Source organism: Salinicoccus luteus DSM 17002 (genome assembly GCF_000712035.1).
Lineage (GTDB): Bacteria > Bacillota > Bacilli > Staphylococcales > Salinicoccaceae > Salinicoccus > Salinicoccus luteus.
In genome coordinates this window covers 170,495-285,837 of record NZ_JONV01000006.1, presented here as the reverse complement: position 1 = coordinate 285,837, position 115,343 = coordinate 170,495, and the positions used below count along the sequence as shown (strand labels likewise).

104 protein-coding genes, 2 tRNA genes, 1 riboswitch and 1 other annotated feature (2 of these 108 running past the window's edge) are annotated in these 115,343 nt (G+C 49.7%); of the genes, 24 read left to right on the top strand and 82 right to left on the bottom strand.

The window, feature by feature from the left end:
* From BO53_RS0101580 to brnQ, 6 genes are all read left to right on the top strand, one after another.
* Positions 1-1,108: the 3' end of a 2-oxoglutarate dehydrogenase E1 component gene (locus tag BO53_RS0101580; protein ID WP_031544744.1), read on the top strand. It extends 1,667 nt beyond the left edge of the window; 1,108 of the gene's 2,775 nt are visible here — the last part of the coding sequence; the start codon falls outside the window, past its left edge; it ends in the stop codon at positions 1,106-1,108.
* 11 nt (positions 1,109-1,119) lie between these two features.
* Positions 1,120-2,418, top strand: coding sequence for a 2-oxoglutarate dehydrogenase complex dihydrolipoyllysine-residue succinyltransferase (gene odhB / locus BO53_RS0101575; RefSeq protein WP_031544742.1), 1,299 nt, complete (start codon positions 1,120-1,122; stop codon positions 2,416-2,418).
* Positions 2,419-2,504: 86 nt separating this feature from the next.
* A complete protein-coding gene (locus BO53_RS0101570; protein ID WP_031544740.1) occupies positions 2,505-2,708 on the top strand; it encodes a DUF6501 family protein in 204 nt (67 codons plus the stop codon).
* A gap of 2 nt (positions 2,709-2,710) precedes the next feature.
* Positions 2,711-3,502, top strand: coding sequence for an ATP-binding protein (locus BO53_RS0101565; RefSeq protein WP_031544737.1), 792 nt, complete (start codon positions 2,711-2,713; stop codon positions 3,500-3,502).
* A 5-nt stretch (positions 3,503-3,507) separates the two neighbouring features.
* On the top strand, positions 3,508-5,250 hold the full coding sequence (locus BO53_RS0101560; RefSeq protein ID WP_031544736.1) for a vWA domain-containing protein: 1,743 nt from the start codon (positions 3,508-3,510) through the stop codon (positions 5,248-5,250).
* Between the two features lie 113 nt (positions 5,251-5,363).
* Positions 5,364-6,677, top strand: a complete 1,314-nt coding sequence (gene brnQ / locus BO53_RS0101555; RefSeq protein ID WP_031544734.1) for a branched-chain amino acid transport system II carrier protein — start codon at positions 5,364-5,366, stop codon at positions 6,675-6,677.
* 39 nt (positions 6,678-6,716) lie between these two features.
* On the opposite strand, the gene BO53_RS0101550 is transcribed toward brnQ, so the two are convergent.
* The 3 genes from BO53_RS0101550 to BO53_RS0101540 are packed head-to-tail and all read right to left on the bottom strand — an operon-like array spanning position 6,717 to position 8,908.
* Complete coding sequence (locus BO53_RS0101550) at positions 6,717-7,901, bottom strand: toxic anion resistance protein (RefSeq protein WP_031544731.1); 1,185 nt, start codon at positions 7,899-7,901, stop codon at positions 6,717-6,719.
* Positions 7,885-8,613 carry a 5-bromo-4-chloroindolyl phosphate hydrolysis family protein gene (locus BO53_RS0101545; RefSeq protein ID WP_031544729.1) on the bottom strand — a complete coding sequence of 243 codons (729 nt, stop codon included), beginning with the start codon at positions 8,611-8,613 and terminating at the stop codon, positions 7,885-7,887. Before BO53_RS0101545 ends, BO53_RS0101550 begins: the two co-directional genes overlap by 17 nt.
* A 25-nt stretch (positions 8,614-8,638) precedes the next feature.
* A complete protein-coding gene (locus tag BO53_RS0101540; protein WP_031544727.1) occupies positions 8,639-8,908 on the bottom strand; it encodes an acylphosphatase in 270 nt (89 codons plus the stop codon).
* A 102-nt stretch (positions 8,909-9,010) separates the two neighbouring features.
* Here BO53_RS0101540 and BO53_RS0101535 point away from each other — a divergent pair, with 102 nt between their 5' ends.
* Complete coding sequence (locus BO53_RS0101535; protein WP_031544725.1) at positions 9,011-9,301, top strand: DUF1033 family protein; 291 nt, start codon at positions 9,011-9,013, stop codon at positions 9,299-9,301.
* A gap of 179 nt (positions 9,302-9,480) precedes the next feature.
* The gene (gene cspA / locus BO53_RS0101530) at positions 9,481-9,681 is read left to right on the top strand and encodes a cold shock protein CspA (RefSeq protein ID WP_017548994.1); all 201 of its coding nucleotides are present in this window, start codon (positions 9,481-9,483) and stop codon (positions 9,679-9,681) included.
* 114 nt (positions 9,682-9,795) lie between these two features.
* On the opposite strand, the gene lysA is transcribed toward cspA, so the two are convergent.
* The 9 genes from lysA to BO53_RS0101485 all read right to left on the bottom strand — a co-directional run bounded on the left by lysA (position 9,796) and on the right by BO53_RS0101485 (position 19,767).
* Positions 9,796-11,058, bottom strand: coding sequence for a diaminopimelate decarboxylase (gene lysA / locus BO53_RS0101525; RefSeq protein WP_031544721.1), 1,263 nt, complete (start codon positions 11,056-11,058; stop codon positions 9,796-9,798).
* Positions 11,036-12,124, bottom strand: a complete 1,089-nt coding sequence (locus BO53_RS0101520) for an alanine racemase (RefSeq protein WP_031544719.1) — start codon at positions 12,122-12,124, stop codon at positions 11,036-11,038. The genes lysA and BO53_RS0101520 overlap by 23 nt, the downstream gene beginning before the upstream one ends.
* A gap of 17 nt (positions 12,125-12,141) precedes the next feature.
* The gene (locus tag BO53_RS0101515; RefSeq protein ID WP_031544717.1) at positions 12,142-13,278 is read right to left on the bottom strand and encodes a M20 metallopeptidase family protein; all 1,137 of its coding nucleotides are present in this window, start codon (positions 13,276-13,278) and stop codon (positions 12,142-12,144) included.
* Entirely contained in the window at positions 13,271-13,987 is a 717-nt protein-coding gene (gene dapD / locus BO53_RS0101510; protein ID WP_031544715.1) for a 2,3,4,5-tetrahydropyridine-2,6-dicarboxylate N-acetyltransferase, read from the bottom strand. Before dapD ends, BO53_RS0101515 begins: the two co-directional genes overlap by 8 nt.
* Positions 13,988-13,991: 4 nt before the next feature.
* Entirely contained in the window at positions 13,992-14,720 is a 729-nt protein-coding gene (gene dapB / locus BO53_RS0101505) for a 4-hydroxy-tetrahydrodipicolinate reductase (protein ID WP_031544713.1), read from the bottom strand.
* The gene (dapA, locus tag BO53_RS0101500) at positions 14,717-15,613 is read right to left on the bottom strand and encodes a 4-hydroxy-tetrahydrodipicolinate synthase (protein ID WP_031544710.1); all 897 of its coding nucleotides are present in this window, start codon (positions 15,611-15,613) and stop codon (positions 14,717-14,719) included. The genes dapB and dapA overlap by 4 nt, the downstream gene beginning before the upstream one ends.
* Positions 15,606-16,601 (bottom strand): aspartate-semialdehyde dehydrogenase, encoded by a 996-nt coding sequence (locus BO53_RS0101495; RefSeq protein ID WP_031544707.1) that lies wholly within the window; start codon positions 16,599-16,601, stop codon positions 15,606-15,608. Before BO53_RS0101495 ends, dapA begins: the two co-directional genes overlap by 8 nt.
* A 17-nt stretch (positions 16,602-16,618) precedes the next feature.
* Positions 16,619-17,821, bottom strand: coding sequence for an aspartate kinase (locus BO53_RS0101490; RefSeq protein ID WP_031544705.1), 1,203 nt, complete (start codon positions 17,819-17,821; stop codon positions 16,619-16,621).
* A 77-nt stretch (positions 17,822-17,898) separates the two neighbouring features.
* A riboswitch (Lysine riboswitch) is annotated at positions 17,899-18,078 on the bottom strand.
* A gap of 84 nt (positions 18,079-18,162) precedes the next feature.
* The gene (locus BO53_RS0101485; protein ID WP_031544703.1) at positions 18,163-19,767 is read right to left on the bottom strand and encodes an ABC-F family ATP-binding cassette domain-containing protein; all 1,605 of its coding nucleotides are present in this window, start codon (positions 19,765-19,767) and stop codon (positions 18,163-18,165) included.
* A gap of 84 nt (positions 19,768-19,851) precedes the next feature.
* On the opposite strand from BO53_RS0101485, the gene BO53_RS0101480 reads away from it, so the two are divergent.
* Both BO53_RS0101480 and BO53_RS0101475 read left to right on the top strand, forming a co-directional pair.
* Positions 19,852-20,595 (top strand): NAD-dependent protein deacylase, encoded by a 744-nt coding sequence (locus BO53_RS0101480; RefSeq protein WP_031544701.1) that lies wholly within the window; start codon positions 19,852-19,854, stop codon positions 20,593-20,595.
* Complete coding sequence (locus BO53_RS0101475; protein ID WP_031544699.1) at positions 20,592-21,464, top strand: CvfB family protein; 873 nt, start codon at positions 20,592-20,594, stop codon at positions 21,462-21,464. Before BO53_RS0101480 ends, BO53_RS0101475 begins: the two co-directional genes overlap by 4 nt.
* A gap of 25 nt (positions 21,465-21,489) precedes the next feature.
* On the opposite strand, the gene pepF is transcribed toward BO53_RS0101475, so the two are convergent.
* The gene (gene pepF, locus BO53_RS0101470; RefSeq protein ID WP_031544698.1) at positions 21,490-23,295 is read right to left on the bottom strand and encodes an oligoendopeptidase F; all 1,806 of its coding nucleotides are present in this window, start codon (positions 23,293-23,295) and stop codon (positions 21,490-21,492) included.
* A gap of 177 nt (positions 23,296-23,472) precedes the next feature.
* Between pepF and BO53_RS0101465 the strand changes: the two genes are divergently transcribed.
* On the top strand, positions 23,473-23,811 hold the full coding sequence (locus BO53_RS0101465) for a hypothetical protein (protein WP_037341593.1): 339 nt from the start codon (positions 23,473-23,475) through the stop codon (positions 23,809-23,811).
* A gap of 455 nt (positions 23,812-24,266) precedes the next feature.
* On the opposite strand, the gene BO53_RS0101460 is transcribed toward BO53_RS0101465, so the two are convergent.
* Positions 24,267-24,830: a recombinase family protein gene (locus BO53_RS0101460; protein ID WP_031544693.1), complete on the bottom strand. Its 564-nt coding sequence runs from the start codon at positions 24,828-24,830 to the stop codon at positions 24,267-24,269.
* A 270-nt stretch (positions 24,831-25,100) separates the two neighbouring features.
* On the opposite strand from BO53_RS0101460, the gene BO53_RS0101455 reads away from it, so the two are divergent.
* On the top strand, positions 25,101-26,849 hold the full coding sequence (locus BO53_RS0101455) for a solute:sodium symporter family transporter (protein ID WP_037341589.1): 1,749 nt from the start codon (positions 25,101-25,103) through the stop codon (positions 26,847-26,849).
* Positions 26,850-26,872: 23 nt separating this feature from the next.
* Here the strand turns inward: BO53_RS0101455 and BO53_RS0101450 are convergent, their stop codons facing one another.
* The 3 genes from BO53_RS0101450 to BO53_RS0101440 are packed head-to-tail and all read right to left on the bottom strand — an operon-like array spanning position 26,873 to position 30,686.
* The gene (locus BO53_RS0101450; RefSeq protein ID WP_031544689.1) at positions 26,873-28,117 is read right to left on the bottom strand and encodes a peptidoglycan bridge formation glycyltransferase FemA/FemB family protein; all 1,245 of its coding nucleotides are present in this window, start codon (positions 28,115-28,117) and stop codon (positions 26,873-26,875) included.
* Between the two features lie 26 nt (positions 28,118-28,143).
* Positions 28,144-29,418 (bottom strand): aminoacyltransferase, encoded by a 1,275-nt coding sequence (locus tag BO53_RS0101445; protein WP_031544687.1) that lies wholly within the window; start codon positions 29,416-29,418, stop codon positions 28,144-28,146.
* An 8-nt stretch (positions 29,419-29,426) separates the two neighbouring features.
* Positions 29,427-30,686: an aminoacyltransferase gene (locus tag BO53_RS0101440; RefSeq protein WP_031544685.1), complete on the bottom strand. Its 1,260-nt coding sequence runs from the start codon at positions 30,684-30,686 to the stop codon at positions 29,427-29,429.
* 212 nt (positions 30,687-30,898) lie between these two features.
* On the opposite strand from BO53_RS0101440, the gene BO53_RS0101435 reads away from it, so the two are divergent.
* On the top strand, positions 30,899-31,537 hold the full coding sequence (locus BO53_RS0101435; RefSeq protein WP_245608169.1) for a sigma-70 family RNA polymerase sigma factor: 639 nt from the start codon (positions 30,899-30,901) through the stop codon (positions 31,535-31,537).
* A complete protein-coding gene (locus BO53_RS0101430; protein ID WP_031544681.1) occupies positions 31,534-31,878 on the top strand; it encodes a hypothetical protein in 345 nt (114 codons plus the stop codon). The genes BO53_RS0101435 and BO53_RS0101430 overlap by 4 nt, the downstream gene beginning before the upstream one ends.
* A gap of 16 nt (positions 31,879-31,894) precedes the next feature.
* Here BO53_RS0101430 and BO53_RS0101425 read toward each other — a convergent pair whose 3' ends face one another.
* Positions 31,895-33,157, bottom strand: a complete 1,263-nt coding sequence (locus BO53_RS0101425) for a Y-family DNA polymerase (RefSeq protein ID WP_031544679.1) — start codon at positions 33,155-33,157, stop codon at positions 31,895-31,897.
* Between the two features lie 153 nt (positions 33,158-33,310).
* Between BO53_RS0101425 and BO53_RS0101420 the strand changes: the two genes are divergently transcribed.
* A complete protein-coding gene (locus BO53_RS0101420) occupies positions 33,311-34,309 on the top strand; it encodes a cation diffusion facilitator family transporter (protein ID WP_031544676.1) in 999 nt (332 codons plus the stop codon).
* Positions 34,310-34,351: 42 nt separating this feature from the next.
* On the opposite strand, the gene BO53_RS0101415 is transcribed toward BO53_RS0101420, so the two are convergent.
* Entirely contained in the window at positions 34,352-35,362 is a 1,011-nt protein-coding gene (locus BO53_RS0101415; protein WP_051682965.1) for an LCP family protein, read from the bottom strand.
* Positions 35,363-35,514: 152 nt separating this feature from the next.
* Here BO53_RS0101415 and BO53_RS0101410 point away from each other — a divergent pair, with 152 nt between their 5' ends.
* Positions 35,515-36,471 (top strand): DUF1002 domain-containing protein, encoded by a 957-nt coding sequence (locus tag BO53_RS0101410; RefSeq protein WP_051682964.1) that lies wholly within the window; start codon positions 35,515-35,517, stop codon positions 36,469-36,471.
* A 44-nt stretch (positions 36,472-36,515) separates the two neighbouring features.
* On the opposite strand, the gene BO53_RS0101405 is transcribed toward BO53_RS0101410, so the two are convergent.
* The 3 genes from BO53_RS0101405 to parE form a co-directional block, all read right to left on the bottom strand.
* Entirely contained in the window at positions 36,516-37,982 is a 1,467-nt protein-coding gene (locus BO53_RS0101405) for an alanine/glycine:cation symporter family protein (RefSeq protein WP_031544669.1), read from the bottom strand.
* Positions 37,983-38,062: 80 nt separating this feature from the next.
* Positions 38,063-40,474 carry a DNA topoisomerase IV subunit A gene (parC, locus tag BO53_RS0101400; protein ID WP_031544667.1) on the bottom strand — a complete coding sequence of 804 codons (2,412 nt, stop codon included), beginning with the start codon at positions 40,472-40,474 and terminating at the stop codon, positions 38,063-38,065.
* Complete coding sequence (gene parE, locus BO53_RS0101395) at positions 40,467-42,449, bottom strand: DNA topoisomerase IV subunit B (RefSeq protein WP_031544665.1); 1,983 nt, start codon at positions 42,447-42,449, stop codon at positions 40,467-40,469. Before parE ends, parC begins: the two co-directional genes overlap by 8 nt.
* Positions 42,450-42,661: 212 nt before the next feature.
* Here parE and plsY point away from each other — a divergent pair, with 212 nt between their 5' ends.
* Complete coding sequence (gene plsY / locus BO53_RS0101390) at positions 42,662-43,246, top strand: glycerol-3-phosphate 1-O-acyltransferase PlsY (RefSeq protein WP_031544663.1); 585 nt, start codon at positions 42,662-42,664, stop codon at positions 43,244-43,246.
* Positions 43,247-43,263: 17 nt separating this feature from the next.
* A complete protein-coding gene (locus BO53_RS0101385; protein WP_051682975.1) occupies positions 43,264-43,542 on the top strand; it encodes a HesB/YadR/YfhF family protein in 279 nt (92 codons plus the stop codon).
* A 40-nt stretch (positions 43,543-43,582) separates the two neighbouring features.
* On the opposite strand, the gene acnA is transcribed toward BO53_RS0101385, so the two are convergent.
* Positions 43,583-46,291 carry an aconitate hydratase AcnA gene (gene acnA / locus BO53_RS0101380; RefSeq protein WP_031544659.1) on the bottom strand — a complete coding sequence of 903 codons (2,709 nt, stop codon included), beginning with the start codon at positions 46,289-46,291 and terminating at the stop codon, positions 43,583-43,585.
* A 178-nt stretch (positions 46,292-46,469) separates the two neighbouring features.
* The gene (locus tag BO53_RS0101375) at positions 46,470-48,068 is read right to left on the bottom strand and encodes a glycine betaine uptake BCCT transporter (protein ID WP_031544656.1); all 1,599 of its coding nucleotides are present in this window, start codon (positions 48,066-48,068) and stop codon (positions 46,470-46,472) included.
* Positions 48,069-48,304: 236 nt separating this feature from the next.
* Here BO53_RS0101375 and mscL point away from each other — a divergent pair, with 236 nt between their 5' ends.
* Positions 48,305-48,670 carry a large conductance mechanosensitive channel protein MscL gene (gene mscL / locus BO53_RS0101370; protein ID WP_031544654.1) on the top strand — a complete coding sequence of 122 codons (366 nt, stop codon included), beginning with the start codon at positions 48,305-48,307 and terminating at the stop codon, positions 48,668-48,670.
* Between the two features lie 41 nt (positions 48,671-48,711).
* Here mscL and BO53_RS0101365 read toward each other — a convergent pair whose 3' ends face one another.
* Positions 48,712-50,124 (bottom strand): YfcC family protein, encoded by a 1,413-nt coding sequence (locus BO53_RS0101365; protein ID WP_031544652.1) that lies wholly within the window; start codon positions 50,122-50,124, stop codon positions 48,712-48,714.
* A gap of 150 nt (positions 50,125-50,274) precedes the next feature.
* Between BO53_RS0101365 and BO53_RS0101360 the strand changes: the two genes are divergently transcribed.
* Positions 50,275-51,654, top strand: coding sequence for a YfcC family protein (locus BO53_RS0101360; RefSeq protein ID WP_031544650.1), 1,380 nt, complete (start codon positions 50,275-50,277; stop codon positions 51,652-51,654).
* Between the two features lie 30 nt (positions 51,655-51,684).
* Here the strand turns inward: BO53_RS0101360 and BO53_RS0101355 are convergent, their stop codons facing one another.
* The 21 genes from BO53_RS0101355 to BO53_RS0101255 all read right to left on the bottom strand — a co-directional run bounded on the left by BO53_RS0101355 (position 51,685) and on the right by BO53_RS0101255 (position 73,301).
* Positions 51,685-52,956, bottom strand: a complete 1,272-nt coding sequence (locus BO53_RS0101355) for a bifunctional folylpolyglutamate synthase/dihydrofolate synthase (protein WP_031544648.1) — start codon at positions 52,954-52,956, stop codon at positions 51,685-51,687.
* A 3-nt stretch (positions 52,957-52,959) separates the two neighbouring features.
* Entirely contained in the window at positions 52,960-55,587 is a 2,628-nt protein-coding gene (locus tag BO53_RS0101350) for a valine--tRNA ligase (RefSeq protein WP_031544646.1), read from the bottom strand.
* Positions 55,588-55,632: 45 nt separating this feature from the next.
* Positions 55,633-55,839: a binding site (T-box leader), on the bottom strand.
* A gap of 32 nt (positions 55,840-55,871) precedes the next feature.
* The gene (locus BO53_RS0101345) at positions 55,872-56,945 is read right to left on the bottom strand and encodes an AbrB family transcriptional regulator (protein WP_031544644.1); all 1,074 of its coding nucleotides are present in this window, start codon (positions 56,943-56,945) and stop codon (positions 55,872-55,874) included.
* 102 nt (positions 56,946-57,047) lie between these two features.
* On the bottom strand, positions 57,048-57,551 hold the full coding sequence (locus tag BO53_RS13535; RefSeq protein WP_051682963.1) for a hypothetical protein: 504 nt from the start codon (positions 57,549-57,551) through the stop codon (positions 57,048-57,050).
* Between the two features lie 74 nt (positions 57,552-57,625).
* On the bottom strand, positions 57,626-58,912 hold the full coding sequence (gene hemL / locus BO53_RS0101335) for a glutamate-1-semialdehyde 2,1-aminomutase (protein WP_031544640.1): 1,287 nt from the start codon (positions 58,910-58,912) through the stop codon (positions 57,626-57,628).
* Between the two features lies 1 nt (position 58,913).
* Positions 58,914-59,894, bottom strand: a complete 981-nt coding sequence (gene hemB / locus BO53_RS0101330; protein WP_031544638.1) for a porphobilinogen synthase — start codon at positions 59,892-59,894, stop codon at positions 58,914-58,916.
* 1 nt (position 59,895) lies between these two features.
* Positions 59,896-60,597: a uroporphyrinogen-III synthase gene (locus BO53_RS0101325; protein WP_031544635.1), complete on the bottom strand. Its 702-nt coding sequence runs from the start codon at positions 60,595-60,597 to the stop codon at positions 59,896-59,898.
* Entirely contained in the window at positions 60,584-61,507 is a 924-nt protein-coding gene (gene hemC, locus BO53_RS0101320; protein WP_031544633.1) for a hydroxymethylbilane synthase, read from the bottom strand. The genes BO53_RS0101325 and hemC overlap by 14 nt, the downstream gene beginning before the upstream one ends.
* 12 nt (positions 61,508-61,519) lie before the next feature.
* Positions 61,520-62,344, bottom strand: coding sequence for a cytochrome c biogenesis protein CcsA (ccsA, locus tag BO53_RS0101315; RefSeq protein WP_031544631.1), 825 nt, complete (start codon positions 62,342-62,344; stop codon positions 61,520-61,522).
* A gap of 12 nt (positions 62,345-62,356) precedes the next feature.
* Positions 62,357-63,703, bottom strand: coding sequence for a glutamyl-tRNA reductase (gene hemA / locus BO53_RS0101310; RefSeq protein ID WP_031544629.1), 1,347 nt, complete (start codon positions 63,701-63,703; stop codon positions 62,357-62,359).
* A gap of 139 nt (positions 63,704-63,842) precedes the next feature.
* Entirely contained in the window at positions 63,843-64,430 is a 588-nt protein-coding gene (yihA, locus tag BO53_RS0101305) for a ribosome biogenesis GTP-binding protein YihA/YsxC (protein ID WP_031544627.1), read from the bottom strand.
* 58 nt (positions 64,431-64,488) lie between these two features.
* A complete protein-coding gene (clpX, locus tag BO53_RS0101300) occupies positions 64,489-65,745 on the bottom strand; it encodes an ATP-dependent Clp protease ATP-binding subunit ClpX (protein ID WP_031544625.1) in 1,257 nt (418 codons plus the stop codon).
* A gap of 145 nt (positions 65,746-65,890) precedes the next feature.
* Positions 65,891-67,174, bottom strand: coding sequence for a trigger factor (gene tig, locus BO53_RS0101295; protein ID WP_031544623.1), 1,284 nt, complete (start codon positions 67,172-67,174; stop codon positions 65,891-65,893).
* Positions 67,175-67,263: 89 nt separating this feature from the next.
* Positions 67,264-68,208, bottom strand: coding sequence for a hypothetical protein (locus tag BO53_RS0101290; RefSeq protein ID WP_031544621.1), 945 nt, complete (start codon positions 68,206-68,208; stop codon positions 67,264-67,266).
* On the bottom strand, positions 68,198-68,815 hold the full coding sequence (locus BO53_RS0101285; RefSeq protein WP_031544619.1) for an NUDIX domain-containing protein: 618 nt from the start codon (positions 68,813-68,815) through the stop codon (positions 68,198-68,200). Before BO53_RS0101285 ends, BO53_RS0101290 begins: the two co-directional genes overlap by 11 nt.
* Before the next feature lie 206 nt (positions 68,816-69,021).
* Positions 69,022-71,439 carry a molybdopterin-dependent oxidoreductase gene (locus tag BO53_RS0101280; RefSeq protein WP_031544617.1) on the bottom strand — a complete coding sequence of 806 codons (2,418 nt, stop codon included), beginning with the start codon at positions 71,437-71,439 and terminating at the stop codon, positions 69,022-69,024.
* Entirely contained in the window at positions 71,439-71,882 is a 444-nt protein-coding gene (locus tag BO53_RS0101275; protein ID WP_031544615.1) for a hypothetical protein, read from the bottom strand. Before BO53_RS0101275 ends, BO53_RS0101280 begins: the two co-directional genes overlap by 1 nt.
* A gap of 166 nt (positions 71,883-72,048) precedes the next feature.
* Positions 72,049-72,122: transfer RNA gene (locus tag BO53_RS0101270), tRNA-Arg, on the bottom strand.
* Between the two features lie 51 nt (positions 72,123-72,173).
* Positions 72,174-72,247: transfer RNA gene (locus BO53_RS0101265), tRNA-Arg, on the bottom strand.
* Between the two features lie 98 nt (positions 72,248-72,345).
* On the bottom strand, positions 72,346-72,897 hold the full coding sequence (locus BO53_RS0101260; protein ID WP_031544613.1) for a GNAT family N-acetyltransferase: 552 nt from the start codon (positions 72,895-72,897) through the stop codon (positions 72,346-72,348).
* Between the two features lie 47 nt (positions 72,898-72,944).
* On the bottom strand, positions 72,945-73,301 hold the full coding sequence (locus tag BO53_RS0101255; RefSeq protein ID WP_031544611.1) for a thiol-disulfide oxidoreductase DCC family protein: 357 nt from the start codon (positions 73,299-73,301) through the stop codon (positions 72,945-72,947).
* 48 nt (positions 73,302-73,349) lie between these two features.
* Here BO53_RS0101255 and BO53_RS0101250 point away from each other — a divergent pair, with 48 nt between their 5' ends.
* Entirely contained in the window at positions 73,350-73,583 is a 234-nt protein-coding gene (locus BO53_RS0101250; RefSeq protein ID WP_156956070.1) for a hypothetical protein, read from the top strand.
* A 6-nt stretch (positions 73,584-73,589) separates the two neighbouring features.
* Here the strand turns inward: BO53_RS0101250 and BO53_RS0101245 are convergent, their stop codons facing one another.
* The 13 genes from BO53_RS0101245 to zapA form a co-directional block, all read right to left on the bottom strand.
* Entirely contained in the window at positions 73,590-74,078 is a 489-nt protein-coding gene (locus BO53_RS0101245) for a YfcE family phosphodiesterase (RefSeq protein WP_051682962.1), read from the bottom strand.
* On the bottom strand, positions 74,056-74,685 hold the full coding sequence (rdgB, locus tag BO53_RS0101240) for an RdgB/HAM1 family non-canonical purine NTP pyrophosphatase (protein ID WP_031544605.1): 630 nt from the start codon (positions 74,683-74,685) through the stop codon (positions 74,056-74,058). The genes BO53_RS0101245 and rdgB overlap by 23 nt, the downstream gene beginning before the upstream one ends.
* 12 nt (positions 74,686-74,697) lie before the next feature.
* Positions 74,698-75,495: a glutamate racemase gene (gene racE / locus BO53_RS0101235; protein WP_031544603.1), complete on the bottom strand. Its 798-nt coding sequence runs from the start codon at positions 75,493-75,495 to the stop codon at positions 74,698-74,700.
* Entirely contained in the window at positions 75,488-75,931 is a 444-nt protein-coding gene (locus tag BO53_RS0101230; protein WP_031544601.1) for a MarR family winged helix-turn-helix transcriptional regulator, read from the bottom strand. The genes racE and BO53_RS0101230 overlap by 8 nt, the downstream gene beginning before the upstream one ends.
* Before the next feature lie 87 nt (positions 75,932-76,018).
* Positions 76,019-76,783 (bottom strand): succinate dehydrogenase iron-sulfur subunit, encoded by a 765-nt coding sequence (gene sdhB / locus BO53_RS0101225; protein WP_031544599.1) that lies wholly within the window; start codon positions 76,781-76,783, stop codon positions 76,019-76,021.
* A complete protein-coding gene (gene sdhA, locus BO53_RS0101220; RefSeq protein ID WP_031544597.1) occupies positions 76,783-78,552 on the bottom strand; it encodes a succinate dehydrogenase flavoprotein subunit in 1,770 nt (589 codons plus the stop codon). The genes sdhB and sdhA overlap by 1 nt, the downstream gene beginning before the upstream one ends.
* A gap of 15 nt (positions 78,553-78,567) precedes the next feature.
* Complete coding sequence (locus tag BO53_RS0101215; protein ID WP_031544595.1) at positions 78,568-79,194, bottom strand: succinate dehydrogenase cytochrome b558 subunit; 627 nt, start codon at positions 79,192-79,194, stop codon at positions 78,568-78,570.
* Positions 79,195-79,322: 128 nt separating this feature from the next.
* Positions 79,323-81,092, bottom strand: coding sequence for an excinuclease ABC subunit UvrC (uvrC, locus tag BO53_RS0101210; RefSeq protein ID WP_031544593.1), 1,770 nt, complete (start codon positions 81,090-81,092; stop codon positions 79,323-79,325).
* Positions 81,093-81,146: 54 nt separating this feature from the next.
* Positions 81,147-81,461: a thioredoxin gene (trxA, locus tag BO53_RS0101205; RefSeq protein WP_031544591.1), complete on the bottom strand. Its 315-nt coding sequence runs from the start codon at positions 81,459-81,461 to the stop codon at positions 81,147-81,149.
* Between the two features lie 180 nt (positions 81,462-81,641).
* Complete coding sequence (locus BO53_RS0101195; protein ID WP_031544589.1) at positions 81,642-83,969, bottom strand: endonuclease MutS2; 2,328 nt, start codon at positions 83,967-83,969, stop codon at positions 81,642-81,644.
* A 10-nt stretch (positions 83,970-83,979) separates the two neighbouring features.
* The gene (gene polX / locus BO53_RS0101190) at positions 83,980-85,674 is read right to left on the bottom strand and encodes a DNA polymerase/3'-5' exonuclease PolX (RefSeq protein ID WP_031544587.1); all 1,695 of its coding nucleotides are present in this window, start codon (positions 85,672-85,674) and stop codon (positions 83,980-83,982) included.
* Positions 85,675-85,702: 28 nt separating this feature from the next.
* Positions 85,703-86,236: a CvpA family protein gene (locus BO53_RS0101185; protein WP_031544585.1), complete on the bottom strand. Its 534-nt coding sequence runs from the start codon at positions 86,234-86,236 to the stop codon at positions 85,703-85,705.
* Between the two features lie 4 nt (positions 86,237-86,240).
* Positions 86,241-86,498: a cell division protein ZapA gene (gene zapA, locus BO53_RS0101180; RefSeq protein WP_031544583.1), complete on the bottom strand. Its 258-nt coding sequence runs from the start codon at positions 86,496-86,498 to the stop codon at positions 86,241-86,243.
* A 36-nt stretch (positions 86,499-86,534) separates the two neighbouring features.
* Between zapA and rnhC the strand changes: the two genes are divergently transcribed.
* Together rnhC and BO53_RS0101170 are read left to right on the top strand one after the other, a co-directional pair.
* Positions 86,535-87,305 (top strand): ribonuclease HIII, encoded by a 771-nt coding sequence (gene rnhC / locus BO53_RS0101175; RefSeq protein WP_084184819.1) that lies wholly within the window; start codon positions 86,535-86,537, stop codon positions 87,303-87,305.
* 73 nt (positions 87,306-87,378) lie between these two features.
* Positions 87,379-87,843, top strand: coding sequence for an S-ribosylhomocysteine lyase (locus BO53_RS0101170; protein WP_031544579.1), 465 nt, complete (start codon positions 87,379-87,381; stop codon positions 87,841-87,843).
* 60 nt (positions 87,844-87,903) lie between these two features.
* Here the strand turns inward: BO53_RS0101170 and pheT are convergent, their stop codons facing one another.
* The 4 genes from pheT to BO53_RS0101150 all read right to left on the bottom strand — a co-directional run bounded on the left by pheT (position 87,904) and on the right by BO53_RS0101150 (position 93,462).
* Entirely contained in the window at positions 87,904-90,309 is a 2,406-nt protein-coding gene (gene pheT / locus BO53_RS0101165) for a phenylalanine--tRNA ligase subunit beta (RefSeq protein WP_031544577.1), read from the bottom strand.
* Positions 90,296-91,363 (bottom strand): phenylalanine--tRNA ligase subunit alpha, encoded by a 1,068-nt coding sequence (gene pheS / locus BO53_RS0101160; RefSeq protein ID WP_031544575.1) that lies wholly within the window; start codon positions 91,361-91,363, stop codon positions 90,296-90,298. The genes pheT and pheS overlap by 14 nt, the downstream gene beginning before the upstream one ends.
* Before the next feature lie 285 nt (positions 91,364-91,648).
* Positions 91,649-92,395, bottom strand: a complete 747-nt coding sequence (locus BO53_RS0101155; RefSeq protein WP_031544573.1) for a TrmH family RNA methyltransferase — start codon at positions 92,393-92,395, stop codon at positions 91,649-91,651.
* Complete coding sequence (locus BO53_RS0101150; protein ID WP_031544571.1) at positions 92,389-93,462, bottom strand: M42 family metallopeptidase; 1,074 nt, start codon at positions 93,460-93,462, stop codon at positions 92,389-92,391. Before BO53_RS0101150 ends, BO53_RS0101155 begins: the two co-directional genes overlap by 7 nt.
* A gap of 154 nt (positions 93,463-93,616) precedes the next feature.
* Between BO53_RS0101150 and BO53_RS0101145 the strand changes: the two genes are divergently transcribed.
* The gene (locus BO53_RS0101145; protein WP_245608168.1) at positions 93,617-93,886 is read left to right on the top strand and encodes a hypothetical protein; all 270 of its coding nucleotides are present in this window, start codon (positions 93,617-93,619) and stop codon (positions 93,884-93,886) included.
* 49 nt (positions 93,887-93,935) lie between these two features.
* Here the strand turns inward: BO53_RS0101145 and rplT are convergent, their stop codons facing one another.
* The 19 genes from rplT to pyk all read right to left on the bottom strand — a co-directional run.
* The gene (gene rplT / locus BO53_RS0101140) at positions 93,936-94,295 is read right to left on the bottom strand and encodes a 50S ribosomal protein L20 (RefSeq protein WP_031544561.1); all 360 of its coding nucleotides are present in this window, start codon (positions 94,293-94,295) and stop codon (positions 93,936-93,938) included.
* 24 nt (positions 94,296-94,319) lie between these two features.
* Entirely contained in the window at positions 94,320-94,520 is a 201-nt protein-coding gene (gene rpmI / locus BO53_RS0101135) for a 50S ribosomal protein L35 (protein ID WP_031544559.1), read from the bottom strand.
* A gap of 19 nt (positions 94,521-94,539) precedes the next feature.
* A complete protein-coding gene (infC, locus tag BO53_RS0101130) occupies positions 94,540-95,070 on the bottom strand; it encodes a translation initiation factor IF-3 (RefSeq protein ID WP_031544557.1) in 531 nt (176 codons plus the stop codon).
* Between the two features lie 223 nt (positions 95,071-95,293).
* On the bottom strand, positions 95,294-97,222 hold the full coding sequence (gene thrS / locus BO53_RS0101125) for a threonine--tRNA ligase (RefSeq protein ID WP_031544555.1): 1,929 nt from the start codon (positions 97,220-97,222) through the stop codon (positions 95,294-95,296).
* 311 nt (positions 97,223-97,533) lie between these two features.
* The gene (dnaI, locus tag BO53_RS0101120; RefSeq protein ID WP_031544553.1) at positions 97,534-98,463 is read right to left on the bottom strand and encodes a primosomal protein DnaI; all 930 of its coding nucleotides are present in this window, start codon (positions 98,461-98,463) and stop codon (positions 97,534-97,536) included.
* A 5-nt stretch (positions 98,464-98,468) separates the two neighbouring features.
* A complete protein-coding gene (locus BO53_RS0101115; RefSeq protein ID WP_245608167.1) occupies positions 98,469-99,800 on the bottom strand; it encodes a replication initiation and membrane attachment family protein in 1,332 nt (443 codons plus the stop codon).
* Positions 99,784-100,257, bottom strand: coding sequence for a transcriptional regulator NrdR (gene nrdR, locus BO53_RS0101110; protein WP_031544550.1), 474 nt, complete (start codon positions 100,255-100,257; stop codon positions 99,784-99,786). Before nrdR ends, BO53_RS0101115 begins: the two co-directional genes overlap by 17 nt.
* Before the next feature lie 92 nt (positions 100,258-100,349).
* Complete coding sequence (locus BO53_RS0101105; protein ID WP_031544548.1) at positions 100,350-101,354, bottom strand: glyceraldehyde-3-phosphate dehydrogenase; 1,005 nt, start codon at positions 101,352-101,354, stop codon at positions 100,350-100,352.
* A gap of 85 nt (positions 101,355-101,439) precedes the next feature.
* The gene (gene coaE, locus BO53_RS0101100; RefSeq protein ID WP_031544546.1) at positions 101,440-102,030 is read right to left on the bottom strand and encodes a dephospho-CoA kinase; all 591 of its coding nucleotides are present in this window, start codon (positions 102,028-102,030) and stop codon (positions 101,440-101,442) included.
* A 4-nt stretch (positions 102,031-102,034) separates the two neighbouring features.
* A complete protein-coding gene (gene mutM, locus BO53_RS0101095; protein ID WP_031544544.1) occupies positions 102,035-102,904 on the bottom strand; it encodes a bifunctional DNA-formamidopyrimidine glycosylase/DNA-(apurinic or apyrimidinic site) lyase in 870 nt (289 codons plus the stop codon).
* Positions 102,905-102,912: 8 nt separating this feature from the next.
* Positions 102,913-105,513, bottom strand: a complete 2,601-nt coding sequence (gene polA / locus BO53_RS0101090) for a DNA polymerase I (RefSeq protein WP_031544542.1) — start codon at positions 105,511-105,513, stop codon at positions 102,913-102,915.
* Between the two features lie 123 nt (positions 105,514-105,636).
* Entirely contained in the window at positions 105,637-107,214 is a 1,578-nt protein-coding gene (locus BO53_RS0101085; RefSeq protein ID WP_031544534.1) for an AbgT family transporter, read from the bottom strand.
* A 95-nt stretch (positions 107,215-107,309) separates the two neighbouring features.
* Complete coding sequence (gene mdh / locus BO53_RS0101080; RefSeq protein ID WP_031544533.1) at positions 107,310-108,242, bottom strand: malate dehydrogenase; 933 nt, start codon at positions 108,240-108,242, stop codon at positions 107,310-107,312.
* Between the two features lie 30 nt (positions 108,243-108,272).
* Positions 108,273-109,538 carry an NADP-dependent isocitrate dehydrogenase gene (icd, locus tag BO53_RS0101075; RefSeq protein ID WP_031544532.1) on the bottom strand — a complete coding sequence of 422 codons (1,266 nt, stop codon included), beginning with the start codon at positions 109,536-109,538 and terminating at the stop codon, positions 108,273-108,275.
* Between the two features lie 34 nt (positions 109,539-109,572).
* Positions 109,573-110,688 (bottom strand): citrate synthase, encoded by a 1,116-nt coding sequence (locus tag BO53_RS0101070; protein WP_031544531.1) that lies wholly within the window; start codon positions 110,686-110,688, stop codon positions 109,573-109,575.
* Between the two features lie 231 nt (positions 110,689-110,919).
* Positions 110,920-112,467, bottom strand: a complete 1,548-nt coding sequence (locus BO53_RS0101065; protein ID WP_031544529.1) for a solute symporter family protein — start codon at positions 112,465-112,467, stop codon at positions 110,920-110,922.
* Positions 112,464-112,775 (bottom strand): DUF485 domain-containing protein, encoded by a 312-nt coding sequence (locus BO53_RS0101060; protein WP_031544528.1) that lies wholly within the window; start codon positions 112,773-112,775, stop codon positions 112,464-112,466. The genes BO53_RS0101065 and BO53_RS0101060 overlap by 4 nt, the downstream gene beginning before the upstream one ends.
* A 147-nt stretch (positions 112,776-112,922) precedes the next feature.
* On the bottom strand, positions 112,923-113,663 hold the full coding sequence (locus BO53_RS0101055) for a hypothetical protein (RefSeq protein ID WP_031544526.1): 741 nt from the start codon (positions 113,661-113,663) through the stop codon (positions 112,923-112,925).
* A gap of 89 nt (positions 113,664-113,752) precedes the next feature.
* A protein-coding gene (gene pyk, locus BO53_RS0101050) for a pyruvate kinase (RefSeq protein ID WP_031544524.1) crosses the window boundary here: on the bottom strand, positions 113,753-115,343 show its 3' portion. Its footprint extends 170 nt past the window's final position; only the last 1,591 of its 1,761 coding nucleotides appear in the window; its start codon lies beyond the right edge, outside the window; it ends in the stop codon at positions 113,753-113,755.

Sequence of the window (115,343 nt, the reverse complement as noted above, 5' to 3'; positions counted from 1 at the left end):
GTCGTTTACAGTCTTCAAAAAACTGTCCAATGTTCTTGATCGCAGAAAAAAACCATTTGAAAATGAGGAAGACCTTGTAGACTGGGCACATGCAGAAGTGCTTGCTTTTGCAACAATCAACCAGGATGGTACGCCAATCAGGCTGACTGGGCAGGATTCCGAGCGTGGAACATTTGCACAACGCCACGCTGTCCTCCATGACCCGGAAACTGGGGAGGAGCACATCCCCCTTCATGAAGTAAGTGATTCAAGTGCTACATTCGACGTTCATAATTCACCATTATCGGAAGCAGCCGTTGTCGGATTCGACTATGGATACAATGTCGAACGCAAGAATGTCATGGCAATATGGGAAGCACAGTATGGTGACTTCTCCAATATGGCACAAGTGATATTCGACAACTTCATGGCAGCTGGAAACGCCAAATGGGGCGAAACCACCGGCATGACACTCTTCCTGCCCCATGGACAGGAAGGGCAGGGGGCAGAACACTCCTCAGCCCGTCTGGAACGCTATCTCCAGCTTGCTGCCGAAAACAACATGACCGTGGCCAACCTGTCCAGTGCATCCAACTACTTCCATCTGCTGAGAAAGCAGGCAAAGTATCTGGATACTGAAAAGATGAGACCACTGGTCCTCATGACTCCAAAGAGTCTACTCCGTAATCAGATTGTAAGTGAACCAGTAAGTGCCTTTGTAGAAGGCAGCTTCAAGGAGATCATCGTCCCTTCATATAAAAAGACGAAGGTGAAAAAGGTTCTGATTGCGAGTGGTAAAGTGGCAGTCGATCTTCTGACCGAACAGAAAGAAAACCCTAACGACGAAATACTCATCATCAGGCTGGAACAGATCTATCCGTTTCCATCGGAAAAGATTCAGGAAGTATTGAATGATGTCAAAAACCTTGATGAAGTGAGATTCGTCCAGGAAGAACCTCAAAACATGGGTACTTATCACTATGCACTACCTTTCCTTCTGGAAATTGTCCCTGAAAAGGTGGACTTGAACTATGTAGGCAGGATCAGACGTGCCTCTACTGCAGAAGGTGATGGGGAATCCTACAAACTGATACAAAAAAATATCATTGAAACTGCTCTAAAATCATAGGAGGTAGAATAATGGCTGAAGTTAAAGTGCCGGAACTGGCTGAATCAATTACAGAAGGAACGATTGCGAGCTGGCTGAAGCAAAAAGGTGATCGTGTCGAGAAGGGTGAAAACATTCTCGAGCTTGAAACGGATAAGGTGAATGTGGAAGTGATCAGTGAAGAAGCTGGTGTCATCACCGAGATTAAAGCTGAAGAAGGCGATACTGTTGAAGTTGGCCAGGTAATCGCCATCGTTGAAGATAATGGCGAAGCAGGCGGCTCTTCTGAAGAAGGGTCGGACGAGGCTTCCAAAGACGATGAGACTTCCAAAGAGGAATCCAAGGAAAGTTCAGACAAGAAAGAAGAAAAAGAGGAGACTCCGAAAGACGACTCCAAGGAGGCACCTGAAGAAGAACCTTCAGATGACAACGAACGTATTGTCGCCACACCTTCAGCAAGGCGCATGGCACGTGAGAAGGGCATCGACCTAAGTGATATCAATGCATCCGATCCCCGTGGACTTGTCAGAAGTCAGGATGTCGACAATCATGGCAAGCAGCCTCAGAAATCCGAAGAACCTAAAAAGCAGGAACAGCCACAACAACAAGCATCAGGCAAACCTGAGAAGCCTGTAGTCAGGGAAAAGATGTCCCGTAGACGTCAAACAATTGCAAAACGTCTGCTCGAAGTCTCCCAGAACACTGCAATGCTCACAACTTTCAATGAAGTGGATATGACAAACCTTATGGAACTCAGGAAGCGCAAGAAAGATGAATTCCAGGAACGCCACGATGGCACACGCCTTGGTTTCATGTCATTCTTCACAAAAGCTTCAGTGGCAGCTCTCAGAAAATATCCAGCTGTCAATGCAGAAATTGATGGAGAAGACCTTGTCCTGAAACAGTTCTATGATATCGGTGTCGCGGTATCTACAGACGAAGGACTTGTCGTTCCAGTAGTAAGGGACTGCGACCGTAAGACTTTCGCAGAAATCGAAAGCGATATTGTCGACATGGCCAAGAAGGCACAGAACAAGAAATTAGGCCTTGATGACATGACAGGCGGATCCTTCACAATCACAAACGGTGGTGTGTTCGGTTCACTGATGTCCACTCCAATCATCAATGGTACTCAGGCAGCGATTCTGGGAATGCACACTATCCAGAAACGCCCTGTAGCAATCGACGATGAAAATATGGAAAACCGTCCGATGATGTACATTGCACTCAGTTATGACCACAGAGTCATCGACGGCAAAGAGGCGGTTGGATTCCTCAAAACGATTAAAGATCTTATTGAAAATCCAGAAGACCTCCTGCTTGAAGGCTAATTGAAAAATCATGACAGGCTCCCGTGGGATGCCTGTCATTTTTGTGTTAAAATCATAATTAAAATAAGATGTTTGGAGAGATGAAGATGCTTCATGAAACTTGGAACGATAATAATTTGAGAACAGTCAGAGTAGCCCATACAGATGCAAAAAAATATAAAGTATCCGATATGCTGACTCCTGGAGAAACCTACACGGTGGTCAATGAAACAGAAGAATATATATTCGTCAAAGATAATTCAGGCAAAGTCGGCGGATACTATAAAACATACTTTGAAGAAGTTGAATAGATATGGCCATAAAATTCCTGCATAATGATGAAACGATAAAAAGCGATTCCCTGATCATCCTATCCCTTAGTAAAAACCTGCTTCTGAAGGGACCGACAGGTTCCGGCAAGACCAGGCTTGCAGAAGATCTGACCGGAGAATTGAACAAGGACATGTATAGCATAAACTGTTCAGTGGATGTCGATATTGAATCCCTGCTTGGCTTCAAGACACTTGAATACAATGACGGCAGACAGGAAATCACCTTCATAGATGGGCCCGTGATCCGTGCGATGAAGGAAGGTGCCATTCTTTATATTGATGAAATCAATATGGCCAAACCGGAAGTCCTGCCGATCCTGAATGCGGCATTGGATTATCGCAGGACGATTACAAACCCGTTGACTGGTGACACAATCGTCGCTGAAGATGGCTTCAACGTCATTGCTGCAATAAATGTGGGATATGTAGGCACCATGCCGATGAATGAAGCGCTGCTCAACCGATTCAATGTCATTGAACTTGGCTACGTATCGAAGGAGGCGCTTATCCAGGTACTGAATGCACAAAGTATCCAGAAAGATGCATCAATCATCGAGGCCATCACAAATTTCCATGAAGACCTCGTCACAATGACAGAACAGGGACAGATTTCCCAAGAAGCTTCCAGCGTGAGAAGCCTGATTGATCTGGCCGATCTGAGTACACAAATGCCGATTGGACGCGCATGCTATCGGGCCATCATCGACAAGCTTGACAGTGAACAGGAGAAAAAAGCGATTCTGAATGCAGCAGAACTTCAGTTTGGAATGTGATAAATATGAGCTATTCATTTATAAAATTCAATGATGAAATTGTAGATTCCAAAATAATGATGGAAATCACCGATCTTGCACGCCTTCTCCTGAAGAAGAAGGCAGTGACGGTGACCGTCCGGAAATACAGCTATTATAATCCTGCTTCCAATGAGTTCAATATGAGCTTCTTCTGGAAGCATAGAACGGATATTAGTGAGAGGGAAGGATTCAGGTACGATATACTTACCAGATATCCTTCCCCTTATATTTTAGATTACCGTAAATATGACAGGATGAAGAACAGTGATGTGTTTACACAACAGATCTTTCTCTCCCTCGAATACTACCGGAACAGGCGGGCAGCCATCAGACAGCGTCCGCTAATCGAAAACGTCATTCAAAAGGGGGACCGCATAAAAACTGAAGAATACAGAAAAAAATCTTCCAATGATGCCGAGGCTTTTCTGAAGTCGTTCAATATAGCCATTATCGAAGGCCGCGAAACCATGGAAGCATTTGGTGAGACGATGCCTCTCATCAGTGACAGTACAGAAGAAAGTATTGCATTGACAGAAAAGATCATATCAATCGTATCACAAAAAATTTCACTGAAGACCTCCTTCAGACTGCATGATATGCCTTTCAATGACATCAGTGTATTCAATAGGACGACTCCATTCAGGAAGGATTCCAGCCGCCTGGACGAAAAAGCCGAGGAGGAGGAGGAAGAGGAGACGAGCCGGGTGGATACCAAGACCGATTGTGATGCCGATGAAGCGAATATGGTCGGGGAGACAGGGGACAACACCTCAAGAAAAAGTGCACACGGCAAACAGAACCCATATGAGGATGATGTGTCGGATTATCATGAAGGTTTCGGCCGGAATACCGGGGACAATCTGTTGGAGGATTCGGGTGCAATTAATCAGCATGCGGTGCTGAATATTGTAAAACCTAAGATCAGGCTCTCCCAGTACAAGGAATACCAACGGATATTCGAGTCCTACAACGCTGTCGCCAAGAAAGTCGTCGGGGATATTACACAGATACTCAACTACAAGATGAACGCTTTCCAGACGAGACGCACATCCGGGAAACTGATGAAGAACCCGATAGGGCCGATAATAGATGACAGCCCCAAACTGTTCGTAAAGAAAAATATCGAGTCAAAAGAACTGGATGCTGCTTTTACTGTCATCATCGACCAGTCATTCTCCATGACTGAAAATCTTGAAGGTTGCCGGAATGGCGTCATCATACTCAATAATATTTTAAAGTCTTTGGGAATACCGCATCGCATCGTCTCCCACCATGAGGATACATTTGAAGTGATGAAAAATCATTATCCCAATAATGTTTATGAGCATATGGATTTCGAGAGATCCAAGTATTATTATCCCGTCTCCCTTATGGATATTGAAGCTTCGGGGGATAACCGTGATGGGCTCATTATCAAACATGAGGCCGGAAAGTTACAAATGCGCAGTGAGAGGGATCGGTTCATCATCATGTTCTCCGATGGTCTGCCGAGTGCCGAGCAATATAATCAGAGCGGCATCATAGATACGCATGAAGCAGTACAGGAGGCCAGGAAGTCGGGCATCCAGGTCATCAATATTTTCATAGACCAATCGAACGAAGGGAATACACTTGCTGCAATCAAAAATATCTATGATACCAATACCATCATCGTCAATGATGCTGAAGAAATCGCTTCTGCATTGCCTAATCTGCTCAAAAGAATATTGACCAAAATACTAGTGTAGCTTTTCACAAATTGTAATATCTGACAATTGAGAATTTTATGGACTTAAAGGGGTTTGTATTGTAAACTAAGGTTTACCATTTCAATAACTTTTACGTATTAGGAGGTCAAATAATGAGTTTCAAACACAGCGTCATCATCGGGTTCATGCTTTTCGCCATGTTCTTCGGTGCAGGGAACCTGATTTTCCCACCAGGTCTTGGTTTCCAAAGTGGGGACTACTTCTGGATGGCAATCATCGGATTCGTCATTACCGGCGTCGGACTGCCACTGGTTGGGGTAATTGCCGGCTCCATCTCAAAAGGTGGGTACCGGGAATCGCTTAAAGTCGTCCACCCGGCTTTTGCAATCATTTTCATGGTGGTCATCTATCTGGCAATCGGTCCATTCTTCGCCATTCCTAGGACAGCTACAACAGCCTATGAGATGTCACTTATGCCATTTATGGATGGCACAGGGTGGGTGAGTCTGCTCATATTTTCAATTGTCTTCTTTACTATTGTATTTCTTTTAAGCTATAACCCGAGCCGGATGGTCGATAATATCGGCCGATTCCTTACACCGGTACTGCTGGTTACAATTGTGGCGCTCATCATCAGGGCGATTATGATGTACATAAGCAATGACCCTGGCGCTCCTGCAGAAGGGTTCGATACAACTGCACCATTCTCTGTCGGGTTTACCGAGGGATATCTTACTATGGATGCTATTGCAGCCATTGCATTTTCAGTCATCGTTCTGAACTCCATTCGTGACCTTGGTGTCACCAGCAGAAAAGAACTGCTTATTGAAACAGTCAAAGCGAGTTCCATTGCAGCACTGCTTCTTGGTATCATCTACGTTTCACTTGGATGGATTGGGAACCGTGTCAATCTGGGTGGTGAACAGGTCGATGACCAGAACTTGGGAACTTTCCTGCTGACATTCGTCGCCAATGATTCATATGGTCAGTTCGGTGCGATCCTGCTTGGTGTCATCGTTGCTGTGGCGTGTCTGACGACAGCTACTGGACTGATTGTCGCGGTAAGTGAATACTTCAATAGTATCCTTCCGAAAATATCATATGAAACATTCGTCATCATATTCACTCTGATTTCTCTTGTACTGGCCAACCAGGGACTTAATCAGGTTATCCAGACAAGTCTTCCAGTCCTTTACATCATCTATCCAATCGCAATGACTTCCGTTGCGTTGCTGTTCCTGACATACTTTGTTCCTTCACCAAGGCTGAGCTTCCAGCTTCCGGTCATGCTGGTGATCATCACAAGTGTGCTTGCAGTTATTCACAGGAATGAATGGATGAATCTGGGATGGATAGAGAGCATGCCTCTATTTGAGAATTCCTTCGAATGGATTCCAGTGCTGATAATCGGATATATCCTTGGTTATCTGATTGGGATGAAACAAGAAAAAGTAAAATATTCATAATAAAAAGCGCATCCTCTGGATGCGCTTTTTATTATGAAATTAATATCGATGTTCTTCCTTGAGTTCCAGCAATCTCGTCTTGAGCTCCTCTTCCATGCTTTCCAGTTCGCGCTCTGCCGCCTGGCGTTTTTGTGAGCCTTCCTGCTGAATCCTCAATGTTTCTTCAATAGTGGTCACAAGATTTTCCTGGGTCGTCTTCAATGTTTCGATATCTACGATACCCCGCTCATTTTCCTGAGCTGTCCGTATGGAGTTCTGCTTCAGCATCTCAGAGTTCTTCGTCAGCAAGTCATTTGTCGTATTGGTGACTGCCTGCTGGGCCTGTGAAGCCGACTCCTGACGGAGCAGGGTAAGGGCGATGGCCATCTGGTTCTTCCAAAGCGGTATGCTCGTCAGGATGGAGCTCTGAATCTTCTCTGCCAACGTCTGGTTGATGTTTTGAATCATTCTGATTTGTGGAGCAGACTGAAGAGTGATCTGCCTTGATAGCTTGAGGTCATGGATCCGTTTTTCCAACCGGTTGATATACTGCATCATGTCATTTACTTCCTGCACATGCATCTGGTTGCTCGATTCCTCAGCTTTTCTTCTCAGCTCAGGCAGTGTTTGGTTTTCCAATTCTTCCTTCTTCATTTCGGCAGCTGCAATGTATATATTTATTGCATCAAAGTAGTCCTTGTTCTGATCATACAGCTTATCGAGCAGATGCACATCCTTGACCAGGACTTCCTTCGCGTGCTCGAGCTGTATACCGATACGGTCGACCTGTGATGCTACACTCTGGTGTTTTGAAATCAATTCGTTAACAGATTTCTTCACTCTCCGGAATATGCGATTGAAAATATTCTTCTTTTCTTTCGTCAGTTCATCCGGATCGATTTCCTTCAGTTTCTTCATCAGGCTCTCCAGCGTTTCTCCGATTGGTCCAACGTCTTTCGACTGGACTTCTGTGAGCATCTGGTGGGAGAACTTGGAGAGTGCCTGCTGTGCATTCGAGCCATATTGGATGAGCGCATCATTATCCAGGGGTTCTATCTTGTTCTTGATTTCTTCAATCTTCTTCAGGTCTTCTTCTGTAAATCTTTCCTGATAGGTGGTCAGCGTGCTCTGTTCCCTTTTTTCCTCAACGGCCATTTCAGGCTGTGGGATGAGATCCGTATCTTCATCCACTGAAGAGAATGGGTCGGACAATAGCTTCTCTTTTAATTTATTTTCCTCTTTCATTATCTTCACCTCTGTTTTGGTATACTGGTTCTTTCTCTTTTTTCTTCAGATCCACCTTCTGCTTTTCAAGTTTATTATCCAGTTTGAGTGTGGACATGGTACGTTTCCTGTTCATTTTTATGAAGTCCTTCTCAACTTCCAAGGCTTGATAGCTGTCCCTGTTCATCGCTGACAGGTTAGACTGTATGGTTCTTTTGAGCTCCAGCAGTGAGATGCGTGTTTCGTGGAGCTTCACCTTTTCCTCCTTCGTCTTGCCCGGCATCTTGTACAAGAAAAGATACTGCTCGATGGTATTCACCGCCGAATCAAGATTTGAATGGAAGAACTGCTGTGCATTGAAAAAGAGCTTGGGATCATTTTCGACTGCCTGGTATATGGTCCGGACGAGACGGTTGATATCGTATATGAGTTTCGCATCTTTCAAAGTGCGGACATTCTTGTAGGTCTGCCTCAACCTTTTGATCTTTTCCCTTGCTTCAGACAGCTGACGTTTGACGTAACGGTATTCACTTTTTGATATACCCATTTTCTGCAGCTGTGAATTCAGGCTTATCGATTGAGTAGGGAAGTAGGCTGCAAAAAAACCGCCCGTCGCAATCATCATATCGAGAAACAGATGAATATCGAAGGCAATCATCGAAAACATGCCTGCCACAACCGCGACCGGTATGGAAATCAATGAGGCGAACCAGTGTGATATATTATTCTTCATCTTTAAATTACACCTTCAGTCAATACTATTTGGTTACAAATCTATCATAGCCATCTTCCAGGGGAATCGTTTTGACCGAATAGTCATCAACACTCGAAGCCGGGGAGGCCCCTTGTACGACCTGCTGTACAAATTCGTCCAAATCCGCTTCTGTGCCAGTGGCCAGTATTTCGACATAGTCCCGGACATTTGCTGCATAGCCGGTAATATTCAGGCGATCTGCAATGCTTTTTGTTGAATATCTAAAACCGACCCCTTGGACATGTCCGGATACAATTATCATTCTTGATTCCATTTGCAACACCTCTTATACTATATTATAGGATTTTTAGCTTGATAATGCGAATTATACGCGTATATAATACATATATTATCAAACGCGAATGGAGTTTTTAAAATGTTTAAGATTGTCATACTCAGAGCGGATTACGAAGGCTGGTGGCTTTTTGAGGGGTGGCAGGAAGGCATCATCAGACAGTTCAGCTATGAGTCTGAAAAAGCCATGAAAGATGCATATAAGGATATCATCCAGAAAATGAAAGAACAGTTCCATTCATTCAAAGAAGGAAAATACAACCTTCTCACATTCTTCAATGGCTGTGAGATGGAGCATTGTGAAGATTGTGGGGAAGACCTGCAGATATTCTATACACCGATGATGCTTAAAAACGGGGAATTGGTTGCATAATATTATTAGAATATTCATAAAAAAAGACAAAACCAGTAAAGAATCATTTGCAAATCCGAGCCATATGGCTTATAATTGGGATATCAATAAGTATTCTCCATATAAGAAATTGTATGTACCATACATTTCTATGCTATATGGATTATGCTATTGAATATCGTCACTGGAGGATTTAATTAATGAAACAAGGTACAGTAAAATGGTTCAATGCAGAAAAAGGTTTTGGCTTTATCGAAATCGAGGGTGAAAACGACGTGTTCGTACACTTCTCCGCTATCAATCAAGAAGGTTACAAATCCCTTGAAGAAGGTCAATCAGTAGAATTCGAAGTCGTTGAAGGCGACCGTGGCCCACAAGCTGCAAACGTTGTTAAACTCTAATATAAATCTATTTATGATAAATTGATTTGTATCATCTGAACCTGGGCTTGGCCCAGGTTTTTTTTGTGCATTTCTATATACAAAAATAAAAAGAGCCCGAGGGCTCTTTTTATTTTATCTCACATCATTTTCCACAAGCTGTTTCAAACTCTGTCTTCTGATGACTTCCCTTACGTTGTCTTCAGTGACAAATACAACGGCTGGTTTTCTCATCTGATTGTAATTGGAAGCCATGGAGTAGTGGTAGGCGCCTGTCGTCCCGACCGCCACCAGATCTCCACGCCTGATGTCCTCCGGCAGAGGTAGATTCTTACCAACGACATCTCCGGATTCACACAGTTTCCCGACAACATGTGAGTTGATATTTTTTCCTTCTCCAGCGTCCACAGTCAAGACCTCGTATTTTGCATCATACAGGGGCGTACGTATATGATCGCTCATTCCTCCGTCAATCGACACATATCTAGACACACCTGGAATATCCTTAACAACCCCCACTTCATAGACAGTAATACCAGCCTCTGCTGCAATTGAACGCCCCGGCTCTATCATGATATGGGGGAGGGGAATGTCATATTCATCAGCAAGGGATTTTAGTTTTCCAATGATCCGGGAGAACCCTTCTTCAATTGGGAATCTTATGTCCTCTTCAGTGTAGCGGACACCATAACCGCCACCCATATTCAATATTTCTACATCGATGGAGGCGCTGGACAGCCATTCAAAAACGACCTCCAATGCTTTCAGGAAAGGGCCTTCCTCGGATATCTGCGAACCGAGATGATAATGTACACCCTTGAAATTCAGCTGGTTACTGCTATGTATCCTTTCGATGGCCTCCTGTGCAGTTCCGTTGTGGATGGACAGGCCGAACTTGCTGTCTTCCTGCCCGGTCTGGATATAGGAGTGTGTATTTACATCGATGCCTGGATTGATTCTAAGCAGGACATCAACCGGTTGATCGGCGAGACGGTCGAGGAGCGCCACTTCATCCATTGCATCCACTACAAATAGTCCAATACCCATTTCAAGTGCATATTCGATTTCTTCGGTTGTTTTGTTGTTTCCATGGAAGTGTATGTGTGAAGCCGGGAATCCTGCTTCCAGTGCAGTGTACAGCTCGCCTGCCGAAACGACGTCAAGCTTCATGTTCTCCTCTTCGAGAAGTTTGACCATCTGTATGGAAGTGAATGCCTTTGAAGCATACGAAATGGAATAATCCAGCGATTCGCCTTCAAACACACTGTGGTATCTCCTGCACTGGCTGCGGAGTGCATCTTCATCATAGACGAAAAGGGGCGTTCCATATTGTTCTGCCAAGCCTTTCAGTGAATGACCATTCAAATGCAGTTCATCATTGATATACGTTAGTGTCATTTAATATCACCTTTTTTAAAGAGTTGTAGTTCAGTGCACCCAGCTGCTCGGAGTTTGCGCCTGCACCGAGTGCTGTGTACTCGTCGACCCTCAGGTCATTGCTGTACATGATGACTTCATCATCCAGAGATACATCTTCATCCACTTCCACAATCATATGGCTCATCATCAAAGCTCTGATTGCATATCGCTTTCCATTAATCATGCAGTCGAATTCAGCACGCTTTCTCAGGATGCCATCCCCATAACCGATATCGACCACTGCGATCTTCGTATCATTTTCAGGCTGGTAACTCCCACCATAACCACACCTCTGCTTGGCCGAGAGCCGCCTCAATTGGACAATGGGGGCCTTCAATGTCATACTCTGCACATAATCTTCAACAGGAAGCGTCGCATAGGGGCGTGAGCCGTAAAGAGCGATGCCGATCCTCAGATGGGTGTGCCCATTGAACAGTCCATCGCGTGCAAAGCTTGCACTGTTCTGTGCATGGATGTAGTCGAAGTCATGGCCTGTAGACAGAACGTCGGAAAGAAGCGTCAGCCACAGCTCCCTTTCCACTTCATACTCCTCCATATCAAGTTCATCGGCATAGCCGAAATGCGTCCAGATACCGGCAATATCCATCCTGGCATTCTGGGGGAGTGCATACGAATCGCTGATGACTTCAATCATCTCTTCGGATGTGCTGAAGCCGGAACGGTTGAAGAGTCCTGCATACTCGAGATGCACACTGATACCGGAGAGTGCTTCCCTATATTCATGGTAGTATTCCATGGACGGCAATGTAATATGAAAGCCGTTTTCCCTGACCGTCTGAAAATCATAGGTCGGATTCATCAGGAAAACCAGGGCGTCCCTGGAGATCTTTCTGATTTCAAGCGCCTCATCCATCGAAGTGGTAGCGAACGAATGGATGCCAGCCTCAAGAAATGCTTTTACGGAAAATTCCAGACCATAGTTATAGGCATTGTTCTTAACAACAGCGATGACATCCTTGCCGCCTGTTGCCGCTTTGGCCGTTTGTATGAATTGTTTTCTATCTATTGTGAGTGTGCCACCCATTCCATCCACTTCCTTACTTATATTTCTTCCATCAGCGCTTCATAATAATCTGCCACTTTCAACAGCACTGCTTCATCGAAATCAAATGTTGATGTATGCAGGCTGCTTGTAAATCCCTTTTCCTCATTCCGGCTCCCGAAAAATATGAAATACGAAGGAGCGATCCGGTTGTAGAAACTGAAGTCTTCACCAAACAGATAGGGCTTGTCACTGTCGATGATATTAATATCAATGGCAGTCAGGGCCGTTTCCACGGACTGCCTCAGCACAGGTGCGTTCATTACCGGTGGGTAGCCTTCATTGAAGGTGACCTCCACCTCGGTACTGAACAGTTCAGTCGCTGTATGGGCCAGCGTTCTCATTCGCGTCTTTATCGTTTCCAGATCTTCCATCTCATAAGTCCGTATCGTCCCCTCGAGGTAGCCCTTGCTTGCAACGGTATTGATCGCCTCACCGGCATTCAGGTTTCCGATATGGATGATGTTGCGGTTCAGGCCGTTGAGATGGAAGTGCTGGAGCTGTGTCAACTGCGTCGTGATGTGGAGGAGGGTCTCGATTGCTGATATGCCATCGTGCTTCGCCGCCACATGGGCAGACTTCCCATCGACATAGAATCGGAATTCAGTTGCACTTGCAGTGATTTCCCCGTCCCGAAGGACCACTTTGCCTTCGTCTTCATTCGGCATCATATGCACGCCGAACACCGCTTCAATATCCTCCTCAGGCTGCCAGGCATCGATGAGCTGGTTGGCACCAGCCGCCGTCTCCTCGGAAGGCTGAAAAATGAATATGGCATTGTGCTTCAGCTCCCCAGCATCATGCAGAGCTTTACAGCGTTTTGCAAAAAGCATCAAGGCTGCAGTATGGCCATCGTGTCCACATGCATGCATGGCATGGTCTGTTGTACTGCAGTAGGGCACATCATTTTCCTCCTGTATCGGCAGGGCATCTATATCCGCCCTGAAGGCGATGGTCCTACCGGAATTCCCCGGCAGACGAGCAACGGCCCCTGTTTCAAGAGGCCGTTCAAAAGGGATTTCCATCTGCTGCAGAAACTTGAGGATGTATTCAGTCGTCCTGAATTCCTGCATACTAGTTTCAGGATGCTGATGAAGCACCCGTCTGTGCTCGATCACAAATTCAAGATCAGTCATTAAGCTTCCTCAACGCTGAAACGATTTCTCTCTTGGAGCTGTCCACATCCTGGGATTGCTTGATCACTTTTGCTGGTGTACCTGCTACAACCGCGCCTGCTGGAACATCGTCCGTAACAATCGCGCCCGCTGCTACAATCGCGCCTTTTCCGACCCTTACACCTTCAAGTATAACGGCATTTGCACCGATCAGGACATCATCCTCTATGACTACCGGGGAAGCACTTGGCGGCTCGATGACACCGGCAAGCACAGATCCTGCGCCCACATGGACATTCTTGCCTGTAACAGCACGTCCACCGAGGGAAGCGTTCATATCAATCATGGTACCTTCGCCGACGATCGCACCGATATTGATTGTTGCACCCATCATGACGACTGCACCATCTTCAATTACGGCATTCTCGCGGATGAACGCACCCGGTTCTATGCGTGCATTGGTTTCTGAAAGGTCTTTCAACGGAATTGCAGAGTTTCTTCTGTCCATTTCAACTTCGATATCCGTGATGATATCCTGATTGTATTCTTCGAATGCTTTCCAATCCGCCAGATCTGCGAAGATCGTTTTTGAAGTTTCACTGCCGAATACTTTGAGTGTATCCGGGAATTCTACACCTTCAAAGTTTCCATTGACGTATACCTTCACTGGTGTCACCTTGTGTGCGTTACTGATGTACTGGATGATTTCTTCTGCTGTAAAGTTTTCCATTTTACTATCTCTCCTCGAATAAGTTGTTGTAGTCGTAAAAGCCATTCGGACGATTGACCAGAGCATTTGCGGCTTTCAGTGCGCCATTCGCAAATATTTCCTTGGATTGTGCCTGATGAGTAATCTCGATGACTTCGTCATCTTTAGCAAATATAACATCATGCGTACCTACAATGGAACCGCCCCTGATCGCACTGACGCCAATCTCTTCCTTCTTCCTTTTTTCATGGATGTTGGACCTGTCATAGACTGGGTAGCTGTCTTCACGGTGATCCAGGGCGGTATCGAGCAATTTTACAAGTGTGCCGCTTGGTGCATCGACTTTCTTATTATGGTGGCGTTCCACCATCTCCAGATCGAACTCATCCAGCATCGTCAGTGCCTTCTTGAGCAGCGTATTCATTACATGGATGCCATAGCTCATGTTGGCACTGAAGAATACCGGCAGTGATTCGCTTTTTTCCTTGAGTACGGATACGATTTCTTCCTTCTGTCCTGTCGTAGCGATTACAAGAGGGGTTTTCACCTCATCTTCGAGCAGGGGGAGAAGAAGTTCCGGATGCGAGAAGTCGATTGCGACATCCGCCTCTGCCGCGTCAATCGTGTCGAATGCAGGGTAGGGGGCGTCCTTGTCGCTGCCTGCGATGATTCCAACTATTTCGTGGCCCTCTTCTTCGGCAAGTCTTGCTGTGATTTTATTCATTGTGCCATAGCCTATGAGAAGGATCTTCATACAAAGGAGCCCTCCTTGAAGCGTCTCAGCGTCTGGACGACTTCATTCAATGCTTCCTCTTCAAGAGGAACGAGTGGCAGTCTGAGTTCATAATTGCCGAACCCGAGTTCACTTGTCATCGCTTTTACAGGAATCGGATTGACGTCCACCTGTACGGCCCTGATCATCGGCATCAATGCATCAAACTGCTCTTTTGAATCTTCGCTGTTATTCTTTATGCTTTCATAGACTTCCTGAAGCTCACCTGGAATGATGTTTCCTACGACTGAGATCAGGCCTTTTCCGCCCAGTTTGCAGAAGTCATGCATATTGTCGTCGTTTCCGCTATACAGGGTGAAGTCCTGGTCTGCAGTCAGTTCTAGCACTTCTTTAGTATATCCAAGATCACCAACAGCATCCTTCAGCGCTGCAATATTCCTGTGTCTGCTCAATTCAGCGACCGTTTGCGGTTCGATGGTCATGCCCGTCCTTCCAGGCACGTTATAGAGGACGACCGGAAGGTCCGTGCTGTCTGCAATCTTTGTGAAGTGCTGATAGAGGCCGCGCTGGTTGCTTTTGTTGTAGTAGGGGGTGATGAGCATCAATGCATCCGCCCCGATTTCTGCTGCATACTTGGACAGCTCTATGCTGGCACGTGTCGAGTTTGTTCCTGTACCGGCGATGACTGGAATTCTGCCGTCCACCGTATCCACTCCGACCTTCAGCAGTTCGCGCGCTTCATCGGGCGCAAGTGTAGGGGATTCGCCGGTCGTACCATTTACAATGATTGCCTGGGCGTTGTTTTCAATCAGATACTCGATATGCTTCCTGAACGCGTCATAATCCACTTCATCATTCGTAAGAGGGGTTGTAATCGCTACTCCAATACCTTCAAAGATAATATCGCTATCCATTTTGAACACTCTCCGTTTCCATCATCATTTTTAGAATCTGTACCGTATTCTGCGCTGCGCCTTTTAGGAGATTATCCGCTGTACACCATATATGGAACGTATTGTCGAGCGACTCGTCCTTCCGGATGCGGCCGACGAACACTTCGCTTTTCCCCGTGCTCTCAAGAGGAGTCGGATACTCATTGTTCTCCGGGTTGTCCACCAGTTTGATGTGGGGGATGCCCTTGAATACTTCACGCACTTCATCGACCGTCGCATCCCTGTCCAGAGTGACATTGATCTGCACGGCATGGCTGTTTGTGACAGGTACGCGGACGCATGTTGCTGTTACAGCAAGGTCAGGCTGACTCAAAATCTTCTGTGTTTCATCGATCATCTTCCTTTCCTCTTTCGTATAGCCATCCTCAAGGAAGACGTCTATATGCGGAAGGACATTGTCATGGATTGGATGCGGGTAGGTTGTCGGTGCTTCTCCCTTTGCGCCTTCCTCAAGGTCGCGGAGGCCGCCGACGCCGGAACCGGAGACTGCCTGGTATGTCGTGTAATGCACTCTCTTTAGGCCGAATTTCTCCTTCAGCGGCTGGAGGGCGACAACAGACTGGATTGTGGAGCAGTTCGGATTGGCAATGATTCTGCGGTCAAGGACAGGTCTGTTTATTTCCGGAACAATCAGATCGATATCCTCATGCATCCGCCATTGGCTTGAGTTGTCTATCACGATGGCACCACCTTCTTCAAACAGTGGGGCGAAGTGCTTGCTTGTACCGCCTCCGGCACTCATGATGACATAATCGAAGCCTTCCTTCGTCGCTTCCTCGGTCAACTCCCGGACTGTGTATGTCCGGCCCTGTACTTGGACTTCCTTGCCCGCAGATCGGGGAGAGGAGAAGAGTACAAGCTCATCCGCTGCTATCTCATACTGCTCGAACATCTCGATCATCTTGCTTCCGACGACGCCTGTCGCCCCAACTATTGCTACCTTTACCATAATAATTTCCTCCTGATTTATAGATTGAATTTTTTCGCCAACACTTCCACTGCCTGCCTGTCGTTTTCGCTGTCCACAACATATGAGATGCTGATTTCCGAAGTTGTCGTCTGATAGAACGTGATGCCCGCCGCCTGGAGTGCCATGAAGGCTTTTGAGGCAACCCCGGTCATATCACGCATGCCAGAACCGATGATGGAGACTTTAGAATGGTTGGTCCTCACATCGAGCACCATATCCGGATGCAGGCGTTCGACCGCTTCGAATATCTCATCCAGTCGATAGGATTCGTTTCCTTTGACTGTAAAGGACAGCTGGAAGCCCTCACTGTTCACGACCTGTGAGATCATATCGATGTTGATGTCATGGGCCTCGAACTTTTCGAAAAGATCGAAGATGAGCGTCGACTCCCGTTCGGGTTCGTACAGTGTGACATGGATGATCTCACTGTCCAGTGCCACCCCGGTGACTGCTTTTCTCTCAAGAACTTGTGTCTCTTCCATAATCCATGTTCCTTTCTCATCTGATAGTGTCCGGCCCAAGTAGAGGGGGATTGAATGATTCTTCGCAATCTCTATGCAGCGTGTTTCCAGGACGCCGGCGCCGAGTGCACTCATTTCCATCATCTCATCGTACGTAATTTCATATATTCTTCCTGCTTCTCCATATACACGCGGATCTGTGGCATAGACGCCATCCACATCCGTGTATATTTCACATGGAATGTTGCAGCGTGCTGCTATGGCCACTGCCGTCGTATCGGAACCTCCGCGTCCAAGCGTGGTGATCTCCATATTGTCATTGATGCCCTGGAACCCGGCTATAACGATGACATCGTGGGTTTCCAGAGCGGCTTCCAGATGATTCTGGTCAATATCCGCAATCCTGCTTTTCATGTGCCCGCCAAATGTCTTTATGCCTGCCTGGTAGCCTGTCATCGCCTTTGTCCGTATCCCAAGATCTTCAAGGACGATCGAGAGGTAGGAGATGGTCTGCTGTTCTCCTGTAGTCAGCAGCAGTGCCACATGATCCTCCTTGGGAGTGGAGGAGAGGCTGTTTGCATTCAACAGCAGTTCATCTGTCGTACCGCCCATTGCACTGACTACAACAATCAGCTTTTCTCCCCGTGAAACCCTTGATTTCAATTCATTCGCAATATCTTTTATCTTGTCGAAATCACCAACTGATGTTCCGCCAAATTTCAAAACACTCGTTTCCATATGTCCTCCTGTGGGGAAGCACTCACTCAAACTAAAAAAACAAGCCCGGCGGAATGCCGGACTTGTTCTGATCTATACACAAGTGATGCACTCCATTATTGTAAAAATAATGACAGACCTGGAGCTCTTAACCCTCAGATCCAATGACCCGCTGCTGCAACGGCAGGCCATTTCGGCATCGCACCCTTTCACACACTTAAAGTTCGCAGACTATATATTAAGTGGCTACTGATGATTGATGCGCCTCATCCAACTGATATTTAATTTTATAAATGCCATTATACATACATAAGCAATGCATGTAAACTACTTTTTCAAAAATATATGGAATTGTCTATAAATTACGATTTTATGAGACCCTGGTCTTTCAGGTACTCCTCATAGGTGGACTCTTTGACTATTGCGCCGGAGTCCTTCAGTTCAATGACCTTGTTCGTGATCGTATTGATGAATTCAAAGTCATGGGAAGTGAATATGATGGAGCCTTTGAAGTCTTTGAGCCCATCATTCACTGCAGTGATGCTTTCGAGATCCAGGTGGTTGGTCGGTTCGTCGAGCAGGATGACGTTCGCCTTGGAGAGCATCATCTTCGACAGCATTGCACGGACTTTTTCCCCACCGGACAATACGCTTGCCTTCTTCTTGGCTTCTTCGCCGCTGAACAGCATCCTTCCGAGGAATCCTCTCAGGAAGGTTTCCGTCTGTTCTTCAGGTGGCGCGTACTGGCGCAGCCAGTCGACAAGGTTCGTATTGACGCCTTCGAAATATTCCGAGTTGTCCTTCGGCATATAGCTCTGGCTTGTCGTCACTCCCCATTTGACTTCGCCTTCGTCCGGAGTGAGTTCACCGGCCAGGATACGGAGGAGGGTGGTGCGTGCAATTTCAGAGGAGCCGATCAGGACTGCCTTGTCATACGGATCCAACGTGAAGCTGACGTTGTCCAGCACTTTGTTTCCATCGACACTGTGCGTGAGCCCTTTGACATAGAGCAGATCATTGCCGATTTCACGTTCCGGTGTGAACTTCACGAACGGGTACCTTCTGGAAGATGGCTTGATGTCCTCGAGTTCGATCTTTTCAAGCGTCTTCTTACGGCTTGTCGCCTGTTTGGACTTGGAGGCGTTCGCACTGAACCGTGCAACGAAGTCCTTCAGTTCCTTGATCTTCTCTTCTTTCTTCTTGTTCTGATCCTGGGCCATCTGCTGGGCCAGTTGGCTGGATTGGTACCAGAAATCATAGTTGCCTACATACAGCTGTATCTTTCCGAAGTCGAGGTCGGCAATATGGGTACACACATTATTAAGGAAATGGCGGTCGTGGGAAACCACGATGACAGTATTGTCGAAATTGATCAGGAATTCTTCAAGCCATTGGATCGCCTGTATGTCGAGACCGTTGGTCGGCTCATCGAGGAGCAGTACATCAGGGTTGCCGAACAGGCTTTGTGCGAGCAGGACTTTAACTTTCTGGTTGTTTTCAAGCTCAGACATCTTCTTGTCCACGAGGCTTGAATCTATGCCCAGGCCATGCAGCAGACTTTCAGCATCGGATTCGGCCGTCCAGCCACCCATTTCACCGTATTCGCCTTCGAGTTCTGCAGCACGTATGCCATCCTCATCGGAGAAATCCGGCTTCATATATATTTCATTCTTTTCATTCATGACTTCCCACAGTTTTGCATGGCCCATCATTACGACATCCAGGACACGGTATTCCTCATATCCGAAGTGGTCCTGCTTCAGGACGGCAAGACGCTCATCCTTCCCCATGCTCACATGGCCGGTCTGCGCCTCCATTTCTCCGGAAAGTATCTTGAGGAATGTGGATTTTCCGGCACCATTCGCACCGATCAGTCCGTAGCAGTTGCCCGGGGTGAACTTTATATTTACATCTTCAAACAGTTTGCGGTCGCCAAACCTCAGACCAACATCTATAACCTGTAGCATAGGCATTCTCCTTTAGTATATTCTTAAGCGATGATAACACATTTATGGTACCATTGAAATATAATTCTAGGAGGGCGGATACCAATGGAGCACGAATTGCGCCGATTTTCCAGTATAATGGATGAGAGTCGTCGTACCGTATTTTTCACTGGTGCAGGGGTGTCGGTCAAAAGCGGCATCCCCGATTTTAGAAGTATGGGTGGCCTGTTCGATGAAATCAGCAGGGCGGGCCATTCGCCGGAATATCTTTTGAGCATCGAGCATCTGCGGGATGACCCGGAAAGTTTCATCCGTTTCTATAGGAAACGCCTGATGCTTGCAGACAAGGCTCCGAATATTGTGCATGACTTCATCGCGCATGAGGAGGCAGAAGGCCGATCGCTTGGGGTCATCACCCAGAACATAGACGGGTTGCATCATGATGCAGGCAGCCGGAATGTGGACGAACTCCATGGCTCTCTCAACCGGTTCTACTGCACAGCATGTCATAAAGCATATAGCAAACAGACCGTGATGGCCGAGAACTTGTCACATTGCGAATGTGGCGGTGTACTCAGGCCGGATATCGTACTCTATGGGGAAATGCTTGATGAAACCGTCATAAATTCTGCCATAGAAAAACTGGCGAAGGCAGATACACTGGTGGTGATGGGGTCGTCGCTGCTGGTGAACCCGGCCGCATTTCTCATCAACTATTTCAACGGTGGCCACCTGATCATCATCAACAGGGATGAAACGCCATTCGATGGGGAGGCAGACCTCGTCATCAATGAAGATATGACCAAAGTGATTGAAACGATCTATAATAATGAAGGAGATAATATATGAACCAGATATCAGGTACAGTACAATTTTTGGAAGTGATTAAGAAGGAAGGTTCCACCTATCATCTGAAGACGGAGGACGCACTCTATATAAGGATGAACGCCTCGACTTCGGACAGGGAGTACGAAATCGGAGAGGAGGTCAGCGCCTTCATCTATCCGAACAGAAGTGGCGAACTGTTTGCGGCACCCGTCGTCCCCGACGCTTCCGTCGAACAGTATGGCTATGCCACTGTCACGGAAGTGAACAGGGATGGGGCCTATGTGGATATCGGCGTACCGAGGGAGATACTGGTGCCGTGGATCGACCTTCCCAAAGTGAAGAGCGTGTGGCCGAAGGAAGGCGACAAGCTGTATCTCAAACTGCGGGCGGAAAGCGACAGCCAGCTTTACGGCAGGCTCATCACCGAAAATGAAGCTGCAGAACGCTTCACGCCGGTTGAAGCATCGAAGTTTGAGGAACTGAAGAACAAGTGGATGGAAGGGCGTCCGTACCGCCTCCTCCGCATCGGCACCTTCCTTCTGACCGAAGATGGGCATAAGGTTTTTGTGCATGAGAGCGAGCGCGAGGATGAACCGAGGCTCGGCGAACTGAAAAAGTTCAGGGTCATCGGCATCAACGACAAGGGGGAAATCAACGGTTCCTTCATACAGCAGGCATACAAGAAGATGGATGCCGACAGCGAAAAGCTGCTGGACTACATCACTAAAAATGGCGGACGCATGCCACTGAACGACAAGAGTTCACCAGAGGACATCAAAGAAGCATTCAATATGTCGAAAGGCTCCTTCAAGCGCGCACTCGGCCGCCTGATGAAAGAGGGGAAAGTCGAACAGACTTCCAGGGAGACACTGCTCAAAGAAAAACGGTAATCGAAATTTCGATTACCGTTTTTTTCTATCCTTCTATTTCTTCCGTCAGGGCTTCAAGCTGATCCACAAGTTCCCCGATATAATCGATCGTATCACGAAGTGGCTGGTCCGTTGTTACATCGACCCCCGCCATCTTTGCAAGCTCGACAGGCGATTTCGTACCTCCGGCCTTGAGTACCTTCAGCCAGTCATCGACGGCAGGCTGCCCTTCGTTCAGCACCCGCTTGCTCATTGCGGTCGCAATGGTCAGACCGGCGGAATATGTGTACGGATAGAGTCCCATGTAGTAGTGCGGCTGCCTCATCCATGTGAGTTCGGCGCCCTCGGTGATCGTTACATCTTCCCCCCAGAATTCCTCGATCACCTGACGTTTGAGGCGGTTCAGTTCCGGTGCAGAAACACTCTCATGGTTGTCCACCTTCTTGTAGACTTCGCGCTGATAGGCAGCTTCAAGCAGGTGGGTGACACAGTTGTGGTAGTACGTCCTTGAAATGATGGAACTGATGACCCAGCGCTTGAATTTCGGATCGTCCGAATTCTCAAGCAGGTGGTTGGCCATGAGCATTTCATTCATGGTACTCGGTGCTTCTATGAAGTACATGGAACTTCTAGCATCGAACACATTCTGTTCCCGGTTGGCATTGTAGAAATGGCCTGCGTGACCCAGTTCATGGGCAAGGACGAACACCTCGGTCATCAGTGATGTCCATGATATCAGAATGAAGGGATGGGAGCCGTATGGGCTCGAACAGAAGGCACCAGTGGACTTGCCCTTGTTTTTCACAAAGTCGATCCAGCGCTCATCGTAGGCGCGATTGACCATGTTGATGTAGTCTTCCCCCATGATGCCGAGCGCATCATTAATGTATTTCCTCGACTCCTCGACGCTGATTTCAGGTTCTGAGGACGGGTCGAGTGAGATTTTGAGATCTTCGTATTTCATCTCCTCCAGACCATGGACACGTTTGAGCAGGTTCGCATAGCGCCTCATGTGCGGTGCAAGATCACTCATGATCATGTCGATCTGACGGTTATAGAGCGTCTGGTCCACATCCTGGCGGTGGAGCAGGTAATCGATGACCGAGTCGAAGCCTCTGAGATCTGCCGTCGTCTTCTCCTGCTTCAGCTGGAGGTCGTATGTCGCCGCCGTCGTATGCTGGTAGTCCGCAAGCTTGTCACTGAACGCACGGAAAGCATTCCGCCTCACTTCAGTATCTTCATGGCTTTCAAGCTCGCCTTCGAAGGCGAGGTAGGAGAGGGGGATCTCCTGTCCGTTGGCTGTGAACGTACCAAAATCGATGTCCAAAAGCTTAGTTTTCAGATAGAGGCTGTATGGTCCTTCGAACACAGTGGAGTAGGAGGCAAGTGCCTTTTCAACTTTTGCATCCAGGTGGTATGGCTTGTTCTTCAGCAGTTCATCCACAAACTTTTCAAACCCCGGAGCCTGCGTCTTGATCTCCTTGAGGAAAGATTCATCCCTCTGCAGCAGTTCGCTCGTCAGGAAGCTCGTTTCACTGCTGAAGTATGTACCGATATTGCTTGCAAGGCCACTCAGCCTCTGTGCCGATGCATCCCCCTGATCTGAAGACAGTCTAAGATTTGCGTATGCACCAATCGGCACCAGCGACTCCATGAGACCTTTGAAATCTTCGATCGCTTCAACTGCAACCGAAGCATCGGTCAGATTACCCGCATATTTTGTGCTGAAATTTCCCACTTCAGGACGGATATCTTCCACAGCCTGCTCGAACGCTTCGTCAGATGCGAACAGATCGGTCAGATTCCATGTATATTGCTCTTCAACTTCATTTCTGGATTTCAATTGTTCCATTATTTTGACACTCCTTTAATTTCGGAAACCGAAGTATTAAAGCCATTATACATGAAAATTCAAAAAATTAAAATCTTTATTTTTGAAATAGCTATTCATAAAGCCACATGCAAAAGGTTTCAAAAGATGCAATTAAGAGAATATGAATATGGAAAAGCCAACATGGGGGTGAATGGAATGATCCAGAACGCAAGTTTCTATATTATAAGCATACTGCTCGTCATCATCGTCAGCATATTATTTGTAATGAGTGTGAAGAAGTATATAATCATGCCGCTCATCGTTTTTCTTATCATGGGGCTGACAGCATTTATCGTGCCGAATTTTATAGAAGAAACCAACTGGGAACCGCTGATGGGCTACGCAGTGTTCCTCGGGATACTGTCATTGATTGTGAGCATCTTGACTTGGCTGTATATCAGAGGGCGCAGAAGGAAAAAGGAAGTCGCAGCTGAAGATCCAGGAACAGATGGAATGGATGCACCTGAACAGCCACGGAGCAACAGAAGAAGATAGAAATTGGACAGCTACAAATGATGTAGCTGTTTTTTTATATCTACAGAGGATCCGTTATAACATGTACATACATGATAGACAGGTTTAATGAAATCCAATGGATTCACAGATAACTGCATATAACAGATTCCAGGACCGATTATTTCCGTATATAATATAGCCAAAGGAACGACGGATCAGCTTATCGCTCCGGATATGCAACAGCCGCAACACAAGCCCAGTGCATCGGATATAATGGCTGTAATCCAGTGAAAGAAGAAAGGAAGATAAAAAAGGGTACTCCTTTTCGATATATAGACAACTTCCTATAATATATATTATGTAAACTTTATAATATGGAGAAATAAGACCTTGTAGAATTACCAGTATTTGGCCAAAAATAATACCCAATCCGGAACATTTCCGGATCAGGCATTTAACATCTGTTTACTGATTGTTCTATTTCCAGTTGCTTATCAATCATTGTTTTTTGATTCATTTACAACTTTATATACAGTTGCTCTTGATACACCAACCATTTCTGCAATCTGTTTCCCTGTATACTTCTGTGTATCATACAATGACTGTATCATGGCTTTCTTGTCATCCGCAATTCCGGGCCTGCCGCCGTTTCTGCCGCGTGCCCTTGCTGATTCCAGTCCCTTTTTCGTCCGTTCGCTGAGCAGACTCGCTTCCAGTTCCGCAAATGCAGACATCATCGTAAAGAACATCTTTCCCATCGGATCCTTCGTCGTCACGTTCATATTGATGATTTCAAGGTCGATTCCGCGTTTTTCCAGCGTCGTGGCCAGTTCTATCAGTTGTTTTGTGGTCCTTCCCAGTCTATCCAGCTTGGTGATTACCATTGTGTCGCCTTCCCGCATGTATTCCAAGCATTGTTCAAGTGCTGTGCGCTCCGCCTTCCGTCCGCTCACCTTTTCCGAGAAAATCTTGATGCATCCGGCCTCCTGCAGCATATCCAGCTGACTTTCCAGGTTTTGCCCCTTCGTACTTACTCTCGCATATCCTATTTTATTCATTTTTCCATACCTTCCTTTAAATGTATTTTAAACGGTATAGTTATAGTATAATTCGACTGAGAAAAAAAGACAAGTAAAAACACAACATTTATTAACATTTTTATCGTTTTTGTTTAAATACTGTTAATGTTTATAAAACCCTCGTTAAATAGACACCGTATTTTTCCGCTCTGTCCGCTTAATATTCTTTGTTTTTCTATGTTTATCTCTTCAAATTCAGAATATATAGATACTAGAAACAAATTACATATACTGTCTGGAGTTGATTGAATGACCTATACCATTTTCACCTGCATCCTGTTCATGGCTTTTGTCGCCTGGTACTCCTATCGCAGAACGCGCAACACGATCAATGACAGCGATGGATACTTTCTTGCCGGCCGCGGTCTGACCGGCGGCTTCATAGCAGGTTCCCTCGTTCTCACCAACCTCTCCGCCGAACAGCTTGTTGGGCTGAACGGCCAGGCGTACAACGCGAATATGTCCAACATGGCATGGGAAGTGACTGCTGGGATTTCGGTCATCATCCTTGCCCTCGTTCTGTTGCCAAGATACATAGGAGGCGCCTTCACCACCCTGCCCGAATTTGTAAACAGCCGTTTTGATGAAGGGACACGCATGATGGTCACCCTGCTATTCATGCTTGGATATACTTTTGTAACCATTCCCTCGGTCCTCTATTCCGGCGCAATTGCCGTGCTGCAGCTTTTCGATGTACCCGCCCTTCTCGGCATGTCACTCGAACAGTCCATGTGGATCGTCATCTGGATTGTCGGCATCATCGGAGCTGCATATGCAATATTCGGAGGACTGAAGGCCGTTGCTGTATCTGATACCTTGAACGGTGTCGGTCTCCTCATCATCGGGCTCCTGGTTCCCCTCATCGGATTCCATGCTCTTGGTGATGGGAATATGCTTGCCGGCATGAAGACCATCGCCACCGAAGAACCTGAGAAGCTGAATGCCATCGGTTCCAGTGAAGACTCTGTACCATTCGGCACGATATTCACTGGAATGATCTTCGCCAATCTTTTCTATTGGGGCACGAATCAATATGTCATCCAGCGCACACTCGGTGCAAAAAGCCTTGCCGAAGGCCAGAAAGGCACACTGTTCACCGGATTCCTTAAAATTCTCGTCCCCTTCATGATGATGATTCCAGGAATCATCGCCTATCATCTCTACGGCGATGGACTGGAGACGATGGACCTGGCCTATCCTGCTCTGATCAGCGAGCTGCTGCCGCCGATCCTGAGCGGCTTCTTCCTGGCTGTACTCCTCGGTGCAGTATTTTCAAGTTTCAATTCACTGCTCAACAGTGCCGCGACAATGTTCGTCTATGATCTATACAAGGTGAAAATAAAGAAGGATGCTTCCGACAGGGAAATGATACGGGTCAGCAAATGGTTCGGCACACTTCTTGCCCTCGTTTCCTTCTTCATCGCCCCACTCCTGCTGCGTGCACCGGAAGGGCTTTGGAACATCATCAGGGAGTTCACCGGCTTTTTCAACATCCCGGTGATCGCAATCATCCTTGTCGGCATATTCTCAAAGTACATTCCCCCCATCGGTGCCAAGATTGCGATTGTCGTCCATGTCGTCCTCTATTACATGCTGATATGGGGATTCCCCATGCTTTTCGGCTTCAGTTTTGATATCAGCTTCATCCATATTCAGGGTATCCTGTTCGTGCTCGCCGTCTTGATTATGATGATTTCAGGTTTCATCAGGCCGCTTGATGTCCCTCATCACTTCACGCATAATCCCAAAGTGGACATGATGCCCTGGAAGTTTGCAATTCCTGTCACGATTCTGCTGATGGGTGCCATGGTCTTCTGTTATATATTGTTTTCACCCATCGGTCTCTCACACGCCGACGGCATCGTTTCGGGCTGGTTCTGGCCGGCCACCATTGCGCTCGTGCTGCTCATCCTTCTGTTATGGATCATCTCCTACAGGAGCTGGAACAGCAAATACAGTACACTGCTTCAGGAAATGCATAAAGAAAAGAAGCTATAGCACTGCTATAGCTTCTTTTCCATCTATACCTTCTTGAGCTTCTCAGCCAGTTTGTATACCGGCTTGTTGAAAATCTTTTCGAATGTGCCGGGCAGCTCTTCGATGAAGGGATCATAGTCCTTCTTGAACTTATAGACACCATAGTCCTTTGAATCTTCTGTGAAGTCGCCGGTCAGCCCGGAAAAGTTGAATCGTCCAAGGCCGAGCGATTTGGCCTTTTTGATCATCTGCCATGTCGTATAATTGGTGCCCATGAACATGGAGTGTTCCGGATAGCTCCCGCTGAACAGGTACACCATTTCATGGTTGTTGTAGTAATACATACCGACAGACAGTTCTATGATATTTCCATACTCCGCCTGCACACCCCTGATCTTTTCAATACGCTTCTGCTTATTGGCTGTCAGATCCTTCAGTTCATTAAGGCGTCCCTTCATACGTTTCGTGCCTTTGCCGCTGTCGATCTCATTCTGCATATCCCTGCGGTCGGACTCCAATGCATCAAGCTCTTCTGTGAGCCTGTCCAGATACTCCTCGAGATCGATGTAGCTCAACGTCAGATAGGTACGATCCTTCAGTGTATGGAGCAGGTTTCTGATCTTTTTGCTGCTGACAGGATCAAAACCGATGCGCGCTTCCGTATCCTTGTATATGTCGATGAATTTGTCGTATTCATTCTCTTCGAGATATCTGAGGCGGACGCCCATCTGTTCGCTCGCCCGTGTATTATAGCGGGTCGTCTTGTCCATGCCTTTGAGCAGTTCTTCTTCACTCTTGGTGATATCGAGTACCGCCTGATGCCTCAGCAGTTCGTCCGTCACCAGCTGTCTTGTAAATCCATTATGCCTGTAGCCCTGATTGCGATAGATGTCTACGATTTCATGGTTGTTCCATTCGCTCTCTATGACTTCCCCTTCGCTGTTGCGTATCTGGTATATATAATAGGGGGAGTGGATCATTTTGAGACCGTTCTGCTTTTTGGCATATTCATCTATTTCCTTCAGGAAAAATTGGAGCCGTTCATTTGAGAAAGGCTTGATCAATGGACCCGCATGCGAAGTGAATATTCTGTAGCGTTTCAGGACAGGCCTTCCACTGAGCATGGATACGCCGATGAGTGCATCATCTTCGTAAAGCCCAAGGAGATGGGTCTCCTGGACGCCTGAAATGTAGTCGTAGTACAGAGGATCATGCAGATAATGGCAGTAGCTGTCATAACCCGCCATGAATGCTTTGAAAGTCTCCTCTTGGATTGGTGATGTCTGCATAGTTGGAACTAACCTTCCTTTACTCGTCAATTGGATTTTGCGGCGGCTTTCTGCTCAATTTTCCGTTTCACTTTGTACAGGTTATACGGCACTTTGCTGATCACTTTTACAAAGTCTCCAACCAATTCTTCAATTTCTGCATTGAATCCACGCTTGAAGCGGTACACGCCATAGTCTTCCCCATCTTCGGAGAAGTCTCCGCTGACTCCATAGAAATTATAGCGGCTGGTGCCCTTGTCCATGCAGTACTTCATCATCTCGAAATGCATCATGTACGGTCCGACGAAATGGGCGTATTCACTGGAGCTCGCACCGGAGTTGTAGACCATTTCATATGGTGTCTCGAAATAGATGCCCGAAGCAAGGTTGAGGATGTTGCCTTCTTTTTTCTGTATTTCACTCGCCTGCATCCTGTCTTCCGTCATCTTGTCGAGCTGCTTGTCGAGCTCCGCAATTTTGTTTAGTGTCTTGTCGTTCTTATTTTCCTTCTCCATCAGCTGATTCCGCTTGCTTTCATTCTCTTCAATCTGCTCTGATAGATTGTTGACGTATTCATCAAGCTCTATATAGGCAAGTGGGATCAGTACCTTATCCCCATATGCCTTCTTGAAGTTGGAATAGTATTCACGCGGATTCGGGTGCGTGAAGAATCCCTGCCTTTCACTCGTATCCAGATAGAGGTCCATGAATATATCAATTTCGTCGACATCCAGGAACCGCACTTTCACCCCATACTTCTCAGCCTTCTTGATGTTCCGCTTCCGCTGGGAATCAAACGACTTCAGCAGTGACTTCTCATCATGGCCGGACAAATCGAGCACACTCATCCATCTTGCCTGGGACGTGCGGGAATAGCCCCGGGTGAACCCCTGATGGACATATCCCTCCTCCTCCATTATGCGGATGAGCGCATCCTGTGCAGGATAATCCTCTTTTGGGTTTACATCCTTATCGTACTTCCTGTAGATCCAGTTCGGATCCAGTTTGACATAGAGGCCGTTGTTCTTCTTCAAGTATTTCGTGAGGGCCTGCAGGAAAAAGCGGACAAGCTCATGGTTGTGGTAGTCCAGGACGGGGCCACGATTGGAATAATAGAAATACTTGCCCATGACGGTCTTCTTCAGGGTGAACAGGCAGGCGGCTATGACCGTGCCTCCTTCATCCTTGACTCCAAGCAGACGGACTTTCTGTTTGTCCATCTCCCGGTTCTTCTTGTTTTCTATCATTTGAAAGAAGGCGGATTCCTCCCCTTTTTCAATATAGTTCCTATATTCCGTTTCAGTCAATTCAACAAATTTCATCCGTATTCCTACCTCCCAATCTGCTTCCGTATTTTCGAGAGCGCCCGATAGGCCTTGTAGGCCGGCGCATTGATCGGTTTGATGAAATCTCCGACATATTCAAAGACGGTTGCATTGAAACCTTTCTTGAACTGTATTACACCGTAGTCCTCCGCTTCTTCGGAGAAGTCTCCACTGATGCCATAGAAGTTGTATAGATCGATCCCATGATCAAGTGCATAGTTGATCATGTGCCACTGTATCAGATAGCTGCCTGCAAAATGCCTGAAGTTGTTGTCGCTGCCTCCGGCGAGATAGACCACTTCATGCGGCGTAATGAAGTAGTAGGCGCTCGCAATCGGCAGCTCTTCTCCGTGGGTCGCGCGCAGCGCTTTTCCTTCAGCAAGCTTTTCCTCTATATTTTCCAGCTGTTCACCGAGATTTTTGATCTTCTTCCCGGCCTTGGTATTAGAAGGATCCTTCTCCAGGTCCTTCTCCGCCTTTTCGATATTTTTGACCAGACCATCGCGGTCTTTCGCAATCGACTCCGTGTATTCGTCCAGGTTGACATATACAAGCGGAATGATGACATTATCGCCGAAGTGCTTCTTCCTGCTGATGTAGTAGGAATCGTCCCGGTCGACAAACGACTTCATTTCGGAAGTGTCCTTCATGAACTTCCTGAACACATCAATTTCATCGAGTTCCAGATAGCGTACATGCAAGCCATGCTTCTGAGCCTTTTTGATATTCCGTTTGCGGAGGCTGTCCATATCATCCAGGAGCATCTTCGGATCCTTTCCTGATAGGTCGAGCACCGAATGCCACCTGATCTGGATGACCGGGTCGAACCCTACGGTGAACCCATCATGCGTGAAGCCATGTTCCTCAAAATAGTCGAAGATGTACCGGTTGCCCCGATCTTCGAGGATTTTCCCGTCATGATCCCGCTCCCTGATCACTTCATAGGGGTCGATCCGTGCATACATGACCTTTTTGGGCTTCAGAAACTGATGGAGACCTCGGAAGAACGTGTCGAACACCTGCTTGTCTTGATAATCCATCACCGGTCCACGGTTGCTGTAGGCATATTTGAATACTTTCATTACCGGGGTCAGCGTAATGAGACATGCAGCCCTGACCGCTTCGCCATCCTTCACACCGACAAGATAGGTTTCAACACCCTGCTCCACCTTCAGGCGGTAGTTGTCTTTCGTCTGTGTGAAATGACTGAAGTGTGTCCGGGTGAAATGATCGAATTCCTCAATGGTCAACTCTGTAAATTGCATAATGGCACTCCTGTCAACTAATTTTAATACTTTGCTTATATTATCAGATTTACCATGGTATCTCCATGATTTTTAGAAGCTCGAAAAATTATTCGCCTCTATACACGAATGATTGATAATTCGCCTTGAGAGGCAAATTATTATATACTGGGGTTATAGTCCTATGTATTATATCACTTGGGAGGTGGACTGGCATCATTTCTATACTCATTATGGACGTATCCGGCAGTTCCAAAGCGAATGATACGCTGTTCGACAGGCTGAAATGGATGGAGGAGGAGATCACCTCATGGCTTTCCGGCCAGAACTTCTTCCATGTCGACTACCGTATGGGGGATGAACTGTTCATCCTGTCCTCCAGAGCCCACTATACCCTGTTTGTTGCAATCTATGCGAAGCTGCTGTGGGATAATCATGGCTTTCCGTTGAAATGCAGCTTCCATACTGCAGACATCCCGGCTCCTGAAGGCGACCCGGAGCAATGGAGCCATGAGGCCGTCAAAGAGACCCGGAACGCACTCGAAACGATCAAGAAATCGGCAGTCCAGGATTTCATTTCACCGGACATGGATCCTCCAGTGGAGATCGCCCTGATGTATGCGACGGATATTCTGGACCATATGACGGATATACAGCATCAGGTGGCTTCACTCAAATTGGGCGGCATGCTCCAGAAGGACATCTCATCCCTGCTCGGGAAGAACGAGTCGACCATATCCGCACACTACAGCAAATCACGCGGCCGTCAGCTGGAGAAGATCCTCGAATTCCTCTCCGACCACTATCAGGTGGATGACACTCCGCTCCGCAGCGCATTCAGCCGGTCCTTCAGAAAGGGGCTGGAATCATGAATCTTCCACTCCTCTCCTTCGGTATACTCCTGTACCTGTCAAGCGGCTGGATCATCAAAGTCTTCCTCGCACGCCTCTCCGGTGTAAGGCATACGCAGACCGACCATATCGGCATGACCATCGGATACAGCGAACGCTTTCTGATCATTCTGTTCGTACTGTTCGACCAGTATACCGCAATGGGGCTGATCATCGCCGCAAAATCCATCCTGCGGTTCCCGAGCAGCGGCGCCGACGGTGAAGTCCACAAGGAAAGCGAATATGTACTCGTCGGTACGATGGTCTCCCTCGTCATCGGCATATTGAATGGTCTCCTGTTCCTTTACGCCATCCATCCATAGGCAGCTTGATTGCTGCCTATCTTTTATGCCCTGCAATCAGTCCGTCCCTGAGCTTCAGGGTCGAAGCCTCTGTACAGCTGAGTGCCCGCATGACGCTCAGCTGTCCGTATTTCACTTTGAGGTGATCCACCGTCCTCAACAGCCGCTCCCGCCTTTCTACCGCTTCCACATCATCAAACAATGAAATCTGCCTCATCCGGTCAGGAATGAAGCTGGTCAGCGTGACGCTGATCGTACGGTACAGGGCATAGGGATCCCCAATCGCTCCCAGTGCCTTCCATATCCCCTGCATGACGAAATCTCCATCGTTCGTCCCCTCCCTGACCGTAAACTGCTTCCGGTATATCTTCCCATCCGACGTCCCCACAGCAAACTGGATGGTCCGGGCAAGCTTTCTTTCCAGCCTCAGGCGATGGGTGACCTCATCCACATGTTCGAACAGCACCACATAGATCTCATCGAAGCGGTAGTCCCGCATCAGTATCTGGCTCTTTGCGATCGACGGGGAGTGCACGGTATGCTTTTCCCGGATGAGGCTCGAGTCGATGCCGTTGGCGTGGAGATGCCAGTCCACACCGATGGCCCCGAAGTCCCGCTTCAGGTGGACCACCGGATACCGCGCCAGGTCCCCGATCGAGAAGATGCCCCTCTGATGCAGTTTGATTTCACTCCTCCTGTTGATGCCCCAGAAGCGCCTCAGCGGCTTGATCGGCCACAGCTTCTCCGGTACATCGTGATAACGCCATTCGGCGATGCCGTCAGCCATCCGCTTCGCCTCGATATCCAGGGAGAGCTTGCTGAGCAGCATGTTCTCCCCGATGCCGATTGCACAGTCGATGGCGGTCTCCCGGTATATTTCCGCCTTGATCCGCCTTGCCAGCGCATATGGGGAGGCCTCGAATATGCGGTAGCTCTCCGTCACATCCATGAAGAATTCATCGACCGAGTACTGGTGGAAATCTTCAGGGGCGGTGTATTTCAATGCGATCTCCGTGATCCGTGCCGAATAGTCCAGATATGTCTTCATTGATGGATTGATGATGTAGATGTCACTGCGTGCCGGGATTTCAAAGAGCCTGGATCCGGTCTTTACGCCGAGCTTCTTCAGTTCCGGCGTGGCCGCAAGCACCACTGAGCCGGGATTTTTCGTGTCGGCCACCACAGCAAGTTTGGCCGTCATGGGATCGAGTCCCTTCAGCAGGCATGATACGCTGGCGAAGAAGCTTTTCTGATCGACGCAGAATACATGACGATGCGGGCAGATATGATAATTGTACATGCCATCCCCTCCATACAGAACATATGTTCGTACCCCCCGTGTATTTATCATATCACAAAATGGACAGGGCCAAACATGAACCTTCCGCATTTATAAATAAATGCACGACAATTGGGTATGGGACACTATGAAAACAAAAAGGAGGGAACACTATTGAAGGATATTTTCGCATTACTTAAACAGGGAAGCATGGCCTCCCTCACCGCAGCCATCGTCAATTTCATCATCGCCGGCCTCAAGGGGGCCGCCTTCCTCTTCACCGCCAATGTTGCGATGTTCGCTGAAATGATGCACTCCCTCGGCGACGCCATCAACCAGTTCTTCGTATTCATCGGTTCAAGCCTTTCGAAGAAGGCGCCGACGGAACGCTTCCCCTTCGGCTTCGGCCGTCTGGTGAACCTCGTGTGTCTGTTCGCCATTGTCGTTGTCGGCATTCTGGCCTATGAAACAGTACGGGAAGGCATCCATCATATCGTCGAGCCCCTGCCGACTGATACGGAGACGACGATGCTCCTGGTCAACATCGGTGTTCTCGCCATTGCTGCAATACTCGAGAGTTTCGTGCTGTACAAGGCAGGCAAGGAACTCCTCCAGCAGGCGGGGCAGCCCTACGACGGTCTGAAACCTGTAACGACAAGCTATATCCATATGAACAGGGCCAAGGCGGCGACGAAACTCGTATTCCTTGAGGACACGGTGGCGACAGCCGGGGCACTTCTTGCCATCATTGCCATCCTGATCGGTCGCTTCACCGGCTTTGCCCCAAGCGAAGGGATTGCATCGGTCATCATCGGCCTGATGATGTTCTACATCGTATACAAGGTGTTCATGGAGAATGCCGCCGGCGTGCTCGGGGAGACCGACCCCCACATGGAAGAACGGGTTTCGCAGATCGTCCTGCGCCATGAGAAAATAAAGGACATCCAGAAACTGTTCGTCCTGAAAGAAGGGGACAACCTCCATGTCGAAGTCGTTGCAGAGATCGACCCCGAGCTCACCTCAAGGGAAGTGAACGCCCTCAGGGATGACATAGAGCGTCTGATCCTGAAGCAGAACCATGTTACAGACGTGAATATGGAGTTTGAGCTGAATGACGGCAAGCGTACATGGCCACAGGCCCAGCAGGAACTCGATGAGAAACCGAAATACTAGCACATAAAAAAGGATGGCGGTTCCGCCATCCTTTTTGCGTGCCTATTCATTCACTGTCGGAGCTTCCCCGTCCGGCTCCCCGGCATCCGGCTCCTCCATGTCCCCTTCAAAGAAGTCCTGGATATACTGGCTGTTCGTTTCAAAGTCGAGGTCGATGACATTCCCGGCATGCGGCGTGTCCATGAACTGGTACGTATCCTCCACCGGCACGGTGAGTGTCGGAATGTCCTTCTCGCCCCGGACCAGGAACGAGGCCATCATCCGGTACAGCTCCCCGTCGCTCATGCTCGTATTGATATGTCCCATGCCGGTACCCGCAATTTTCGGAAGCTTGAGGATGCTGCCGAAGGTCAGTGCTTCATCCTTGACCGCATTGATCACCTGCTGCTGGCGCCTGACACGGCCGAAGTCACCCTCTGCATCCTGACGGAACCGTGCATAGGCAAGAAGGTCTTCACCCCCAAGCCGTTGTTCCCCCTGTTTCAGTTCTGTGTCTATCTTCTCCGACATGTCCTTCTCCACATCAATCATGATCCCATCCTTATTGATGACATCGACGACCGATTCGAAAGCCTGATAATCGATGACTGCATATTCTTCGACTTCAATGCCGAAATTCTGCTGGATGGTCTGCCTGAGCAGTTCGACACCCCCGAGTGAGTAGACCGAATTGATCTTATAGCTCTGAAATCCGGGAATCTCCACATATATATCGCGCATGAGGGAGACCATCTTCATTTCCTTGTTCATATAGTCATACTGGGCCAGCATGATGACATCCGTCCGCTGCGCGCCATCCACCTCACGGTCGGCACCGAGCAGCAGGATGTTCTTTTTGCCGTCGTTATCATCCACCCCGTTGAATTCCATCTCTTCCTGTTCGACACCGTTGTCGCGCGCGATATCGAGGCCGGACTGGTATGAAAAGTATATATAGAGGATTGAACCGATGATTACTGCAAGCAGGATGAGCGGAATGAGCGCCCGCTTCCGGATGCGCCGTTTCCGCCCTTCGGGCTGCGGTCTGTCGGAACGTCTGTATTCATTTTCCATAATCATGCTCCTGTCATTAATCTATCAAATCATTTTAACCGGTTTCCACAAAATAATAAAGAAATAATATCGCTGTTATTCCAGGGAGAATAAAAAATTGTGGTGACATATGCTTATATAGTAAAATATATATAAGGAATGAGGGATTGATAATGATGAAAAAACTATTATTTTTGACAATGATGCTCGTGCTGCTGATGCCGAATCCGGCCCAGGCGGCCTCGGAATGGGATGAAGCGGTCACAGTGTATGGTGCAGCGCTTGAGAGTGACCAGCAGCTGCTCGATGCGACACGTGAAATCCTCGGCACAGAGGAGAGCGACAAGGTCGAGTATGTCTACAGCGAGGATGTACAGCAGTACATCGGCAAGGACTACAGCAACGCCGTACTCAAATCGAGCATCCGCATCATACAGGAATCTGAAGGCCACGGCCTCGACATCACCGTGGATGAGAGCATGGGGAACATCACCGAAATCACAGAGGAGACATACAAGAACGCACTTCTGACATCCGGCATCACCGACGCGGAAGTGGTCATCGGGGCGGCTGAAGATGTCACCGGGGAAAGTGCCCTCTCCGGCATCTACAAGGCCTATGAATCCCAAGGGGAGGCCATCGACACCGAGCGGACACAGAACTCCCAGGAGGAGCTTGAGACCATTTCCGATATCTCGGAAGAGAACAGCAATGTCGAAGGATTCTCACAGGAGCAGCTGAACAAGATGATCACCGACATCAAGGTTGAAGTCATCAATCAGGGCGGTGACCTCACGGAACAGGAGATCAGGGACATCGTCGATGAACAGATGGCGGCCAACGGCCTCGATGGCCTGCTGACACAGGCGCAGATCGACAGGATCGTCGGCATCATCATCCAGATACAGAACTCCGGCATCTTCCAGAGCGAGGAGGCCGAGAGACTGAAGGAAAGTGCCCAGAACCTCCTCGATCAGATCACTTCGAGTGAAGCGTTCCAGAACGCGGCTGACCAGGCTGAATCGATCGGCCAGGACATCCAGGAGTCGAGCGCCTGGGAGTCATTCAAGAAGGCGGTATCCGATTTCTTCTCAAGCATCGTCTCCTTCTTCAGATCACTCTTCAACTAGAAAAGAGCAGACCTTATGGTCTGCTCTTTTTATTATGTGCCTGCCTATGGCCTTTCTTCGTTACGATAGGCGTAGCGGTTCTCGCCCCATTCATCGACTTCCGAAAGGTCGGCTTTGATGTTGTTCGTCTGGAAGACGGGGTTTACCCCCGTTTTCAGCTGTGCCTTATAGTCGGCGGCAACCTGCCAGACGATATGGCTCAATCCGAATACCGCAACAAGGTTGGTCACTGCCATCAGCGCCATGAACATGTCTGCTGTGGCCCAGGCCGTCTCAAGGTCCATCACCGCACCGATGAATACCATGACGACGACAAGTATCTTGAATACAAACAGCAGCACCCGGTTCTCCCTGATGTAGTTCAGATTGCTCTGGCCATAGAAATAGTTTCCGAGGATGGAACTGTAGGCGAAGAGCAGGATGACGATTGCGATGAAGATCGCTCCAAAGGATCCGATCTGTTCGGTCATCGCCGCCTGGGTCACCTGGATGCCCTGAAGTGCATCGGCGCCATAGCTCAGATCCGTATACATCAGGATCAGGATGGCCGTCGCCGTACATACAATCATCGTGTCGAAGAACACGCCGAGCGCCTGGATCAGCCCCTGCTTGACAGGATGGCTGACCGCAGCGGATGCGGCGGCATTGGGTGCGGACCCCATGCCGGCCTCATTGGAGAACAGTCCCCGCTGGAAGCCGTTCAGTATCGCCGCGCCGAGCGCACCGCCGAAGACCTCCCTGATGCCGAAGGCATTCGTGACGATGGAAGTGAGCATCGGGATGATCTGGTCGTAGTTGATGATGAGGATGACGAAGACGACCAGCAGATAGATGACCGCCATGACCGGTACGATGTAGCCCGCCACACTCGCAATCCTCCGGGCGCCGCCGAAGATGACGGCGGCTGTGAATGCGGCGATGACGAGGCCGACCACCCATCTGTCGAGGTTGAATGCCTCTTCATAGGCATGGGCGATGGTGTTCGCCTGCAGCCCATTGAAGACGAAGGCGAAGGTGATGGTGATCAGCACCGCGAAGAACAGGCCGAGCCACCTCTGGTTGAGCCCCTTTTCCATATAGTAGGCGGGGCCTCCCCGGAAGCCGCCCTCCCGATCCTTCACTTTGTAGACCTGTGCAAGCGTCGATTCGAAGAATGCGGTTGCTGCGCCGAAGAACGCAATCAGCCACATCCAGAATATCGCACCGGGACCCCCGAGCACGATTGCTGTGGCTACACCTGCGATGTTGCCGGTGCCGACACGTGAAGCGGCACTGATGGCGAACGCCTGGAAAGGGGCGATCCCTTTTTTGCCGTCAGGCAGCGTCTCCGCCTTTTCCGTAATTACCCTGAACATCTCCTTGAACCATCTGAACTGGACAAACCTCGAGCTGATGGAAAAATAAAGACCTGCAAGAATAAGCAGCCCGATGAGGAAGTCACCCCACAGCAGGGTGTTTCCCATGTCTACAAAACTTTTGAACCAATCTGGGACAATTCCTTCAAAATCCATAAAGCACCTCCTGATATAACAAACATTATATCATTTGGGAAAGCGCTTTAAAGCCCCAAATTCAAGTTGGACTATTCCGACTACTGCACCGCTTCAAATATGACGCGCTCCACTTCCCCGAATTCATTTTCATCGACGACGAATGAGCCGTTGGCATATTTGCCGCTCACCCGGATGGATCTGGCATCCAATCTGAAGCTGGCATTCTGTGAATAAAGGATCATATCGACATTGTTTTCGATGAGCCGGGCCCCGATGACGCGATGGGGCTTCGATTTGATCTCCTTGAGCAGCGTGCTGCCCACCTGCGCCCTGGCGCCCCTTTCAAATGTATCCATGGCCGTCCGTTTGACTGCCCCCCGCTGGGAGACCGTCACGAGGAATTTCTCATCGGAGACGAGCCCCGAGAAGACAAGCGCATCATCCGGCTTCAGCTGGATTGCCCTGACGCCCTGCGCCTTCAGGCCGACCGGATTGACTTCCGACAGCGGGTATCTCAGGGAGATGCCCTTCTGTGTGATCAGCAGTACATCCTCCGCGCCGCCCTGGGAGAGTTCCACTGAAACCACCTGGTCGTCCTTTTTGAGGCTGATCCCGGAAATCGGACGCCGGATCCGGCTCGCTTCATAGGCCTTGAGCTCAGTCTGCTTGATCTGGCCCTGCCTCGTGGTCGTCACGACCGACATGCCGGTCTCGTACGCCTCGATGACGAAAGCCGTCACCGGCGCTTCATTTGCGCCGAGCCTGAAGCGGTTCGAGAGATGCTGGCCATTATCCTTCCATCTGATCTCCGGAAGTTCATGGACCGGAATGATCATGTAGTTGCCGAGATTGGTGAAGACGAGCAGATGCTCGAGCGTGTGTGCATGGCGGGACAGCAGTACATGATCGTCCTCCTTCATGCCGATTTCATCCGGCGTACTCGCATTGTAGCTCCGAAGGCTCGTACGCTTCACATACCCTTCCTTCGTCAACGAAACGACGACCTCCTCCTTGGCGATCAGCACTTCCTTTTCGAGCTCGATGGTCTCTATCTCCTCCTCCACCGTACTTTTCCTCGGTGTGGCATATTTCTTTTTGATGTCCCTCAGCTCTTTTTTGATCACTTTGAGCAGCTGCTTTTCATTGCCCAGTATTTCGCGCAGCTGGTTGATCGTATATTCGAGTTCACTGTGCTCCGTTTCCAGTTCCGCGATGTCCGTGTTCGTCAGCCGGTACAGCTGGAGCATCACAATCGCTTCTGCCTGGGCTTCCGTAAAGCTGAAGGCTTCCACCAGGTTCGCCTTGGCGTTGCGCTTGTTGTCCGATTCCCGGATGACGCGGATGACCTCATCCAGTATGGACAGGGCGTGCATCAGCCCTTCGATGATATGCATCCTGCGCTCGGCTTCCGACAGTTCATACTGCGAGCGGTTGAGGATGACTGCCTTCTGGTGGGCGATGTAGCTCTCCAGTATCTCCTTCAGCCCGAGCTGTTTCGGTGCCCGGTCGCTGATGGCTACCATATTGAAGTTGTATGATACCTGGAGATCCGTCTTCTTGTAGAAGTAGTTGATGATGCCTTCGACATTCGCGTCCTTCTTCACCTCGACAATGATGCGCATGCCCTCGCGGTCGGTTTCGTCCCTGACTTCGATGATGCCATCCACTTTGCGGTCGGCACGGATTTCATCCATCTTTTTGACAAGGTTCGCCTTGTTCACTTCGTACGGAAGTTCTTCGATGACGATATGGGTCTTGCCGCCCCGCGTGTCCTCAGTACGTACACGACTGCGGACGATGATTTTTCCACGGCCGGTCTCATAGGCCTTCCTGATCTGGTCCTTGCCCTGGATGATGCCGCCCGTAGGGAAATCCGGCCCTTTGACGACCTCCATCAGTTCATCGATGGAGGCAGAGGGCTTATCGATGACCTTCAATGTCGCATCGATGACCTCTTCAAGGTTATGCGGCGGAATATCCGTGGCGTAGCCTGCGGATATGCCTGTTGAGCCATTGACGAGCAGATTCGGGAATTTTGAAGGCAGGACGGTCGGCTCCATCTCGGTATCATCAAAGTTGTTGATGAAGTCGACCGTATTTTTGTTGATGTCACGGAGCATTTCGTTCGAGATCTCAGAAAGTCTCGCCTCCGTATACCGCATCGCAGCCGGCGGGTCGCCATCGACGCTTCCCTTGTTGCCGTGCATGTCGACCAGCTCCTCCCGCATCTTCCATTCCTGGGAGAGGCGGACCATCGCTTCATAGACACTGGAGTCGCCATGCGGATGATAGTTTCCGATGACATTCCCCACGGTCTTCGCACTTTTCCTGAAGCTCTTTTCAAAAGTATTCCCTTCCTTGTACATTGCGTACAGGATGCGCCGCTGGACCGGCTTCAAGCCATCCCTGACATCAGGGATGGCACGATCCTGGATGACGTATTTGCTGTAGCGGCCGAAACGGTCGCCGATGACATCTTCAAGTTGTAGCTGCTGAACTTGTTCAGTCATTCAATTCACCACTTTCTCCCAGTTTTGTGACATCGTCATTTCCCAATATGCTGTCTGCGTCCTCGAGTGTGAAGCTGACATTCGATTCGATCCACTTCCTGCGCATCTCGACATTGTCCCCCATGAGGGTCGTGACACGTTTCAGCGAAAGCGCCTCGTCTTCAATCCGCACCTGGATTAATGTCCGCGTCTCCGGATTCATCGTCGTTTCCCACAGCTGTTCCGGCATCATTTCACCGAGACCCTTATAGCGCTGCAGTTCGACGTTTTTGCCCATTTCTTTCTGGGCTTCGATCAGCTCATCCTCAGTCCAGACATACCGCACGTCCTCCTTCTTTTTGCTCTTCTTCTTCAGCTGGAATAACGGCGGCAGGGCGATGTAGATTTTGCCTGCATCAAAGAGCGGGCGCATGTAGTTGAAGAAGAATGTGAGCAGCAGGACCTGGATATGTGCCCCGTCCGTATCGGCATCGGTCATGATGACGATCTTGTCGTAGTTGGTATCGTCCACATTGAATTCGGTTCCGACACCTGCGCCGATCGTGTGGATGATGGTATTGATCTCTTCGTTCTTGAATATGTCCTCAAACTTCGCCTTCTCGGTGTTGATGACCTTGCCGCGCAGCGGTAGGATGGCCTGGAAACGCCTGTCACGCCCCTGCTTGGCGGAGCCGCCCGCAGAATCCCCCTCGACCAGATACAGTTCATTCTTCTTGGCGTTGCGGCTCTGTGCAGGTGTGAGCTTTCCGGACAGCAGTGTATCCTTGCGGCGCTTCTTGCCGTTCCTTGCCTCCTCACGGGCTTTCCGTGCCGTTTCCCTGACGCTCCTTGCCTTGATCGCCTTCTTGACCAGCTGGGTACTCAGTGCACCATTCTCCTCCAGATAATAGGGAAGATGGTCGCTCATCAGCGATTCCATGACATTCCGCGCTTCGCTCGTACCGAGCTTGCTCTTCGTCTGTCCTTCGAACTGGAGCAGGTTTTCAGGAATCTTCACAGAGATGACCGCAGTCAGGCCTTCCCGGATGTCATTGCCCTCAAGGTTCTTGTCCTTGTCCTTCAATTCGTTTATTTTGCGTGCGTATTCATTGAATACACGGGTGAAGCCGGTCTTGAATCCGACTTCGTGGGTACCGCCGTCCTTTGTCCGCACATTGTTGACGAAGGAGATCAGCGTTTCGCTGTACTGGTCATTGTACTGGAAGCTCACTTCCGCCAGGATGTCATTGTACTCGCCGGAGAACATGACCACATCCCCGATTGCATCCTTCCCTTCATTCAGGAAGTCGATGAAGGATTTCAGACCATCGTCGTACTGGAATACCTCCTCAAGGGGCTCCTCGGGACGCCTGTCCGTAATGGAGATGCGCATCCCCTTCTGGAGGAAGGCGGACTCCCGCATCCTTTCCATGATCGTCTCGAAGTGGAACGAAGTGCCGGATTTGAAGATTTCCCCGTCCGGCCTGAATGTCACTTCGGTACCGGTCCTTTTTGTCTTGCCGGTCACTTCCAATGGACGGTCGAGCTTGCCGCCGTCCTTGAATGACATCTCATGCACCTTGCCGTCCCGGTAGATCTTGATCTCCACCCACTCGCTCAGGGCGTTGACGACCGAAGCCCCCACACCGTGCAGACCGCCTGATGTCTTGTATCCGCCGGCACCAAACTTGCCGCCGGCATGCAGGACGGTGAAGATGACTTCCGGTGTCGGCTTGCCGGATGTATGCATGCCTGTCGGCATCCCCCGGCCATTATCCCGGATTGTGATGCTTTCATCCGGATTGATGGTGATATTTATTTCATCGCCGTAGCCATTGATGACTTCATCGACCGAGTTGTCGGTGATTTCGTACACCAGGTGGTGCAGCCCCCTATAATCGGTGGAACCGACGTACATCCCCGGCCTTTTCCTTACGGCGTCCAGACCCTCAAGTATTTGTATTGAATCATCGTTATAAGTATTCTGTCTTGCCAAATTGGATTTCCTCCCACAAACATATGTTCGTTATTTTTATCTCATGTTCTATTTTTATACAAAAGTGTGATGATTGCAACCATAATCAATGTATTCATGGTGTATACGAAGTATTTAGTTTACATAATAATTTTATGGTAAACTATATTTTATTATACCCTGTTTAAAATTTATGGTAAACTGTTAGTACCTGATAATAAAGGGGTTTTTAAATGGAAACGATTATAATACTCCTGTTATTGAGCTATCTTCTTGGCTCCACACCTTTCAGCCTGCTGATCGGCATCTGGTTCTATAAGATCGACCTCAGACAGCATGGCAGCGGCAATATAGGTACAACCAACACTTTCAGGATTCTTGGCAAGAAGGCCGGCATCGTCGTGCTTCTGCTGGATATGTTCAAAGGGGCGCTTCCAGTGTTTGCCGCAATGCTCCTCAATGTGGATATGCATATATTCATCCCGGGGCTTGTTGCAGCCATCGGCCATGTCTACTCCATATTCCTGAAGTTCAAGGGCGGAAAAGCTGTTGCTACAAGCGCAGGTGCCGTACTGGCATATAATCCCCTGCTTTTCATCCTGCTCCTGTCTGCATTTCTGATCACGCTGAAAGCCAGCAAATATGTATCCCTTTCCAGCATCGTGAGTGCCGTCTTATTTTTTATTCTTTCGCTGGTTTTCAGGGATCCGCTGCTGATTGCCTTCTCGTTCATCATCGCCGTAGTCATTGTCGTTAGACATATCTCCAATATTAAACGTATAATGGATGGTACAGAATCCAAAATTACATTCATGTAGCAGAAGGGATGATGGAAATGTTGGAAGTTACAGATCGTGCACTGGATTGGATGAAGGAAGAATTGGACCCGGAAGAAGGACAGGGCGTAAACATCTATGTAAGGTATGGCGGTGAAACACAGCTGAAACAGGGGTTTTCTCCAGCATTGACAGTAGAACGCATCCCCTCTGACAGCAAAGTATTCGAGTACGATGGCATACAGGTCTTCATCAAGGAATCGGACCTATGGTACTTTGAGGATACGGAACTGATCATAGATTCTGAGGATGATGAAGTCATATTCGAAAGCAAATAAAAGTAATAACCCATCTCAAAAGAGATGGGTTATTTTAATATTACTGCTCTTTAAGTTTGTTTCTGAGTACAAGCTGCAGGATACCGCCATTACGGTAGTAGTCCACTTCAACTTCTGAATCGAAGCGTGCTTTGACTTTGAACTCAGTCTTCTTGCCGTCCTGGTTTGTCGCTACAGCATCGAGGACGTGTCCAGGCATGACATCTTCACCGACTTGGATGTCGAATGTCTCGCTGCCGTCAAAACCGAGTGTATCTGCGTCTTCCCCATCGACGAACTGGAGTGGAAGGACGCCCATCATTACGAGGTTCGAACGGTGGATACGCTCATAGCTTGCTGCGATGACCGCTTTGACACCGAGAAGGTTCGTACCCTTCGCTGCCCAGTCACGGCTTGATCCCATACCGTAGTCGTCTCCGGCGATGACCACGAGTCCTGTGCCATTCTCCTGGTATTTCATTGCAGCATCATAGATGCTCATGACTTCACCAGTCGGCCAGTACGTTGTGAATCCGCCTTCTTTGCCGTCTGCAATCTGGTTGCGGATACGGATGTTGGCAAATGTGCCGCGGAGCATAACTTCGTGGTTGCCGCGACGGGAACCGTATGAGTTGAAGTCCCTTGGGGATACACCCTGTTCAATCAGCCATTTGCCGGCAGGTGTATCCTTGCCGATTGCACCTGCAGGTGAAATGTGGTCTGTCGTTACAGAGTCTCCGAACTTGCCGAGTACACGCAGGCCATTCAGTGATTCCACTTTGCCTGGTTCTGTAGACAGGTTCTGGAAGAACGATGGGTTCTGGATGTACGTGGACTCCGGATCGAAGTCGTAGAGTGGTGCATCCGTCGTTTCGATGTTGTTCCAGATTTCGTTGGCATCGAATACCCTTTCGTATTCCTTCCTGAAGAGCTCAGGGCTGACGTTGCCCATTACTGCATCCTTCACTTCCTGAGTGGAAGGCCAGATATCCTTCATGAAGACATCGTTGCCATCCTTGTCCTTGCCGAGTGGCTCATTGCGCAGATCGATGTCCACTGTACCAGCAAGTGCATATGCAACAATCAATGGTGGTGAAGCCAGATAGTTCGCTTTGACAAGCGGGTGGATCCTGCCTTCGAAGTTACGGTTTCCGGAAAGTACGGAACTTACAAGCAGATCGCTCTCAGTAATCGCCTCTGTAATTTCAGGAAGCAATGGACCGGAGTTTCCGATACATGTTGTACAGCCGTAGCCTACAAGGTTGAAGCCGAGTTCATCAAGGTATTCCTGCAGACCGGAGTCTTCAAGATAACCGGTAACGACTTTGGAACCTGGTGCCAGGGAAGTCTTCACGTATGCTGGTACTTCCAGGCCTTTTTCAACCGCTTTCTTTGCAATCAGGCCCGCTCCGAGCATGACATAAGGGTTGGATGTATTCGTACATGAAGTGATGGCTGCAATGGCGAGGTCGCCGGTCTTCATTTCAACTTCTCTGCCATCGTTGAATTTGATTGTCGTCTTCTTGTCGAATTCCGATTCGTCCAGGCCATGACCATGGTTGCCGCTTTCGGCTGTAATGGATTTCCTGTATTCCTTCTTCATATCGGACAGCTGAATCAGATCCTGTGGACGCTTTGGTCCGGCAAGTGCAGGCTCAACTGTGGAGAGGTCGAGGTCGACAACTTCGCTGTAGACCGGTTCGTTTGCCGGGTCGAAGTACATGTCATTCTCCTGAAGATATGTCTTGACGATATCGATATGCTCTTCACTGCGTCCTGTGAGCTTCATGTATTCGAGTGTTTCGTCATCGACAGGGAAGAAGCCGCATGTCGCACCATATTCAGGCGCCATGTTCGCAATCGTCGCCCTGTCAGCGAGTGGGAGCTCTGTTACACCCTGTCCAAAGAATTCGACGAATTTTCCTACAACGCCGTGTTTGCGCAGCAGTTCAGTGACGCGCAGTGCGAGGTCTGTCGCTGTTGCACCTTCCGGCAGGCCATTCGTCATGCGCACACCCACGACTTCAGGTACAGGGAAGTAGGATGGCTGACCGAGCATTCCGGCTTCGGCTTCGATGCCGCCGACACCCCAGCCAAGTACGCCGAGACCATTGATCATTGTTGTATGGGAATCCGTACCAACGAGTGTATCCGGGAAAGTAACGAGTTCATCGCCGTCTTCTTTGACGTGGACAACATTCGCCAGGTACTCGAGGTTCACCTGGTGCACGATGCCTGTTGCAGGCGGAACGGCTTTATAGTTGTCGAACGCCTTCGTTGCCCAGTGCAGGAATTCATAGCGTTCCTGGTTCCTTTCGAACTCAAGCTCCATATTCAGTCTGAGTGAATCATCAGTACCGTAGGCATCCACCTGTACCGAGTGGTCGATGACGAGATCTACAGGCACTTCAGGATTGATTTTCTGTACATCTCCACCTACATCATCCATCGCTTTTCTGAGAGATGCCAGGTCGACGACCGCCGGCACACCAGTGAAGTCCTGAAGAATGACGCGTGAAGGTTTAAATGGCACTTCTTTTCCTTGGTTGTCACCTTTGTCCCAAGTTGCCAAAGATTCAATATGTTCATCATTGATGACACTGCCGTCGTACTGGCGCAGTACTGATTCAAGCAGCACTCTGACGGAGTATGGCAATTTGTGTGGTTCAGACATGCCCCGTTCAGCCAATGTCTTCAGACTATAGTAGTTATAGTCCTTGCCGCCGACATTGAACGACTTCTTGGCAGCTTCATTAACATTTTGACTCATTGTAATAGCCCCCTATCAATATTCCAGTCATAAGACCGTTCGTATCAATTGTATATCTTTACATAAGGGATGTAAACGCCGTTCCTCTCAATTCGCCCATAATTTCGATACAAAAAAATGACCTATAGCAATAAGTAAAACTTATGCTGATAGGTCATTTCCATAACTATATATTAACTTAACTGTTTTCTCTGGCTGCTTTCTCATCATCCAGTTTTTGTTTTTTCTCATGATCCTTCATCAGCTTTTCATACTCTGTACCTTCGTAGTTAGGTTCGATGAGGAGATTCAGTGATCTTTGCTCTTTTGCAACATCCTTGTAGGTTGCAACCATCATGAGTATGAGAATGATTGAGAATGGGAATGCCGAGATGATTGCTGCTGCCTGGAGTGATGTCAGTCCGCCGCCCATGAGCAGAACAATCGCAATAGAAACTTGGGCAATACCCCAGATCATTTTTGTTCTGTTTGGTGGTGTAAGCGATCCATTGGTCGTCTGCATACCCAATACGAATGTTGCCGAATCAGCAGAAGTGATGAAGAATGTGCCGATCAGCAGCACCGCGATAAGTGAAACAATCAGACCAAACGGCAGATTATTAAACATTTCAAACAGGACAGCTTCAGTCGCAAGATCTGCAAATCCACCGACCTGTCTATCGGAATCAATGGCAGTGACCCCGAAGACACTGAACCAGAAGAAGCTGAGTACGGCTGGGCCGATCATGACTGCCAGTACAAACTCACGGATTGTACGGCCTCGTGACACCCGTGCGATGAAAATCCCGACGAATGGGCTCCAGCTCATCCACCAGCCCCAGTAATAGATTGTCCAGGCGCCGAGCCAATCGTTTTTATCCTGATTGAGTGGTGCAACATCATAACTCATGTTTACAAAGTTGCCGATCATACCGCCGAAAGTATCAGTCCACATGTTAAGAATCAGAACCGTTGGCCCAAGTACAAGTGTAAAGATCAACAGAAGGCCGCCGAGGACCATATTTGCATTACTCAAGTACTGGATTCCTTTGGAAAGTCCCGTCCATGCACTGTACATGAACAGCACAGTAATGATGGCAATGATGATGATCTGTACATAGATATTGTTCGGAATGCCGAACAGGTAGCTCAGGCCACCGTTGATCTGCATGACACCGAGACCAAGGGAAGTCGCTACCCCAGCAATCGTGGCGAACACGGCCAGCACGTCGATTGCTGTACCGATTGGGCCGTCTACATGCTTGCCAAGAATAGGGCGCAATGTACTCGAAATCAATCCGGGTTCATTCCGTCTGAACTGGGCAAATGCCAGAGCCAGTCCCACGACTGCATAGACTGCCCATGCATGGAAACCCCAGTGGAAGAACGTTCTCCGCAATGATTCCTTCATCGCCTCATCCGTTTCTGGTTCGGCAGTCGGCGGGGTGAAATAGTGGCTGATCGGCTCGGCAGCCCCCCAGAATACGAGACCGATACCCATGCCGGCACTGAAAAGCATCGCAAACCATGACATCGTTTTGAACTCAGGTTTTTCCGTCGGTTTGCCAAGACGGATCTGCCCCATCGGTGTAAAGACGAATATCAGGCAAAACAAGATGAAAATTGTTGTCAGCGATACATAATACCAGCTGAAGTTACTCGTTATAAACCCCGTGAGGACTCCCGTTACGCTTTCGAAGTTCTCTGAAAAGAACGTCCCGTAAAGGACAAGAACAGATACAATAACAAGTGATATCCAAAAAACTGGTGTCAATTTTCCTTGGTTTTTCTCTTCCATTTTACTCCTCCTTTGGATTAGTTATTCCCATTAATTACTTTTTGTAACGCAACTTGCAAAACAATTATTGATGTTAACACATCATTCGGAGTCTAGCAAATATACATTTACCCTATACCACCAGTATATATCAACATCAGTATAAATAAAGTGATTACGCCACACCGCTTGCAAGTCCATGCGTTTGTTGTAAGATGGATGCTGGACCCATAATCAAAAACTTCGGAGGAATCATCATGTGGCAGGAATTTAAGGATTTCATACTCAGAGGAAATGTACTGGACCTTGCAGTCGCCGTCGTCATAGGTGCAGCATTCAGCAAAATCGTCACGGCACTCGTTGAAAACATCATCATGCCGTCCATCGCCCTCATCTTCGGCAACACCGACTTCACTTCGGAATGGGCCTACAGGGGGATTACATATGGCGTCTTCATCCAGGCGATCATCGACTTCCTCATCATCGCAGCAGCAATATTCGTATTTGTTAAAGTGGTCAATGTGCTGACGCGGAACCGCTTCGTGGAGGAAGCTGCCGAAGACGAGCAGACCGTACTACTGAGAGAAATCAGGGACTCCCTTAAAAAGGAAGACTTGAACTAGAAAGGTATAATAAAAGGCCGGCGGTCCCGCCGGCCTTTTTACTATGAGACGCCCATCACTGTGGCCACAACCAGGGCTGCAGCAGCTATGATGAGCCACATCAGCGTGATCTTCCAGACAAATCTGACCCATTTGATGTAGGGAATACCTGAAACCGCCAGGACACCCATCAATGAGGCAGAAGTCGGTATGATCGTGTTCGTGATTGCATCTCCGTACTGGTAGGCGAGCACGGCGACCTGCCTTGGAATTTCCTGGAGGTCCGCAATCGGTGTCATGATCGGCATCGTCGTCATCGCCTGGCCGGATCCGGACGGGATGAAGAAGTTGATGACGACCTGTATGACGAGCATCCCGAGCGCCGTTATGGATGGCGGAAGGAAGTCGAGCACACTGCTCATTCCATTGATGACCGAGTCTATGATGACGCCGGACTCGAGCACCACGACGATGGCCCGTGCAAAACCGACGATGATCGCACCGTAGACGACAAGTTTCATGCCGTCAATGAAGGCATCGAATATGTCGTTGATCTTCATTCCGCCGACAAGTCCGGCGATGAGACCGATCACAAAAAAGTTGGCGGACAGTTCCGTCAGGAACCAGCCATGCTGGAAGATGCCATATATATTTATGATGATGCCGACTGTAAATGTCACAAGAATCATGATATGCCGCTTTTTGAGTTCGTCGAAATTCATCACATCATCTGTGAAATTGACATGCCCCTTCTGCGACTCCTCATAGACCAGGCTCGATTCGGGATCCTTCTTCACTTTTTTCGCATAATGCATGACATACAGTATGGCGATTCCCAGTACAAAGAAATAGACGACGCTCCTGAACTGCCAGCCTGAAAATATCGTCAGCTCAGCGATCTCCTGGGCAATCCCCACTGTAAAGGGGTTGAGCATGCCGCCGATGAAGCCGGAAGCCGCTCCAAGCGTCACCATGGCCGTCCCCACCATGGCATCATACCCAAGAGCTGTGGCCAGCACGATGCCGATGGGAACGAATATGATGGCCTCCTCAGCCATGCCTGTTGTAAAGCCCAGAATGGAAAAGACGAGCATGACCACTGGAATCATCAATTTTTCATTCCCTTTGACCATGAGCATCACTTTTTGGATGGCCGCTTCGATTGCCCCTGTAGCCCTGATGATGCCGAAGGCGCCGCCGACCAGGAATATGTAGAATATGATGTTCGCCCCATCAATCAGACCGGTCGGAATCGCTTTGAACAGCTCGAAGAATGACACCGGGCTCTGTTCCACCGCCGTGTAGCTTCCGGGTACCACCTCCGTCCTGTCCCCCACTTCGACCCGTTCGAACTCCCCGGCAGGGATGACATAGCTGAGCGCTGCTGCAATGATGACGACCGAAAAAAGGATTGCATAAGTATGCGGGAATCGGAATCCCGCAGGCCTCTGTTCTGATTGTTCCCCTCTGTCCATACAATCTCCCCTCGCAATTTGATACTACCATTATACATTTATTTTGAAATATAAAAAGATTGAATTGTTTGAAACTTATATATATGGAAGGTTGCCATATCCCATCACTCAAGTATAATTAAGATCACCAACAGCATAGGAGGATTGGAAATGAAATACATAAAAGTACCCCACGCTTTCGTCCTCATCTACTCCATCGTCATTCTGGCAATGCTTCTCAGCTATGTCATCCCCGCCGGGGAGTATGATCGGACGGAGAACGAGGACGGCATCCTCGTCGTGGATGAAACCTCTTTCGAGTTCACTGAGCAGACACCTGTCCACTGGACTGAAATATTCCGCGTCGTCCCTGCCGGCATGACGGATGCTGCAGGCATCATATTCCTGATCTTCATCATCGGTGGGGCATTCGGGATGATCAACGGGACCGGAGCGATAGAAGCCGGCATCAACAAGGTCGTCTCACTGCTCAAGAACCGGGAAATCGTCCTGATTCCACTGACGATGCTCATCTTCTCGCTTGGCGGCGCCACCTTCGGCATGGCCGAATCCACATTGATATTCATTCCAATGGGAATCATGCTTGCACGTTCCCTCGGCATGGATGCCATGACCGGCATGGCAATGGTGGCTCTCGGTGCTGCAGCCGGATTCGCAGGGGGCTTCATGAATATATTCACGGTCGGCGTCGCCCAGGAAGTCGCCGGACTGCCCCTCTTTTCCGGAATGTTCTACAGGATCATCGTCCAGATCGTATTTGTCATCATCGCTGCATTCTTTGTATACCGATACGGCAAACGGGTGCAGAAGGATATGAACAACAGCTACGTATATGGGCTTGAGAAAAATGCCCAGGAAGAATCCTATGCATTCAAGGAGTTGACGACGAGGCACATTTTCGTCCTCCTGATCATACTCTCCGGATTCGGGCTCATCATATATGGCGTCGTACAAGGCTGGTCGACGGGCACCGACCTTGCAGCAATATTCCTAGCCATGGGCATCCTTTCGGGACTGGTTGGAGGCAATACACCAAACGGCATTGCAGAAGATTTCATAAAAGGAGCCAAGGAAGTTACATTCGGTGCACTCATCGTCGGGCTTGCCAGATGTATCCTGCTGATACTGGAAGATGGCACCATCATCGATACGGTCATCTTCTCGGTCAGCTCCATCCTGGAAGGACTGCCCGCCTCCATTGCTGCAGTCGGCATGTTCTTCACCCAGTTCATCATCAACTTCTTCATCCCGTCCGGTTCCGGCCAGGCGGCAACGACCATCCCACTGATGGCCCCTATAGGGGATATCGTCGGCGTGCCCCGCCAGTCGGTTGTTCTGGCCTTCCAGATGGGGGACGGCCTGTCGAACTACCTGTTCCCGACATCGGCCATCCTGATGGCAGGCCTCAGCATCGCCAACATTCCATACGAGAAATGGCTTCGTTTCGTCTGGCCGATCATGCTCGTTTGGATCGTGGCATGTGCCGCCTTCATGGTCATCAGCCTGTGGATCGGCTACGGCCCCTTCTAGCATAAAAAAGACGATAATCCCCACTCGGGATTATCGTCTTTTTCTATTATAGTACTGCTTGATTTCACTGATGAAGTAGAGGCTGCCTGTCGCGAGCAGGAGATCCCCTTCGAAATCTTCTATGAACTGGATATAATCATCCACCATCGCCCTGCGCGGGTGCTTCACCTTCTCGTATATCGCCGCTTTCGGCAGTGCTTTTGGGAAGTCGAAATCCGTCACATTGAAGGCATCCGCCATCCCTTCGAGCTTCTCGAGCATCGCAGCCAGCGGCTTCCCTTCTATTGCTGAGAAAAGCACTGTAATCTTCTTGTCGGGATGCTGTTTTCCGATCGTATCCACGAGGGCTTCAACCGCTTCATTGTTATGGGCACCATCAATGATGACCAGCGGATCTTCACTGATGGTCTCGATACGGCCAGGCCATGTGGCCTCTTCGATGGCCTTGATCATCAGGTTCCAGTCGAGGACCGCCCTTCCCCTTTCATGAAGCTCGATCAGCGCCGCTATGGCGAGGGAAGCATTCTCCTTCTGATGCCTGCCCGGCATGCCAAGCCGGATATCCTGGAAATCATAGGAGCCATACTGGAACTGGAACTCACCGTTTTCAGGAATCATGATGATATCCCTGTTCAGTTCGACCCCCTTTGCATGATTCTCCTCGAGCACCGTATGGATATAATCCCGGGATACGTCATCCTTGACGCTGAAGACAAGCGGAACGCCGGGTTTGATGACACCGCTCTTGTCTTTGGCAATATCCAGCAGGGTGTCGCCCAGTATGCTCGTATGATCCAGCCCGATGCTTGTCAGTACAGTCATGATCGGCTGGAATACATTCGTCGAATCATTCTTGGCACCAAGACCGGCTTCGACGACCACATAGTCGACAGAACGCACGCTTCCGAAATAGACGAACATCATCATCGTAATGATTTCAAACTCTGTTGCCGTACCAAGGTCCGTCTCGGCTTCCAGTGCTTCGCTTACCGGTTTGACGATATTGACCAGATGGACGATATCGTCATCTGAAATCGGCGTGCCGTCCACCGAAATCCGTTCGTTGAATGTCTCGATGTACGGGGAGGTGAATGTCCCGACAGTATAGCCGTTCCGGTTCAGAGCATTTCTCATATAGGACACGGTGGATCCTTTGCCATTCGTGCCGACGACATGTATGCCATTGATATTGCGTTCCGGATTCTCCAGGCGCCCAAGCATCCATTCCATACGCCTGACACCGGGTTTGATGCCAAATTTCATCCTTTCATGAATCCAATTCAATCCTTCTTGATAGCTCATGGCCTATCCCTTTCTTTTCAGATTGTCCAGCCTCTCCCTGACTTCGTTGAACTGGGACTGGTAGCCGATCTGTTTCTCTCTTTCTTTTTCAACGACATCCGCCGGTGCGTTCGCGGTGAACTTCTCATTGCCGAGCTTGCCGTCCACGCGCTTCAGTTCGCCTTCAAGACGCTTCAGCTCACCTTCAAGGCGTGCTATCTCCTCCTGCATATCTATCAGTCCGGACAATGGCAGTATGACTGTTGCACCGTTCACCACATCCGTCTTCACATCCTCTTCCGTCACAACTTCAGAAGAGATGTCGAGGGAGCCAGGGTTGCAGAAGCGTTCGATGTAGTGCCTGTTGTTCTCGATGAGTTCTCTCCGCGCCGCGTCTTTGACTTCTATGAATATATCGATCGGTTTCGACAGGGGTGTGTTGACTTCATTCCTTGTCTGGCGGACCGACTTGATGATGTCGACGAGCAGTGCCATGGCATCCTCGGAAGTCGGGTTGCTGAGATGAGTGTGCGCCTTTGCCCACTCGCTTGTGACGATCGTCCTGTCCGGCTCTATCGTCTGGTATATCTCCTCTGTCACAAACGGCATGAATGGATGGAGCATCTTCAGTATGTTGTCCAGGGTATGGAGCAATACGGAGCGTGTCATCGCCTTCTCGGCTTCCGTACCTTCAGCCATCGGCACTTTCGCCATTTCGATGTACCAGTCGCAGAAGTCATCCCATATGAAGTTGTACAGCAGGCGCCCTGCTTCTCCAAACTCGTAGTGTTCGGAAAGCTGCGTGACATTGCCGATCGTCTCATTCAGGCGCGTCAATATCCACTCATCAGCCAATGATTTTTCACCTTCGAGATTGATGTCTTCCATACCGAAGTCTTCACCGATATTCATCAGGCTGAACCGGGAGGCGTTCCAGATCTTATTGATGAAGTTCCATACGGATTCGACTTTTTCATCGGAATACCTGAGGTCGTGCCCCGGGGTTGTCCCTGTGGACAGGAAGTAGCGCAGGGCATCCGCCCCATATTTTTCGATGACATCCATCGGATCGACACCATTGCCGAGGGATTTCGACATCTTGCGGTTCTGTTCATCCCTCACAAGGCCGTGGAGCAGTACATCATCGAATGGATTCTCTCCTGTATGCTCAAGGGAGGAGAAGATCATTCGTGCCACCCAGAAGAAGATGATGTCATAGCCGGTCACAAGCACATTCGTCGGGAAGAACTTCTTCAGGTCTTCCGTCTCTTCGGGCCATCCCATTGTGGAAAACGGCCATAGAGCGCTTGAGAACCATGTATCCAGCACGTCTTCATCCTGCACCCAGTTGTCCGGGTCCGCAGGCGGCTCCATGCCAACATGCATCTCTCCGGACTCCTTATGATACCAGGCCGGAATCTGGTGTCCCCACCAGAGCTGGCGGGAGATGCACCAGTCGCGGATATCCTCCATCCAGCGGCGGAATGTTGCATCAAAGCGCTCGGGTACGAAGTTGATCGCATTATCGGAATCCTGATTGTCCAGGCTCTTTTTGGCAAGATCGTCCATCTTGACGAACCATTGTGTGGACAGGTAGGGCTCAACGACCGCCCCGCTGCGCTCCGAATGTCCAACGGAATGGACATGCGGCTCCACCTTGATCAGGTAGCCTTCCGCCTCAAGATCCTTCACCAGTGCCTTGCGGCATTCGAAACGGTCCATGCCTGCATATCTGCCTGCGAGGTCGTTCATCGTGCCGTCCTCATTCATGACATTGATCCGCTTCAGTTCATGGCGTTCACCGAGTACGAAGTCGTTCGGGTCGTGTGCCGGCGTCACCTTCATCACCCCGGTCCCGAATTCCATATCGACATACGGATCTGAAATGATCGGCAGTTCGCGCTCCATGATCGGCAATGTTACAGTCTTGCCGATATATTCCCTGTAGCGGTCATCATCGGGATGGACGACGATCGCCGTATCACCGAGCATCGTCTCGGGACGTGTAGTGGCGATCTCAAGATGATTGCCGTCAGGAAGTGGATATTTCACATGGTAGAAGTTGCCCTCGACTTCCTTATGGATGACTTCGATATCACTCAGCGCCGTCTGTGTCGCCGGATCCCAATTGATGATATATTCGCCGCGGTAGATCATCCCTTTGTTGTACATGTCGACGAAGACCTTCCTTACTGCCTTGGACAGGCCTTCATCCATTGTAAAGCGCTCCTTGTCATAGTCGAGGCCGAGGCCGAGCTTCTTCCACTGGCTGCGGATGAAATCGGCATACTCCTCCTTCCAGTCCCATGCCCGTTCAATGAACTTTTCCCTGCCAAGGTCATGACGGGTGACGCCCTGTTCGCGGAGGCGCGCTTCCACTTTCGCCTGGGTCGCAATGCCTGCATGGTCCATGCCGGGGAGGTAGAGGACTTCATAGCCCTGCATGCGCTTCATGCGCGTGATGATATCCTGGAGGGTCGTATCCCATGCGTGCCCAAGGTGCAGTTTGCCCGTCACATTCGGCGGCGGGATGACGATGGAGTACGGGGGCTTGTCGGAAGCCGCATCAGACTTGAAATAGCCGGCTTCCACCCATTTTTCATATTTACCTTCTTCAACCATTTTCGGATCGTACTTTTTGGACATTTCCATAACATTCTCTCCTTTAGACAAAAATAAAAAGCTTCCTGTCCATGACTTTAGGACGGAAGCTCCGCGGTACCACCTAGATTCAGCATGAAATGCTGCACTCGAAATGATTAACGCTCATCCCACGTCAGGCCCTACTTTGGTTCAGGACTGATCTCTGCAGACTACTTTCATGGCATACTTCGGCATGTTCACAGCACCCACATGCTCTCTGTAACCCGTATACCACTACTCTCCTGCCTTCATCTATTGCATTAATTTTATAGTATTCCAACACCCGGGTGCTGTCAAGTCCCATCCTCCGCATGCTCGCGCCGGCGCCTGTTCCGTCTAAGGAAGTAATTTATGGCGGGTGCGACGATCAGAAGGATGAAGAAGATCCTGAATATATGATAGCTCGAGATCATTGCGGTGTTGGCGCCCATGTCAACGGCGACGATGATGATCTGCCCGATGCCGCCCGGTGCCGCGCTCAGGAACAGATCCGTGAAGTTATGGTCTGTCACCAGGAGAAACAGCATCACCAGCCCCATCGTTCCTGCGATGACGAGTATATTCTGTATGATCATGGCGGCGATCAGACGGCTGTTCAACTGGGTGACGAGCGTCGATATTTGAAAGCCGATCCTTATGCCGAAGAACAGCTGGGCTGCATACATGAACTCAGTGTTGACCGAAAATGTATAATCCGTCACCATGTTCCAGCCGAGCACGGCGAGCATCGGACCCATCATGAACGGCACAGGAAATTTCAATTTTGCGAGTATGAGGATGACGATGGGGATGGCAGCGACGATCCACAGCATGTCCCATGTCATGACCGACAGGAGCGGGGCCGCAGCTTCGTTCAATGCACCTGTCCCCCTGTCAGCGGCAAAGCTCGCAATCAGCGGTACGAAGATGACGACAAGCACGATGCGCGACATCTGTGTCAGCGTGACAAGCAGAAGATCCGCACGCTTCTCCTCCTCCGCCATGACGATCATCTGCGACAGTGCGCCCGGCACCGAAGCAAGCACAGCCGTTTCCATGGTGCAGCCGGTCATCCTCATGAAAAATCTTGCCAGAATCAGGCTCAGGATGATGATGAGCAGTGAAATAAGTATGATGTTTATGTAATCGTCAGCCATGTCACGAAATGTCTGCAGGGTGAATGCAGAGCCGATTTCCGCGCCGATGATGACGAGGCCGACGTTGCCCAGCCATTTGGGATAATGGAAATGGCTCGTCACCAGCCTGTGGAACAGGACGGTTGCAACCATCGCACCAAAAAGCCATGGAAGCACCATCCCGATCCACTGCAGCAGCGCAGACAGGACGATTGCAGCAAGAAACAGAAACAGCAGGTTCAGATACTTCATCCCGTCGGCCCCTTCCAGTAATTATTTCGGAATTCAAAACAATATTCATGCAAAATGCAACCCCGCCCAGTCTGCACTGCTGCGGGGTTGTCATGAACAGAATTAATTTGCACTGCTGTCTTCGGAAGTCTCTGCCTCATCATTGGCTGAACCTGGTTCCTCTTCCGTAACTTCAGCATCGGAATCATCGGATGATTCCTCTTCAGTACTCTCTTCCTCTGTGCCTTCTTCTTCAGTGGATTCCTCAGTGGACTCCTCTTCAGCACCGGATCCCTCTTCCGTGGATTCTTCGGAACCGGAGCCTTCTTCGGTACTGTCCTCTTCGGTCATTCCCTCTTCCTGCGTTTCCTCGTCTCCGGAAGTCGTCGATGTAGAGCCGTCTCCACCCTCTTCATCGCCACCGCCGCTGAACTGGTTGATGATCAGGGGAATGAGCAGCAGGACAATAACAATCGGAATGATCCACATAAGCGGGTTTTTCTTGTTGTCCTCTTTGCGGTCGATCATTTCCCTGTTCTGACCTTCGATGTAGACTTTGTCCTTATCTCGTTCGCCTTTCATGTTCGCTTTCTTGTCGGATATGTGCTTATCCTTGTCATTGGCCATTCAAATTACCTCCCGTTGTCTATTCTCTTTCATTATACACTTTATTCTGCGCATATAAACTCGAATTTTGGAGGCTATTTCCCCGCAACGCGTTCAAGCGCGCTACCGAAGGCGTCCAGTGTCTTCCTGATATCTTCTTCGGTATGCTTGGTGGAGAGGAACATGCCCTCGAACTGGGAAGGTGGCAGATAGACACCTTCTTTGAGCAGTTCCTGGTACAGATTTTTGAAAAGCTCAAGGTCGCTTGTATTCGCACTGTCGAAATCCACGACCGGACCTTCACTCAGGAAGAAGCCGATCATCGACCCGGCACGATTGACTGTGATCGGATATCCTTTTTCGCTGAAAATATCCTTCAGCCCGACTTCGAGCATGTCGCCAAGCTTATTGAAATGTTCGTAGCTTTCCGGCGTCAGCTGCCTGAGCGTCTCAAGTCCCGCCGTCATCGCAAGTGGGTTGCCGGACAGTGTGCCCGCCTGGTAGATGTCTCCGACGGGTGCAATGCGTTCCATAATGTCACGCCTGCCGCCGTAGGCCCCTACAGGCAGTCCACCGCCGATCACTTTGCCGAGGCATGTCAGATCCGGCGTAATGCCATAATGGCCCTGTGCACTGTGATAGCCGACACGGAATCCGGTCATGACTTCATCAAATATGAGCAGCGTATCATTCTGCTCCGTAATCTCACGTACGAACTTCAGGAAGCCCTCTTTCGGTGGCACGACGCCCATGTTCCCGGCGACGGGTTCCATGATGACTGCTGCAATATCCCCGCCGAACTTGTCGAACGCCTCGGAAAGGCTCTCTTCATCGTTGTACGGTACGGTGATTGTATTCGCCGCCGTCCCTTCGGGCACTCCTGGAGAATCCGGAAGCCCAAGCGTCGCAACGCCACTGCCCGCCTTGATCAGCAGGGAATCGCTGTGGCCGTGGTAGCAGCCTTCAAACTTCAGTATCTTATTCTTCCCAGTGAATCCTCTGGCCAGCCGCAGCGCCGCAAGCGTCGCTTCCGTGCCCGAGGAGACCATGCGGAGCATCTCGACCGATGGTACGCGGTCGATGACGAGTTCCGCCAGTTCATTTTCAAGTTCTGTCGGTGCACCGAAACTGGTGCCTTTCTGTGCAGCAGCGGTGAGGGCGTCGACGACCTTTTCATCGCTGTGGCCGAGGATCAGGGGACCGAAACTGAGCACATAGTCGATGTATTCGTTGCCGTCCACATCATAGGTTCTTGCATCTTTCGCGCGGTCTATGAAGACCGGATTCATGCCCACGGAGTTGAATGCCCTGACTGGACTGTTCACTCCGCCCGGCATCAGTTCCTTCGCTTTTTCATAAAGTGCTTCTGATTTTTCGTACATTCTATTCCATCCCTTCATCAAGCATTCTGCATATGTCTTTGGCAAAGTATGTGATGATCATGTCCGCTCCGGCACGCTTCATGGAAACCATCTGTTCCATGATGACGGACTCCTCAAGAAGTCCCATATCGACAGCGGTCCGTGTCATCGCGTACTCTCCACTGACATTGTAGGCGACTACCGGCACATTCGTATTGTTTCTGACATCCCGGATGATGTCAAGATAGGACAGTGCCGGTTTGACGATCATCATGTCGCATCCCTCTTCGAGGTCGCTTTCCAGTTCACGCTGTGCCTCCAGACGGTTTGCAGGGTCCATCTGATAGGTCCTGCGGTCGCCGAATGACGGCGTGGAGTCCGCTGCATCACGGAATGGGCCGTAGAATTTGGAGGCGTACTTGATGCCATAGCTCATGATTGGAATATGGCTGTAGCCATTGTCGTCGAGCCCTTTTCTGATTTCAGATACGAAACCATCCATCATATTGCTTGGCGCGATGATATCCGCTCCGGCTTTCGCCTGGGAGACGGCAGTTCTGACAAGGAGCGGCAGTGTGCTGTCATTATCGACATCCTGTGTATCCGGATCGATGAGTCCACAATGGCCGTGATCCGTATATTCACACAGGCAGGTATCCAGAATGACCAGGATTTCAGGATACAGGCCCTTTGAAATTCTGCAGGCTTCCTGGACGACGCCATGGTCATGGTAGGCACCATGGCCCTCCGGGTCCTTCTCGTCCGGTATGCCGAAGAAGATGACGGATTTGATTCCGGCTGCCTTCACCTCTTCCAGCTCTTCATGGAGCCGGTTCAGTGAAATCTGGAAGACCCCCTTCATGGACGGCACTTCCTCCTTCACATCGTCGGATTCCACTACGAAAATCGGATAGATCAGATCTTCCTTTGTGACTTTCGTCTCCCTGACCATATCCCTCATGAATTCTGTTCTTCTCAGACGTCGATGTCTATCGAAATTCATTTTATACTCTCCTATCTATTCTTTCTTCCAGCATCGTGATCATGTCTTCCATCGTTTCCTTTTCCGGCTGTATGGAGTCTATGCCGTATTCCTTCAAAGCCTCCGCCGTCACATGTCCGATGGCTGCTACAACCACCCCGTCAAGCATATCGGGGGAGAACCATTTCATGAAGGTCCGGACACCCGATGGGCTTGAGAATGTGATGGCATACGGTTCATCCGACAGCAGCCCATGCAGCACTTCCCTTGAAGGGCCGTTGTCCACGGGGCGATAGAGGTTGATGCGTGCCACTGTGCATCCCTGCCTGCCCAGATGCTCATAAAGGAGCGGACGGGCACGTTCGCTGACGGGATAGAGTACACGATCACCCGGTTGGGCTGCAAACTGGGCCATGAACCCTTCCTGCGAATAGTCCGGTGGTTCGAAGTCCACTGTGAAACCATGGGACTCCAGACTTTCGCTCGTCTTTCTGCCGATGCTCGCCAGCCTGTTGAATCTGACGGATTTCATGAATGGGAGAAAGTGATCCACTGCATTTCGGCTTGTAAGCACAAGCCAGTCATATTCATATTCAAGCAATGACGCATCAAAAGGCAGCCATTCAGTCGTGATCAGCGGCACATGATGGAGCGCGAGCATTCCGGACCGGAATTCCGGCTCCCTGCTCTGCGTCATGATGACCGATGGCCTAGAGTGCTTCATTGATGCGGTCGATGATATCCTTTGCGCCGATGCGCTCCATCTCATCAGCGACGAGGTTGCCGAGCGTCTCCGGATCCTGATGGGACTTTTTGACGATATACTGTTCGCTGCCATCTTCAGGCATGATCAGTCCCGTCAGATAGAGTTCCCCATCCTCATAGGATGCATAACCGCCGATCGGCACCTGACAGCTGCCATCCATGCGCTTCAGGAAGGCCCGCTCTGCAGACGTACATGATGCGTCTATATCGGAATGCACCTTCTGCAGCATCTCGATCAGCTCCTTGTCGCCGGAACGGCACTCGATGCCGAGTGCCCCCTGGGCAATGGCCGGAATGAATGATTCCGGGTCGAAGTATTCCGTGACAATATTGTCGGACCAGCCCATGCGTTTAAGGCCTGCAGCTGCGAGCACAATCGCGTCATACTCACCGGATTCCATCTTCTTGATGCGTGTATCGATATTGCCGCGCACCCACTTCACTTCGATATCATCACGCATCGCAAGCAGCTGGGCACCCCGCCTCAGGCTGCTCGTACCGACAACGCTGCCTGCGGGCAGATCCTTGAAGTGCACTTTGTTGTTGGACAGGAAGGCATCGCGCATATCTTCCCGCTCAGGTACACATGCGATGGTGAATCCTTCAGGCATGGTACTTGGTACATCCTTCAGACTGTGGATGGCCATATCGATCTCCTCGTTGGCGAGGGCCTGCTCGATCTCTTTGACGAAAAGGCCCTTGCCGCCTACTTTGGACAGCTGTACATCGACGATCCGGTCCCCCTTGGTCACTATTTCCTTGATTTCGATGTCCAGGTCGGGATAGTGCGATTTAAGACTGTCGATGAACTGTCTGGACTGGGTCATCGCCAGACCACTGCGTCTTGAACCAACAATAAATTTTCTCATTTTGCGTCTCCTTTAGTAGCTCCAGAAATGAAAACTGGATAGCTGTGTGATGAATAGATAGTTCAGCATGCATATGATGAAGATCAGGATGTTGAACCAGGCAAACTGGTATATGCTGCCCTTTATTTTCAGGTGGAAGAACAGCCCCGTATACAGTATGAGTACAAACAGGGTGCCAAGCACCTTGAAGTCACGGAATATTTCAGTTCCGAATATATATATGCCCCACTGGGTCCCGAGGGATATGCTGATCAGCATGAACAGGACACCCAGGACGAGCGTGCGTATCATCGTCTTTTTGGCCGTCTCTATACTGAAGAGGGAAAAGAAGAGACGATTGAAACGCTTCTTTTTCAGGTTATCATATTGAATGATATATATCACGGCATGTATCACCGAAATGAAGTAAAGCACATAGGCAAACAATGCCAGCACAATATGGATGACGAGCAATTCATTCATGATGGCTGAAACTTCCGTCACCCTGCTGTAGGTGACCGGCGCGAATGTGTAGATGGAAAACAATATGAAGGCACAGAATACATAGAGCGAGAAGGCAATTTCCGAATCGCTCCGGCTGTAATGGAACAGGCCCATGATCACGACAAGGGCCGAGAACACATATATCCCTTCAAAAGTTGTCTGGATCGGGATGCGGCCGAGGGACGCACCGATATAGATGAAGGATGCGACCTGGAGTACGGCGGCGATGATGACAAGATAAAAGGAAACCTTCCTGGCCAGCCGATTTCTGAAAAACAGATCGTAGCTTAGCACAGAAAGGCTCAAAAAGTATAATAACAATATAAATTCATGACTGCGGAACATCATATCCATATGGCTTCCACCTTAATCGAGTGCCAGCTCCTGCTTCCTTGCCAATAGCTTCTGCTGCTGTTTCTCTTTCTCCTGCTGGCGGATGGCATCCACTTCTTCTTCGATGCCGAAGAGCTGCTCTATTTCTTCAAGTTTTGCACTTGCTTTCCGGTCACCTGAAATTTCCTTCGTATAGATGATCGGATCTTTGAGCATCTGGTTGATGATGCTCTTCATATGCTTCGATATCACTGTACGCTCGCGGTCAGTCATATCCGGCATCTTCCTCTCCACACTCTGGAATGTTTCTTCATGGATCGAGAGCGCCTTTGTACGGAGTGCCTGTATGACCGGCACGACACCCAGCATGTTCACCCATTCGGTGAACTTGTCCATGCTTTCGGCAATCATGCCTTCAATTTTGGCTGCTTCCTCCTGACGGGTGGAGAGGTTGGCATCCACCAGGCCCTGGAGATCGTCCACATTATACATGTAGACATTGTCCATCCCGCCCACTGTCGGGTCGATGTCTCTCGGCAGTGCAATATCCATCAGGATCAACGGCTTCCCTTTACGGTTCGCCATCGCTTCTGTCATCACTTCTTCTGTAATGACATAATTGCGTGCAGCAGTGCTTGAGATCACGATATCGGTCCCGATGAGCTCCTCCTTCAACCTGTCGATGGAGGCACTCTTTCCATTGAACTGCTCAGCCAGGCGTTCGGCTTTCGATTCGGACCGGTTGACGACCGTGACATTACTGATGCCGTTCGACGTCAGGTTCAGAAGGGACTGCTCAGCCATTTCCCCTGCGCCGATAACCAGAACTTTGCTGTCGTCCACACGGGAGAATATCTTCTTGGCAAGCTCCACTGCGGCGTATGAAATGGATATCGCATTCTTGGAGATATCCGTTTCACTATGTCCGCGCTTTGCCACCGTAATCGCTTCTTTGAAAAGCTTGTTGAACATGGTACCTGTCGTATGCTCATTCTGGGCAGTAAAGAATGCATCCCTGATCTGTCCAAGGATCTGGGTCTCTCCGAGAACCATCGATTCCAGCCCGGAAGCGACACGGTACAGATGCTCGATTGCTTCATCTCCGACTTTGACATCCGTAATCCTCTTGACCGATGCCAGATCCAGATCAAACCAGTCCGCAAGGAACATCTGGGAATAGTACTTTCCTGTATGCACCTGGTCGCTGACCACGTATACTTCCGTCCTGTTGCATGTGGACAGAAGTACGGCTTCAAGCACGCTTTTCTGTTCCCGCAACTTATGTAGCGCCGGGATGACCTCTTCATCCTTGAACGCCACCTTTTCTCTTTCTTGAACACTCGCTTTTCTGTAATTCAGACTCAATGCGATAACATGCATCCGAATTGCCCCCCACTATCCTATTATGCCTCGTCTTTGGACACTTTCAATAATTATTATTTTAACAGATTGCATGAGCATAATCCACGACACAATCTTATTTATATCAATTATAAATAAGAAATTTTTGTGAACAATCCTACATATATTGTGAAATGGCCTCCATTGCTTTGGGGAGGTTCTTCTTATCCACTGCAGAGAAAGGAATCATCACGTCATCCTCTTCGAAGTCGATGGTCTCCCTGACCACTTTCAGATGCTTCTCAAGCTTACTTTTTGGGATCTTATCCATCTTCGTACATATCATGATAACCGGAATTTCAAAGTGCTTAAGGTAATTGTACATCAGCACGTCATCTTCGGTCGGCTTATGCCTCAGATCGACCAGCTGGATGACGGCAGCCAGTTCCTCCCTTTCGGCCAGGTAGTTCTCAATCATCTTTCCCCACTCTTCGCGGGCCTTCTTCGACTGCTTGGCATAGCCATAGCCGGGGACATCGACAAACACAAACTGGTCGTCCATATTATAGAAGTTCAATGTCTGTGTCTTGCCGGGTTTGGAGGAAGTCCTGGCGATATTCTTGCGGCCGGCTACTGCGTTGATGAAGGAGGACTTGCCCACATTCGAGCGGCCGCTCAAAGCGATTTCCGGCAGGCCAGTTTTTGGATACTGTGCACTGCTTACAGCAGAGATGAGTATTTCTACATTGTTTGGATTGATTCTCATCGCTCTTCTTCCTTTCAGTAAAAAGAGCTGTCCATGGTTCAGACAGCTCTTTCAGATATTATGCACTTTTTCGGTTCAACTGGATCTCTTCGCCGTTTTCATCAAACAGCAATGGTTCTGCTTCTTCTTCGATCGTAGCTCTTGTGATCTTCACCTTGCGGATGTCTTCATTGGAAGGCACATTGAACATGATGTCCACCATGCGCTCCTCGATGATCGAACGGAGGCCACGTGCACCTGTTTTCCTTTCAATCGCAAGTTCACTGATGGCATTCAGTGCGTCCTTGTCGAATTCCAGCTCCACATTGTCGATCTGGAGCATCTTCTGATACTGTTTGACGAGCGCATTTTTCGGCTCTGTCAGAATGGAATTGAGTGCATCGACATCGAGTTCTTCAAGATAGCTGATGATTGGCACACGGCCGATGAATTCTGGAATCAGGCCGTAGCTCTGGAGATCGTCCGGACGGACCTTTTTCATGATCTCATCTTTGTCGTTTGACTTTTCGGATGCACCGCCGAATCCGATGACTTTCTCACCGATACGTCTTTTGATGATTTCATCCATACCGTCGAAAGCCCCACCGAGGACGAAGAGGATGTTCTTCGTATCGATCTGGATGGATTCCTGGTTCGGATGTTTCCTTCCACCTTGTGGCGGAACGCTTGCCGTCGTTCCTTCGAGAATCTTAAGAAGTGCCTGCTGCACGCCTTCACCGGAGACATCCCTTGTGATGGAAGTATTCTCGCTCTTACGTGCAATCTTGTCGATTTCATCGACGTAGATGATGCCCTGTTCAGCACGCTCAACATCGAAATCTGCTGCCTGGATCAGACGGAGAAGGATGTTCTCGACATCGTCACCCACATAGCCTGCTTCCGTCAGACTTGTTGCATCCGCAATGGCGAAAGGCACGTTGAGTGTCCTTGCCAGCGTCTGGGCGAGCAGTGTCTTACCGCTTCCTGTCGGTCCAATCAGCGCGATGTTACTCTTCGAGATTTCCACGCCGTCTTCCTGGTTCTGGTTGATACGTTTATAGTGGTTATATACAGCCACACTCAGCGCACGCTTGGCATTGTCCTGCCCGATGACATAGTCATTCAGCGCTTCAAGTATTTCCTGTGGCTTCGGTATTTCTGTAAACACTTCCGTCTTTTCGGACTTCAGCTCTTCTTCGATGATTTCGTGACAGAGTTCGATACATTCGTTGCAAATGTAGACACCACTGCCTGCGATCAATTTCTTCACCTGTTCCTGGTCCTTACCACAGAAGGAACAAGTGAGATTTGTGTCGTCTTCATTAAATTTAAACATTTTCAACACCTCTTTTTTCATTCCTGTAAAATATACTAGAAATCATCATTAAAATCAAATATACAGTCTCGGAACTTCATAAAGCTAAGAGCTCTGCAACGGCCTGTTGCAGAGCTCCTGATTCACTTGTACTCTTTTGCTTCCATTACTTCTGTTTTCTGTTATCTACAAGTACGTCGATTGCCTTCTGTACTTTGAGGTCATCCTGGAGCATGGAGAGGTCGCCAAGAGTGGATTTGATATCTTCCACTTTGATGCCGAACTGTTCGCTCATCTTTTCAAGCTCTTTGTCCATGTCCGCTTCCGTCACTTCGATGTCCTCGTCAACAGCAATCTGTTTGAGCACGAGGTTCGTACGTACACGTTTCTGTGCATCGTCCTTCATCTGTTCGCGGAGCGCATCCTCATCCTGGCCGGAGAGCTGCTGGTACATCTCCATGTTGATGCCCTGTTGGGAGAGGCGCTGTTCAAACTCTTGGAGCATCCTGTCCGTTTCAGTCTTGACCATCGCTTCCGGCACATCGATTTCTGCATTTTCAGCAGCCTGCTCGATAAGCTGTTCCTTCATCGTTACGTCCGCTTCGTTTTCCTTCGCTTCTTTAAGGTCTTTTTCGAGCTTCTCTTTCAATGCGTCCACAGTCTCAACATCCTGATCGAGTTCCTTCACGAGAGCGTCGTCGAGTTCAGGAATCTCCTTGGATTTCATGCTGTTGACTTTGACTTTGAAAGTCGCTTCTTTGCCAGCCAGCTCTTCTGCATGGTATTCCTCAGGGAAAGTGACGTTGACGTCCTTCTCCTCTTCAACACCCATGCCGACTACCTGTTCTTCGAAGCCTGGGATGAAGCTGCCGGAACCGATTTCGAGTTCATAGCCTTCAGCCTGGCCGCCTTCGAACTGTTCGCCATCTACATAGCCGTCGAAGTCGAGGTTGACGACGTCTCCCTCTTCAACTTTTCCATCTTCCTTAACAACCATGTCAGCATGTGCTTCAAGCATGTTGTCGATTTCCTTCTGAACATCCTCTTCAGTCACTTCCGTGTCAAGCTCTTCAGCTTCAAGCCCTTTGTATTCGCCGAGCTTCACTTCAGGTTCCACGATGACTTTCGCAGTGAAGATGAGGTCTTTGCCTTTTTCCATCTGTTCGATGTCCACTTCAGGCTGATCCACAGGATTGATGTCTGCTTCATTTACAGCTTCTGTATAAGCTTTTGGAAGCAGGATATCCAGCGCATCCTGGTAAAGGGATTCTACGCCGAAACGCTTTTCGAACATTTGACGTGGCACTTTGCCTTTTCTGAATCCTGGAATGCTTACATCTTTCGAAACTTTCTTGAATGCTTCATTGAGAGCACCGTCAACTTCCTTTGCAGGGACTGTGACAGTCAGAACTCCTTCATTACCCTCTTGTTTTTCCCACTTTTGAGACATATTCTTATTCCTCCGTTAGTCCATGATTTCAATCAACCAATATAGTATAACATATCACTTTTTCATATCCAACATTTGATTTCTGTCCTTCATCCCCCGGCAATCGTCTGCTCAAGGGACCGGATCCAGGAGACGGCCTCTGCATCGGCTGCGTGTTCATACTCTATGTTCACCATGCCGAGTATCTCCTCCAGATAGGCGTCCACCAGGACGTCTGCCCCAAAGGGCGGCTCGACCGGATAGCAGTACAGCATATGGGACATCAGCATGGCAGCTGCCGACTCGGCAAACTGCGGCATCCTGTCCTCCACCTCATCCATGACGCGCCCGCTCACCAGCCTGAATCCCCCGGATGCTTCAAGATCCGGCAGTTCCCGGGGGATGACGTCGAGCTGTTCACCCATCTTACGGATGGTGAGCACCTCGCCATCCCCGATTGTCCTCAGATAAAGAAGCATGAAAGTCAGCAATTCATGGTTCTTTTCCCCGGCAGCCGCTTCCCGGATGAGTTTTTGGTACCGATCATCCGCCTCTTCGATGATCCCCTTCAGGAAATCCATCCGCTCATAGGGCTGCATATCCCGGTAATCGTGCCTGTCGACTTCCGGTGCTTCGGGAATGATGGCCGCCTTCTTCTCATCAATTGCCTTCTTCGCCCTGTGCCGGAGTGCCGCCACCTCAATCCGGAACTCATGGGGAATCTCCTCTTTCATGAGGTGGTCGGAGAATTCAACCACCTCGAAATACCGCTCCTGGCTCAGAAGTCCTTCGAGCAGATGGCGCATGTGCACATCATAATGCCCCCGTCCCGCGTTCATCTGGAGCAGTGCATAATCAATGATTTCGTCATGCTTCCCGATGGCGGAGAGCGCCCTGTAGAACTGCTCGACAACTTCAATGGGCGGTTCCCCCAGTTCATCGTATCTTCTGAATTTGGCGACGAACGCCTCATGGTCACCGTTCTGGTGATCGGTCTCCATATCCCGCTTCATCTTGCCGAGAAACCGCTGGTGCGAAATGATCTTATCGTCCATAGGCATCCCTGATGATGAGTTCGCTCCATGATTCGTAAGGCGATCTTTCAGACAGCTGGTCATCCCGTTCCCAAATCAGTTCCAGTGTGTCTTCTTCATGCGACGCGACATCCGCTTCCTCGACCGTCACCTTGAATACGACACCGATATGGACACGGCCCACCTCATTGTCATCGTCATTGATTAGACCAACGATCTCTATATCTTCGAGCTGTTCCTGGGATAGGCCCACCTCCTCAGAAAGTTCCCGGCCTGCATTGATATAAAGTTTCTCCTCAATACCGGAAGCATCCGGCACATCATTCATGTGACCGCCGACCCCAATCGACAGCATACCGTGCAGGCGCGCCTCACCACCGCCATTCAGGCGCTTGTAGACGAGTGTTTTACCGTTGTCAGAAGTAATGATGACATAACCGATCAGCTGCTTGTACGCCGGATCCTCCTCCATGTCGCCCCGCCGCTTTACTTCGAACTCGGGAAAAGCCGAAAGAATGTTTTCGTACCTTCTATCGTTCATACCAATAAAACCATTGAAGGCATCCGCCTCATTATTAAAAAGAACATCTCTCGGTACTACGAGAATAGGTTCGTCAAATTTGTTCATCATAATTCTCCTTTATGTGAATTCATAACAATTTTATAGAAGGGGGCTTTGTTTGTAAAACAAAAAATCTTTCATCTGCATACAGTGAAAATCGATTTTGATTGGAAGTGGTATCACAAAAAGACCTTCCACAAGTCAGGCACACTTGCGAAAGGTCTCCGATCGTCAAAGTATTGGTAAATTAAGTTCGTCCATATGCACTTGTCCTAACGATGCGGCATATAAGGCACCAAGGGAGTATTGACTACTGAAATTGGAATTTCAATTGAGGCACCCACTTCAACATCATAAGGGGTTGAAAAATTGTTGGCAGCCTGCAGTTCTTTTGCTGTCAGACCATAGTTGGAGGCAATATCCTCCAGGGATTCCTCCGCCTTCACCTTGTATTCATTTCGTATCTTCTCAATTTTGCACGCTGACTGCTTATAGGTCGGCTGCTTTGAGATTGGATCGACGAAGTCATTGGTAAGGCTGTTTGCAGATTCTTTCTTTTCCAGGTTACCGAAGTGGAAAGGCACGAACAGCAGTCCTTTCTGAACTGTTTCTCCAATCCGGGCCGGGACTTCAATTTCGCCCCGTGGAGAGGAGATGCGTATGACTTCACCTTGGATGATTCCTAGCGCCTTGGCGTCCTCGGCATGAATTTCAACATAGTTGTGCGGAGCTGCCATATGCAGCATCGGCGCACGTGCCGTCTTCGTTCTTGTATGCCAGTGCCATACCGAACGGCCAGTCGTCAACCACATCGGATACTGGTCATTCGGCTGCTCAAACGGTGGCAGATGATGCGTTTCGTGGAGTATCGCTCTGCCCTCTGCGCCGATTTCCTGAAATTCTTCTTTCGACAGCGCCCGCCCGGTAAACTGGTCCTTGCCGAAGACTTGGGCATCATCCACTGTTGTGTGGAATTTATAGTCGGAATAAAGCCTCGGTGTGCCTGTAGACTTTTCATCCGGCACAGGCCAACGCATTCCGTTTAATGATTCCAGACGTTCATAGGTGATGCCTGTCATATCACAAGGACGCCCTTTGGTAGTGCCCTTGAACTCCTCAAAACATTCTTCTGGCGTAGAGTATCCGACCAGCGGCCGCCCATCCTTATCCTTGAACCCCATCCTTTTTGCAAAGTCCACAAGGATTTCAAAATCAGATCGCACGCCCTCTGGTGGTTCCACTGCTTTTCTTGAAATGGTGACAGTTCTGTCGGCATTCTCCATCGTTCCTTCCTTTTCGCCCCACATGGCAACAGGGAGAATGACGTCAGCCACTGCCGACGTTTCCGTCAGGAACGGATCCTGTACGACAACAAACACGCTTTCCAGTGCTTTTTTTACACGGTGGCGGTTCGGCAGGGAAACAAGTGGGTTTGTACCAATATTCCAGAAGAAGCCGACTTCTTCCTTTTCTATATGGGTGATAATCTCCTCAATCCCTTTTTCCGGACCAGCAGGAAGCGAATCCTGATCCACATTCCACAATTCTGCCATTTCCTTCATATGTGCAGGATTGGTCGGATTGCGGTGGGCCGGATAAGTGCCAACGCCACCAGCCGTCCGGTTTGCCGAGGAGCTTGGCTGACCGGCTGTATGGAGCGGGCCACAGCCCGGTTTGCCGATGAGGCCACGAATCAGATGGAAGTTGTTGATGGCAACACAGGCTTTTGTCGCCTCCGCACTCTGAAAGGCACCCTGGAGTGTCGTCGATACCAGTGATGGCGTATCACACATGACTCTATAGAACTCCTTGAGCTGATTTTCCGGTATGCCGGTGCTCTCAGCTGTTTTTGCGAGCGTCCATTCTTTTACTGATTCCTTCATCTTTTCGTAACCGACCGTATGGGCTTCGACGAATTCTTTATCCACTTTATCCTGTTCGATCAATGCGTTGATCAGACCGTTCATCAGTGGAAGGTTTGCGCCCGGGGTCAACTGCAGGTGCAGATCCGCTTCTCTTGCCGTCAGTGTCTTCCGCGGATCCACCACAATAAGATATGGTTTCCCTGTCCGTACTTTGCGTTCCATGATGCGTTCAAACAGCACTGTTCCCGATTCCGCAACATTATGGCCGAACAGCATCAGTGTCTCCGCTTCGTCGATGTCATCGAAAGAAGCCGGTGTACCGTCCGCACCGAATGACTGCAGCAGTGCAAATTCGACAGTAGAGGTGCACAGTCTGGTATTCGCATCCAGCAGGTGGGTCTGCAGTCCAGCCCGCCCCACTTTGGCAATTGTATAATAATCTTCAAAGAAGCCCTGCCCTGTAGAGTAGATGCTGACACTATTATTACCTTTCTCTTTAAGGGACTGCTTCGCCTTATCTACAACCAACCGCATCGCATCCTCCCAACTTGCAGGCTCGAGTTCACCGGAGGCATTCCGGATCATGGGTGTCTTCAGACGGTCCGGCGCGTTATTGGCATGCCATTGATTCTCCCCCTTCGGACCCAGTCTGCCACGGTTGATAGGGTGCTCCCCATTCCCTTTTACACCTACAATCTTGTCATCCTTAACAGCAACATAACAGCCGCAGCCGACTGAACAGAGGCCACATGTGCTGTACACCCATTTGTCCACTTCGCCCTGACTATATACATTCTGGTCGATTCGTTCATGTTTCCAGCCCATCAGTTAACTCTCTCTTCCGGTAAGTAGAATGTTGGTATAAAGTATTTGGTCGTCGACTCTCCATATTCTTCGTCCAGCTTGGAGGCAATCTCAATCAGGTCATCCTGCATGACGCCGAGCTTTTCCTTTAACGATTCCATCAGCTCTTTTGAAGGATTGTCATCTTTGTAACCGATCCATCCCGTCGCACGTCTCCACTCCGCAAAATAGGGATTCACTTTCTGGTTTGCATGGAACAGGGCAGAACAGTTGGTCTTGATATCCTTAAGCCCAGTCTCCCCCTCTTCAAACTCCTCTATGAGTCTCTCAAGCATAGACTCTTGTTCTTCAAGACACTTACGAAGCAGCACGACAAGCGGATGCTCAAACGGTTCAATATCTTCAAGAACCTTCCGATTATCATCCAGAATTTCAGAAAATAATTCCTCAAATTGATAACTCAATCGACATGTCCCCTCTCCGTATTTTTACTTAAGAATTCCCTTTATTTGAAAAGTAAAACAATTATTTATCTCCTGTTTACCCCAGCAGAAAATTTCTATCAATAAAAAATCCCATAGCCCTCGCGGCTATGGGATTTCTCATAATATACTGCTTTTCTGGAAAATACGTCCCAGGAGGGAGTCGAACCCCCGACCTACAGCTTAGGAGGCTGTCGCTCTATCCTGCTGAGCTACTGGGACATCATATGGATGATAAAAAAAGGAACCCCACTCAAGGGGGTTCTTTCATAACGTCCTGGGAGGGATTCGAACCCCCGACCGATAGCTTAGAAGGCTATTGCTCTATCCGGCTGAGCTACCAGGACTGAATCGGACAAATACAATTATAATCAAAATGCCCCCTCTAAGTCAAACACCTATTTAAAATAATTCATGTTTTATTACACCACGGAAGATTCCGTTTTTAAAACTTGTTTGAATCGTACTCCCTTTTCAGCTGCCGGTACATGATGCAGTCGTGATAATGGTCGTACAGGAACTCGTAGTCGGCGAGTACAGCTTCCTTTGTGAAACCCATCGCCTCGGGCAGTGCCCGGCTCCTGTAGTTGTATTCACCACAGATGATTTCGATACGGTTCAGCTCAAGTGTATTGAACCCGTAATCCACAAGCTTTTCGACCGAGCGCCTGACGATTCCTTTGCCCTGGCCTTTCTTCGAGATCCAGTAGCCGATCTGTCCGCGCCTGCTGAGGGAGAATATTTCATTATATCCGCACATGCCGACGAACTCACCTCTGTGGAATATGCCGAGCTGCAGACCCGTACCGTTATCGATATCTTCCTGCCATACTTTTATCACTCCGATATAGTCTTCCGGGCTTGTCATGTAGTCGACCCATGGCAGCCATTTCCTGAGATGGCCACGGTTCTGGTCCACTGTAGCGAAGACCAGTTCCCTGTCCTTCTGCTCCATGGCCTTCAGTTCGATATCTGCATCCACTTTTATTCTCACCATATTATGATCCCTCTGTCATGATTAGTCGCTGGTGCCCACCTGGTGCCCTACGTGATGATCTTCCTTCTCACATCCGGGTCGATGGTGCATGACATCTTTTCATTCAGCCGATACCGGTTCTTCGCAACCAGCCGGTAGAGCGCGTTGCGCCAGCAGACCGGAATGGCCTTCAGGAGGCGTATGGGCCGGAAACCTGTCGTGTCGGCCGCCACTTCGATGATGGCATCGGAATGGAGGTACATGTCATCCGAATAGTATACGACGGAGTCGATCTCCTCGGGAACGATGCCATCGAGTGCCTTTATGGAGCTGAAGCGTATGACATCCTTCCGGTCCAATGCAGTGATGGTCTTCGCAAAACGGTTGCATATGATGCAATCGTCATCGAAATACAGTATATTCATATTTGACCCTCCCGAGTCATAAATTTGTTGAAAGGATGCAGAATGCCGATGAAGAACACAGCCAGAATATTTCTCGCAACCTATTTCACCGCCCTGTCCATACTCTACTTGACCGGACGTTATACAACATTTGAAATGCACCCTTCAATCTTCGCCGTCGCATCCATCGTACTGCTCCTCTTCATATGGTCTGTCATGCGCTACGGACAGGAGCAGGGCGTGATCGAATGGACCATGCTTGTGCTTACTGTACTGATGCTTGCGGCGGTTCTGGCCGGTTAGAACAGCCTAAAGCCCATCAAGATCGATCTCCTTCAGGACTTCATGGTTCCTGTCCAGGAAGGTGACGATGTTGCTGGAAGTATCAAGCACTGCATAGGATTCCTCCAGTTCACCCTTCGAATTCGAAATGCTCCCCGGGTTGATGCAGTAGACATCGCCCACTATTTCAGCCTTCGCCACGTGTGAATGGCCATAGAATGCATATCTCGCTCCGTACTCCCTGGCACGGTCCGCCAGCACCTCCCGGCCCTTCTTTATATCGTAGAAGTGTCCATGTGTATAGAACACACCCGATTCTTCATGATGCCCTTCCACGGGATAGCGGCTGTCCGTGTCCACATTTCCCCGGACACGCTCAAAATGCACCATTTCGGTATCATCATAGTTGAATTCGCTGTCCCCGAGATGGATGTTCAGGTCACCTGAGTTCCTGCCATAGGCCTCATATACGATTCCCTGTTCACCGTGGTTGTCACTTACGATTAAAATCTTCATTCCTATCATCCCCATCATAGCGTATTAGTACATCGAATACTGCCGTATCTTCCCTCAACCGATCCAATGCCTTTCTTCTATGGCTTATTTCCCCTTTTTCTTCAGCGCTAACCATGCCGAGCAGTCTGCCGTCCTCCGTCCTGAAGAGCGGGTCATATCCGAATCCGCCCCCGCCCTGCGGTGATTCCAGAATCTCACCGTACAGTTCCCCGGCATATGTCCGCGTTTCCCTGCCCGGAATCGCCAGGGCGATGACACATGTGAAATGTGCACCGCGGTCTTCGACGCCGTCCAGTTCGGACAGAAGCTTTCTGTTGTTCTTCCCATCCGTTGCCTCCGCTCCTGCAAACCTCGCAGAGTAGACGCCGGGAGCCCCGTCCAGAGCATCGACGCTCAGCCCGGAGTCATCGCTCAGGACCGGCATGTTCAGCTCTGCTGATGCTGCCTCAGCCTTCAGGATGGCATTGCCCCTGAATGTATCCTCAGTCTCATCAACCGAGAAATCGGGCAGGATCTCCTTGATTCCGATGATTTCATCATCCGGAAAAATCGCCTTGAAATCTTTTATCTTCCCTTCATTGCCGCTGGCGACCACTATTCTGACCATGCTTCATTCCTCCTACAGTTCAATTTGTTCCATCGAATAGTCCATGAACGGCATCCAGTCCTTCAGGATGTATTCGAACCTTGAAGTCTCCCCGTTCACTATCATCAGGTGCTGCGGTTCCGATCCGGGTGGCGCATGGGACTGGAGCAGTGTCAGTATGGCACTGGCCTCACGTGCAGTTTCATACCCGGAATCGATCACTTTCTTCCTGCCATGGAAATAGTCCTTGATTTCATCAGCAAGCAACGGGTAGTGGGTGCATCCCAAAATGACGGTATCCGCCCTGGAGTCCCACAGGTGCTTCAAAGTCTGGTGGATGACGATGCGCACCACCACCCTGTCCTTATACCGCAGTTCTTCTACTAGGGGGACGAATTTTGGACAGGCGGTGCTCTCAACCTTGAAATTGCGGTTGATATGACGGATTGCGTCCGGGTAGGCCCCTGACTCTACGGTCCCTTTGGTCGCCAGCACGATGACATTCTGATTCGAGCTGTTCTGTATCGCACTTCTTGCGCCCGGTTCTATGACACCGAGCACCGGGATGTCATATCTTTCTTTCAGGGTGTCGAGTGCCGCTGCCGTAGCAGTGTTGCAGGCCACGACGAGCATCTTTATGCCCCGCTCCACAAGGTGGTCGGCAACTTCAACGGTGAAGCGTCTGACCTCCTCCATCGGACGGTTGCCGTAGGGACATCGATCCAGATCCCCGAAATAGACGATCGATTCATCCGGCAGCTGCCTCATGATTTCCCGTGCCACCGTCAGTCCGCCGACGCCTGAATCCATTACGCCGATCGGTTTATTCATGGCTCCGTTTCTCACTTTCATGCAGAATCGATTCCAGAATGACTGGAAGCATCTCCTTTTCATCGGCTGAGAGATGCGCCGTAATCTCAGAAATATAGGAGACGCGCTTCGCGATGACCTCCTTGATGATCTGGCGGCCCCTGTCCTGCATCAGCACCAGCACGATCCTTTTGTCCTTTTCATACTTCTGCCTTTTTACGAACGCCCCATTCTCAAGCTTGTCGACGATATCGGTAGTTGTGGAATGCGCAAGATCCAGCCTGTTCGACAGTTCCCCGATGGTGATGCCCTCCTTGTCATCCACCCATTGGAGGGCGACGAACTGCAGAGGGGACAGTTCATATTTCTTCAGTATTTCCCGGCCATGGCTTTTGACATGGGCGGATATGTATCTGATCGATTTTTCTATGGATATGATGGATTCCCTATCACTCATTGACCCCAGTCCTTCTCGATTATTTCTTCCATTATAACGTACTTGAAAATAAAAAAATAGGAAGAGCAGCGCTCTTCCCATTTTGGATTATTCAACTTCGTGGTCGCTTCCGAAGAAGGACTTGAACATGTGGAAATTTGTTTCCCTTTGCATGGCAGCAATGGAAGTGGTGAGAGGGATGCCTTTAGGACATGCCTGCACACAGTTTTGTGCCATGCCGCATTCCGCAACACCGCCGACACCCATCAGGGCGTCCAGCCTTTCATGCTTGTTCATGCTCCCTGTCGGGTGCAGGTTGAACAGTCTGACCTGACTGATCGGTGCAGCACCCATGAACTTGGAACTGTCATTGACGTTCGGGCATACTTCAAGGCATACACCGCATGTCATGCATTTTGAAAGCTCATAGGCTGTCTGGCGTTTCTTTTCAGGCATGCGTGGTCCGGGACCAAGGTCGTACGTACCATCGATCGGCACCCATGCCTTTACGCGTTTCAGGCTGTCGAACATGAATGAACGGTCGACCTGAAGGTCTTTGACTATAGGGAATGTGGACATCGGTTCCAGCTTGACCGGCTGGTCCAGCTGATCGATCAGTGCTGTACACGACTGGCGTGCATTGCCGTTGATGACCATTGAACATGCACCACAGACCTCTTCGAGACAGTTCATGTCCCAAGTGACCGGTGTCGTCTTTTCACCTTTTGTATTGACCGGATTCCTCTGAATCTCCATTAATGCACTGATTACATTCATGTTCTCGCGGTATGGAACTTCAAACTCTTCCCAGTATGGCTTCGACTCAGTATTTTCCTGACGCTTTATATTGAACTTTACTGTCTTTTCACTCATTACTTTTTAGCACTCCCTTCCGACTTTGCAGAGTAGTCTCTTTTACGAGGTGGGATGAGGCTTACATCAACATCTTCGTATTCGAAGCGTGGCGCTTCGGTTGGACCTTCGAAATATGCTTTTGTCGTCTTGAGCCATTCCTCATCATTACGCTCAGGGAATTCGGGCTTGAAGTGGGCGCCGCGGGATTCATTTCTGTTATATGCACCGATGGTGATTACACGCGCCAGTACAAGCATGTTCCAAAGCTGGCGTGTGAAGAATGCCGCCTGGTTGCTCCACTTCTTGGTGTCATTGATATTGATGCGCTTATAGCGCTCCATAAGTTCGACAATGCGTTTGTCCGTCTCGAGCAGCTTGTCATTATGACGCACTACAGTGACGTTGTCCGTCATCAGTTCGCCGAGTTCCTTATGGATGACATAAGCATTCTCATCGCCGTCCATACTCATGATGTTATCGAATTTTTCCTGTTCGGCCTTTGCATGCTTCTCATAGATGGCGTCATCGAGATCTTCAAAGGAAGAGTCGAGACCTCTGACATATTCGATGGCATTCGGCCCTGCGACCATGCCGCCATAGATGGCTGAAAGCAGCGAGTTCGCACCCAGTCTGTTTCCACCATGTTGGGAATAGTCGCATTCCCCGGCTGCAAACAGTCCTGGAATATTCGTCATCTGGTCGAAATCCACATACAGGCCACCCATTGAATAGTGGACCGCCGGGAATATCTTCATTGGAACCTTGCGCGGATCGTCCCCTGTGAATTTCTCGTAGATTTCGATGATGCCGCCGAGCTTGACATCAAGCTCATGTGGATCCTTGTGCGAGAGGTCGAGATAGACCATGTTCTCACCGTTGATGCCGAGCTTCTGGTTTACGCAGACATCGAATATTTCACGTGTTGCGATATCCCTTGGCACCAGGTTCCCGTAGTCTGGATACTTCTCTTCAAGGAAGTACCACGGCTTGCCATCCTTATATGTCCAGATGCGGCCACCTTCACCACGGGCGGACTCACTCATCAGCCTGAGTTTGTCATCACCAGGAATTGCTGTCGGGTGGATCTGGATGAATTCACCGTTTGCGTAGATTGCACCCTGCTGATATACGACCGATGCAGCAGACCCTGTGTTGATCATGGAGTTGGTGGATTTTCCGAAGATGATTCCCGGTCCGCCTGTAGCCATGACCACAGCATCCGATTTGAATGTCTGGATTTCAGCGTTTGTCATCTGCTGTGCCGTAATTCCGCGTGCACGCCCCTCGTCATCGAGGACCACACCGAGGAACTCCCAGCCCTCGAATTTGCGGACCAGACCATCCACTTCATATTTCCTGACCTGCTCATCCAGTGCATATAACAGCTGCTGTCCTGTTGTTGCCCCTGCATATGCAGTTCTATGGTGGAGCGTGCCACCAAACCGTCTGAAGTCAAGCAGACCTTCCGGCGTCCTGTTGAACATGACGCCCATCCGGTCCAGCAGGTGGATGATCTTTGGTGCAGCTTCCGTCATTGCTTTGACCGGAGGCTGGTTGGCCAGGAAGTCCCCACCGTACACTGTGTCATCAAAGTGGATTGCTGGAGAGTCGCCTTCACCTTTCGTGTTGACTGCTCCATTGATTCCACCTTGAGCACATACGGAGTGAGAACGTTTTACGGGCACAATTGAGAACAGGTCTACTTCGGCGCCTGTCTCAGCTGCTTTTATCGTTGCCATCAATCCGGCGAGACCGCCACCGACAACGATGATTTTATCATTAGCCATTCTGTCCACTCCTTATTAAATAAATGCCAGTATTGCTTGTATGCCGATGAAGCTGACTACCACAAAGATGATAGCCGATACGTAGCTCATCACACGCTGTGACCTGTCGGACTGTGTGAAGCCCCATGTCACCATGAACGACCATAGACCATTGGCGAAATGATATACAGTCGCGATGATGCCGATGATGTAGAACACCAGCCATGCCGGGTTCGTAACAATCTGATGTACCATGTCAAAATTGACCTCTTCACCGAAGAACACCTGTACCCGCGTCTGATAGACGTGGATTGCGATGAAGACAAAAGCGATTACGCCACTGATCCTCTGAAGAGAGAACATCCAGTTTCTGTATGTACTGTGCCAGCCGTAGCCTGCGCCTCCGATATTATACTTGGCAGTAAACGCTATATAGATACCATAGATGCCGTGGAATAGAATCGGAATATAGATTATGAAAATCTCCAGGAATAGTACAAAAGGCAGGTTGCCCATAAACTCTGATGCTGTGTTAAACGCTTCTTCGCTTCTTGTTGCAGTGTGGTTGACCAGCAGGTGCTGAATCAGGAAGACACCTAGTGGAATTACTCCCAACAAAGAATGAAGGCGCCTAATCGCAAAACTTGAATCTTGTTTCGACACTCGAATTCCCCCCTAACTCTCCAATGAAATAAGTTTACACAACCACTATTTTACTCTCAAGGTATGCATAAATCAAGGTAACTTGGAGCGTTGAACAAAAAAAGATTGTGAAAATTCAAACGTGTCGATTACGCATTCAATGCCTCCAAAATCCTTTTGGCGATCGGCGCCGGAATCCCTATTTCTGTGAAATCTTCTATTTCCTTTTCACTCATCCTTTTAATGGATCCGAAATGACTCAACAATTTCTGCTTCCGTTTCGGACCAACACCGTCGATATTGTCGAGCTTCGACGATATCGTAGTTTTGCGCCTTGTATTCCTGTGGAAGCTGATGGCAAACCGGTGCACTTCATCCTGAATCCTCTGCAACAGATAGAATTCCTGCGAATTCTTCTTCAGTGGAACGATGGCGGCCTGGTCCCCATAGAGCAGCTCCGCCGTCTTGTGCTTCTCATTTTTTGCAAGGCCCGCTACCGGAATGTCCAGCGACAGTTCATCCATCAACACGGACTTGACCGTGTTCATGTGCCCTACACCACCATCGACGATGATGAGGTCGGGCAGCGGGAGTCCTTCTTTCAGGACCCGGGTGTATCTGCGTCTGACCGCTTCTGCCATCGATGCATAGTCATCCGGCTGGTTCACGGTTCTTATCTTGTACTTTCGATAATCCCGCTTGCTCGGCCGCCCATCCACGAAGGCTACCATAACACTGACAGGGTCGACCCCCTGGATGTTCGAGTTGTCGAAGGCCTCGATGCGGACGGGTGTTTCTATATTCAATATTTCACCAAGGGACTCTATTGCTTTTACCGTCCTTGCTTCGTCCTTCTCAATCATCTCAAACTTGTTTTCGAGGGCGATTTGGGCATTCTTGGTTGCCAGATCCACCATTTCCCTCTTCTGCCCCCTTTTCGGCTGTACTACCTTCACCGGCAGGTATTCATCGATGATTTCATGTTTCAACCCCTGGGCGATATGGACTTCCTTCGGCAGGAGATTTGATTTCAGGTCATAGAATTGGGCGATATACCGGAAAAACTCTTCCTGTACATCATCATTTACAGGGAACATGTCCGCCTTCTTCTCGATGAGGTTGCCATTTCTGATCAGCAGCACGGAGACGGCCATCCATCCTTTGGAGACACTGTAGCCGAAGCAGTCCCTTGCGGTCATATCCTTGGTCATCATCTTCTGCTTGTTCATCGTCGCTTCGATATGGCCAAGAAGGTCACGGTATTCCTTGGCCTTTTCAAACTCCAGTGCTTCGGATGCGGCCTCCATCTTCTCCTTCAGTTCATCGGTGATCTGTTTCGTATCGCCGTTCAGGAACCGTGTGATGCCATCAATCATCTCCTTGTACTGCTCCTGCTGCACATCGTAGACGCAAGGCCCGAGACACTGGCCGATATGATAGTAGAGGCACAGCCTGTCCGGCATTGTGTTGCATTTTCTGAGGGGGTATATCCGGTCCAGCAGTTTCTTCGTCTCATGCGCACTGTAGGCGTTCGGATAGGGGCCGAAATAGGTGCCCGTTGAAGGTTTCACCGTCCTTGTAACGATGAGCTTCGGATGCTCTTCCTTCGTGATTTTGATGAATGGGTAGCTCTTGTCATCCTTGAGCAGGATATTGTACCTCGGATAGTGCTTCTTGATCAGATTGAGTTCGAGCAGCAGCGACTCGACTTCGGAACTTGTCACTATGAAGTCGAAGTCCGTAATCTCCTTCACAAGCCGCATCGTCTTCTCATCATGTGCACCTGTGAAATATGACCGCACCCGGTTCCTCAGATTTTTGGCTTTGCCGACATAGATGACGATCCCATGCCGGTCCTTCATCAGATAGCATCCCGGTTCTGTCGGCAGCACCGACAATTTCAATTTGAGTTCTTCCATAATGATCCCTCGACATTTCATGATAAAAAAGCCGCCCGAAGGCGGCTATATTAATTATGCATGTTTTTCAATAAGTGAAACGAGCTGTTCCTTCGGTTGGAAGCCGACCACTTTGTCCACCGGCTGTCCATCTTTGAACAGAATCAGTGTCGGGATGCTCATGACTTCGTATTCGCTGGCTGTCGCCTGGTTGTCATCGACATTCAGCTTGGCGATGTCCGCTTTCCCTTCGACATCCTGTGCCACTTCTTCAAGGACTGGTGCAATCATTTTACAAGGTCCGCACCAAGGCGCCCAGAAGTCCACCAATTTGATGCCGCTTCCCACTTCTTCTTTAAAATTCTGGTCATTCACTTCTATAATAGCCATTTAAAATACCTCCATTGGGTTGAATTATGCATCAAGTATAGCATGAGGATATATTTGTCCTCAATTTTACTGCTTATGCGAAGAACATCAGATAGACGATGCCGCTCAAAAACATGAGGACGCCCACTGCTATCAGTATCTTCGCCAATTTATACATATCAAAATTATCCATTCGGACACCTACTTCATTTCAACTATGGTCACTCCGAAGCCGCCTTCACTCGGCATGCCGCCCCTGAATGATTTCACTTTGGAATGGGATTTCAGGAACTGCTGCACGCCTTTCTGCAGTGCGCCCGTCCCCTTTCCGTGAATGATCTCCACTTCATTATAGTTTGAGAGTATCACCTGATCAAGGTACCTGTCCAGCTTCTGGAGGGCCTCCTCATATCTTTCCCCCCTGAGGTCGAGCTCCCTCTTCACTGGGGACTGGCCGATCCGTCTGGAGACCGTCCGCTTCGGCTTCTCCTTCTTGCGCCGCTTCACTTCATCCTTGCCGACCTTCATTTTGATGATGCCCATCTGGACGGTGACGGAATCGTCCTTCACTTCGATCACTTCACCCTTCTGGCCATAGGAGAGCACATCCACTTCATCGCCGGGCGATATCTGCTCCACCTTGTCTGCCCGCTCCTTCTTGCGTATATCCTCCTGATGGTAGCTGTCGGACAGCGCCTTCTTCTGGTCGATCAATTCATGTTCCTGGATGTCGGCCCCGAGTTTTTTCATATCCTCAAGCGTGCGGATGATATCGTCCGCCTTCGCCTCGGCATCCTTGATGACCCGGTTCGCCTTCTCCCGCGCCTCTTTCCTGAGTTTTTCCTTATATGCTTCATAGTCGTTCATATAGGATTTCAGGTCATTATGGAGTTTTTCCGAGTCCTTGAGCAGCTGATGCGTTTCCCGCTCGTTGTCCTGGGCGGTCTTCGTATGCCGCTCAAGAGCCGAGATCATGTCGTTGACATCATTGGAATCACGGCCTGCAAGCTTTCTTGCCCGTTCGATGACCGTCTCGTCGAGCCCAAGCTTGTTCGATATTTCAAAGGCATTGGACTTGCCGGGGATGCCCATCAAGAGACGATAGGTCGGCGACAGTGTTTCGACATCGAACTCCACACTGGCATTGATCGTATCCTCCCTTGTATAGCTGAAGGATTTCAGCTGCGGGTAGTGTGTCGTCGCCACGACCGTCGTTTGTTTACCGAGCAGATATTCCAGAATGCTGATGGCCAGTGCTGCGCCCTCTTCAGGGTCTGTACCTGCACCGAGCTCATCCAGCAGCACGAGACTCTTTTCGTCCGCTTCATCCAGTATGCCGGTGATGTTCGTCATATGGCTTGAGAACGTCGACAGCGACTGTTCGATCGACTGCTCGTCACCGATATCACTGTACACCTTGTCGAACAGGCGGAGGCGGCTGCCGTCACGGGCCGGTATGGGAATGCCGGCCTGGGCCATCAGCACACTGAGGCCGATGGTCTTGATCGTTACGGTCTTGCCGCCGGTGTTCGGGCCGGTGATGATGACGGCCCGTGTATCCTCATCCATCGCTATGTCATTCTTTACGACTTCATCACCCGGAATCAGCGGGTGGAAGGCAGCGGGCAGATAGATGCCGCCCGAGGCCGCCACTTCCGGCTTCGATCCACGGACGCCCGCGCCATACTTCGCTTTGGCGAAGACCATGTCCATATGGTGCAGGGCGTCATCGGTCATGCTGAGTTCCGAAGCAACTTCAGCCACCTCAGAGGACAGCTGATAGAGGATGCGCTCGACTTCCGACTGCTCTTCGTCCCTCAGCCTCTGGATCTGGTTGGTCATCTGTACGACTGCCATCGGTTCCATATAGACCGTCTGTCCGCTTGAAGACATATCGTGGACGATGCCGTTGAATTCACCCTGGTGCTCCACCTTGACCGGTACCACATACCGGTTGTTCCTCATCGTGATGAGGCTGTCGGACAGCTTCTTCTGGTTGCCGCCTCGGATGATGTCGTTCAGGCGGTCCCGTATCCTGCCCTCCTCGGATTTGATCTTCCTTCTTATCCGGAGCAGCGCTTCCGATGCATGGTCCAGAACCTGGCTGTCATCACAAGTCTCCGTAATCCGACGGTACAGGAAATGGATGTCGGGCAGTCCATTGATGTAGACCGGCAGGTGGGGCAGCATGACCTCGTCTTCCTCGAAATCGTTGAATACAGCATTCAGGGCATGCTTGCGGCTGAGCATGGACCTGATTTCATTGAGTTCCGCCACACCGAGCATGCTGCCGATCTCCGCCCGCCTGACATGCCTTTTGATGTCCGTGATGCCGCCGAGTTCAACCGGTCTGTACCTCAGCATCGTCGAAGCATCATCCACTTCATTGATCATCTGCAGCACTTCTTCGAGCTCGGTCGATACGATGTCTGCGTTGATCTGCTTTTTAGTCTTCCCACTCTCTGCGAACGCAGAAACCTGGGAGAGTATCTTGTTGAACTCCAATGTATTTATCGTTCTTTCATTCATAGTAAACCCTCTATTTTCCTTTTTTGACCCACTCTCTGAACTGCTCCCGAGAGAGGGTGTTGATCACTTGATTCTTTTCTATCAGACCCTTCTGCAGGGTTGCCACACCATAGTCCATGAATTCCAGATGGCTGGAATGGTGTGCATCCGTATTCACCGTCAACATGAGCCCCGAGTTCCTGATGACATCCGATGAAAGGTCGAGGCGCCTCGGGTTGGCGTTCACTTCGAGCACGGTCCCTGTCTCCTTCGCCATCTGGACCAGTTTTTCCATATCCACGGCATAGCCTTCCCGCCTGCCGATCAGCCTGCCTGTCGGATGGGCGATATGCCGGACATGGGGATTCTCGCATGCCGCCTGCAGACGATGCATGATCTCATCCTCGGTCTGCTGGAAACTCGAATGGATCGCGGCGATGACATAGTCGAGTTCCCCGAGCATATCATCCGGAAAGTCCAGCGTGCCATCTTTGAGTATATCCATCTCTGTTCCGGTGTAGATGTCTATTTGCGGATATTCCGGCCTGAGCGCCTTTATCTCCTCGATCTGTTGGCGCAGACGCACCTCATTCAGGCCGTTTGCTACACGCAGGCTTTTCGAGTGGTCTGTGATGACCATGTATTCATAGCCTTTGGCAATGCACGCCTCCACCATCTCGCGGATGGAATAGGCGCCGTCGCTGTAGACCGTATGCATATGGAGATCTCCGCGGATGTGATCCATCGTCACGATGGCATCTACATCGATATCCGTCTCTTCTCCCGTCTCCCGCATTGCCGGCGGGATGTAGGGCAGATTGAAATGGCCGAAAAACTCGGCTTCAGAATCGAACGTAAGTACCTCACCGTCCTTCTCCACGCCATATTCACTGATCTTTTCCCCTCTGCCTTTGGCGATCTGCCGCATTTTCACATTATGGTCCTTGGAGCCCGTGAAATGATGCAGCGTCGTCGCGTAGGCTTCAGGCGTCACGAAACGCATATCGACACCAATCTGGTCCAGATCGTGTTCGATTACTACGGAAAGCTTGCGCTCCCCTCTGGCGACAACTTCCTGCACAAATGGCAGGCCGATGAACGTTTCCGCCACACCGGCTGCATCTCCGGTCTCCACGATGAAGTCGAGGTCCCTGCTCGTTTCCTTGAAACGCCTGGCGCTGCCGGCATTATCATAGCGGCTGATGCCTTCCATCTCCTCGAATGCCGCTTCGATGAGGTGTCTGAACTGCTGTACCTTTTCGATCGGATACCGCTCCGGACGTGTGAGGAGGTCATCGATGGCCTTGGAGATGTTCTCCTCCGTCTTCTTGCCGAAGCCGCTCAGTTCACTTACCCGGCCTGCTTCACATTCCGCCTTGAGTGCCTCCAGGGAGACCACCCCGAGTTCCTTGTGCAGCTTCGCAATCTTCTTCGGCCCGAGCGTCGGCAGTTTGAGCATCTGGATGAGCGGTGCCGGAACTGATTCCTTCAGTTCCCCGAGCACAGAGGACTCCCCTTTCTCGACGTATTCGGTGATGACTTCGTTGACCCCTTTGCCGATGCCCTTTATTTCGGAGAAATCTTCGATTTCGGCAAGCGACCTCGGATCCCTTTCGATCGCCCCGGCCGCCTTCCGGTAGGCGGAGACCTTGAACGGATTTTCCAAAGACAGTTCCATATATGTTGCTATCGTCTCAAGCAGATTGATGATATCTTTTTTAGTCATAATGTCCTCCAAAAAAAGAGCCATATCGCTATGACTCAGTTTGTAACCATTCTATGAATTTATCGGAAATGACGAAGGTGTTGTCCATCAGGAACTGTGCAAACCCTGAGTTTTCCATCATCGCCTGCACACCTTCAAGCGGCACTACAGCAGCCATCATCAGGAGCACGACCAGTATATAGATCATCTCGACCAGTCCAAGCGCTGTACCCAGGACATCACCGATGGTGCCGAATGCGTTGACCTGCTGCAGGTAGTCGAACGCACTGACGATCAGCTGTATTACAATTTTTGCCACGACGAATATCATGAAGAATGCAACCATCTTATAGAAGGCGAATTCCGCGTTGCCCACTTCCGGCAACAGCGGATTTGTAAGCGTCTCGGCAGTGGATGGGTATGGCATCACCATATCGAAGCGGGAGGCAAGTTTTTCATAGTTCAGGGCAGAAATGATGATGGCCGAAATCGTACCGATCAAATGAAGGAGCTGCAGAATGATGCCCCTGCGGTAGCCGATGACCATCCCTATGAGGAGCAGGATCAGTAATAGTAGCGTCATGACATCAATTACCCTGCTGGTCCAATTCTTTCAATAATGCCTCATGCTTTTCAACCAGCTTCACATATTCGTCCATGACATTCACTGCTGTAAGCACTGCTTTCCTGGTGGTATCAAGCCCTGCACTCTTCATACCGATCTCCTTGATCTTTTCATCGACGAGCCTGGCCACATAACGGATGTGCTCCGGATCATCTTCGCCGACCAGCGTATACTGCTGATCATTTATTTCGACAGCAATGCGGTTTCTGTATTCTGCCATCTGACATTGCCTCCCTATCAAAAGTTTCAGCTCTTTATGTTATCATTAATTTATTATACTTATCCACCAGTGGTTATACAAGTATATGCATACGAAAAAAACATAAAGGAACGGTTAAATATGAATTATGACCAACTGAATACGATTGGCAGCGATGAGGCGGGTGTCGGGGACTACTTCGGTCCGATGACGGTATGTGCCGCCCATGTCCCAGCTGAAAAAGTGGCACTTCTCAGGGAGCTCGGCGTGAAGGATTCCAAAAACCTCTCCAACGGGACGGTCAGGAAGCTGGCCCGCGACATCATCCATATCGTCCCCTACTCCCTCGTCATACTGGACAATCCATCATACAATGAAAAGATAGATGCGGGATGGAACATCGTCAAATTGAAGGCGGTACTCCACGACCACTGCATCCGCAATGTATATGAAAAGCTTGATAGCGGGGTGCAGCAGGATGTCCAGGCGATCGTCATCGACCAGTTCACGACGGAGAACGCCTACAGGAAGTATGTCCCCGAGCCGTTCAGGCCGGAACTGATCCATCAGGAGACGAAGGCGGAGTCCAAATCGATTGCCGTCGCCTGTGCCAGCATACTTGCAAGGAGCAAATACCTGGAGCAGATGGAGAACCTGAACCGTCATCTGAAAACCGAGGTGCCGAGGGGGGCCAGCGGGAAGACGGATGCCTTCGCAGCAAAGATTGCAGGCAGGCACGGTATGGATTACCTCGACAATATGACGAAGAAGCACTTCAAGTCCAGACAGAAGGTGATGGACCTGCTCAGGCAGAAAAGGTCCATGTAGGTTCCATTCGTTTGAGAATCAATGGATTTTCATTTATTATGGGAATAATCAATCAGTTAAAGGAGTCTTTAAAATGCCGAAAATGAATGTCGAAAGCTTCAATCTCGACCATACGAAAGTCGATGCGCCCTACATCCGCCTCGCCGGGAAGAGCGAAGGTGAGCATGGGGACGTCATCTATAAATACGATATAAGGTTCTGCCAGCCGAACAAGGAGCATATGGAGATGCCGGGCCTGCACTCGCTCGAGCACCTGATGGCAGAAAACATCCGAAACCATCATGACAAGGTCGTCGACCTGAGCCCGATGGGCTGCCAGACCGGTTTCTACCTTGCCGTGCTGAACGATGATGACTTCGACCATATCCAGGAAGTGGTGGAAAATACACTAAATGATGTGCTCGAAGCAGATGAAGTCCCTGCATGCAATGAAGTGCAGTGCGGATGGGCGGCGAGCCACAGCCTGGAAGGTGCCAAGGAGATTGCCAGGGACATGCTTGCCAAAAAAGATGGCTGGGATGTTGTATTCGCCAAATAGACATGAAAGCCGAATGGACATGAAAAGGACGATCACATTTTTAATGTGATCGTCCTTTTTCTATCTGATCTGGGCTCCGCTTTCTTCAAGAGCTTCCAAAACAGGTGCATGCAGTTTTTCTATTTCCTCATCCGTAAGTGTGTTCTCCTTGTTCAGATAGGTGAGGCGCAGCGCGACGGATTTCCTGCCGGCTTCCATATTCCCGCCTTCGTATACATCGAAGACGAAGACATCCACAAGATACTTCCGTGCTGCCGTCTCAATGATGCGGACAAGTGTATCCGCCGCGACGGACTCGTCGACGACCAGCGCGATATCGCGTGTGATGGATGGATACCTGGAGAGCTGCTCATAGACGATGTTGCCCTGCTTGACGGCAAGCAGCCGATCCAGATTGATTTCGAAGACCGCTGTCCGGTCAAGGTCGTTCTGCTGGGCGTACTTCGGATGCAGTTCGCCGATGAAGCCGATTATTTCGTTGTCCAGCAGTACATCCGCCGACCTGCCCGGATGCAGTTCATCGAACCTTGCAGTCTGCGCGTAGCGGACATCATCTTCAAGACCAAGTTTTTCAAAGATGCTTTCCACAATGCCTTTGGCAGCATAGAAATCCGCTGGGACTTTTGTACCCAGCCAGTCCGTACGATTCATATCCCCTGTCAGGATGCCGGCCAGCATCTCCTCTTCATCAGGAAGCACAGCCGGGCCGTTGGAAATGAAAATCTTTCCGATTTCGTAGAACTGGACGTCCTTCTGCTGGCGGTTCCTGTTGTAGACGACATTGTCAACCAGATGGGGGATCATGCTCTTCCTGAGCACCGCATGGTCCTCGCTCATCGGCATCAGAAGTTCAAGCGCATCTTCCGGTCCGCTGAACTGGGCCGCCTTCCTGCGGCTCGTCAATGCATAGTTGATCGACTGTGATAGTCCCAGTGATTCGAGCTGGTGGCGGATGATGCGCACCTTGCTCTGTTCATCCGTCAGCCTGCCGGGTGTGATCTTCGTGTACTCGGGCAGGGACGATGGCAGGGCATCGTAGCCATAAATCCGCGCCACCTCTTCAGTAATATCCTCTTTGATCTTCAGGTCATCTCTCCGGGATGGAATGGACACTTCGAGCCCTTCCCCCTTCGCTGTTGCCTTCAGGCCGAGCTTCGACAGGCTTTCCTGGATCTCTTCAGTCGTGAGGCTCATCCCGAGATGGGCATTGATGAACTGCTCTGAGATATCTATCGTCGTATCTTCAAGTTCAAGTGCCCCGTCGGAGATGACAGGCGTCGAGACGGTGCCGCCTGCATACTGTTCAAGCAGCAGCGCTGCACGGTCCAGCGCCTTGAGCACGAATTCGTGGGACACACCCTTTTCAAACCTTGTGGAAGCTTCGCTCCGCAAGTTCAGTCGGCTGCTCGTCCTGCGTATGGAGACGGGATTGAAGACGGCGGATTCGATTACGACATTCGTCGTTTCATCCGTCACTTCCGAGAACTCGCCGCCCATGACACCGGCAAGCGCGATCGGCTCCCTGCCGTTGGTGATGACGATATCCTGGCTCTCAAGATGCCTTTCCCTGCCATCAAGCGTCGTCATCGTTTCATTTTCCTCAGCATAGCGCGTCACGATGCGGGCCGATCCGATATGATCGCGGTCGAACATGTGGAGGGGCTGTCCGAATTCAAGCAGCACATAGTTCGAGATGTCGACGACGTTGTTGATTGGACGGATGCCCGCCTTGATCAGACGCAGCTGCATCCATGCCGGGGCCGGTGCTACCTTCACGTTCTCAACGACTCGTGCACCATAGTATGGTACAGCGGTGGCATCCTCATTTTTGATTTCGAGCGTGCCATTTCCATCCGTTCCCTTTTCAGCCACTTCATGCTCCGGCAGAGCCACTTCGCCGCCGAACAGCGCCCGTGCTTCATAGGCCGCACCTGCCATGCTGAGTGCATCTTTGCGGTTTGGCGTCAGATCGAATTCCATGACTTGATCATCGAGCAGCAGTGCTTCCAATGCATTGCTGCCGGCCGTCTTCTCTTCCGGGAACATGAAAATGCCGTTCTGGTACTCCTGGGGAACATAGTCTTCCGGAATGCCCAGTTCCTCGAGGGAACAGATCATACCTTCTGAGACCTCCCCGCGGAGCTTCGCCCGTTTGATCTTGATGCCGCCCGGCAGGCGCCCACCCACTTTGCAGACGACCACATAGGAATCCGCCTCTACGTTCGGGGCACCGCATATGATCTGGTTTGTTTCGTCACCCGTGTCGACCTGGCATATCCTCAGCCGGTCCGCTTCCGGATGCTGCTCAACGCTCTCTACATAACCGACGACGAGATGCTTCACTTCGGCTGTATAGTCGATGACATCATCGACCTCGATACCCCCGCGTGTGATTCTCTCGGCCAGTTCATCGATCGGCACATCGATCTGGATCCATTCATTCAACCACTCTTTAGATACTTTCATTTGTCGCACCACCATCTTCTGTCGCTTTGAACTGATTGATAAACCTTAAGTCATTCGTGTAGAAATGCCTGATGTCCTCGATGCCGTACTTCAGCATCGCAATCCTGTCCGGTCCCATTCCGAAGGCAAAACCGGAGTACTCATCCGGGTCGAAGCCCGCCATCTCCAGCACGTTCGGGTGGACCATGCCGGCGCCGAGGATCTCTATCCAGCCGGTGCCCTTGCAGACGTTGCACCCTGCCCCTTTGCACTTAAAGCAGGAGATGTCCACCTCCACACTCGGTTCCGTGAACGGGAAGTAGCTTGGGCGCAGCCTGATTTCACGTTCCGCCCCGAATATTTCCTTGGCGAAGAGCTCGAGCGTTCCCTTCAGGTCGCTCATGCGGATGTTCCGATCCACGACCAGTCCCTCGATCTGGGTGAACTGGTGGCTGTGGGTCGCATCATCGCTGTCCCGCCTGTAGACTTTGCCCGGGCAGATGATCTTGACCGGTCCCCGGCCTTTCCGCGACTCCATCGTCCGAGCCTGTACCGGCGAGGTGTGTGTCCGCAGCAGCGTCTCCTCCGAGATGTAGAACGTATCCTGCATATCACGTGCAGGGTGGGATTTCGGCAGGTTGAGCGCCTCGAAGTTATAGTAGTCGGTCTCGACCTCATAGCCTTCCGCTATCTCATAGCCGAGTCTGAGGAAGAAATCCTCGATGTCCTCGATCGTCCGGCTCAGCGGATGCGGACTTCCAAGGCTGAATGTCCGTCCCGGGAGCGTGACGTCAATCGTCTCCTCCCGAAGCTTTTCCTCCAGCGCCGCTTCTTCCAGCACTTCGCCCCGGCGCTCGATTGCTTCCGTAATATGTGTACGCACTTCATTCACTTTTGCACCGTATTCCGGGCGCTCCTCGTTGGAGAGGTTCTTCATTTCCTTCATGAGGCCGGTGACCTTGCCCTTCTTGCCGAGGTATTCCACTTTCAACTGCTGTAGTGCATTCAGATTGTCGACGTCCGATATTGCGTCATCGAACGACTGCCTGACTTCCAAGATTCCTGCTGTATCCATCGTTTCCACTCCTCCAATATAAATAAAAAAACTCCATCCTTGTATCAAAGGACGGAGTTTCCGCGGTACCACCTGATTTTCTGCATAACAAATACAGACGCTTCTGGAAAGATAAGGGATTATCCCACTGCTCCATCTGCCAGGTGAACCCTGGTCCCATCCGTGCGCAGCATTCCAGTCCATGTGCTGCACTCCCTGTCTCGGATTCCTGGACCATTTATGTCCGGCTTCATCTGAAGCTTGATATTCATCTATAGCATTATTATAAATCAAAGTAATTAAAAATCAAGCTTTGAAATGGTGCATGATGATGCCGCCGGCAATCGCCACGTTCAGGCTTTCACTGCCCCCAGGCATATCTATCTTCATTTTCATGTCCACACAGGAGAGCACTTCCTCGGAGACACCCCGGCCCTCATTGCCGAGCACAATCATGACAGGGCCTTCAGGGAAGTCCAGCTGTTCGAGGGAGGCCGCACCTTCAAGGGAGGTGCCGAGCACCGTCCCGTCGAATTCACGGGCAGACTGCGCGGCATCCGCCACAGTGATATCAATGTGGAAAGTACTGCCCTGTGCACTCCGGAGCACCTTATCGCTGAATGCGTCGACGGTATCCGGTGACAGAATAACCCGTTGGAAGCCGAAGGCATCTGCAGTGCGCAGGAGCGTCCCCAGATTCCCGGGATCCTGGATGCCGTCGAGCAGCAGGACACGGCGCCCCTCTGACGACGGCTTCCTGTAGGAGACCGCAGCCATGATGCCCGGAGGCGTCTCGAGTGAAGACAGATGCTTCATGACAGCCGGAGTGACGGTGATCACTTCCATGCCTGCTGCGGCGTAAGCGCTGTAATCATAGTCTTCGAGCGCAATGAGTGTCTGCACTTCCTGGTCATGCCTGATGGCCTCTTCGACCAGGTGTGCCCCGTCGATCAGGAAGAGACCCTGCTTTTTCCGGTATTTCTTCAGTTGAAGTTTTTTCAACTCCTTGATGCGCCTGTTGTCCTTCGAGGCAATGTGCTTCGGTTCTACCAAATGATTTCCTCCACCTTGCTGTCGTCGAGTGATCTGACGATTTCAGTGACGAGACGCACCGCATTATTGTAGTCATTGCGGTTCAATATGGAAACGTTGGAGTGCATGTATCTGAGCGGTACTCCGATCGAGATGGAAGGTACCCCTTCGTTGGAGACGTGGAAGGCGCCTGAATCGGTGCCGCCGCCTGTAATGGCAGACCACTGTACCGGAATATCCTTTTCCTTGGCCAGCTTCTCGACATGCCTTCTGAAGCCGACATGTCCGATATTGGAGCCGTCAAGCAGAAGCACGAGCGGGCCGTCGCCCATCTTGCCGGTGCCATCCTTTTCGCTCATGCCCGGCGTATCCCAGGAGATGCCCACATCCACTGCAATCGCAAGATCCGGCTTCACTTTGTTCGCCGCCACTTTGGCACCGCGGAGACCAACCTCCTCCTGCACTGTCGCACCACTGACGACATTGATGTTCACATCTTCATCCTTCAGTGATTCGAGCACTTCGATTGCGACACCACAGCCAAACCTGTTGTCCCATGCCTTGGCCAGAAGGTAGTCCTTGTTGGCCATCTCTGTGAAGTCGCAATGCGGTGTGATCATATCGCCCACTTTAACGCCCGCTTCCTCGGCTTCCTCTTTGGAAGCCACGCCGATATCGATGAACATGTCCTTCATATCCACCGGCTTCTTGCGCGCTTCCTGTGAGAGGACATGAGGCGGCTTCGAGCCGATGACACCTGTCAGTACACCTGATCCAGTCACGACGTTCATCCTTTGTGAAAGCATGACCTGGTTCCACCATCCACCGATCGGCGTAAATCGGATGAACCCTTCATCGTCAATTCTCGTGACCATGAAGCCGATTTCATCAAGGTGGCCGCCGATGAGCAGTGTGCGCGATCCTTCTTTGGCATTGCGTCTGCCGAAGATTCCGCCCAGATTATCCTGTACGAGCTCATCACTTACAGGCTCGAGATATTCTTGCATCACTTTTTTTACATCATACTCAAAACCGGAAATGCCATGGGTATCCGTAAGGCTTTTCATCATTTGAAGCTGCTTGTCCATAATCAATCTCCTTGTCTTTTATTAAGATAATTCCATTCTACCATAAATTATTTCAGCTTTCGTAATATAATCCATATTGATACACATATTTCAGATAAGTTGATATCATCATTATAGACAGAGATTTAGAAACACTCTAGGAGGCGTTACCTTGATGAATATTACGATATCAAAAGTAGAAGAATCCGGCCAGGAAGTACTTGTGAAAAGCAGCACTTATGAAGACGACAAAGCAGTGGGCCTCTATAACAGGCTCACCGATGAATATGCCGACCAGACACTCCCGTTCTTTGATGAAGGGGAAAGGCTGATCCGGCTGGATATCGTCCCGGAACAGAAGACGGACGATGAAAACAAGGAGCAGAAGGAATGCTATTTTGAATTCTCAGAGCCATTGCTGGAGGAACTTTCCGGACATATTTAAACTGAAAAAGGAGCCACTCCTCTATGAGTGGCTCCTTTTTGGTTCATTCCTATTTTTCCAGAGCGTTTTTAGCCTGGCTTACAATTTCAGCGAATGCCTTTTCATCAGAAATAGCGATTTCTGAAAGCATTTTTCTGTTGATGTCGATGCCTGCAGTCTTCAGTCCGTTCATCAGACGGCTGTAGCTCATGCCGTTCTGGCGGGCTGCTGCGTTGATACGCGCAATCCAAAGCTTGCGGAATTCGCGTTTTGTCTGACGACGGTCACGGTATGCATACTGACCGGATTTGATAACCTGCTGCTTTGCTGTTCTATAGAGAGTGCGCTTCGCACCGAAATATCCTTTTGCCTGCTTCAATACTCTTTTACGTCTTTTACGGGACGTCAAACCATTCTTAACACGTGCCATGTGTGCTCCTCCTTAATCGTTCGATTATTTTACATAAGATAGTAGTTTTTTGATGCGCTTCTGGTCAGCTTTAGCCACTAGAGATGCTTTTCTCAGGTGACGTTTCTGCTTTGTGGATTTGTTGGCGAACAGGTGGGATGTGAACGCGCTGTTGCGTTTGAATTTACCTGTTCCAGTACGCTTTACACGTTTGGCGTAACCTTTGTGAGTTTTCATTTTTGGCATGGGTCTAACCTCCGGATTATTATTTGTTTTCAGTGATTGGGGCAACCACGAGGAACATTGAACGACCTTCCATCTTCGGTCTCTGTTCAACTGTCGCAACTTCGGAAAGTTCGTCTGCGAAACGCTCCAATACTTTGCGTCCGATATCCTTGTGCGTGATTGCACGGCCACGGAATCGGATTGAAACCTTCACCTTGTCTTCTTTTGCCAGGAATTTCTTGGCATTTTTCAACTTGGTGTTGAAATCGTGGTCTTCAATTGTCGGGGAAAGTCTGATTTCCTTGACGTTGACCACTTTCTGTTTCTTGCGTGCTTCCTTCTCTTTACGCTGCTGTTCGTATCTGTACTTGCCGTAGTCCATGATGCGTGCAACCGGCGGCTTTGCGTTCGGTGCAACGAGTACAAGATCAAGTTCTACACGGTCTGCCATTTCCTGCGCTTCATTTTTGGATTTGATTCCAAGCTGGGAACCATCCTGTCCAATAAGGCGCACTTCTTTGGCACGTATTCTGTCATTGATTAATGTTTGGTCTTTTGCTATCTTTGACACCTCCATAAATTTTGAAGACGAACAAAAAGGGCGGGCACATAATGCGCCCGCCAACCAGCATTGAGATGCATGCAGAAGTGCCTTGCACTCTGCATTCCATTCTCACTGTACAAACCCGGTCGCTGCCACACGGGGCGCTTGCGGGTGAGAAGCGGGAGCTTCTTCTTGTCCGTTCTTATCAACTCTTAATATATTACACCTTTATGCCTTGAATGTCAAGCATCTATTTCTTCAGCCTGATTTCATCCACGAGCTGCCATATGAAATCGTCCCGGTCGAAGGTGTTCTGGTCCTTCTCCCCATACTTTCTGACGTTGACCTGGTTCTCTTCAATCTCCCTGTCGCCGATGACGACCTGATAAGGCACCTTCCTCATCTGGGCCTCCCTGATTTTGTAGCCCATCTTTTCATTCCTGTCATCGATGTTGACACGGATGCCATGGCTCTTCATTTCATCTTTCAGGGCTCTTGCGTAATCATAATGGAGGTCGAGGTTGACCGGTATGATTTCCACCTGCTGGGGCGCAAGCCAGAGCGGGAAGGCCCCCTTGTACTCCTCTGTCAGGAATGCAACGAAGCGTTCCATCGTGGAGACGACACCGCGGTGGATGACGACAGGACGATGCAGTTCCCCGTCGCTGCCCGTATAGGTCAGATCGAACCGCTCAGGGAGCAGGAAGTCGAGCTGCACTGTGGACAGCGTCTCCTCCTTGCCGAGCGCGGTCTGTACCTGGACATCGAGCTTCGGACCATAGAACGCCGCTTCCCCATCGGCCTCCGTATAGTCGAGCGCCATTTCATCGACCGCTTCCTTCAGCATGGATTCCGCCTTGTTCCACATTTCATCATCATCGAAATATTTCTCCGTATCCTCAGGATCGCGGTAGCTCAGGCGGAATGAATAGTTCTCGAAGCCGAAATCTTCATACACATCGATGATCAGCTGGACCACGCGCTTGAACTCTTCCTTGATCTGGTCCGGACGCACGAATACATGTGCATCGTTGAGCGTCATCCCTCTTACACGCTGCAGGCCGCTGACCGCACCACTCGCTTCATAGCGGTGCATCATGCCGAGTTCCGCAATGCGTATCGGCAGTTCCCTGTAGGAGTGCTTACTCGATTTGTAGATCATCATGTGGTGCGGACAGTTCATCGGACGGAGTACCAGCTCCTCACCGTTCATGTCCATCGGCGGGAACATGTCATCCTGGTAGTGCTCCCAGTGGCCACTCGTCTTGTACAGGTCCACGTTTGCCATCACCGGTGTATAGACATGATCGTAGCCAAGTGCAATCTCCTTGTCCACGATGTAGCGTTCGATCTCGCGGCGGATCGTTGCACCATTCGGCAGCCATAGCGGCAGCCCTGCCCCGATCAGCTGGTTGTTCTGGAAGAGCTCCATGTCCCGGCCGATCTTCCTGTGGTCGCGCTCCTTCCTTTCCTCGAGCAGGTTCAGATATGCCTTCAGATCCTTCTTGTCGAAGAAGGCAGTGCCATATATCCGCTGGAGCATCTTGTTGTCGCTGTCCCCACGCCAGTAGGCGCCGGCTGTAGACAGCAGCTTGAACGACTTGATCTTCGATGTCGACGGTACATGCACACCGCGGCACAGGTCCGTAAATTCGCCCTGTGAATATACGGTCACCGTCTCATCCTCTGGAATCGCATCAATGAGTTCGAGCTTGTAGGGATCATCTTTGAACAGCTCCTTCGCTTCGTCCCTTGAGAGTTCCCTGCGCTCGATTTCAACATTCTCGTCGATGATCTTCTTCATTTCCTTCTCTATCTTCTCGAAGTCATCGGAGGAGATCTTCTCATCCATATCGAAGTCGTAGTAGAAGCCCTCTTCGATGACGGGGCCGACGCCGAACTTCACATCGCCGTACAGGCGCTTGAGCGCCTGGGCCATGAGGTGTGCCGTGGAGTGGCGCAGTACTTCAAGCCCCTCCTCGTTCTTGTTCGTGATCAGCTCTATTTCACTGTCCGTTTCGATCGGCCGCCTCAGATCGTACATCTCACCATCCACCTTCGCAGCAAGTGCCGCCTTCCTGAGACCCGGACTGATCGAGTGTGCTATCTCCTCAGCTGTTACACCTTCATCGAAACTTTTGGCATTCCCATCGGGAAATTTGATTTCTATTTCGCTCATCATATCCACCCTTTCAAAATTGTTGTTCATATATGGAAAATAAAAAAAACGCCCCTCATTGATAGAGGGGCGATTTTCACCGCGGTACCACCCTGATTTACAGGTCTGGGACCTGCCTTCAGCCGGAAATAACGGTCCGATCCGTCTGGGTATTAGCCAGCATATATCAAGGGAGTAACTCAGACGGTTCATTATGCATGTCTCACCAATCATGCACTCTCTTTGAATAAACACGAAAAAGTTTTGTCCTTGGGATTTAATTAATGAAATTATACATAGAGTATACTTCAGGGCCGTCCATTAATCAAGCGTCAATTGTTCCTGTAGTTGCTGCCCTCGAGCTGCACTTCCTCGCACAGTGCCCGGAGCCGCTCCGTCATACGGCGGGCCTTGGTCTCTTCGACACCGTTTTCCTTCGTCCTGCTGTAGCGGTACTCCAATTCCTCGATGGAATAGTTGGAACTGACGAAGGTCGGCAGCCCTTCCACCATGCGGTGGTGCAGGATACCGGTAATGATTTCATCCCTCACCCACGGGGTCACATCCTCGGCACCGAGGTCATCCAGCATGAGTACCTGGGCATTCTTGATGGTATTGAACTTCTTATCCGTTGTTCCATCCTTGAACCCCGCCTTCAGGTCGCGGATGATTTCCGGTACATAGACGATGATCGAGGATACCGACTGGTCCTTCAGTTCATTTGCGATGCAGCCGAGCAGATAGGACTTGCCGATGCCGAAACTGCCATGTATATAGAGCCCCTTCGTATCGATGCCTTCGATGATCTTCTTGCTTGTGCTGATTGCACGCTTGATGATCTCCTGCCTGTTCGAATCCGGATCGAGGAATACCGTCTCGAATGTCGCATCCTTGACGTCTTTCGGAACATGATAGGATTCGATCATCTTCTCCTTTTCACGGAATGCATCATCTTTTATTTTGGTCGGACATGGGGAATAGATGATATGGATCCGGCCGCCTCTGACATCAATCGAAGGGACATATCCCTGCGGGTGGTTGATGCATTCACCAAGTGAGCTGCATTTCTCACAGGCCAGGGACTGTTCGGTATAACGCTTCAGCTGAAGCAGGTCGTTCCTGATCATGGAGCGGGTGATTTCGAAATCACTGTTCTCTATCAGCTCTATGATCCTCGGGTGCTGGATCAGGGATTCATAGAGCTTGTCATTATTATCTTTTATTTTTTTCGAGTTCTTCAAGAACTGGTTAATGGGTTCCATACATATCACCTGGATTTTCTAAAGTCGTCTATCATTTTCTGGATTTCCGGATCGTCCTTGGCCGTCTTCTGGACAGCTTCTTTTTTAGGCGGCGCCTGCTGCTTCGCTTCTTTTTTCGCTGATGGCTTCTGACCGCCGTCCATCCATGATGGCTTGCGTTCGCCCTGGCGGTCCTTCGGACCCTTGCGCTTCGCATTCATCTGTTTCCTGTAGTCCATTATGGACTGGTAGGCCTCTTTTGCGGACCGGATCCCCTTGTCCTCCCAGTCCCTTGCGATCTTCATCGTATAGTTATATCCAAGGTCGCCATTCTTCTGCTGGTATACATATTCCAAGAGAAGATTGACCACCCCGTTCGGCAGACTTGTCCTGGCAATGATATCCGTCACAAGCCTGAGGTCATTATCGCTTGGCTGGTTGTTCCTGATATCATTCAGCCTATCAAGCGGACTGATGGATTCGAGACGCTCGATATAGGATGCCTGTTCCGTCTCTTTGTCATCCGTCCGGGGTTTCGATATTGCCGGCAGCTTTCCCCGGTTTTCCTTCTGATAATATTTTCTGGCTTCGTATTTCAGCTGTTCCATGTCGATGCCGGCATATTGTGTGGTCGAGGAAAGCAGAACCTGCTTCATATCATAGGCATTGAAATTGAAGAGCACGCTCAACTTCACAATCAGCATCCTGACTTCCCTGGTAAAGAAGGACCGGTCGATCTTCGTCCCCTTCAAGTGTGTAAAGAGCACATCGAAATCGAAGTCATCGAGGTCCAGGTTGGGGCCGCTGGAGACATTCTCCCTTCTGAACGATTCATCGGGTACGGTGAAGCCCTCTCCGCTTCCTGCCTGGAACACTTCGGTGAACTTCCGAGTCACTTCGGTGATATTCTTCGGTTTCAGCGGATATGCCAGGCGCTCTTTTTTCTTTTTGTATGCACTGGGGCCGATATGGCTGTATAGATACAGGCTCAGCATGGGATCTTTGAAAAAGTCTTCCGGGGTCAGAGGGAGGAGCAGTTCGTAGATGAACAGGTCATCGTGTGCCTCATTGGAGACGAAGGACCTTACGAGGCCGATGCCCTCCAATTTTTCCAGCAGTTCTGAGAATGTGGACAGGGGCGTATTCAGCTCATCCATAATCTCTTTATGGAATCTTATTTCAAGCGTACCGTGATGTTGGGAGGACTCCTGCAGATAAATGTATGCCATCAGGGCGTCCTGCTGGATGAGCGGAAGATACAGTTCATTCAGCACATTCAGGTGCGACTTTTCGAAAGCCGCGGGATTATAGATCATGAATTCGGTATTCGGTTTCAGCCGTTCATTGAAGTTCATCATCATCCCTGCCTTTGGCGAGGTGCTTCAGTGTATCCATCAGCTGGTCGATATCCTTGAATTCCTTATAGACCGAAGCGAACCTGACATAGGCCACCTGGTCCAGTGTAATCAATTCCTTCATCACAAATTCACCAATTTCGTTGCTTGATATTTCTGCCTTGTTCAGATTCCTGAGTGCAGATTCGATGCGTGCAGTTGTTTTCTCCAGCGCTTCATATGGTATCGGACGCTTTTCACATGCTCTGAGCAGCCCGTCCATCAGCTTGTCACGGCTGAAGACTTCACGGTTGCCGTCCTTTTTGACGACGACGAGCGGAGACAGTTCCATGCGCTCGAAAGTGGTGAACCTAAAGCCGCATTCTTCGCACTCCCTGCGTCTGCGGATGGAGGACAGCTCATCCGTATGCCTGGAATCGACCACTCTGGAACTCGTATGCTGGCAGTTTGGACATCTCATATGACCACCTCACTTCCCGGGATTAGTATACCATTATAATATATTCCGAATAAAAAAAGAAGAAACAGAAGTTTCTTCTTTCCAAATACCGATTACAGGTCTGCAGTAATCTTCTCCGCAAGTTCCACGACACGGGTGGAATAGCCCCACTCGTTGTCGTACCAGGCAAGCACTTTCACTTTCCTGTCATCCATGACCATGGTGAGCGAGGAATCGATGATCGAGCTTCTGCTGTCTGTGTTGAAATCACTGGACACGAGCGGCTCGTCTGTGACGCCGAGGATGCCTTTAAGCTCATCCTGTGCATACTTTTCAAATGTTTCATTCAGTTCCTCTTTGGTGACCGGCTTGTCGAGATCCACGACAAGGTCTACAAGGGAAACATTGGAGACAGGTACACGGAGCGCCAGACCATGGAGCTTGCCGTTCAGTTGTGGCAACACGACGCCAAGTGCCTTTGCTGCTCCGGTAGAAGTCGGAATGATGTTGTCTCCACATGACCGTGCCCTTCTCAGGTCCTTATGCGGATTATCAATATTCTTCTGGTCATTTGTATAGGCATGGACCGTAGTCATAAGGCCGTTGTTGATGCCGTACTCATCATCGAGCACCTTCGCAACCGGCGCCAGACAATTTGTCGTACACGAAGCGTTTGAAAATACATCATATGTATCGGTATCCAGAGCCTCGTCATTGACACCAAGTACGACCGTCTGCACATCGCCTCCCTTGGCCGGCGCAGTAAGCAGTACTTTCTTCGCGCCTGCTTTGACATGGGCGATGGCTTTATCACCATGGTTGAAGGCGCCTGTCGCTTCTATGACAAGATCTACCCCCAGTGATTTCCAGGGCAGATTTTCAGGATTTCTTTCATTGGTGATTTGAATCTCACTGCCGTCAATGACGAGTTTGCCATCCTTCGGCTCTACATGCTTATCCCACTTGCCATGGTTAGTGTCATAATTGAGAAGATGCGCAAGCGTTTCTGCCGGATAGCTGGCATTGACTGCTACAAGTTCCAATTCATCCGAAGCGGCCGCAATGCGGAATACCATTCTCCCTATTCTTCCAAGACCGTTGATTGCTACTTTTTTCATGACATTAGCCCCTTTATGCTATACTTTTCAATAATTAGTATAACATATTGACTTTTGATTAAAAGGAGTATTTAGTATAAATTGTCTACTTTTCAATGTTCGCCAAAAAGTCTTCAATCTGCGCATACAGCTCATTTTTTGAACCACTGTTGTCAAGTACTTCATCACTTCTGTCACGCTTCTCGGAAAGCGGCATCTGACTGTTTATCCTGGACAGGGCTTCGGAATGGGAGAACCCGTTCCTTTCCATCAGCCTTTCAATCTGTGTCTCCTGATCCACATATACCGTCAATGTGATGTCACATTGACGGTCCAGTCCATTTTCGAAAAGCAGCGGGATATCGAGGAATACATGGCCCTCTTCAGCCAGACGATCTTTGTCTGCATCCATCATCCGCCGCACTTCCGGATGCACCAGCTGGTTCAGGACCTTCCTCTCTCCGTCATCATTGAAGACGATGGCCCCCAGTTTCCGCCGGTCGATCTCCCCGTCATCCTGCAGGAGTTCTGCGCCGAAATGATCGATGATCCCCTGATATGCGGGTCCGCCCTTGGCGGTTGCCTTCTTCGCATAGGTATCCGCATCGAGGACCGGATATCCTTTTGATCTGATATAGTCCGAGGCAGTGGATTTGCCGCTGGCAATTCCGCCCGTCAGACCGATTATATAATTCATTTCATCACCTCTGGCATTTGGTACAGTAGAATGTGTTCCGCGTTGCGATCGTTTTAGTCTTGACCGGTCCGCCACACGAGGAACAGGATTTCTTCTGATAGATATGGAAACGGTCCTGCATGCTTCCCTTTTCACCTGACACACCCCGGTAGTCCGAGATGGTCGAGCCGCCGTTCTCTATGGAGAGGTCGAACACATCGGCAATTGCCTTATGAAGTGCCATCAGCCGCTTGACTGAGATGTTTCCGGCTTTTCTCGTCGGCAGTATCCCTGAAGTAAAAAGGGCCTCTGATGCATAGATATTTCCGACACCCGGAATGACCGCACTATCCATGATTACGGCTTTGATCGCCTTGTTCCTGTTGGCCGGGGCCCGCGCCCTGTCGATGAAATCGACCAGGCTGTCAGGGTGTGTGTATTCGACTGCCATGCGTTCGAATGGCGGGAAATCACCCATTCTGCCCACGGTCAACATCTCCCCGAATCTTCTGATGTCGCAATATGACAGAGTCCGCCCGTCCTCAAGCCTGAAGGCGACCTGCCAATGCTTCCTGTAATTCCTGTCCGCAATGGCTTCAATGGAGTCTGTGACAAAGAAGGCACCGGACATGCCCAGATGCGAGACCATGTGGAAAATTTCATCGGATTTCTCCATGATGAAGTATAGGTATTTTCCACGTCTGCCCACTTTCCTTATTGTCGCTCCACTGACATTGCTGCGGAATGTATCCAAATCCTGCTTTATGATCGTCTTTCGGCTGGTTGCGTGCCCCTTGTTCACGAAGTCGGAAAAGGCGACCGCTTCAATCGAGGCGCCCTCCACTTCCTTCTCAAGCGCCCGCCGGACCAGCTCAACTTCCGGTAATTCCGGCATTTCTCCACCTACTTTACTTCATACCAGTCATTGCCATAACCATAATCCACTTTAAGAGGAACACGAAGTTCCATCGCATTCTCCATGATTTCCTTGATGACCGGGATAAAATCTTCCACTTCATCTCTCGGAATGTCAAAAATCAGTTCATCGTGGATCTGGAGCAACAATTCGGCATTGAATTTCTGTGCTGCTTCCGATTGTTCGTACTTGACCATGGCGAGTTTGATGATATCTGCCGCACTCCCCTGTATCGGAGAGTTCATGGCCGTCCGTTCTGCAAAGCTTCTCGCATTGAAATTGCGGCTGTGTATGTCGGGGATGTACCTCCTTCTGTTGAGGAGCGTCTTCACATAGCCATCCCGTTTGGCATCCTGCACAATGGACTTCATGAAGTTCTTCACCTCAGGGAAGGAGTCCAGGTAGTTGTCGATGAACGTTTTGGCTTCCTTCCTTGTAATTCCAAGATTCTGGCTCAATCCGTAGTCGCTGATGCCGTACACGATGCCAAAGTTCACGGCTTTGGCGTTCCGTCTCATCTCGGAAGTGACATCCTCCCTGTCCACATTGAAGACTTCCATTGCCGTTTTGGTATGGATGTCCGTATCACTCGTAAATGCGGTTGTCATCGTTTCGTCCCCTGTGATGTGTGCAAGCACCCGGAGTTCGATCTGGGAGTAATCGAGTGCCAGCAGTACGTGAGAATCATCCTTGGGCACAAACGCCTTCCTGATCCGTCTACCCTCGTCGATACGGATGGGGATGTTCTGGAGGTTCGGTTCAACGGAGGACAGCCGGCCCGTCTGTGCCAGTGTCTGGTTGAAGCGTGTGTGGATCTTCGAATCTTCCTTTATCTCCCCTTGGAGTCCGATGACGTAGGTGGACTGGAGTTTGGCGAGAGAGCGGTAATCCAAAAGATACCTGATGATTTCATGCTTGTTCTGGAGTTCCTCCAATACATCGACTGCTGTCGAATAGCCTGTTTTCGTCTTCTTGATTACAGGAAGTTCGAGCTTTTCAAAAAGGATATGCCCGAGCTGCTTCGGTGAGTTGATGTTGAATTCCTCACCTGCAAGTGCATATATCCGTTCTTCTATTTCATCAAGGCGCTCCTTGATCTCCGACTCCATCTCCTCAAGGCGTGAAGGATCCACCCTGATGCCCCGGTACTCCATACTGGACAGCACTTTGGCCAAAGGGATTTCGAGGTCTTTCCACAGATCGAGCATTTCATCTTCCTCGAGTGAGGCCTCCATCAGCGTCCTGACATTATGCACAGCCATCACCTTGTCATTGAGGAACTTGAACTGCACTTCTCCGGTCGGCTGCTTGGCCTTGCGTCCCTTGCCGTAGTGGTAATCGTCACTGTCTATATTAATATTGAACTGGCCGGCCGTTTCTGCGACATCAATGATCTTCCTGGAGGGGTCGAGCAGGAAACTGCCCAGCATGATATCGTAGTCAAAATCCTGAAAATGGATATCCAGGTGTTTGAGAAGACCCATCTGGCGCTTGATATCGTACACATTGATGGACTTCCTCGATTTGAGGAAGCTTTCCAGCTGATCTGGATCGATCTCGTCCATCTCACTGATGAATGTCCGCTCGCCGTCGGTAATTGCAACGTACTCCGGCTTGTGTGTCAGATAGTTTTCCGCACGGACTTCCAGATGGAGGGAGACATCTTCGCCGAGCATATCCATCTTCTCCACACGTTCATCCGTGAACTCGACCTTATCCTCGGTCTCGCTGGCTTCCATATTCTTGAGCAGGGATTCGAACTCCAGCTCCTTGAAGAGCTCATACTTTTCCTGCTCGTTGTCACCAGTGAATCTGAGGTCGTCCATACCGAAATCAAGAGGCACGGTACGGTGGATGGTGGCCAGGGACTTGCTCATCAGTGCATCTTCTTTATGCGCAGCCAGATTCTCCTTCAGCTTCTTTCCTTTGACCTCATCCAGGTGCTCCAGCACTTCTTCGACACTGCCATGATTCTTAAGCAGCTTGAGCGCCGTTTTCTCCCCTACACCCGGAACACCCGGGATGTTATCCGATTTGTCACCCATCAGGCCTTTCAAATCGACGATCTGCTCAGGATCCAGACCATATATCTCTTCGATATACTCGGGTGTGTACCTGTCGATATCGGATATGCCCTTCTTCGTATAGTAAATGACGGTATTGTCACTGGCCAGCTGGGTAAGGTCCCTGTCCCCTGTGATGATGATCGTTTCAAAGCCCTCTTCATCCGCTTTCCTGCTCATCGTCCCGATGATGTCATCGGCTTCATATTCATCCAGCTCGTATCTTTTGATACCGTATGCATCGATCAGTCTGCGGATTGGTGCCAACTGCTCACCCAGTTCAGGCGGCATCTTCTGCCTGCCCCCCTTATACTCTTCATACTGCTTGTGTCTGAATGTTGATTTTCCCGCATCGAAGGCAACGAGGAAATGAGTGGGAGACTCATCTGCAATCAGTTTTTCCAAAAGTCTGGCATAGCCGAATATGGCATTCGTATGAAGACCGCTCTGGTTGCTCAACAACGGCAGTCCATAAAATGCACGGAAAGCCACACTGTTCCCATCTATTAGAATCAGTTTCTTCATTAATATTATCTCCTCTCCGCTGAATCTTCCCGACCGTTCCAACTCAGTCTCTTCATATCAGATTATACATTTCTGTGCCGGTTTAATCCATAGAAAAAGGCACAGCTAAAGCTGTGCCTTTTGTTATCCTGCATATTCGATTGGTGCATTCGGTCCGAGCGGGAGGCCGAACAGCATCCATACGATGAGCATAAGTGCCCATGTGACAAAGAAGAAGATGGAATATGGCAGCATGACGGAAATCAATGTACCTATTCCTATATTCTTATCGTACTGCTGGGCAAAAGCGATGATAATCGCAAAATACGTCATCAGCGGCGTAATGATGTTCGTGGATGAATCCGCTACACGGTATGCCATGGTCGTCAGCTCCGGAGAATATCCGAGCTGCATCATGATCGGCACGAATATCGGCGCCATCATTGCCCATTTGGCACTGGCACTTCCGATGAAGAGGTTGACCACCGCTGTTACGAACATGAAACCGATGATCAATGGAATACCAGTGAGGTTGAGTGCTTCAAGAAGCTCTGCACCATAGACGCCGATGACCAGACCGATGTTGGATTCTGCGAAATATGCAACAAATTGCCCTGCTGTGAAGGCGAGGACGATGAACATGCCCATGGCAGCCATCGTTTCGGTCATCTGGTTGGCAACATCCTTGTCATTTTTGATGCTTCGGGTGATCAGTCCATAGACGAGACCCGGTATGAAGAAGAGTATCGCTATGACCGGCACCAGTCCATCACTCATGAATGGAGATTGGACGATCGTATCCATATAATTGCCGATCGAATCGTCACCACGCATTGGAGAATTCGGCAGCACGACGAGCAGCGATGCAAGCGCAATGCCCACAACAGCAGAAATGATTGCCCAGATCAGCCCTTTCTTCTCAACAGGCTTCAGAGGATTCATTTCATCCGTACTTTCCACTGCGTCAGAATCGCCACTCTTCGGATTGAATTTCCCAAGCCTCGGCTCGACAATCTTGTCGGAGACGAACCACCCTACAAGCGTGAGCAGGAATACACTCGCTGCGATGAAGAAGTAGTTCATCGCCACATTCATGCCCTCTGCATATTCAGGATCGATGACTGAGGCCGCTGCGATTGAAAGTTCTGCAAGCATTGCGTCCGTTCCGCTGAGGAGCAGGTTGGCTGAGAAACCGGCAGAAACACCGGCGAATGCAGCTGCAAGACCTGCAAGCGGGTGTCTGCCAAGTGCGAGGAACAGTACGGCTCCAAGTGGCGGCAGCACGACATATCCTGCATCGGAAGCAAGCGAAGACATGATGCCAGCAAAAACCAGTCCGGCAGTAATCAGCTGCTTCGGTATGGACAGGACGAACCCGCGCAATGCAGCACTGATCAGCCCTGACCTTTCAGCAACACCTATACCCAGCATTGTGACAAGCACTACGCCGAGCGGCGCAAAGTTGATGAAGTTGTCGGTCATGCTTGAGAATATGTAACTTATTCCTTCACTGTTAAGCAGATTGTTGATTGAAACAGTTTCCTGATCTTCTCCTGGATGCTCCACCGAAATTTCGAAGATCGATAGGACGGCAGATGCCACCAGTGTCAGTGCTGCAAGCAGCGCAAACAGAGTTACCGGATGAGGCAGTTTATTCCCCAACCACTCTACAAAATCAAGAAATTTCTGAAAAATACCATTTTTCTTTCCACCATTTTCCATTTCAAAAATTTCCTCCCATTTTAATCTATAAACCGAAAAGGCCACCAAATTGGCAGCCTTCTCAGTATAATACTCAAACTTGAATTTTACAAATATTATTTCAACATGTTCATGACGTTTGTCACAGAGTCTTTGGATTTATCCAGCTGGCTCTTTTCTTCATCGGTCAGTTCCAGTTCGATGATGCGCTCTATGCCTTCTGCACCGAGAACGGTAGGCACTCCAAGATAGATATCTTCATAGCCATATTCACCTTCGAGATAGGCAATTGCCGGCAGCACACGCTTCTGGTCTGAAAGGATTGCTTCAGCCATCTCGACAAGAGCGGCGGCAGGCGCATAATAGGCGGAACCACTGCCAAGCAGATTGACGATTTCAGCCCCACCCTTTCTTGTACGTTCGATGATGGCGTCAATCTTATCTTGGTCCAGGAGGCTTGTAAGTGGCACCCCGCCTACATTCGAATAGCGTATGAGCGGTACCATATCGTCACCATGGCCACCGAGTACGAAGCCTTGGACATCCTGGACGGACAGCTTCAGTTCTTCTGCAATGAATGTTCTGAACCTTGCTGTATCAAGTACACCGGACTGGCCGATCACCCTGTTTTTGGGGAAGCCGGACTCCTTATACACAGTATAGGTCATAGCATCCACCGGGTTGGTCAGGACGAGGATTGAGCAGTCCGGTGAATATTTGACTATTTCACGCGTGACCGCAGACATCACCTTCTGGTTTGTCTTCACCAGGTCGTCCCTGCTCATGCCCGGTTTTCTCGCGATTCCCGCTGTAATGATGACAATATCGGAGTTCCTTGTATCTTCATAATTGCTCGTGCCTGTAATATCCACATCGACACCGAGTACAGGCGTCGCTTCAGACATGTCCAGGGCCTTGCCCCGGGTTGGGTCTTCTGCCTGTGGGATATCGACCAGTACAACATCACCCAATGCTTTTGATGCAGCGATGAAAGCTGTCGTGGCACCGGTGAAACCGGCGCCGATGACTGAAATCTTCTTTCTGTTCATGCTGTCCACACTCCTTGTCAGCAAACATGATTACATGTTTTTGATCAGTTCATCCCCAAATTCGGAACATTTCACTTCTGTTGCGCCATCCATCAGACGGGCAAAGTCATATGTGACGACTTTGGAAGCGATCGTTTTTTCCATTGATTTAGTAATGAGGTCTGCAGCTTCCTGCCATCCAATGTGTTCGAGCATCAAGACGCCTGAAAGGATGACTGAAGAAGGATTCACCTTGTCGAGTCCAGCGTATTTCGGTGCAGTACCGTGAGTCGCTTCGAAGATCGCATGTCCAGTTTCGTAGTTGATGTTCGCGCCCGGTGCAATACCGATACCGCCGACCTGTGCTGCAAGTGCATCGGAGACATAGTCGCCGTTCAGGTTCATCGTCGCTACAACACCAAAGTCTTTTGGACGTGTAAGGATCTGTTGCAGGAAGATATCTGCAATCGCATCCTTGATGACGATCTTGCCTGCTGATTCAGCTTCAGATTGGGCTTTATCGGCTGCTTCCCTGCCTTCATCTTCGACGATCTTGTCATACTCTTTCCATGTGAAGACCTTATCTCCGAATTCGCGCTCAGCAAGGTCATAGCCCCATGCTTTGAACGCACCTTCTGTGAACTTCATGATGTTCCCTTTGTGGACAAGTGTTACAGACGGACGGTTGTTGTCGATTGCGTAGTTGATTGCAGAACGGACAAGTCTCTCAGTACCTTCCTTGGAGACAGGCTTGATGCCGATTCCGGAAGTTTCAGGGAAACGGATGTTCTTGGCGCCCATTTCATTCTGGAGGAAATCGATGACTTTCTTGACATCATCAGTACCTTCCTGGAATTCGATGCCCGCATAGATATCTTCGGTATTTTCACGGAAAATGACCATGTCAGTCTCTTCCGGACGTTTCAGTGGAGAAGGCACACCTTCGAAATACCTTACAGGGCGGAGGCATGTGAAGAGGTCCAGTTCCTGTCTCAATGCAACGTTGAGTGAACGGATGCCGCCACCGATCGGTGTTGTCAGAGGTCCCTTGATGGCCAGGAGATATTCATCGATTGTATCGAGCGTCTCCTGAGGCAGCCACTCGCCTGTCTTATCGTAGGCTTTCTGTCCTGCGAGTACTTCCTTCCACTCGATGCCTTTTTTGCCGTCGTATGCTTTTTCGACTGCTGCATCAAGCACCTTGCTTGCTGCACTCCAGATGTCAGGGCCGATGCCGTCCCCCTCGATGTATGGAATTACAGGTTGATCCGGTACGTTGAGTACCCCGTTGTCTGTAGTTATTTTTTGACTAGCCATAGAATTTATTCCTCCAATTATTTATCTTGATTGATTATCTTTCTTCAATAGGTTCGTATTTTTTGTCAGTCTGCCCCACATATTCAGCCCTTGGTCTGATCAGGCGGTTGTCCTGATACTGTTCAAGGATGTGTGCAAGCCATCCGGATACACGGCTCATGGCGAAGATCGGTGTAAACAGGTCATGATCTATGCCGAGCGAGTGGTACACGGACGCACTGAAGAAGTCGACGTTTGGAAGAAGACCTTTTTCCCTCTCCACGATTTCAGCTATCTTGATGGACTTCTCGTAGAGGTCCGGCTCACCGATCTGTTCCGTCAGCTTCTTGGACATGTCCCTCAAGTATTTGGCACGCGGGTCCCCTTCTTTGTATACACGGTGGCCCATGCCCATGATCTTTTCCTTGTTCTCAAATTTCTTTTTGAGATAGCTTTCCACATCATCAGATGAGTCGATTTCAGAAAGCATCTGCATTACACGTTCGTTGGCGCCACCATGGAGCGGCCCCTTCAGAGCACCGGCTGCAGCCGTGACACCGGAATATACATCGGACAGTGTCGCTACACAGACACGTGCAGTGAATGTGGATGCGTTGAGTTCGTGGTCCGCATGAAGGACAAGCGCTTTGTTCATCGCTTCAACTTCTGTATCATTCGGCTCTTCGCCCTTTAGCATGTAAAGGAAGTTCGCTGCATAGCTCAGTCCTTCTTTAGGCTTCACGACTTCCTGGCCATTGCGGATTCTTGAGAATGCAGAGACCAGGGAGGCAACTTTCGCCTGGATGCGAATTGCTTTTTCCTGATTCGCCTCTTCACTCATGTCTTCAGCATTAGGGTCGAAATGCGCAAGATATGACAGTGCAGTCCGGATACCCGTCATCGGGTGGACCCTGTCTGCAGCATACTCTTCAAAATGGTTGTAGACTCTCGGATTGAGTGTCATATGCTCGAATAGTTTGGCCTGGAACTCATCCAGTTCCGATTGATTCGGAAGCCTGTCATTCCACAGCAGGAAGACTACTTCCTCAAACGATGCATTTTCAGCAAGGTCATCAATCTCATAGCCACAATAAGTGAGCTGTGAACCAATGATAGAACTGATGCGGGATTCGGCCGCTACAATACCTTCTAAACCTTTTTTGTCAGACATATTGACTCTCCTTCTTAGTAATTCATAAAATAGCCACTTCGGCTTCTATACCATTATATCAAATTCAAGAACTTTGTGAATAAATCAAGAAAACATATTACATTGTGAAAAAATTACCGTTATCTTGCTCGAAAGCCCTTACACAAGGGAAAAAGCGGTAATTTTCGCAAATTACCACTTTCATAAGAAACAATTAATTATCTTATTGATTCCTATAAGTTAATCTTATATTTAGTGGGAAACATCTGATGTGGATATGCCCGTGACCGATTTGACCTTGACCTCCCGATATTTTTCATGGGATTCCGCTTTTCCGAGGAATGTCCCCAGGAAAGCACCGATGAAGCCTGCAGGCACAGAAAACAGTGCAGGATTATCCAAGGGGAAGATCGGTTCCATGGCGATGAACGCACTTCCGGATGGATCCATTACATTCGGACTCAGTATGACGAGTGCCAGGGAGACGACAAGTCCGGTGATGATGCCGGAGATTGCACCCTGGGTGTTGAAGCGTTTCCAGAATATCGTATAGACGATGACGGGAAGATTGGCACTGGCGGCAACACAGAATGCCAGAGACACCAGGAAGGCCACGTTCTGGTCCTGAGCGAATATCGCAAGGATGATGGACAGCACACTGACGCTTAAAGCGGCTGTTCTTGCAGCCAACATCTGCTCCCTATCCGTCATTTTCCCTTTCTTTATCACTTGTCCATAGATATCGTGTGCAAATGCACTTGCGCCGGAGAGCACTAGTCCGGCGACTACAGCAAGGATTGTCGCGAATGCAACCGCTGCAACGAAGGACATCAGGAAGTCGCCTCCCAGTCTTTCAGCAAGCAGAGGCGCTGCCATGTTGCCTGCCGGGTTGGCAGCGATGATCTCTTCCCGTGTCAGCAATGCCGCAGCCCCGAAGCCAAGGAAAATGGTCAGGATATAGAAGATCCCGATGATCCATGTCGCCCACATGACAGAGCTTCTCGCCGTCTTTGCATCCTTGACGGTGAAGAACCTCATGAGGATATGGGGCAGGCCCGCCGTTCCGAACAGAAGGGCGACGATCAGGGAAATATTATTGAGTGGAGAGTTTCCCTGCGCCCCCGGATTCAGGAATGAACCCTCCAGTTCAGGTGCCGTGACGTTCTTCATCTCACCGAACATCGCGAATATATTGAAGTTGAAAGTAAGCAGTACCAGAAAAGAAATGATGAGCGTACCGATCATGAGCAGGACAGCCTTGACCATCTGTACCCAGCTCGTTGCGGTCATGCCGCCGAACAGCACATAGATCGTCATCATGATGCCTACAAGAATGACGGAAATGCTGTAGGGTATATCGAACAGAAGCTGTATGAGTGCGCCTGCGCCCACAAGTTGGGCAAGCATATAGAATATGACGATGGTGATGGATGAGAGTGCAGCGAATGCCCGGACCTTTTTCAGCTCGAACCGCGCTGCAATCATATCTGCCACCGTATATTTGCCCAGGTTTCTGAGTGGTTCTGCGACTATATACAAAACGACCAGATATGCCGTCAGATACCCTACACTATAGAAGAATCCATCGAAGCCCCATAGTGCAATCGCACCAGCAATACCGAGAAATGATGCCGCCGACAGATAATCCCCCGAAATTGCCAGACCGTTCTGCCAGCCTGTCAGGCCGCCTCCTGCGGTATAGAAGTCTTTCGTGGACTGTGTGCGTTTGGAAGCAAAATATGTAATTACCAAAGTTGCCCCTACAAACACCAGAAACATGATGATGACTGTCAAATTCATTCGTATTCCCCTTCCTTGTACTTTCTGATGATTTCGTCGGCTTCCTTGTCAAACTTCTTCGCCCTGCTCATATAGATGGTGACGAGCGTCCATACCATGATGAAAAGCAGAAAAGCATAAATCCATGCCCACGATATATTACCGAATGGCTCATTTGCGAGCAGATCGGTATAGCCGGTCAGCACTGGAAAAATAAGAGTTGCGATGATGAAAAAGATGCTGATCGGCAGGATGAACCTGTTCCGCTTTCTGAGAAGCGCCTCGAATTCGGGCTGATCAGAAATCTTTTTGTAATCAATTTTTGACATTTCAATTCCCCCTTGTAACTAACATTCTATGTGGGGTGTATAATAATGTCAATTTTTCGAATAGTTAAAATCGTATACATTTACACTATATGAAAGCGATTACCTCAATTAAATAAAAAGGCCGCTCATTCTGAACGGCCTTTCAACTTACATATTTTTCGGTTTTTCAATTCTATCCACTTCACCGATTCTGTCCATCGTGATATTTGAGATGATGTTCATCTCGTCATCCCCTGAACCGACTGTCAGTGTGAACTCGGCACCGGTGTACTGGTATTGCTCGTTGAATTGCAGCGTTACCTGCCCACTGAATGTATCGACATCATCGAATGCATCTGTCATCCCGTCATTGAAGAATGGTTCAGCATCTTCTTTTTCATCCAAGGTGTAGCGCAATTCATATCCCGATTCAAACTCGGATACTGTGCCTTCCCTATAGGGTTCCAAATCGGAGATGAGCGCGCCATATTGGCTGGCGCCGATTTCACGCGGCTCATCCTGCGCTTCGGTGCTTCCCCCCTGATAGATGAAATGCTCACCCTCGACAATATAATGGGTTTTTATTTCCTGTCCATCATCGACTTCCACTTTAATTTCATCCGCTTCGCTTCTTGTCGTAATGGTTCTTACCACATACTGGCTTTCACCTGAAGAAATCGTGGAGGTCTGCCTGGCTTCGTAGCTCACAGTATCCCCCCATGCCGACGATGCCTCATCGATCAAATCGGAAGCATCCATCGCTCCATCCGCTTCAGATTGCGGCTCCCCTTCAGAGGATTCCGTCGTTTCTTCACTCTGACCTTCCGGATTCCCGGCTCCGGACTCATCGGCCTCATTGCCGCATGCAGCCAATAATAGCATCACTGCCAATAATAATAACTTTTTCATCTCCGCCACCTCATCTACATTATACCGGCCGTCTCTTTGGACGACAACAATAAAAAGGGTACTTTGACAGTACCCTTTCCTGCGTTCTGCTACAGTACATTGGCATGGCCGCTGAAGATGCAGTTCTGTTCGGAATCGACAGTGATCGTCATGCCTTCTTCAAGGACATTCAGGGCATCAGTGGCCCCTACAATCGTCGGCAGATTGAGGTTCAGCCCCACAATGGCCCCATGGGAAGTCAGTCCACCTTCTGCAGTGACAAGACCGGCGGCCTTCTCGAGATAAGGGGTCATATTGGAATCAACGGACTGGACAACGACGATTTTTCCTTCGATATCCTTTTTTGAAAGGTCATCTGATGAATTTACGATGACTACTTCCCCGACAGTGCTTCTCCTGCCTATACCTTGGGCACGCACGAGTACGTCCCCAACGATGTGTAGTTTCATCAGGTTGGTCGTCCCCGCTTCGCCAGCCGGTACACCCGCAGTAATAATCAGCAGGTCGCCATGTGTGGCAAATCCCTTTTCCATCGCAGCGGATACGGATACATTCAGCAGTTCGTCGGTGTCCCGCTCCCCTTCCTTGACGACGGGATGGACACCCCACACAAGCTGGAGCTGCCGCGCTACATATTCATGAGGGGTCACGGCGACGATGTCAGCATGCGGACGGTATTTCGAAATCATCCGCGCCGTATGGCCGGATTCCGTAGCCGCCACAATCGCACGGCACTGCAGGTTGAGGGCCGTATGGGCGACGGATACGCCAATGGCCGTAACGAGGTTCGTCTGCAGCGACTTGGTTCTTGCAGAGAGGAGTTTTTTATAGTCCTGTGCCTCTTCAGCAGAAACTGCGATGCTGGCCATCGTCTGTACGGATTCCAATGGATAATCCCCGGCAGCCGTCTCACCGCTCAGCATGACAGCATCCGTTCCATCATAGATGGCATTGGCCACGTCACTTGCTTCAGCACGTGTACAACGCGGGTTGTACTGCATGGAATCCAGCATCTGGGTCGCAGTGATCACCGGCTTGCCGAGCATATTGCACTTTTTGATGAGGTCCTTCTGGACCATCGGTACGGACTCCGGTGGAATCTCAACACCCATGTCTCCACGCGCCACCATAAGACCATCCGAGACTTCCAGAATCTCATCAATGTTGTCGATACCTTCCTGGTTCTCGATCTTCGGAATGATCTTGATATATTCGGCAGACTGCTCTTCGAGCAGCTCACGTATTTCAAGTACATCGCTGTTCGTGCGGATGAAGCTCGCTGCAATGAAGTCGACACCTTCCCCGATGCCGAAAATGATATCTTCCCGGTCCTTCTCGGTGATGCCCGGAAGTTTTACGGATACACCCGGCACATTGACGCCCTTCTTGTTTTTCAGCACACCATCATTCAATACATGGCAGTGTATCTCTTTGGCGTCATGGTCAATATCATCGATCTTCAGTTCAACCAGTCCATCATCCAGCAGGATACGGTCTTCTGTATCGACATCGTCTATCAGTCCTGCATAGGTTACAGAAAACTTCTCGGGTGTCCCGACAACCTCTTCCATGGATACGGTGATCTTCTGCCCCTTGGACAGTTCGATCTCTCCATTTTCCATCGTATGCGTACGGATTTCGGGTCCTTTCGTGTCGAGCAGTATGGCTACTGTGTGGCCA

What these genes read in the sequence shown, in the direction of transcription:
- odhB (WP_031544742.1), top strand. Translation starts at nt 1,120, where the DNA reads ATGGCTGAAGTTAAAGTGCCGGAACTGGCTGAATCAATTACAGAAGGA.
- BO53_RS0101570 (WP_031544740.1), top strand. Translation starts at nt 2,505, where the DNA reads ATGCTTCATGAAACTTGGAACGATAATAATTTGAGAACAGTCAGAGTA.
- BO53_RS0101565 (WP_031544737.1), top strand. Translation starts at nt 2,711, where the DNA reads ATGGCCATAAAATTCCTGCATAATGATGAAACGATAAAAAGCGATTCC.
- BO53_RS0101560 (WP_031544736.1), top strand. Translation starts at nt 3,508, where the DNA reads ATGAGCTATTCATTTATAAAATTCAATGATGAAATTGTAGATTCCAAA.
- brnQ (WP_031544734.1), top strand. Translation starts at nt 5,364, where the DNA reads ATGAGTTTCAAACACAGCGTCATCATCGGGTTCATGCTTTTCGCCATG.
- BO53_RS0101550 (WP_031544731.1), bottom strand. Translation starts at nt 7,901, where the DNA reads ATGAAAGAGGAAAATAAATTAAAAGAGAAGCTATTGTCCGACCCATTC.
- BO53_RS0101545 (WP_031544729.1), bottom strand. Translation starts at nt 8,613, where the DNA reads ATGAAGAATAATATATCACACTGGTTCGCCTCATTGATTTCCATACCG.
- BO53_RS0101540 (WP_031544727.1), bottom strand. Translation starts at nt 8,908, where the DNA reads ATGGAATCAAGAATGATAATTGTATCCGGACATGTCCAAGGGGTCGGT.
- BO53_RS0101535 (WP_031544725.1), top strand. Translation starts at nt 9,011, where the DNA reads ATGTTTAAGATTGTCATACTCAGAGCGGATTACGAAGGCTGGTGGCTT.
- cspA (WP_017548994.1), top strand. Translation starts at nt 9,481, where the DNA reads ATGAAACAAGGTACAGTAAAATGGTTCAATGCAGAAAAAGGTTTTGGC.
- lysA (WP_031544721.1), bottom strand. Translation starts at nt 11,058, where the DNA reads ATGACACTAACGTATATCAATGATGAACTGCATTTGAATGGTCATTCA.
- BO53_RS0101520 (WP_031544719.1), bottom strand. Translation starts at nt 12,124, where the DNA reads ATGGGTGGCACACTCACAATAGATAGAAAACAATTCATACAAACGGCC.
- BO53_RS0101515 (WP_031544717.1), bottom strand. Translation starts at nt 13,278, where the DNA reads ATGACTGATCTTGAATTTGTGATCGAGCACAGACGGGTGCTTCATCAG.
- dapD (WP_031544715.1), bottom strand. Translation starts at nt 13,987, where the DNA reads ATGGAAAACTTTACAGCAGAAGAAATCATCCAGTACATCAGTAACGCA.
- dapB (WP_031544713.1), bottom strand. Translation starts at nt 14,720, where the DNA reads ATGAAGATCCTTCTCATAGGCTATGGCACAATGAATAAAATCACAGCA.
- dapA (WP_031544710.1), bottom strand. Translation starts at nt 15,613, where the DNA reads ATGGATAGCGATATTATCTTTGAAGGTATTGGAGTAGCGATTACAACC.
- BO53_RS0101495 (WP_031544707.1), bottom strand. Translation starts at nt 16,601, where the DNA reads ATGGTAAAGGTAGCAATAGTTGGGGCGACAGGCGTCGTCGGAAGCAAG.
- BO53_RS0101490 (WP_031544705.1), bottom strand. Translation starts at nt 17,821, where the DNA reads ATGGAAACGAGTGTTTTGAAATTTGGCGGAACATCAGTTGGTGATTTC.
- BO53_RS0101485 (WP_031544703.1), bottom strand. Translation starts at nt 19,767, where the DNA reads ATGCTACAGGTTATAGATGTTGGTCTGAGGTTTGGCGACCGCAAACTG.
- BO53_RS0101480 (WP_031544701.1), top strand. Translation starts at nt 19,852, where the DNA reads ATGGAGCACGAATTGCGCCGATTTTCCAGTATAATGGATGAGAGTCGT.
- BO53_RS0101475 (WP_031544699.1), top strand. Translation starts at nt 20,592, where the DNA reads ATGAACCAGATATCAGGTACAGTACAATTTTTGGAAGTGATTAAGAAG.
- pepF (WP_031544698.1), bottom strand. Translation starts at nt 23,295, where the DNA reads ATGGAACAATTGAAATCCAGAAATGAAGTTGAAGAGCAATATACATGG.
- BO53_RS0101465 (WP_037341593.1), top strand. Translation starts at nt 23,473, where the DNA reads ATGATCCAGAACGCAAGTTTCTATATTATAAGCATACTGCTCGTCATC.
- BO53_RS0101460 (WP_031544693.1), bottom strand. Translation starts at nt 24,830, where the DNA reads ATGAATAAAATAGGATATGCGAGAGTAAGTACGAAGGGGCAAAACCTG.
- BO53_RS0101455 (WP_037341589.1), top strand. Translation starts at nt 25,101, where the DNA reads ATGACCTATACCATTTTCACCTGCATCCTGTTCATGGCTTTTGTCGCC.
- BO53_RS0101450 (WP_031544689.1), bottom strand. Translation starts at nt 28,117, where the DNA reads ATGCAGACATCACCAATCCAAGAGGAGACTTTCAAAGCATTCATGGCG.
- BO53_RS0101445 (WP_031544687.1), bottom strand. Translation starts at nt 29,418, where the DNA reads ATGAAATTTGTTGAATTGACTGAAACGGAATATAGGAACTATATTGAA.
- BO53_RS0101440 (WP_031544685.1), bottom strand. Translation starts at nt 30,686, where the DNA reads ATGCAATTTACAGAGTTGACCATTGAGGAATTCGATCATTTCACCCGG.
- BO53_RS0101435 (WP_245608169.1), top strand. Translation starts at nt 30,899, where the DNA reads ATGGACGTATCCGGCAGTTCCAAAGCGAATGATACGCTGTTCGACAGG.
- BO53_RS0101430 (WP_031544681.1), top strand. Translation starts at nt 31,534, where the DNA reads ATGAATCTTCCACTCCTCTCCTTCGGTATACTCCTGTACCTGTCAAGC.
- BO53_RS0101425 (WP_031544679.1), bottom strand. Translation starts at nt 33,157, where the DNA reads ATGTACAATTATCATATCTGCCCGCATCGTCATGTATTCTGCGTCGAT.
- BO53_RS0101415 (WP_051682965.1), bottom strand. Translation starts at nt 35,362, where the DNA reads ATGGAAAATGAATACAGACGTTCCGACAGACCGCAGCCCGAAGGGCGG.
- BO53_RS0101410 (WP_051682964.1), top strand. Translation starts at nt 35,515, where the DNA reads ATGATGAAAAAACTATTATTTTTGACAATGATGCTCGTGCTGCTGATG.
- BO53_RS0101405 (WP_031544669.1), bottom strand. Translation starts at nt 37,982, where the DNA reads ATGGATTTTGAAGGAATTGTCCCAGATTGGTTCAAAAGTTTTGTAGAC.
- parC (WP_031544667.1), bottom strand. Translation starts at nt 40,474, where the DNA reads ATGACTGAACAAGTTCAGCAGCTACAACTTGAAGATGTCATCGGCGAC.
- plsY (WP_031544663.1), top strand. Translation starts at nt 42,662, where the DNA reads ATGGAAACGATTATAATACTCCTGTTATTGAGCTATCTTCTTGGCTCC.
- BO53_RS0101385 (WP_051682975.1), top strand. Translation starts at nt 43,264, where the DNA reads ATGTTGGAAGTTACAGATCGTGCACTGGATTGGATGAAGGAAGAATTG.
- acnA (WP_031544659.1), bottom strand. Translation starts at nt 46,291, where the DNA reads ATGAGTCAAAATGTTAATGAAGCTGCCAAGAAGTCGTTCAATGTCGGC.
- BO53_RS0101375 (WP_031544656.1), bottom strand. Translation starts at nt 48,068, where the DNA reads ATGGAAGAGAAAAACCAAGGAAAATTGACACCAGTTTTTTGGATATCA.
- mscL (WP_031544654.1), top strand. Translation starts at nt 48,305, where the DNA reads ATGTGGCAGGAATTTAAGGATTTCATACTCAGAGGAAATGTACTGGAC.
- BO53_RS0101365 (WP_031544652.1), bottom strand. Translation starts at nt 50,124, where the DNA reads ATGGACAGAGGGGAACAATCAGAACAGAGGCCTGCGGGATTCCGATTC.
- BO53_RS0101360 (WP_031544650.1), top strand. Translation starts at nt 50,275, where the DNA reads ATGAAATACATAAAAGTACCCCACGCTTTCGTCCTCATCTACTCCATC.
- BO53_RS0101355 (WP_031544648.1), bottom strand. Translation starts at nt 52,956, where the DNA reads ATGAGCTATCAAGAAGGATTGAATTGGATTCATGAAAGGATGAAATTT.
- BO53_RS0101350 (WP_031544646.1), bottom strand. Translation starts at nt 55,587, where the DNA reads ATGGAAATGTCCAAAAAGTACGATCCGAAAATGGTTGAAGAAGGTAAA.
- BO53_RS0101345 (WP_031544644.1), bottom strand. Translation starts at nt 56,945, where the DNA reads ATGAAGTATCTGAACCTGCTGTTTCTGTTTCTTGCTGCAATCGTCCTG.
- BO53_RS13535 (WP_051682963.1), bottom strand. Translation starts at nt 57,551, where the DNA reads ATGGCCAATGACAAGGATAAGCACATATCCGACAAGAAAGCGAACATG.
- hemL (WP_031544640.1), bottom strand. Translation starts at nt 58,912, where the DNA reads ATGTACGAAAAATCAGAAGCACTTTATGAAAAAGCGAAGGAACTGATG.
- hemB (WP_031544638.1), bottom strand. Translation starts at nt 59,894, where the DNA reads ATGAATTTCGATAGACATCGACGTCTGAGAAGAACAGAATTCATGAGG.
- BO53_RS0101325 (WP_031544635.1), bottom strand. Translation starts at nt 60,597, where the DNA reads ATGAAGCACTCTAGGCCATCGGTCATCATGACGCAGAGCAGGGAGCCG.
- hemC (WP_031544633.1), bottom strand. Translation starts at nt 61,507, where the DNA reads ATGAGAAAATTTATTGTTGGTTCAAGACGCAGTGGTCTGGCGATGACC.
- ccsA (WP_031544631.1), bottom strand. Translation starts at nt 62,344, where the DNA reads ATGGATATGATGTTCCGCAGTCATGAATTTATATTGTTATTATACTTT.
- hemA (WP_031544629.1), bottom strand. Translation starts at nt 63,703, where the DNA reads ATGCATGTTATCGCATTGAGTCTGAATTACAGAAAAGCGAGTGTTCAA.
- yihA (WP_031544627.1), bottom strand. Translation starts at nt 64,430, where the DNA reads ATGAGAATCAATCCAAACAATGTAGAAATACTCATCTCTGCTGTAAGC.
- clpX (WP_031544625.1), bottom strand. Translation starts at nt 65,745, where the DNA reads ATGTTTAAATTTAATGAAGACGACACAAATCTCACTTGTTCCTTCTGT.
- tig (WP_031544623.1), bottom strand. Translation starts at nt 67,174, where the DNA reads ATGTCTCAAAAGTGGGAAAAACAAGAGGGTAATGAAGGAGTTCTGACT.
- BO53_RS0101290 (WP_031544621.1), bottom strand. Translation starts at nt 68,208, where the DNA reads ATGGACGATAAGATCATTTCGCACCAGCGGTTTCTCGGCAAGATGAAG.
- BO53_RS0101285 (WP_031544619.1), bottom strand. Translation starts at nt 68,815, where the DNA reads ATGAACAAATTTGACGAACCTATTCTCGTAGTACCGAGAGATGTTCTT.
- BO53_RS0101280 (WP_031544617.1), bottom strand. Translation starts at nt 71,439, where the DNA reads ATGGGCTGGAAACATGAACGAATCGACCAGAATGTATATAGTCAGGGC.
- BO53_RS0101260 (WP_031544613.1), bottom strand. Translation starts at nt 72,897, where the DNA reads ATGGTGAGAATAAAAGTGGATGCAGATATCGAACTGAAGGCCATGGAG.
- BO53_RS0101255 (WP_031544611.1), bottom strand. Translation starts at nt 73,301, where the DNA reads ATGAATATACTGTATTTCGATGACGATTGCATCATATGCAACCGTTTT.
- BO53_RS0101250 (WP_156956070.1), top strand. Translation starts at nt 73,350, where the DNA reads ATGAAGAACACAGCCAGAATATTTCTCGCAACCTATTTCACCGCCCTG.
- BO53_RS0101245 (WP_051682962.1), bottom strand. Translation starts at nt 74,078, where the DNA reads ATGAAGATTTTAATCGTAAGTGACAACCACGGTGAACAGGGAATCGTA.
- rdgB (WP_031544605.1), bottom strand. Translation starts at nt 74,685, where the DNA reads ATGGTCAGAATAGTGGTCGCCAGCGGCAATGAAGGGAAGATAAAAGAT.
- racE (WP_031544603.1), bottom strand. Translation starts at nt 75,495, where the DNA reads ATGAATAAACCGATCGGCGTAATGGATTCAGGCGTCGGCGGACTGACG.
- BO53_RS0101230 (WP_031544601.1), bottom strand. Translation starts at nt 75,931, where the DNA reads ATGAGTGATAGGGAATCCATCATATCCATAGAAAAATCGATCAGATAC.
- sdhB (WP_031544599.1), bottom strand. Translation starts at nt 76,783, where the DNA reads ATGAGTGAAAAGACAGTAAAGTTCAATATAAAGCGTCAGGAAAATACT.
- sdhA (WP_031544597.1), bottom strand. Translation starts at nt 78,552, where the DNA reads ATGGCTAATGATAAAATCATCGTTGTCGGTGGCGGTCTCGCCGGATTG.
- uvrC (WP_031544593.1), bottom strand. Translation starts at nt 81,092, where the DNA reads ATGGAAGAACTCAAATTGAAATTGTCGGTGCTGCCGACAGAACCGGGA.
- trxA (WP_031544591.1), bottom strand. Translation starts at nt 81,461, where the DNA reads ATGGCTATTATAGAAGTGAATGACCAGAATTTTAAAGAAGAAGTGGGA.
- BO53_RS0101195 (WP_031544589.1), bottom strand. Translation starts at nt 83,969, where the DNA reads ATGAATGAAAGAACGATAAATACATTGGAGTTCAACAAGATACTCTCC.
- polX (WP_031544587.1), bottom strand. Translation starts at nt 85,674, where the DNA reads ATGACTAAAAAAGATATCATCAATCTGCTTGAGACGATAGCAACATAT.
- BO53_RS0101185 (WP_031544585.1), bottom strand. Translation starts at nt 86,236, where the DNA reads ATGACGCTACTATTACTGATCCTGCTCCTCATAGGGATGGTCATCGGC.
- zapA (WP_031544583.1), bottom strand. Translation starts at nt 86,498, where the DNA reads ATGGCAGAATACAGAAACCGCATTGCTGTCGAAATAAATGATCAGCAG.
- rnhC (WP_084184819.1), top strand. Translation starts at nt 86,535, where the DNA reads ATGTTATCATTAATTTATTATACTTATCCACCAGTGGTTATACAAGTA.
- BO53_RS0101170 (WP_031544579.1), top strand. Translation starts at nt 87,379, where the DNA reads ATGCCGAAAATGAATGTCGAAAGCTTCAATCTCGACCATACGAAAGTC.
- pheT (WP_031544577.1), bottom strand. Translation starts at nt 90,309, where the DNA reads ATGAAAGTATCTAAAGAGTGGTTGAATGAATGGATCCAGATCGATGTG.
- pheS (WP_031544575.1), bottom strand. Translation starts at nt 91,363, where the DNA reads ATGGATACAGCAGGAATCTTGGAAGTCAGGCAGTCGTTCGATGACGCA.
- BO53_RS0101150 (WP_031544571.1), bottom strand. Translation starts at nt 93,462, where the DNA reads ATGGACAAGCAGCTTCAAATGATGAAAAGCCTTACGGATACCCATGGC.
- BO53_RS0101145 (WP_245608168.1), top strand. Translation starts at nt 93,617, where the DNA reads ATGAATATTACGATATCAAAAGTAGAAGAATCCGGCCAGGAAGTACTT.
- rplT (WP_031544561.1), bottom strand. Translation starts at nt 94,295, where the DNA reads ATGGCACGTGTTAAGAATGGTTTGACGTCCCGTAAAAGACGTAAAAGA.
- rpmI (WP_031544559.1), bottom strand. Translation starts at nt 94,520, where the DNA reads ATGCCAAAAATGAAAACTCACAAAGGTTACGCCAAACGTGTAAAGCGT.
- thrS (WP_031544555.1), bottom strand. Translation starts at nt 97,222, where the DNA reads ATGAGCGAAATAGAAATCAAATTTCCCGATGGGAATGCCAAAAGTTTC.
- dnaI (WP_031544553.1), bottom strand. Translation starts at nt 98,463, where the DNA reads ATGGAACCCATTAACCAGTTCTTGAAGAACTCGAAAAAAATAAAAGAT.
- BO53_RS0101115 (WP_245608167.1), bottom strand. Translation starts at nt 99,800, where the DNA reads ATGATGAACTTCAATGAACGGCTGAAACCGAATACCGAATTCATGATC.
- nrdR (WP_031544550.1), bottom strand. Translation starts at nt 100,257, where the DNA reads ATGAGATGTCCAAACTGCCAGCATACGAGTTCCAGAGTGGTCGATTCC.
- BO53_RS0101105 (WP_031544548.1), bottom strand. Translation starts at nt 101,354, where the DNA reads ATGAAAAAAGTAGCAATCAACGGTCTTGGAAGAATAGGGAGAATGGTA.
- coaE (WP_031544546.1), bottom strand. Translation starts at nt 102,030, where the DNA reads ATGAATTATATAATCGGTCTGACGGGCGGAATTGCCAGCGGCAAATCC.
- mutM (WP_031544544.1), bottom strand. Translation starts at nt 102,904, where the DNA reads ATGCCGGAATTACCGGAAGTTGAGCTGGTCCGGCGGGCGCTTGAGAAG.
- polA (WP_031544542.1), bottom strand. Translation starts at nt 105,513, where the DNA reads ATGAAGAAACTGATTCTAATAGATGGGAACAGTGTGGCTTTCCGTGCA.
- BO53_RS0101085 (WP_031544534.1), bottom strand. Translation starts at nt 107,214, where the DNA reads ATGGAAAATGGTGGAAAGAAAAATGGTATTTTTCAGAAATTTCTTGAT.
- mdh (WP_031544533.1), bottom strand. Translation starts at nt 108,242, where the DNA reads ATGAACAGAAAGAAGATTTCAGTCATCGGCGCCGGTTTCACCGGTGCC.
- icd (WP_031544532.1), bottom strand. Translation starts at nt 109,538, where the DNA reads ATGGCTAGTCAAAAAATAACTACAGACAACGGGGTACTCAACGTACCG.
- BO53_RS0101070 (WP_031544531.1), bottom strand. Translation starts at nt 110,688, where the DNA reads ATGTCTGACAAAAAAGGTTTAGAAGGTATTGTAGCGGCCGAATCCCGC.
- BO53_RS0101065 (WP_031544529.1), bottom strand. Translation starts at nt 112,467, where the DNA reads ATGAATTTGACAGTCATCATCATGTTTCTGGTGTTTGTAGGGGCAACT.
- BO53_RS0101060 (WP_031544528.1), bottom strand. Translation starts at nt 112,775, where the DNA reads ATGTCAAAAATTGATTACAAAAAGATTTCTGATCAGCCCGAATTCGAG.
- BO53_RS0101055 (WP_031544526.1), bottom strand. Translation starts at nt 113,663, where the DNA reads ATGAAAAAGTTATTATTATTGGCAGTGATGCTATTATTGGCTGCATGC.